General features: G+C 56.1%; 79 protein-coding genes and 1 riboswitch (1 of these 80 running past the window's edge). Of the genes, 55 read left to right on the forward strand and 24 right to left on the reverse strand.

The genetic code is table 11. The annotated features are described in order from the left end of the window. The 4 genes in view from osmF to ACW14G_RS03485 are tightly spaced (at most 6 nt apart) and all read left to right on the forward strand, a layout consistent with a single transcriptional unit that may run on beyond the window. On the forward strand, nucleotides 1–773 hold the 3' portion of the coding sequence (gene osmF, locus ACW14G_RS03470; protein WP_249023026.1) for a glycine betaine ABC transporter substrate-binding protein OsmF. The gene continues 139 nt to the left of window position 1, outside the view; 773 of the gene's 912 nt are visible here — the last part of the coding sequence; the start codon falls outside the window, past its left edge; it ends in the stop codon at nucleotides 771–773. Between the two features lie 6 nt (nucleotides 774–779). Continuing rightward, nucleotides 780–1,940, forward strand: a complete 1,161-nt coding sequence (locus tag ACW14G_RS03475; protein WP_455648485.1) for an ABC transporter permease — start codon at nucleotides 780–782, stop codon at nucleotides 1,938–1,940. Beyond that, nucleotides 1,933–2,880, forward strand: a complete 948-nt coding sequence (locus ACW14G_RS03480; RefSeq protein WP_249023028.1) for an ABC transporter ATP-binding protein — start codon at nucleotides 1,933–1,935, stop codon at nucleotides 2,878–2,880. Before ACW14G_RS03475 ends, ACW14G_RS03480 begins: the two co-directional genes overlap by 8 nt. After that, a complete protein-coding gene (locus tag ACW14G_RS03485) occupies nucleotides 2,864–3,601 on the forward strand; it encodes an ABC transporter permease (RefSeq protein ID WP_249023029.1) in 738 nt (245 codons plus the stop codon). The genes ACW14G_RS03480 and ACW14G_RS03485 overlap by 17 nt, the downstream gene beginning before the upstream one ends. Here the strand turns inward: ACW14G_RS03485 and ACW14G_RS03490 are convergent. Together ACW14G_RS03490 and ACW14G_RS03495 are read right to left on the reverse strand one after the other, a co-directional pair. Then, nucleotides 3,576–3,689, reverse strand: coding sequence for a protein YohO (locus ACW14G_RS03490; protein ID WP_074398756.1), 114 nt, complete (start codon nucleotides 3,687–3,689; stop codon nucleotides 3,576–3,578). The genes ACW14G_RS03485 and ACW14G_RS03490 overlap by 26 nt on opposite strands. Nucleotides 3,690–3,748: 59 nt before the next feature. Next, nucleotides 3,749–4,468 (reverse strand): MerR family transcriptional regulator, encoded by a 720-nt coding sequence (locus ACW14G_RS03495; RefSeq protein ID WP_249023030.1) that lies wholly within the window; start codon nucleotides 4,466–4,468, stop codon nucleotides 3,749–3,751. 211 nt (nucleotides 4,469–4,679) lie between these two features. Here ACW14G_RS03495 and ACW14G_RS03500 point away from each other — a divergent pair, with 211 nt between their 5' ends. Genes ACW14G_RS03500 through ACW14G_RS03510 form a run of 3 tightly spaced genes read left to right on the forward strand, consistent with a single transcriptional unit; the run spans nucleotide 4,680 to nucleotide 7,599 of the window. Then, complete coding sequence (locus ACW14G_RS03500) at nucleotides 4,680–6,365, forward strand: sensor histidine kinase (RefSeq protein ID WP_167575442.1); 1,686 nt, start codon at nucleotides 4,680–4,682, stop codon at nucleotides 6,363–6,365. Then, on the forward strand, nucleotides 6,362–7,081 hold the full coding sequence (btsR, locus tag ACW14G_RS03505) for a two-component system response regulator BtsR (RefSeq protein WP_163447481.1): 720 nt from the start codon (nucleotides 6,362–6,364) through the stop codon (nucleotides 7,079–7,081). Before ACW14G_RS03500 ends, btsR begins: the two co-directional genes overlap by 4 nt. Before the next feature lie 50 nt (nucleotides 7,082–7,131). After that, the gene (locus ACW14G_RS03510; protein ID WP_064544193.1) at nucleotides 7,132–7,599 is read left to right on the forward strand and encodes a YehS family protein; all 468 of its coding nucleotides are present in this window, start codon (nucleotides 7,132–7,134) and stop codon (nucleotides 7,597–7,599) included. Between the two features lie 72 nt (nucleotides 7,600–7,671). Here ACW14G_RS03510 and metG read toward each other — a convergent pair whose 3' ends face one another. Beyond that, complete coding sequence (metG, locus tag ACW14G_RS03515; protein WP_455648480.1) at nucleotides 7,672–9,705, reverse strand: methionine--tRNA ligase; 2,034 nt, start codon at nucleotides 9,703–9,705, stop codon at nucleotides 7,672–7,674. 462 nt (nucleotides 9,706–10,167) lie between these two features. Here metG and yehD point away from each other — a divergent pair, with 462 nt between their 5' ends. From yehD to ACW14G_RS03545, 6 genes are all read left to right on the forward strand, one after another. Further along, nucleotides 10,168–10,701 carry a fimbrial protein YehD gene (gene yehD, locus ACW14G_RS03520; RefSeq protein ID WP_249023031.1) on the forward strand — a complete coding sequence of 178 codons (534 nt, stop codon included), beginning with the start codon at nucleotides 10,168–10,170 and terminating at the stop codon, nucleotides 10,699–10,701. A 51-nt stretch (nucleotides 10,702–10,752) separates the two neighbouring features. Continuing rightward, on the forward strand, nucleotides 10,753–11,436 hold the full coding sequence (locus ACW14G_RS03525; protein WP_249023304.1) for a fimbria/pilus periplasmic chaperone: 684 nt from the start codon (nucleotides 10,753–10,755) through the stop codon (nucleotides 11,434–11,436). Nucleotides 11,437–11,448: 12 nt separating this feature from the next. After that, nucleotides 11,449–13,914: a fimbrial biogenesis outer membrane usher protein gene (locus ACW14G_RS03530; protein ID WP_249023032.1), complete on the forward strand. Its 2,466-nt coding sequence runs from the start codon at nucleotides 11,449–11,451 to the stop codon at nucleotides 13,912–13,914. Between the two features lie 13 nt (nucleotides 13,915–13,927). Then, a complete protein-coding gene (locus ACW14G_RS03535; RefSeq protein WP_249023033.1) occupies nucleotides 13,928–14,947 on the forward strand; it encodes a fimbrial protein in 1,020 nt (339 codons plus the stop codon). Nucleotides 14,948–15,045: 98 nt separating this feature from the next. Then, complete coding sequence (gene apbC, locus ACW14G_RS03540; protein ID WP_163447475.1) at nucleotides 15,046–16,155, forward strand: iron-sulfur cluster carrier protein ApbC; 1,110 nt, start codon at nucleotides 15,046–15,048, stop codon at nucleotides 16,153–16,155. A gap of 293 nt (nucleotides 16,156–16,448) precedes the next feature. After that, nucleotides 16,449–16,778: a hypothetical protein gene (locus ACW14G_RS03545; RefSeq protein WP_163449361.1), complete on the forward strand. Its 330-nt coding sequence runs from the start codon at nucleotides 16,449–16,451 to the stop codon at nucleotides 16,776–16,778. A gap of 45 nt (nucleotides 16,779–16,823) precedes the next feature. On the opposite strand, the gene ACW14G_RS03550 is transcribed toward ACW14G_RS03545, so the two are convergent. Next, complete coding sequence (locus ACW14G_RS03550; RefSeq protein ID WP_249023034.1) at nucleotides 16,824–17,141, reverse strand: RcnB family protein; 318 nt, start codon at nucleotides 17,139–17,141, stop codon at nucleotides 16,824–16,826. A gap of 144 nt (nucleotides 17,142–17,285) precedes the next feature. Here ACW14G_RS03550 and ACW14G_RS03555 point away from each other — a divergent pair, with 144 nt between their 5' ends. After that, a complete protein-coding gene (locus ACW14G_RS03555; RefSeq protein ID WP_249023035.1) occupies nucleotides 17,286–18,185 on the forward strand; it encodes a LysR family transcriptional regulator in 900 nt (299 codons plus the stop codon). Here the strand turns inward: ACW14G_RS03555 and ACW14G_RS03560 are convergent. Continuing rightward, nucleotides 18,182–18,910 carry a GntR family transcriptional regulator gene (locus tag ACW14G_RS03560; protein ID WP_163449364.1) on the reverse strand — a complete coding sequence of 243 codons (729 nt, stop codon included), beginning with the start codon at nucleotides 18,908–18,910 and terminating at the stop codon, nucleotides 18,182–18,184. The genes ACW14G_RS03555 and ACW14G_RS03560 overlap by 4 nt on opposite strands. A gap of 289 nt (nucleotides 18,911–19,199) precedes the next feature. On the opposite strand from ACW14G_RS03560, the gene ACW14G_RS03565 reads away from it, so the two are divergent. From ACW14G_RS03565 to ACW14G_RS03575, 3 genes are read left to right on the forward strand one after another with little or no spacing between them, the layout of a single operon-like run. Next, entirely contained in the window at nucleotides 19,200–20,864 is a 1,665-nt protein-coding gene (locus ACW14G_RS03565; protein WP_249023305.1) for a PTS transporter subunit EIIC, read from the forward strand. 14 nt (nucleotides 20,865–20,878) lie between these two features. Further along, nucleotides 20,879–21,913, forward strand: coding sequence for an oxidoreductase (locus ACW14G_RS03570; RefSeq protein ID WP_249023036.1), 1,035 nt, complete (start codon nucleotides 20,879–20,881; stop codon nucleotides 21,911–21,913). A gap of 9 nt (nucleotides 21,914–21,922) precedes the next feature. Beyond that, entirely contained in the window at nucleotides 21,923–22,765 is an 843-nt protein-coding gene (locus ACW14G_RS03575; RefSeq protein WP_249023037.1) for a DUF7916 family protein, read from the forward strand. Between the two features lie 76 nt (nucleotides 22,766–22,841). Here the strand turns inward: ACW14G_RS03575 and speG are convergent, their stop codons facing one another. The 3 genes from speG to ACW14G_RS03590 all read right to left on the reverse strand — a co-directional run bounded on the left by speG (nucleotide 22,842) and on the right by ACW14G_RS03590 (nucleotide 26,697). After that, the gene (gene speG, locus ACW14G_RS03580) at nucleotides 22,842–23,399 is read right to left on the reverse strand and encodes a spermidine N1-acetyltransferase (RefSeq protein ID WP_163449368.1); all 558 of its coding nucleotides are present in this window, start codon (nucleotides 23,397–23,399) and stop codon (nucleotides 22,842–22,844) included. 154 nt (nucleotides 23,400–23,553) lie between these two features. Continuing rightward, nucleotides 23,554–24,897, reverse strand: coding sequence for an NCS2 family permease (locus ACW14G_RS03585; protein WP_163449369.1), 1,344 nt, complete (start codon nucleotides 24,895–24,897; stop codon nucleotides 23,554–23,556). Between the two features lie 18 nt (nucleotides 24,898–24,915). Beyond that, nucleotides 24,916–26,697 (reverse strand): adenine deaminase, encoded by a 1,782-nt coding sequence (locus tag ACW14G_RS03590; protein WP_455648481.1) that lies wholly within the window; start codon nucleotides 26,695–26,697, stop codon nucleotides 24,916–24,918. Between the two features lie 125 nt (nucleotides 26,698–26,822). Between ACW14G_RS03590 and ACW14G_RS03595 the strand changes: the two genes are divergently transcribed. Next, complete coding sequence (locus ACW14G_RS03595; RefSeq protein WP_223802974.1) at nucleotides 26,823–27,749, forward strand: LysR family transcriptional regulator; 927 nt, start codon at nucleotides 26,823–26,825, stop codon at nucleotides 27,747–27,749. Nucleotides 27,750–27,792: 43 nt separating this feature from the next. On the opposite strand, the gene ACW14G_RS03600 is transcribed toward ACW14G_RS03595, so the two are convergent. Beyond that, on the reverse strand, nucleotides 27,793–28,281 hold the full coding sequence (locus ACW14G_RS03600; protein ID WP_419057479.1) for a hypothetical protein: 489 nt from the start codon (nucleotides 28,279–28,281) through the stop codon (nucleotides 27,793–27,795). A gap of 723 nt (nucleotides 28,282–29,004) precedes the next feature. Next, nucleotides 29,005–29,101, forward strand: a riboswitch (TPP riboswitch). Between the two features lie 34 nt (nucleotides 29,102–29,135). On the opposite strand from ACW14G_RS03600, the gene thiM reads away from it, so the two are divergent. Continuing rightward, on the forward strand, nucleotides 29,136–29,921 hold the full coding sequence (thiM, locus tag ACW14G_RS03605) for a hydroxyethylthiazole kinase (protein WP_249023039.1): 786 nt from the start codon (nucleotides 29,136–29,138) through the stop codon (nucleotides 29,919–29,921). Beyond that, nucleotides 29,918–30,718 (forward strand): bifunctional hydroxymethylpyrimidine kinase/phosphomethylpyrimidine kinase, encoded by an 801-nt coding sequence (gene thiD / locus ACW14G_RS03610; RefSeq protein WP_167575457.1) that lies wholly within the window; start codon nucleotides 29,918–29,920, stop codon nucleotides 30,716–30,718. Before thiM ends, thiD begins: the two co-directional genes overlap by 4 nt. Before the next feature lie 82 nt (nucleotides 30,719–30,800). Here thiD and ACW14G_RS03615 read toward each other — a convergent pair whose 3' ends face one another. The 3 genes from ACW14G_RS03615 to ACW14G_RS03625 all read right to left on the reverse strand — a co-directional run bounded on the left by ACW14G_RS03615 (nucleotide 30,801) and on the right by ACW14G_RS03625 (nucleotide 34,928). Continuing rightward, complete coding sequence (locus tag ACW14G_RS03615; protein ID WP_271458373.1) at nucleotides 30,801–31,655, reverse strand: LuxR C-terminal-related transcriptional regulator; 855 nt, start codon at nucleotides 31,653–31,655, stop codon at nucleotides 30,801–30,803. Between the two features lie 93 nt (nucleotides 31,656–31,748). After that, nucleotides 31,749–33,467 carry an amidohydrolase gene (locus tag ACW14G_RS03620; RefSeq protein ID WP_419057480.1) on the reverse strand — a complete coding sequence of 573 codons (1,719 nt, stop codon included), beginning with the start codon at nucleotides 33,465–33,467 and terminating at the stop codon, nucleotides 31,749–31,751. A 3-nt stretch (nucleotides 33,468–33,470) separates the two neighbouring features. Next, entirely contained in the window at nucleotides 33,471–34,928 is a 1,458-nt protein-coding gene (locus tag ACW14G_RS03625; protein ID WP_419057481.1) for an APC family permease, read from the reverse strand. 352 nt (nucleotides 34,929–35,280) lie between these two features. On the opposite strand from ACW14G_RS03625, the gene fbaB reads away from it, so the two are divergent. The 8 genes from fbaB to ACW14G_RS03665 all read left to right on the forward strand — a co-directional run bounded on the left by fbaB (nucleotide 35,281) and on the right by ACW14G_RS03665 (nucleotide 44,380). Beyond that, nucleotides 35,281–36,333, forward strand: coding sequence for a class I fructose-bisphosphate aldolase (gene fbaB, locus ACW14G_RS03630; protein ID WP_065357419.1), 1,053 nt, complete (start codon nucleotides 35,281–35,283; stop codon nucleotides 36,331–36,333). Nucleotides 36,334–36,601: 268 nt separating this feature from the next. Next, nucleotides 36,602–37,756, forward strand: a complete 1,155-nt coding sequence (locus tag ACW14G_RS03635) for a mandelate racemase family protein (RefSeq protein WP_163449115.1) — start codon at nucleotides 36,602–36,604, stop codon at nucleotides 37,754–37,756. Nucleotides 37,757–37,823: 67 nt separating this feature from the next. Beyond that, nucleotides 37,824–39,446, forward strand: a complete 1,623-nt coding sequence (locus tag ACW14G_RS03640) for an ABC transporter substrate-binding protein (protein WP_167575458.1) — start codon at nucleotides 37,824–37,826, stop codon at nucleotides 39,444–39,446. Then, nucleotides 39,443–40,480: an ABC transporter permease gene (locus ACW14G_RS03645; RefSeq protein ID WP_249023040.1), complete on the forward strand. Its 1,038-nt coding sequence runs from the start codon at nucleotides 39,443–39,445 to the stop codon at nucleotides 40,478–40,480. The genes ACW14G_RS03640 and ACW14G_RS03645 overlap by 4 nt, the downstream gene beginning before the upstream one ends. Beyond that, nucleotides 40,477–41,382 carry an ABC transporter permease gene (locus ACW14G_RS03650; RefSeq protein WP_167575459.1) on the forward strand — a complete coding sequence of 302 codons (906 nt, stop codon included), beginning with the start codon at nucleotides 40,477–40,479 and terminating at the stop codon, nucleotides 41,380–41,382. Before ACW14G_RS03645 ends, ACW14G_RS03650 begins: the two co-directional genes overlap by 4 nt. Further along, nucleotides 41,354–42,220: an ABC transporter ATP-binding protein gene (locus tag ACW14G_RS03655; RefSeq protein WP_163449112.1), complete on the forward strand. Its 867-nt coding sequence runs from the start codon at nucleotides 41,354–41,356 to the stop codon at nucleotides 42,218–42,220. The genes ACW14G_RS03650 and ACW14G_RS03655 overlap by 29 nt, the downstream gene beginning before the upstream one ends. Nucleotides 42,221–42,230: 10 nt before the next feature. Beyond that, a complete protein-coding gene (locus ACW14G_RS03660; protein WP_223802967.1) occupies nucleotides 42,231–43,004 on the forward strand; it encodes an ABC transporter ATP-binding protein in 774 nt (257 codons plus the stop codon). An 86-nt stretch (nucleotides 43,005–43,090) separates the two neighbouring features. After that, complete coding sequence (locus tag ACW14G_RS03665; protein ID WP_419057482.1) at nucleotides 43,091–44,380, forward strand: ABC transporter substrate-binding protein; 1,290 nt, start codon at nucleotides 43,091–43,093, stop codon at nucleotides 44,378–44,380. Here the strand turns inward: ACW14G_RS03665 and yegS are convergent. The 9 genes from yegS to ACW14G_RS03710 form a co-directional block, all read right to left on the reverse strand. Further along, complete coding sequence (yegS, locus tag ACW14G_RS03670; protein ID WP_249023042.1) at nucleotides 44,377–45,276, reverse strand: lipid kinase YegS; 900 nt, start codon at nucleotides 45,274–45,276, stop codon at nucleotides 44,377–44,379. The genes ACW14G_RS03665 and yegS overlap by 4 nt on opposite strands. Before the next feature lie 243 nt (nucleotides 45,277–45,519). After that, nucleotides 45,520–46,881: a prephenate-dependent tRNA uridine(34) hydroxylase TrhP gene (gene trhP / locus ACW14G_RS03675; protein WP_455648482.1), complete on the reverse strand. Its 1,362-nt coding sequence runs from the start codon at nucleotides 46,879–46,881 to the stop codon at nucleotides 45,520–45,522. A gap of 153 nt (nucleotides 46,882–47,034) precedes the next feature. Beyond that, a complete protein-coding gene (locus ACW14G_RS03680) occupies nucleotides 47,035–47,367 on the reverse strand; it encodes a YegP family protein (protein WP_167575462.1) in 333 nt (110 codons plus the stop codon). Nucleotides 47,368–47,490: 123 nt separating this feature from the next. Then, complete coding sequence (baeR, locus tag ACW14G_RS03685) at nucleotides 47,491–48,213, reverse strand: envelope stress response regulator BaeR (protein WP_249023043.1); 723 nt, start codon at nucleotides 48,211–48,213, stop codon at nucleotides 47,491–47,493. Beyond that, the gene (gene baeS / locus ACW14G_RS03690; RefSeq protein WP_249023044.1) at nucleotides 48,210–49,661 is read right to left on the reverse strand and encodes an envelope stress sensor histidine kinase BaeS; all 1,452 of its coding nucleotides are present in this window, start codon (nucleotides 49,659–49,661) and stop codon (nucleotides 48,210–48,212) included. Before baeS ends, baeR begins: the two co-directional genes overlap by 4 nt. Nucleotides 49,662–49,664: 3 nt before the next feature. Beyond that, on the reverse strand, nucleotides 49,665–51,077 hold the full coding sequence (gene mdtD / locus ACW14G_RS03695) for an MFS transporter (protein WP_249023045.1): 1,413 nt from the start codon (nucleotides 51,075–51,077) through the stop codon (nucleotides 49,665–49,667). A gap of 2 nt (nucleotides 51,078–51,079) precedes the next feature. Continuing rightward, nucleotides 51,080–54,157, reverse strand: a complete 3,078-nt coding sequence (mdtC, locus tag ACW14G_RS03700) for a multidrug efflux RND transporter permease subunit MdtC (protein WP_249023046.1) — start codon at nucleotides 54,155–54,157, stop codon at nucleotides 51,080–51,082. After that, nucleotides 54,158–57,280 carry an MdtB/MuxB family multidrug efflux RND transporter permease subunit gene (locus ACW14G_RS03705; RefSeq protein ID WP_167575467.1) on the reverse strand — a complete coding sequence of 1,041 codons (3,123 nt, stop codon included), beginning with the start codon at nucleotides 57,278–57,280 and terminating at the stop codon, nucleotides 54,158–54,160. Next, entirely contained in the window at nucleotides 57,280–58,533 is a 1,254-nt protein-coding gene (locus ACW14G_RS03710; RefSeq protein WP_249023047.1) for an MdtA/MuxA family multidrug efflux RND transporter periplasmic adaptor subunit, read from the reverse strand. The genes ACW14G_RS03705 and ACW14G_RS03710 overlap by 1 nt, the downstream gene beginning before the upstream one ends. A 252-nt stretch (nucleotides 58,534–58,785) precedes the next feature. Here ACW14G_RS03710 and ACW14G_RS03715 point away from each other — a divergent pair, with 252 nt between their 5' ends. Further along, on the forward strand, nucleotides 58,786–58,845 hold the full coding sequence (locus ACW14G_RS03715; RefSeq protein WP_112919032.1) for a type I toxin-antitoxin system Ibs family toxin: 60 nt from the start codon (nucleotides 58,786–58,788) through the stop codon (nucleotides 58,843–58,845). 82 nt (nucleotides 58,846–58,927) lie between these two features. Here the strand turns inward: ACW14G_RS03715 and yegD are convergent, their stop codons facing one another. Beyond that, a complete protein-coding gene (gene yegD / locus ACW14G_RS03720; RefSeq protein ID WP_249023307.1) occupies nucleotides 58,928–60,280 on the reverse strand; it encodes a molecular chaperone in 1,353 nt (450 codons plus the stop codon). 148 nt (nucleotides 60,281–60,428) lie between these two features. On the opposite strand from yegD, the gene alkA reads away from it, so the two are divergent. After that, nucleotides 60,429–61,286: a DNA-3-methyladenine glycosylase 2 gene (alkA, locus tag ACW14G_RS03725; RefSeq protein ID WP_249023048.1), complete on the forward strand. Its 858-nt coding sequence runs from the start codon at nucleotides 60,429–60,431 to the stop codon at nucleotides 61,284–61,286. Here the strand turns inward: alkA and ACW14G_RS03730 are convergent. Beyond that, the gene (locus ACW14G_RS03730; protein WP_349292916.1) at nucleotides 61,223–63,562 is read right to left on the reverse strand and encodes a PAS domain S-box protein; all 2,340 of its coding nucleotides are present in this window, start codon (nucleotides 63,560–63,562) and stop codon (nucleotides 61,223–61,225) included. The two genes, alkA and ACW14G_RS03730, sit on opposite strands and share 64 nt — an antisense overlap. 286 nt (nucleotides 63,563–63,848) lie before the next feature. Between ACW14G_RS03730 and udk the strand changes: the two genes are divergently transcribed. From udk to asmA, 3 genes are all read left to right on the forward strand, one after another. Then, nucleotides 63,849–64,490 (forward strand): uridine kinase, encoded by a 642-nt coding sequence (udk, locus tag ACW14G_RS03735; RefSeq protein ID WP_001575945.1) that lies wholly within the window; start codon nucleotides 63,849–63,851, stop codon nucleotides 64,488–64,490. Nucleotides 64,491–64,567: 77 nt separating this feature from the next. Then, nucleotides 64,568–65,149, forward strand: a complete 582-nt coding sequence (dcd, locus tag ACW14G_RS03740; protein WP_032281180.1) for a dCTP deaminase — start codon at nucleotides 64,568–64,570, stop codon at nucleotides 65,147–65,149. A 26-nt stretch (nucleotides 65,150–65,175) separates the two neighbouring features. After that, nucleotides 65,176–67,020, forward strand: coding sequence for an outer membrane assembly protein AsmA (gene asmA / locus ACW14G_RS03745; RefSeq protein ID WP_249023050.1), 1,845 nt, complete (start codon nucleotides 65,176–65,178; stop codon nucleotides 67,018–67,020). A gap of 39 nt (nucleotides 67,021–67,059) precedes the next feature. On the opposite strand, the gene ACW14G_RS03750 is transcribed toward asmA, so the two are convergent. After that, the gene (locus ACW14G_RS03750; RefSeq protein WP_249023051.1) at nucleotides 67,060–68,640 is read right to left on the reverse strand and encodes a TerC family protein; all 1,581 of its coding nucleotides are present in this window, start codon (nucleotides 68,638–68,640) and stop codon (nucleotides 67,060–67,062) included. 643 nt (nucleotides 68,641–69,283) lie between these two features. On the opposite strand from ACW14G_RS03750, the gene ACW14G_RS03755 reads away from it, so the two are divergent. From ACW14G_RS03755 to ACW14G_RS03860, 22 genes are all read left to right on the forward strand, one after another. After that, entirely contained in the window at nucleotides 69,284–70,417 is a 1,134-nt protein-coding gene (locus ACW14G_RS03755) for a polysaccharide export protein (RefSeq protein WP_024193904.1), read from the forward strand. 5 nt (nucleotides 70,418–70,422) lie between these two features. After that, complete coding sequence (wzb, locus tag ACW14G_RS03760) at nucleotides 70,423–70,866, forward strand: low molecular weight protein-tyrosine-phosphatase Wzb (protein ID WP_249023052.1); 444 nt, start codon at nucleotides 70,423–70,425, stop codon at nucleotides 70,864–70,866. A 2-nt stretch (nucleotides 70,867–70,868) separates the two neighbouring features. Further along, nucleotides 70,869–73,031, forward strand: coding sequence for a tyrosine-protein kinase Wzc (gene wzc, locus ACW14G_RS03765; protein ID WP_249023053.1), 2,163 nt, complete (start codon nucleotides 70,869–70,871; stop codon nucleotides 73,029–73,031). Nucleotides 73,032–73,160: 129 nt separating this feature from the next. Further along, complete coding sequence (gene wcaA / locus ACW14G_RS03770; protein ID WP_001575937.1) at nucleotides 73,161–74,003, forward strand: colanic acid biosynthesis glycosyltransferase WcaA; 843 nt, start codon at nucleotides 73,161–73,163, stop codon at nucleotides 74,001–74,003. Then, nucleotides 74,003–74,494: a colanic acid biosynthesis acetyltransferase WcaB gene (gene wcaB / locus ACW14G_RS03775; RefSeq protein ID WP_167577260.1), complete on the forward strand. Its 492-nt coding sequence runs from the start codon at nucleotides 74,003–74,005 to the stop codon at nucleotides 74,492–74,494. Before wcaA ends, wcaB begins: the two co-directional genes overlap by 1 nt. Beyond that, the gene (gene wcaC, locus ACW14G_RS03780; protein WP_249023054.1) at nucleotides 74,491–75,708 is read left to right on the forward strand and encodes a colanic acid biosynthesis glycosyltransferase WcaC; all 1,218 of its coding nucleotides are present in this window, start codon (nucleotides 74,491–74,493) and stop codon (nucleotides 75,706–75,708) included. The genes wcaB and wcaC overlap by 4 nt, the downstream gene beginning before the upstream one ends. Then, the gene (gene wcaD, locus ACW14G_RS03785; RefSeq protein ID WP_065357439.1) at nucleotides 75,683–76,906 is read left to right on the forward strand and encodes a colanic acid polymerase WcaD; all 1,224 of its coding nucleotides are present in this window, start codon (nucleotides 75,683–75,685) and stop codon (nucleotides 76,904–76,906) included. The genes wcaC and wcaD overlap by 26 nt, the downstream gene beginning before the upstream one ends. Before the next feature lie 8 nt (nucleotides 76,907–76,914). Continuing rightward, nucleotides 76,915–77,661 (forward strand): colanic acid biosynthesis glycosyltransferase WcaE, encoded by a 747-nt coding sequence (wcaE, locus tag ACW14G_RS03790; RefSeq protein WP_032281172.1) that lies wholly within the window; start codon nucleotides 76,915–76,917, stop codon nucleotides 77,659–77,661. Nucleotides 77,662–77,670: 9 nt separating this feature from the next. Then, nucleotides 77,671–78,225, forward strand: a complete 555-nt coding sequence (gene wcaF / locus ACW14G_RS03795; protein WP_032281170.1) for a colanic acid biosynthesis acetyltransferase WcaF — start codon at nucleotides 77,671–77,673, stop codon at nucleotides 78,223–78,225. 24 nt (nucleotides 78,226–78,249) lie between these two features. After that, nucleotides 78,250–79,371 (forward strand): GDP-mannose 4,6-dehydratase, encoded by a 1,122-nt coding sequence (gene gmd, locus ACW14G_RS03800; RefSeq protein WP_032281169.1) that lies wholly within the window; start codon nucleotides 78,250–78,252, stop codon nucleotides 79,369–79,371. A gap of 2 nt (nucleotides 79,372–79,373) precedes the next feature. Continuing rightward, a complete protein-coding gene (gene fcl / locus ACW14G_RS03805) occupies nucleotides 79,374–80,339 on the forward strand; it encodes a GDP-L-fucose synthase (RefSeq protein WP_167575475.1) in 966 nt (321 codons plus the stop codon). Between the two features lie 3 nt (nucleotides 80,340–80,342). Continuing rightward, nucleotides 80,343–80,822, forward strand: coding sequence for a GDP-mannose mannosyl hydrolase (locus ACW14G_RS03810; RefSeq protein ID WP_115205314.1), 480 nt, complete (start codon nucleotides 80,343–80,345; stop codon nucleotides 80,820–80,822). Beyond that, on the forward strand, nucleotides 80,819–82,042 hold the full coding sequence (gene wcaI / locus ACW14G_RS03815; protein ID WP_249023055.1) for a colanic acid biosynthesis fucosyltransferase WcaI: 1,224 nt from the start codon (nucleotides 80,819–80,821) through the stop codon (nucleotides 82,040–82,042). The genes ACW14G_RS03810 and wcaI overlap by 4 nt, the downstream gene beginning before the upstream one ends. A gap of 3 nt (nucleotides 82,043–82,045) precedes the next feature. Beyond that, nucleotides 82,046–83,482, forward strand: coding sequence for a mannose-1-phosphate guanyltransferase (gene cpsB / locus ACW14G_RS03820; protein WP_001575923.1), 1,437 nt, complete (start codon nucleotides 82,046–82,048; stop codon nucleotides 83,480–83,482). 103 nt (nucleotides 83,483–83,585) lie between these two features. Beyond that, entirely contained in the window at nucleotides 83,586–84,956 is a 1,371-nt protein-coding gene (gene cpsG, locus ACW14G_RS03825; protein ID WP_115735702.1) for a colanic acid biosynthesis phosphomannomutase CpsG, read from the forward strand. A 132-nt stretch (nucleotides 84,957–85,088) separates the two neighbouring features. Next, nucleotides 85,089–86,483 (forward strand): undecaprenyl-phosphate glucose phosphotransferase, encoded by a 1,395-nt coding sequence (wcaJ, locus tag ACW14G_RS03830; RefSeq protein ID WP_249023056.1) that lies wholly within the window; start codon nucleotides 85,089–85,091, stop codon nucleotides 86,481–86,483. Nucleotides 86,484–86,492: 9 nt separating this feature from the next. Next, nucleotides 86,493–87,974, forward strand: a complete 1,482-nt coding sequence (locus tag ACW14G_RS03835; RefSeq protein WP_163449213.1) for an MOP flippase family protein — start codon at nucleotides 86,493–86,495, stop codon at nucleotides 87,972–87,974. Nucleotides 87,975–88,005: 31 nt separating this feature from the next. Then, nucleotides 88,006–89,286, forward strand: coding sequence for a colanic acid biosynthesis pyruvyl transferase WcaK (wcaK, locus tag ACW14G_RS03840; RefSeq protein ID WP_032281161.1), 1,281 nt, complete (start codon nucleotides 88,006–88,008; stop codon nucleotides 89,284–89,286). Beyond that, nucleotides 89,283–90,506, forward strand: coding sequence for a colanic acid biosynthesis glycosyltransferase WcaL (gene wcaL / locus ACW14G_RS03845; RefSeq protein ID WP_163449212.1), 1,224 nt, complete (start codon nucleotides 89,283–89,285; stop codon nucleotides 90,504–90,506). Before wcaK ends, wcaL begins: the two co-directional genes overlap by 4 nt. Nucleotides 90,507–90,515: 9 nt before the next feature. Continuing rightward, on the forward strand, nucleotides 90,516–91,913 hold the full coding sequence (gene wcaM, locus ACW14G_RS03850; RefSeq protein ID WP_249023057.1) for a colanic acid biosynthesis protein WcaM: 1,398 nt from the start codon (nucleotides 90,516–90,518) through the stop codon (nucleotides 91,911–91,913). A 134-nt stretch (nucleotides 91,914–92,047) separates the two neighbouring features. Next, the gene (gene galF, locus ACW14G_RS03855) at nucleotides 92,048–92,950 is read left to right on the forward strand and encodes a UTP--glucose-1-phosphate uridylyltransferase GalF (RefSeq protein ID WP_419057387.1); all 903 of its coding nucleotides are present in this window, start codon (nucleotides 92,048–92,050) and stop codon (nucleotides 92,948–92,950) included. 354 nt (nucleotides 92,951–93,304) lie between these two features. Further along, nucleotides 93,305–93,901: hypothetical protein (locus ACW14G_RS03860; RefSeq protein WP_455648484.1), on the forward strand; the 597-nt coding region annotated here is incomplete at its 3' end.

Raw genomic sequence — 93,901 nt, forward strand, 5'->3', positions numbered from 1 at the left:
AAAGCCACGGTGTCAGCACCGTCAATAAAGTTCAACTGGGCACCACGCCGGTGGTGCGCGGGGCCATCACTTCCGGCGCGCTGGATATCTACCCGGAGTACACCGGTAACGGCGCTTTCTTCTTCAAAGATGAAAACGACCCGGCGTGGAAAAACGCCAAAGCGGGCTATGACAAGGTGAAAGCGCTGGATGCGCAGAAAAATCATCTGGTCTGGCTGACGCCGGCGCCTGCGAATAACACCTGGACCCTTGCCGTGCGCAAAGACGTGGCGGAAAAAAATAAGCTCACCTCGCTTGCCGATCTGAGCCGCTATCTTAAGGATGGCGGCACCTTCAAGCTGGCGGCCTCGGCGGAATTTATCGAACGCCCGGACGCGCTGCCTGCCTTCGAAAAAGCCTACGATTTTAAACTCTCCCAGGATCAACTGCTGTCGCTGGCCGGTGGCGACACGGCGGTGACCATCAAAGCCGCCGCCCAGCAAACTTCGGGGGTGAACGCGGCGATGGCCTATGGCACCGACGGCCCCGTGGCGGCGCTAGGATTGCAAACCCTCAGCGATCCGAAAGGCGTGCAGCCTATCTATGCGCCCACGCCGGTGGTACGCGAAGCGGTGCTGAAAGCCTATCCGGATATCAAAAAATGGTTACAGCCGGTGTTTGCCAGCCTGGATGAAAAAACGCTGCAAATCCTGAACGCCAAAATTGCGGTAGAAGGGCTGGATGCGAAAAGCGTGGCGGCGGGCTACCTGAAAGAAAAAGGGTGGGTGAAGTAACCGATTATCCCCATGACTCGTTGTTCTAACCGCGTGGTGGCGCTGCTGGCACTGATGCTGCTGGCCGCCAGCGCGCTACCGTTTGCCAATTTTGCCCCGAACCGGCTGGTTTCGGGCAATGGCCTGTGGTTATGGCAAATCTGGTCGTTCTCGCCGCTGGCGCTTCTGGCGGTACCGGCGGCGTTGTGGATTTTATGCTGGCTGCCCGGCCGCTTTCCCGGCCTGCTTATTCTGCTGCTGGCGCAGGCGGGCTTCACGCTATTGCTATGGGCCGCAGGGGAGGCCGCCAACCATCTTGCGGCAACCGCCAGCCCGCTGGCGCGTACCTCGCCTGGCAGCGGACTATGGCTGTGGTTACTGCTGATGCTGCTTATCGCCAACGATGCGATTCGTCGTCTCACGACTCGCGCGGCGTGGCGATGGCTGCTTAACGTTCAACTGTGGCTGCTGCCATGTTGGCTGCTTGCGAGCGGGGCGCTGGATGGGTTATCGCTACTCAAAGAATATGCCAACCGCCAGGATACCTTCAATGACGCGCTGTACCAGCACCTGACTCTGTTGTGGGGCACGCTGCTGCCCGCGCTGCTGATTGGCGTCCCGCTGGGGATGGCGTGCTGGCGTCATCCGCGACGGCAGTCGAGCGTCTTCACGGTGCTGAACATTATTCAAACCATTCCTTCTGTCGCGCTATTTGGCGTGCTGATTGCGCCGCTGGCCGGGCTGGCGCAGCGTTTTCCGTGGTTGGCGACGTTTGGCGTGGCTGGCACCGGCCTGGCGCCCGCGCTGATTGCGCTGGTGCTCTACGCGCTGTTGCCGCTGGTACGTGGCGTGGTCGCCGGGATGCAGCAGGTGTCGCCGCAGGTGCTGGAAAGCGCGGCGGCGATGGGCATGGGCCGTGGTCATACTTTTTTGCGTGTTGATAGGGCGTTGTGGGTGATCGTGCTTCTGTGTAGCGTGGGGGTCGTGGGTTTTGATACCGTGCCGCTGGCGGTGGTCGCCGCGCTGATTGGCGCAGGTGGCTTTGGCGCGCTGGTGTTTCAGGGGCTGCTCAGTAGCGCGCTGGATCTGGTGCTACTGGGGGTGATCCCGGTGATTGCGCTGGCGGTAACCCTGGATGCGCTGCTGAGTCTGGCCGCCACCTTACTTCAAGGAGAAGCCGGTGATTGAATTTTCGCAGGTCAATAAAACATTCGGCGGTCATCCGGCGGTGAAAAACCTGTCACTACGTCTTGAGGAAGGCGCGTTCTCGGTGCTGATTGGCACTTCCGGCTCGGGAAAATCGACCACCCTGAAGATGATTAATCGACTGGTGGAGCCGGACAGCGGGATGATTCGCTTCGCCGGGCAGGATATCCGCGAGCAGTCGCTGCTGGCGCTGCGCCGACGAATGGGGTACGCCATTCAATCGATTGGCCTGTTTCCGCACTGGACGGTCGCTCAGAACATCGCCACCGTACCGCAACTGCTGAAATGGCCGAAGGCCAGAATGAACGCGCGTATCGACGAACTGATGGCCCTGCTCGGGCTGGAACCCACGCTGCGCGGTCGTTACCCGCATCAGCTTTCCGGCGGCCAGCAGCAGCGCGTCGGCGTGGCGCGGGCGCTGGCGGGCGATCCCGACGTTTTGCTGATGGATGAACCTTTCGGCGCGCTGGACCCGGTTACCCGTAGCGCGTTGCAGCAGGAGATGCGCCGCATTCACCGGCTGCTGGGGCGTACCATCGTGCTGGTGACGCATGATATTGATGAAGCGCTGCGTCTGGCGGATAACCTGATTTTACTCGATGGCGGTGAAGTGGTGCAGCAGGGCTCGCCGCTGCATATGCTCAGCGCGCCGGGCAATGAGTTTGTCCGCACCTTTTTTGGTCGCAGCGAGCTGGGTGTACGCCTACTGTCGTTACGCCAGGTGGCCGACTATGTGCGCCACGGCGAGCGCGTTGCAGGAGAAGCGATAGCCGATTCGTTATCGCTGCGCGATGCGCTGTCGGGGTTTATGGCCCAGCGGCGTACAGTGTTGCCGGTGGTCAACGAGAAAGGCGTGGCATACGGGGCGCTGCATTTTGCCGACCTGCTGCGTGAGGAGCCTGCCGATGCGCATCCTTCGTGATCCGCTGCTATGGCTGCTGGCACTGTTTATCGCACTGCTGATTGGCCTGCCGTATAGCGAGCCGCTGTTTCACACGCTTTTTCCGGAACAACCGCGCCCGCTGTATCAGCAGGCGGGGTTTCTTGCGCTGACGCTGGCGCACGGCAAGCTGGTGGTCATCTCCAGCCTGGCGGCGGTTGTGATTGGCGTTGGCGCGGGCGTGCTGGTGACGCGTCCTGAGGGGCGCGAGTTTCGTCCGCTGGTGGAAACGCTGGCGGCGATGGGGCAAACCTTTCCGCCGGTGGCGGTGCTGGCGCTGGCGGTGCCGGTGATGGGCTTTGGGGAACAGCCAGCGATTGTCGCGCTGATTCTCTACGGTATTCTGCCGGTACTGCAGGGAACGCTGGCCGGATTAGCGTCGGTACCCGTCGGGGCGCTGAGCGTGGCGGAAGGAATGGGCATGACGGGAGGACAGCGGCTGTGGAAAGTCGAGCTGCCGTTGGCGGCACCGGTGATCGTGGCGGGTATCCGCACGTCGGTTATCGTCAATATTGGCACGGCGACCATCGCCTCAACGGTGGGGGCCAATACGCTGGGCACGCCAATTATCATTGGCCTGAGTGGATTCAATACGGCCTATGTGGTGCAGGGGGCAATTCTGGTGGCGCTGGCGGCGATTATCGTCGACCGCGCCTTTGAGCGCTTAAGCCTGAGGCTCAGCCGACACCGCCGCGCACAATAAACGAGTAGCCGGCGAGCATCACGCCACCAATTCCGCTGATAGCCATCAGGGCAAAAAGGACGATCGCGGCGAATTTAGCTGACTTCATTGTGTACTCCTTTTGTTAACCAAAAGATTATACCGCGAAGCTCAGCTGTTAACGAACGATTAATTAGCAGGAAGTGCGAAGGCCACGCCGTCTTCCTGCCAGCGTGCAAGCTGCTGTAGCTGTTGGGCGCCAGGGGCCGCACCGCACCAGATTAACAGCGTCTGGCCGGGGAACAGCTCTGGCTGAATCTGCGTGAGCGGGTGGGCCAGTACGTCGACGCGCCATCCCTGTTCACAGGCCACCCAACCCTCCAGCCACAGCCGGGTGATATCGGTGACGTTCCAGCCCACCACCAGCGCGTGCGGTCCGGATTTACGCCGGGCGGAAGCGAGGCTGAGCGCAATGTCGTTAATCAGTACGCCATCCAGCAGACCAAGCAGAGTCGGCAGCGCCACCTGCGCGTTTTGCAGACGCTGACGCAATGGGATGAAGAGATTATCCACCAGGGTTCGGGCGCTATGACTGCGACGCAGCTCTTTCACCCATTGTCGCAGATGGGTGAGGTTGCCGTTGCGCAGGTCGTGCAGCGCAGTCTCCTGCTGTTCCTGCCAGCCGTCATCCGGCTCACTCAGCAGGTTTTTGACTTTACTGACCTGGACACCGTTTTCTATCCAACGCTGGATTTCGCGGATGCGGTCAATATCGGCATCGTTAAACAGGCGGTGCCCACCGTCGCTGCGCTGCGGTTTTAACAGCGCGTAGCGCCGCTGCCAGGCCCGCAGCGTTACCGGGTTGATATCACAGAGCTGAGCCACTTCGCCAATCGTGTAAAGCGCCATCTTATCCTCCGGGCATGCGATCCCCCATTTAACTTTAGACGGGGTTTGCCGTCGCGGCCTGTTGCGGTTGTTTTTTATTCGTTTCATTCCCGGACGGAATGGATAAAATGTGATCGGTAGCATTTTTTGCACTTTTTTTGCCAGGTTTCAAAGAAAGTTATGCCGACTAAGTGTATGTTACGCAGTTTTATTTCTGCTGTGGTGTTGGGGTATGTACGAGTTTAATCTGGTGTTGCTGCTGCTTCAGCAGATGTGCGTTTTTCTGGTCATCGCCTGGTTGATGAGCAAGACGCGGCTGTTTATTCCCCTGATGCAGGTCACTGTGCGTCTGCCGCACAAGCTGTTGTGCTACGTCACCTTCTCCATTTTTTGTATCCTCGGCACCTACTTTGGTCTGCATATTGAAGACTCTATCGCCAACACCCGCGCTATTGGCGCCGTGATGGGCGGCCTGCTGGGGGGCCCGGTAGTCGGCGGGCTGGTCGGCCTGACCGGCGGGCTGCACCGCTACTCAATGGGCGGGATGACCGCGCTCAGCTGTATGATCTCCACCATGGTGGAAGGGCTGCTGGGCGGGCTGGTGCACAGCATCCTGATTCGCCGTGGTCGCCCGGATAAGGTCTTCAGCCCGTGGACGGCGGGGGCGATTACCTTTGTCGCCGAGCTGGTACAGATGCTGATTATTCTGCTGATTGCGCGCCCGTTTGAAGACGCGCTGCATCTGGTGCAAAGCATCGCCGCGCCGATGATGGTGACCAACACGGTCGGCGCGGCGCTGTTTATGCGCATCCTGCTGGATAAGCGGGCGATGTTTGAGAAATATACCTCGGCGTTTTCGGCCACCGCCCTGAAGCTTGCCGCCTCGACAGAGGGGATTTTGCGCAAGGGCTTTAATGAAGAAAACAGCATGAAGGTGGCGCAGGTGCTAATTCAGGAGCTGGACATCGGCGCGGTGGCGATAACCGACCGGGAAAAATTGCTCGCCTTTACCGGCATCGGCGAAGACCATCATCTGCCGGGCAAGCCGATCTCTTCGCGCTATACGCAGAAAACCATTGAAACTGGCGAGGTGGTGTACGCCGATGGCAACGAAGTGCCGTACCGCTGCTCCATTCACCCCAACTGCAAACTGGGTTCAACGCTGGTGATCCCGCTGCGTGGCGAAAATCAGCGGGTCATCGGCACCATTAAGCTGTACGAAGCCAAAAATCGGCTGTTCAGCTCGATTAACCGCACCCTCGGCGAAGGCATCGCGCAGCTGCTGTCGGCGCAGATTCTGGCCGGGCAGTACGAGCGGCAAAAAGCGCTGCTGACGCAGTCGGAAATCAAGCTGCTGCACGCGCAGGTGAACCCCCATTTTCTGTTTAACGCGCTGAACACGCTGAAAGCAGTGATTCGCCGCGACAGCGAGCAGGCCAGCCAACTGGTGCAGTATCTGTCGACCTTTTTCCGTAAGAACCTCAAGCGCCCGTCGGAAATTGTCACCCTGGCCGATGAAATAGAACACGTGAACGCCTATCTGCAAATCGAGAAGGCGCGTTTTCAGTCGCGGCTGCAGGTGCATCTGGAGATACCCGATGCGCTGTCAAACCAGCAGCTTCCGGCATTTACCCTGCAACCTATCGTGGAGAACGCCATTAAACACGGCACCTCGCAGTTGTTGGACGTTGGCGAAATTACGCTACGCGCCAGCCGGCAAGGGCAGCACCTGCTGCTCGAAATTGAAGATAACGCCGGTCTGTATCAGCCCAACGCGCCGTCCAGCGGGCTGGGCATGAGCCTGGTGGATAAGCGTCTCAAGATGCGTTTTGGCGAAGACTGCGGCATCTCGGTTGCCTGCGAAGCGGACCGTTTCACCCGTGTTACCCTGCGGTTACCTCTGGAGGAGAGCGCATGATTAAAGTGCTGATTGTCGATGATGAACCGCTGGCGCGGGAGAACCTGCGCGTGCTGCTGCAAACCCAGGCGGACCTGGAGATTGTCGGCGAGTGTGCCAATGCGGTGGAGGCTATCGGTGCGGTGCACCGTCTGCGTCCGGACGTGCTGTTTCTGGACATTCAGATGCCGCGCATCAGCGGCCTGGAAATGGTCGGCATGCTGGATCCGGAACATCGCCCGTACATCGTGTTTCTGACCGCTTTTGACGAATATGCGGTCAAAGCGTTTGAAGAGCATGCGTTTGATTATCTGCTCAAGCCTATTGAAGAAAAACGCCTGGAAAAAACGCTCGCCCGCCTGCGGCAAGAACGCGCGGCACAGGACGTCTCGGTGCTCAGCGAGGGCCAGCAGGCGCTGAAGTTTATCCCCTGTACCGGGCACAGTCGTATTTATCTGCTGCAAATGGACGATGTCGCGTTTGTCAGCAGCCGGATGAGCGGCGTATACGTGACCAGCGGCGAGGGCAAAGAGGGTTTTACCGAACTGACGCTGCGCACGCTGGAGAGCCGCACGCCGCTGATTCGCTGTCATCGCCAGCATCTGGTGAACATGGCGCATTTGAAAGAAATTCGTCTCGAGGATAACGGCCAGGCTGAACTGCTGCTGCGTAACGGTCAGACCGTGCCGGTGAGCCGCCGCTATTTAAAGAGCCTGAAAGAGGCGCTGGGACTGTAATTCGTGTAGAATCGGTCATCGAATTTTTCATCACCACCGTCGAAGGCACTATGGTCAGTAACGATATTTTACGCAGCGTCCGCTACATCCTGAAAATGAACAACAACGATCTGGTGCGTATCTTCGCGCTGGGCGAAGCCGCCGTCACCGCTGAACAGCTGGTGCCGTGGCTGCGTAAAGAGGATGAGGAAGGCTTCGTACGTTGCCCGGACATTATGCTGTCGTGCTTCCTGAACGGCCTGATCTACGAAAAACGTGGTCGCGATGAATCCGCCCCGGCGCTGGCGGTAGAACGCCGTATTAACAACAACATCGTGCTCAAAAAGCTGCGTATCGCCTTTGCGCTGAAAACCGATGATATTCTGGCGATCCTGACGCAGCAGCAGTTCCGCGTGTCGATGCCGGAAATCACCGCCATGATGCGCGCGCCGGACCACAAAAACTTCCGCGAATGCGGCGACCAGTTCCTGCGCTACTTCCTGCGCGGCCTGGCGATTCGCGAGCACGCGGCGAAATAAGCCATACCGTCGGGAATCTATTGAGCCAAACCCTACAAAAAACGCTGCCGAAGCAGCGTTTTTTTATGCAGTTTATTTCACCTGCTGGCCTGGTTTCGCCCCGTCATCCGGGCTTAACAGGAAGATATCTTTGCCGCCAGGACCTGCGGCCATCACCATCCCTTCCGAGATGCCGAAGCGCATCTTACGCGGCGCCAGGTTGGCCACCATGATGGTCAGGCGGCCGATCAGCGGCTGCGGGTCCGGGTATGCGGAGCGGATGCCGGAGAAGACGTTACGTTTCTCGCCGCCCAGATCCAGCGTCAGACGCAGCAGCTTGTCGGAACCTTCCACGAACTCGGCGTTTTCAATCAGCGCCACGCGCAGGTCAACTTTGGCGAAATCGTCAAAGGTGATGGTTTCCTGAATCGGATCGTCCGCCAGCGGGCCCGTTACCGGGGCTGCGGCAGCTTTCACTTCTTCTTTTGACGCTTCCACCAGCGCTTCCACCTGTTTCATTTCAATACGGTTATACAGCGCCTTGAAGGTGTTGATCTTATGACCCACCAGCGGCGCGTTGATCGCATCCCAGCTCAGTTCAGTGTTGAGGAACGCTTCGGTACGCGCGGCCAGCTCTGGCAGAACCGGCTTCAGCCAGGTCATCAGCACGCGGAACATGTTCAGACCCATGGTGCAGATAGCCTGCAGGTCGGCGTCGCGGCCTTCCTGTTTCGCCACCACCCACGGAGCCTGTTCATCAACATAGCGGTTAGCCACATCGGCCAGCGCCATGATTTCACGAATCGCTTTACCGAATTCACGGCTGTCCCACGCTTCGCCGATACTGGCTGCCGCGTCGGTGAAGGTTTTATACAGCTCTGGGTCAGCCAGTTCAGCAGACAGCACGCCGTCGAAACGCTTAGCAATAAAGCCAGCGTTACGGGAAGCCAGGTTGACCACTTTGTTGACGATGTCGGCGTTGACGCGCTGGATAAAGTCTTCCAGGTTCAGGTCGATATCGTCGATGCGGGATGAGAGCTTTGCCGTGTAGTAGTAGCGCAGGCTGTCGGCATCGAAATGGTTCAGCCAGGTGCTGGCTTTAATGAAGGTGCCGCGAGATTTGGACATCTTCGCGCCGTTCACCGTCACGTAGCCGTGGACGAACAGGTTGGTCGGTTTGCGGAAGTTGCTGCCTTCCAGCATGGCTGGCCAGAACAGGCTGTGGAAGTAGACAATGTCTTTACCGATAAAGTGATACAGCTCGGCGTCGGAGTCTTTGTTCCAGTACGCGTCGAAGCTGGTGGTGTCGCCGCGCTTATCGCACAGGTTCTTGAAGGAACCCATGTAGCCGATTGGCGCGTCCAGCCAGACGTAGAAATATTTGCCCGGCGCGTTCGGGATTTCAAAGCCGAAGTACGGCGCATCGCGGGAGATATCCCACTGCTGCAGGCCGGATTCAAACCATTCCTGCATTTTGTTGGCGACCTGCTCCTGCAGCGCGCCGCTGCGGGTCCACGCCTGCAGCATTTCGCTGAAGGACGGCAGATCAAAGAAGAAGTGCTCAGACTCACGCATCACCGGTGTGGCGCCAGATACCACGGATTTCGGCTCGATAAGCTCGGTTGGGCTATAGGTCGCGCCGCACACTTCGCAGTTATCGCCGTACTGGTCCGGTGATTTACATTTCGGGCAGGTGCCTTTAACGAAACGGTCCGGCAGGAACATGCCTTTTTCCGGATCGTACAGCTGAGAGATGGTGCGGTTTTTAATAAAACCGTTCTCTTTCAGGCGACCGTAAATCAGCTCGGACAGCTCGCGGTTCTCGTCGCTGTGCGTCGAGTGATAGTTGTCATAGCTGATGTTAAAGCCTGCAAAATCAGTCTGATGCTCCTGACTCATTTCGCCAATCATCTGCTCCGGGGTGATACCAAGCTGCTGAGCTTTCAGCATGATCGGTGTACCGTGGGCATCGTCGGCGCAGATGAAGTTAACCTCGTGGCCGCGCATTCGCTGGTAACGGACCCAGACATCAGCCTGGATGTGCTCCAGCATATGGCCGAGGTGGATGGAACCGTTGGCGTACGGCAGGGCGCACGTTACCAGAATTTTCTTCGCGACTTGAGTCATAGTGAACGTTACTTCTTATGTAGTGAAAAGGGCTTTTGATGTTACCTGAAAGGCTTTCCTTTGGTAAGCCCAAAGCGTGCCTCATCACGTGCTAAATCAAGCTGGCGGGATATTCGCGCAGAAAAACGACGATTTTCCGGACTGTGTAAGAAGCAACAGCGACCTGGTAGCCATTTTTTTACCACGTCGCGGTGGGCATAAATATAAAGATCATTTTTATGAATGTTGTTTTATTTTTTATTTGTTTTAATGATCTGGATGGGTGTTTTTTGCGCTTAATTAATTTATTAAGAAATAATAATCATCATTAGATATTTGTTGTAATTATACTGCTTTGTGTAATTTGTCTTTAATCAATTAAACAAAAGTATTACATTGCAGACACTTTTCGCATGTGAGAATTTTACTTCAAGGGAAACAACCCTTAACAACAATCAAATAAATACTAATAAGGATATCATTATGAAATATTCAATTCTGTCTGCTTCGGTATTAGCTGCAGTTATGATGAGCGCAAGCGCTATGGCCGCGGACGATGAAGCGGTATTACATATTAACGGTAAAGTGTTGGGCACGACTTGCCAGATTGAGGATGGCAAAAGCCAGGCTACAATTACAATGCCAGACGTCAGCGTTGATGCATTCAATACGCTGAATGCCGGCCAGGAACTGAAAGCATATTCCAGTAGCGCAGTGGGTAATATTAAGTTTAAATGCGATCCGAATGTTACGCCGCGTATTTCATTTGCTGTAGATGGTTTTAACGGAAATGGTAGTGACATTACCCGCAACACCGCGGGTGAAAATGGCGTCGGTTTTAAAGTACACATGAATAATTCAACGGATGCCATTAGCCCGCAAAAATCAATCACGCTGGTGAAACAGGCTGACGGTATTTATACACTGGATTTCTCCGCATATTATGCCCGTACCAGCGGCACGGTAACCAGCGGAGAGGTTGATTCTAGTATTACCATGCAGGTTTTCTCTGATTAATTATATTGTAAATAAACGGCGGCGAACGCCGCCGTTTATTCCTGGATGAATATGCAAAAAATAATAGCCTTAACCCTGGCGGTAATCAGTTTATCTGCTCAGGCTGGCGTGGTGCTGTATGGGACCCGGGTGATTTACCCAGCAGAAAAACGGGATATTGTGGTCCAGGTGATGAATCAAGGCGAGCGTTCCTCGCTGGTGCAATCGTGGATTGATGATGGCGATACGTCGCGGTCGCCGGAAAACATTGACGTTCCGTTTCTGCTGACGCCGCCGGTCGTCAAGGTGGCGGGAAACTCCGGCCAGCAGATAAAAATCAAAAAAATGCCCAATACGTTAGCCCAGGATAGAGAGAGCCTGTTCTTTTTAAACGTACTGAGTATTCCACCTAACGATGCGCAAAACAGCAGTAAAAATGTGATTAAGTTTGCGCTGCAAAATCGCATCAAACTTTTCTGGCGACCCACGGGAATCGCCCCGGTGAGTCGCGCGAGTTTTCGCCAGATCTCGTTAAGTTATACCGGACGGGAGATGGTTATTAAAAATGATAACGCTAATTGGATTACCCTTACCGATATAAAAGTGAATGATGTTAAAGTGAATGGCGAGACAGTCATGTTACCGCCACGAGCCTATCAGACGATAACGCTGAAAATTAATAATGCACCTCAATATTCTCTGACGATTATTGACGATCACGGCAACTATATCAGCGACAGGATTAACGTAAAATAACAGGAGCCGATTATGTTAAGGATGGCCCCTTTAGCTTCGACAGTATTATTATCATTATTCGCTGGCTGTGTTCAGGCTGAAGAGGAAACCTTCGATACCCATTTTATGATTGGTGGGATGCAGGGCGTTAAAACTGACCGTTTTCAATTATCCGGCGAACAGCCGATTGCCGGCGAATATGAACTGGATGTTTATGTTAATCAGCAATGGCGCGGGAAATATACGGTGAATATTACCGATAACACCTGCCTGACACGTGCTCAGATCCAATTGATGGGGATTAACCTGAAAGCATTACCAGAATCATCCTGCATTTCATTAGAACAGGCAGTGCAGGGCGGAAGCTACACGTTTGATATTAGCGTTTTTCGTCTGGATCTCTCGGTGCCGCAAGCCTTTGTTGATGAAGTTGAGCAAGGATATATTGCGCCCGAAAACTGGCAGCGCGGAATAAATGCGTTTTACACTTCTTATTATGTCAGTCAATACCACAGCGATTATCATTCCGCAGGGAGCAGCAAAAATACCTACGCGCGGTTTAACAGCGGACTTAATTTGCTGGACTGGCAGCTGCACTCTGATGCCAGTTTTAACCAGGTCAATAGCGATGCTGGCGTGTGGAAAAGCAATACTCTGTATCTCGAACGAAGCCTTTCATCGATCATGGGCGTATTGCGCGCTGGGGAGATGTATACCTCTGCGGATCTCTTTGACGCAGTCCGTTTTCGCGGCGTTCGTCTGTATCGGGATCTGCAAATGCTGCCAAACTCAAAGCAGAATTTTACGCCGCTGGTGAAGGGGATTGCCCAGAGCAACGCGCTGGTGACGATAGAGCAGAACGGCTTCGTGGTGTATCAGAAGGAAGTTCCGCCCGGTCCGTTTGCGATTGCCGATCTCCAGTTGGCAGGCGGCGGGGCCGATCTTGACGTGACGGTGAAAGAAGCCGATGGCACGCTGACGCAATATCTGGTGCCCTATGGCTCAGTGCCAAATATGCTCCAGCCCGGCGTGGCAAAATATGACGCCGTGGTGGGACGCAGTCAGATTGAAGGGGCCAGCCGACAGAGCGATTTCACCCAGGTCAGTTACCAGTATGGTCTGAATAGCCTGGCGACGCTGTACAGCGGCGCGATGCTGGCGAGTAACTATAACGCCTTCACGATAGGCTCCGGCTGGAATACCCGCTGGGGCGCGTTTTCGCTGGATGCCGTACGTTCGCACAGTCGTCAGGACAACGGTACGTTCGATGGTCAAAGTTATCAGCTCGCGTACAACAAATATCTTAACCGAACTGCCACCCATTTTGGCCTTGCGGCCTATCGCTACTCGTCGCGAGATTACCGTACCTTTAACGATCATGTGTGGGCGAACAACAAAGACAGCTATACGCATGAACAGCACGATGTCTACGATATTGGCGACTATTACCAGAACGACTTCGGGCGTAAAAACAGTTTCTCCGCCAATATCAGCCAGCCGCTGGCCGCGGGATGGGGAGCCTTTTCCTTAAGTTTACTGTGGCGTGACTACTGGCAGCGCGGCGGCCATAGCGAAGATTATCAGCTTAGCTATTCAAACAGCTGGCGGCGCGTCTCCTGGACGCTCTCCGCCAGCCAGACCTACACCGACGATCGTCGTGATGACAAGCGCTTTAACATCTTCATTTCCATCCCGTTTATGTGGGGCGACGGCATGACTGGTGCGCGCCGCCAGATGGCGCTTTCCAACTCAACTACCTTTGATAACGAGGGCTTTACGGCGAACAATACCGGACTTTCCGGCACGCTCGGTGAACGAGATCAGTTTACCTACGGCGTTAACCTGAGCCATCAGCAGCAACATCAGGAGACCACGGCCGGGACCAATGTGAGCTGGAATACGCCAGTCGCGACGCTCGGCGGCAGCTATAGCCAATCTTCACAGTATCGGCAAATGAGCGGCAACATTTCTGGGGGAATGGTGCTGTGGTCGGGTGGGGTGAGCCTGGCTAATCGACTGGCGGAAACCGTCGCGATTCTTGATGCGCCTGGGCTGGAAGGGGCGTTTGTCAACGGACAGAAATACCGCACCACTAATGGTAACGGTACGGTGGTTTATGACAATTTGTCGCCATACCGCGAAAACCATCTCACGCTGGACGTCTCCGGCAGCGCCACCCAGACCGAGCTTATTGGCAATCGAAAAAGCGTGGCCCCGGTGCGGGGCGCGGTGGTGCTGGCGCACTTCGATACCGATACGCGCAAACCCTGGTTTATAAAAGCGCAGCGGCCAGACGGCACGCCGCTCACCTTTGGCAATGACGTTGAGGACAGCCGCGGCCATAACGTGGGGCTCGTCGGGCAGGGCAGCCGGTTGTTTATCCGTACTGACGTCCTGCCGCGCAGCGTTTCGGTAAGGCTTGATGGCCCCCAAGAGAGTCGCTGCGTGGTCACCTTCGATACGCAAGTTGATGAACTGAAAACCTATATTTGTCATTGAGAAAGGAGGCGTCATGAAGGGAGCCATCATCGCCGCGTTAGTATTGTGCGGCTATACCAGTAGCGGTTGGGCGGTGTGTAAATCGTCGGCCGTCTCATTTTCTCATGACTCGGAGGTCACCGTTGATGAACAGTTTGCGCTGACGCAGCAGTACACAACCATCGTCAGCGTGACCTTTTCCGGGATTAAGTGCGATTCGGCAAACGACACCATTAGCTATATTCCCGTGGTGAAAGACAGCGTGATCGGCCCGTTTAGCAACGGGCAGAAACTCAAGCTGACGGTCCAGACGGATAAAACCTCTGAAACGATTGGCACGACCAGCGCCACCGAGAAAACGCTGTCCTACACGGTAAAGCTTAGCCACGCTGCTTATGAGGCGACGACCAGTGGTGCAGACTCGGTATATGTTCCCGGCGTGCTCATCGCCAATACCGGTGGTAATTCGAACAGTTTGATCAATTTTATCCTCGGCGTCTGTAAAACCCTAAGCTGGACTGGCTGTGTGAACTATATAACCAACAGCCTGAAGGGCGACTCTTATGTTGAGAACCTGACCATTATTTATCGCCCGAAAAAGAGTACCTGCCTTCCTGATGACCTGGCCTTAACGTTGCCGGATGTTGCGCTGTCAGAGCTGCCGACGAGCGGCGTCGTTAGCGGGAAAAGCCGAACCAGCGCGATAAGGCTGCAGTGTCGCGACCTGCAGGGGCCCAGCCTGCAAACCACGCGCGGTATGTCGGTTTACCTCTACAGCGCTGACCTGCTGAACGGCAGTCGTACGGTCTTACGGGGCAGCGAGTCCAACGGCGTGGGGTTTGTGCTGGAGAGCGGCGGCAAGACGGTGGCGCTGTCAACTGTGAAGGGCGCGAAGGACAGTGCCGATAATCTCTGGCGCGCCAGCGCAGGCCAGGCGCTTAATGCGACAACGTTGATGATTCCGCTGACGGCTAGCTACTACGTTTACGACCGCCAGAAGGTTAAGCCCGGCGCGCTGCAGGCGACGGCGCTGATTTTTGTGAACTATGAGTAGTCCGCTTTTTATCGCGAAATGCGCTTGTAGTGGGGGATCGTGTCCCTTTCAGGTAAACTACAAGAGACGCATTCATTCACAAGAACAAAGGAGTCGGGATGAACTCAGAATCCCAGGCCAAATCACCTGAACGTCTACGTGCGATGGTGGCCGGCACGCTGGCAAACTTCCAGCACCCCACGCTGAAGCACAACTTAACGACGCTGAAAGCGCTGCACCATGTCGCCTGGCTGGACGACACCGTTCACATCGAACTGCAGATGCCGTTTGTCTGGCACAGCGCCTTTGAAGAATTAAAAGAGCAAACCAGCGCTGAACTGCTGCGGGTGACCGGGGCGAAAGCCATCGACTGGAAGCTGTCGCACAGCATCGCCACGCTGAAGCGTGTGAAAAACCAGCCGGGCATCAACGGCGTGAAAAACATTATTGCCGTCAGTTCCGGCAAAGGTGGGGTCGGTAAATCATCCACCGCCGTTAACCTGGCGCTGGCGCTGGCTGCTGAAGGGGCGAAAGTAGGCATTCTGGATGCCGACATCTACGGCCCATCGATCCCGAACATGCTGGGCGCGGAAAACCAGCGTCCGACGTCTCCGGACGGCACCCACATGGCGCCGATTATGGCGCACGGTCTGGCCACCAACTCCATTGGTTATCTGGTGACTGACGACAACGCGATGGTCTGGCGCGGCCCGATGGCCAGTAAAGCGCTGATGCAGATGCTGCAGGAGACCCTGTGGCCGGATCTCGACTACCTCGTGCTGGACATGCCGCCAGGCACCGGTGACATTCAGCTGACGCTGGCGCAGAACATTCCTGTGACCGGGGCCGTCGTGGTCACTACGCCGCAGGATATCGCGCTGATCGACGCCAAAAAAGGCATCGTGATGTTCGAGAAGGTCGAAGTGCCTGTGTTGGGCATTGTGGAAAACATGAGCATGCACATTTGCAGCAACTGTGGTCACCACGAGCCTATCTTCGGTACCGGCGGCGCGGAGAAGCTGGCGGAGAAATACCATACCCAGCTGCTGGGCCAGATGCCGCTGCACATTAATCTGCGTGAAGATCTTGATAAAGGCACTCCGACCGTGGTCGCGCGCCCGGACAGCGAGTTCACCGAGATTTATCGCCAGCTTGCGGGCCGTGTCGCCGCGCAACTCTACTGGCAGGGTGAGGTTATCCCAAGCGAGATTGCATTCCGCGCGGTGTAATTCCTCCTATTCTCGTGCGGTGCACCTTGTACCGCACGAGCTAAGATTTATTTTTCTGAATATATCCTTATTTATTATCTTATTCCCATTATGTATTTATTTTTATAATAATATTGCATCCGGAAAAAGTAATTATTTGGTTGTTTTGATGTTAATCAATCATGCAATTTAATAACATTGTTTTCTCTCTCAGGGTATGAGATGTTCAATTTCATCATTCTTTGCAAAATTTGAGCGTTAATCATCTCCTGTTATTTGTGGTAATTATTATTAATGCGGCAATGGAGAGAAAAATGAATAATGAAACGTTGATGATGAAGTTGCGTGAGCTGCTGGTATTGCTGATGCAGAGCCGCTCGCTGAGCGAGAAGTCCGCCGATGCGATGCGCTACTGCCGCGAACAGATGGTTGAGAAAACGTTGCCGGTCAATATTTATGGTGAATATCGGGAGATAATTGAACATCTGAGCGAACTGGCTGAAGAGAATAATCATATTGCCCCGGATGATCTGTTACGCAGCGGCGGCGATTTACTATTAAGCATCCTGTTATTATATGAGCGTCTGGCGGGTGAGGTAGCGGTTAATCAATATTTGAATCAGAACGGCGTACATTATTTCTAGCCAATAAAACGGGCCAGCGGTGAAGCGATCGCCGCTGGCGGGTGATTAACGGTGATAGAAAATTTCACCGTCGTAAATTTTGCTGATTTTGCCGTCGGTATCACCGATCTGTACATAGTTCCCGCCCATGTACGTCCAGTGGGTGCCGGCATCCGGCGCGGGCAGATTACGCTGCTGCCACTGCTTGATGTTGTACTCCGGCGTCAGGTACATCGCGGGAGCGTTATCGCCAATTTTGAATCGCGTGAAATCGGCGGTGAACTCTTTCAACTCATACTGCTTGATGCCGGTGGCCGGAGCCGCCCATGCCGCACTTGCCGTTGCCAACAGTACGCCCAGAAGCATCATTTTAGTTTTACGCATACTATCCCCACATTATCCTGGATATAAAATTGCAGCTCCGTATGATTCCTGATGCGCGGGCTGAATGGCAAGCGCTGCTTTCTTAAAAAGTGTAAGCAAACAGCGATGATGCGCGTTTTGAGGATTATTCTGTGAGGAGCCAACATGTTCAGGCTGGAAGATTTATCACTGTTCGTCCGCGCGGCGGCGCTTGGCAGTTTTAGCGAGGCAGCGCGAGAGGCTGGCATCCCGCCCGCGCAGGTTAGCTCGGCAATCAAGCGTCTGGAGACGGCGCTCAATATTCGCCTGTTTGCCCGCTCAACGCGTAGCTTACGGCTGACGGTGGAAGGAGAAACCTGGCTACCGTACGCTCTGCAAATGCTGGATGCGCTGCAAAACGGGCTACAGCAAATTAACACGCCCAATGATGAAGTCAGCGGCACGCTGCAAATTGCCGTACCGTCCGATCTCGGGCGTAATCTTCTGCTGAATGTTTTCCGTGAGTTCCGCACACGATACCCGGCGCTGCGGCTGCGTATTTTGTTTTCCGATCATCGCACCGATGTCTTTAAAGATCCGGTGGACGTGGCATTCCGCTACGGTGAAAACGACGATGCATCGTTCGTCTCGCTGCCCGTCGCGCCGGAGAATCGCCGGGTGCTGGTGGCGTCGCCAGACTGGATTGTCCGCCACGGCGAACCGCAGACGCTCGCCGACCTTGAACGCTGTAATGCACTAACCTACGTGCTGCGCGGACGTCCCTTTGACCGCTGGCCGCTCAGCCTCGACGGCGTAGAACACAGCGTGCAGGTTTCTGGCAATATCACCAGCGATGACGCTGAGGTGATCCGTCGTCTGGCAGTAGCCGGTGAGGGGATTGCGTTTAAATCGGGGCTGGATGTCAGCGACGATCTGCGAGAAGGGCGGCTCAAGGTGCTGCTGCCGAACTACCTGGGCGACAGAGTGCCGCTGAATATGATCTGCCCGCACCGCAAACAACTCTCTGCCGCGGTGCGGTTACTGTATGAGGCGGTGAAGGCGGAATGTGCGGCGAAGCAGCCTTAGCCGCCGTTGCGTTGGACGACCGAATTATAGTTAAAGCGCTGATAATGATAGCGGCTGGTACAGAACTCGAACGGCTGCCCGTCGCTAAGATAGGTGACCGAGCGGGTGACGCTCACCGGCTCGTTTGGCTGTAGCTCAAGCCACTCTTGCGCTTCATCATCGCTCGGCAGTGAAGAGAACTGGGTATGGCTGCTGGCGGGGATTTTACGTAATGTGGTTTCCACATACTGATAAATCGACCCCAACGCATTTTCACGCGTGAACTCCGGCAGAATATGTACGGGAAGCCACGTGTCTTCAATGGAGAGCGGAAGATCATCGACGTAGCGAACGCGGCGAAAATGCCAGCAGAAGCGATCGTCCTGGATCGCCAACATTTCAGCCACCTCAGCTGAAGGGTTGGCAATTTCAAACAGCAGCAGATGACTTCTGACATTATGCCCCTGCGTCTGATTAATGGTGCTCACGCCCAGGATCGGCGAAACCAGGTTGCTCTCGGCGTGGGTATAGCGCGGGGTAGCCGTTTTGACCACGGTGCCAAGACCACGCTGACGGGTAATAAACCCCTCGTTGACCAGAATCTCCAGCGCGTTATTTAGCGTTATCTTGCTACAGCTAAACTCTTCACAAAGCTGATGACCGTAAGGGATCTTCTCCCCGGTCGCATAGACATTATTGACGATCCTTTCCCTGATTATATTCGCGATTTCAATATACCTACGCAATGTCCACCTCCTGGTTTTAGCCCGTCAGGGAGTATATCGCATACCTTAAAATTTTATCCAGATCTCATTTATTTTAAAAGTAGACTACTTTTAAAATAAAGGGATTGACTTAGTTGTGGGCGAGTTTCATTCTGCAACGGCGGTGCGTAGGAGGGGATTCCGATCTCGGCGAAGCGAGCAGTCTTGTCAACGGGTGTGCTAACTCCGCGCAGGGGGTTGTTTTCATTGCAAGGGAAAAGTCATGAGTCAGACCACGATATTGACGAAAATTACTGATATATCGCAGAAAATGGCGTCGGAGGTTCATCTCCGAAGCCTACGCGATAGTTTCATTATCACCGTGCCCTTTTTGGTGTTAGCCGGGCTTTTTATTATGGTGAACTTTGTTTTTCTGGACGCGAAAGGGTTTATCGGACAGTGGGTTTCCGCCGAGACGATGGCGGCGCTGAGGAGCGTCGGCGATCGCATACTGAACGGCACCATGAATATTTTGTCGCTGATGCTGGTGGTATTAATTGCCTGGAGTATTGCCAGCAAGCGTAAGTTTGCCGCGCCGATGATCCCGGCGATGGTCTCATTAGCGGCATTTCTGGTCTTGATGCCAGGAACATTATCCGTTGTTCCTGTGAATGCTGCCGAAGCGGTGCAGGTCAGCGGCGTCATTTCTCAGGGGCTCACCAACGCCGGCGGCGTGTTTATGGCAATTATTACCGCCGTGATTGCCACCGATCTGTTTTTGTGGATAGCGAAAACCCGCTGGCTACAAATTCGCATGGGTGATGAAGTTCCGCCGATGGTGACACAGTCTTTCCAGTCAATGTTCTCGATTATGCTGGTGGTGCTGGCCTTTGCGCTGGTGGCGTCGGTGGTGAAGGTGAGTACGGGGAAAGAGGTGCATGAGATAATCCAGGCCATCATTCAGGCGCCGCTCGTGCATTTAACCACTAACCTGCCAGGCTTTCTGGTGCTGACCACCTTAACCAATTTCTTGTTTTCGCTGGGTATTCATCCGTCAGGCATTATTAACCCGATTCTGGAGCCGCCTCTGTTGGTGGCGATGCAGGAAAACATGGCCGCCTTTGCCAGAGGCGAAGTGCCACCGCATATTATCGTGCTGCCGTTCCGCGACCTTTACGGCCATATGGGGGGGACCGGAAGTACGCTGGCGCTGCTGATTGCGGTCTTTCTGCGCAGCAAAATCTCCAGTCATCAAAAGCTCGGCAGAACCGTGCTGGCGCCGGGATTATTCAATATTAACGAGCCGGTTATTTTTGGTTTCCCGGTGCTTTACAACCCGTTAATTATGATCCCATTTATTATTTATCCGCAGATTAACTTTATTATTGCCTATTTTGCCACCGAGTTTGGCATGGTCTCACGTATTGTCGCCTACGTGCCGTGGTCGGTTCCGCCGCTGCTTTCAGGTTGGTTAGGGTCGGGAGGTGATTTCCGCAATGTGCTGCTACAGCTCCTGCTCTTAGCATTAGGGGTAATGATCTATTTGCCGTTCTTAATGGCCTATGAACGCACGATGCTGAAAAACAAAGTTGAAGCGCTGGTCAATACGCTGTCTGCAGATAATACCGCAACCACCATCGAAGATGCGCCTGAATTAAATGGCCTCGAGGTGCTGAATAATAAAACCATCATCCTGACCTGTAATGAAGGTATGTCGACATCGATCATGGCCAAAAAGATGGGGCAATACGCGAAGGAACGGGGTTACGAGTTAACGATCTACGCTGTCAATATTGGGCGTATCGAAGAGGAATATCACAAGGCTGACCTGATTTTATTAGGACCGCAGGTTGTCTATATGCAGGATAGTATTATTGAAAATATACATGCGGCCTGCCCGGTACTCCCGATTAATAAACAATATTTTAGCAAGCTGGACGGTAAATCTGCCATTGAAGAGGCGGCAAACCAACTGGCGGGCATCAACGGAATTTAACAGGAGGTTATACGATGATTCACAGTGCGTTTATTGGTTTTGGTAAAAGCGCGACGCGCTACCATTTACCTTATGTTCTGGCCCGTAAAGATAAATTTAACGTTAAGCGTATTTATGATCAGCGGCGAAATCCTGAGCGGGAACAGGAAGCGGCCTACCGGGATATCGCTTTTACTTCGCAGGTTGAGGATATCCTGAATGATGCGGATATTACCCTGGTGACCGTCTGTACCCATCCGGATAGCCATTTCCATTACGCAAAACTTTGCCTTGAACACGGCAAAAACGTGCTGGTGGAAAAACCGTTCACCACCACGCCGGAAGAAGCCAGGACGCTGTTTGCGCTGGCTCGAGAAAAAGGGCTTCTGGTGACGCCGTTCCAGAACCGTCGTTTTGATAGCTGTTTCTTAACCATGAAGCAGGCCATCGAAAGCGGCAAGCTGGGCGAGATTGTGGAGGTGGAGAGCCACTTTGACTACTTCCGCCCAGACGCCGAGCATCAGCCCGGCGGTAACTTCGACGGCGCATTTTATGGCCTGGGCGTGCACACGCTTGACCAGATGCTGTCGCTGTTTGGCCGCCCCCAGCAGGTCTTTTATCACCTGCGGCATCTTCGCCAGCCAGCTAACCCGGATGATACCTTCGAGGCGCAGCTATTTTACGGTGATATGAAAGCCATCATCAAAACCAGCCATCTGGTGAAGACGCCTTATCCGAAATTCCTGGTCCACGGTACGCGCGGTTCGTTTGTTCGTTATCAGATTGACCAACAGGAAACTTGCCTGAAAAACGGCGTGATGCCAAATGACAAGCACTTCGCGGAAGGTGAGGAGCTGGCATTGCTGGAGTACGTTGATCAACAGGGAGTCAGTCATATTGAACATATTGCGTCGGTAAAGGGGGATTACGGGCGCGTTTACGATGCCATTTTTGCCACGTTGACCGCTGGCGCGGCGAATTACGTCAGTGAAGAAGAGGCATTAACTAACCTGGAAATACTGGAGGGGGCATTCCGCCAGCCATCGCCATCACTTCTGGTTTTAGACTAAGGGACGACTATGCAAAGAATACTCAACTGTCGCGCCAGCGACTTCGCCGAGCCGGTGACGGCGGCGGCGTTAAAGCAGGCCATTATGGCATCCGAGGGGCGAGTGATTATGGCGGAAGTCGCCGCAGGTGCGTCGCCGCTGTATGGCGAGGTGACTAACGGTGAGCTGCTGTGCGCGTTTGGCGCCGATATGCTGCTGGTGAAAGGAATGGATTGCCAGAGTCAGCGTATTCAGGGCTGCGATGGGCTGCGTCATTTCAAACAGCTAACGGGACGTCTGGTGGGCGTGAGTCTGGAAGTGCTGGCGGAAAATACGCCGGATAACCCTCGCGGCTGGGATCCTCTTCATCTTGGACTGGTTACCGAGGCCGATTTTTATTGCCTGACGGCTTACGACAAACCGGGCGTGGATGCTGCGCGGGTAAGGGAAGCGGTAAGCCAATTGCGCGCGCTAACGGATAGACTCATTCTGGTGGCGAAGTTCTACGGCACAGGAGTGGCAGAGGCGGACGAGTACGCGGATTATGTTGCAGCAGGTGCGGATGGGGTGATAGTTCCTGCTCCTTCCAGCTGCCGCGGCGCATCGGAAGCCCGCATTGAGCAAGTACTTTCGGCTATTCGCGCGGCGGGCGGCATGGCCATCACCACCGTTAGCAGCAGTCAGGAAGGGGCGGATGAAGCCACGGTGCGTGAGATTGCCCTCGCCAGCAAACGCTGCGGTGCCGATGTTTACAACTTTGGTGATGCCGGCGTGGCAGGGATGGCTGATCCGCAGGCCGTGTATACGCTGTCGATGGCGGTGCGCGGTAAGCGGCATACCTGGGTCAGGATGGCGGCGTCGTCATTACGTTAATCATCGTCAGATGAACCCGCACCGCCAGCCGCTTTCCGCGGCGGTGCGGGTAGCCCATATCAGACGATGTTCGTCATCATTGCGCCGTCGGTTTCAGCAAGCCACCCGTCGATTTATTATTCTCTAAATATTGATGCTGGAAAATACACATACGTATCGTGTTGCGGTATTCGCCGTTAACGAAAAACTCATGTATTAACTCGCCTTCCTGGATAAAACCAAGCTTACGATAAATATGGATGGCTTTCGCGTTCTCTTTATCCACGATGAGATAGAGCTTATAGAGATTCAGGACGGTAAAACCGTAATCCATCGCCAGCTTAGCGGCGCGTGTCGCCAGGCCTTTGCCCTGATATTCCGGTGAGATGATAATCTGGAATTCAGCTCGCCGATGAATATGGTTTATTTCAACCAGCTCCACCAGACCAGCATTATTGCCATTATACGAAATGACAAAACGGCGTTCGCTCTGATCGTGGATGTGTTTATCGTAAAGATCGCTCAGTTCAACAAAGGCTTCATAAGGTTCTTCGAACCAATAGCGCATCACGCTCGCGTTATTATCGAGCTGGTGTACAAAGCGCAAATCTTCGCGTTCAAGGGGTCTTAGTTTAATGTCTGATTGTTCTGGCATAATATTTTCAGCCTCTTTGTAAACTGAAAATATATTATCTACTGATGGTGGGCGTCATCAAGATTTGAAAAAAATTACAATCAATTCAGCGTGATAATTCTGCTACCCACCAGACGAGCGTGTTTGCCACGCTCATCTGATGGGGCCTGAAAGATTAGTGTCGCACCAGCGTCGCAAAGTAATACACCAGCGGCACTGCCAGCACCCACAGCCCGACAGGAATCTCGCGCCATTTACCGGCGATTGTCTTGATCACGATGTAAAACAGCAGGCCACCGGCAATCCCGGTACCGAAGCTGTTGGCAATCAGCGTGATCATCACCATCATCAGCACCGGCAGACCGTCGGTAAAGTTGGCCAGATCGACCTTGCGCAGGCCGCTGAACATATTCAGGCCAATCAGAATCAATGCTGGCGCGGTGGCTTCTTTCGGGATCATCAGCGCCACCGGAGTGAACAGCAGCATCAGCAGGAACATCACCGCCGCGGCCAGCGCCGTCAGGCCGGTTTTGCCTCCGGCTTCTGCCGCAGCTGAAGATTCAATCAGCGCGGTGGCCGCCGGGATCCCCAGCCATGGCCCTACCGCGGCGGCAATCGAGTCGACCATAAACGGACGATTGATATGCGGCATATTGCCTTCTTCATCCAGCAGCCCGGCTTCCCCGCCGACCGCCAGGGTAGTGCCCATGGTGGAGAAGAATTCTGAAGCGAAGAAGACAAACAGGAACGGCAGGAAGGCGATATTGAGCGCTCCCAGCATATCAATCTGGCCTAGCACGGGCGTCAGTGAATGCGGCACATCGATAAAGTGGTTTGGCAGACGGGTGACGCCCGCCGGAATACCGACCAGCGTGGCAAATAAAATGGCCCACAGAATGGCGCCTGGAATGCGTCGCGCCTGCAGAGCGATGGCCAGAAATAGCCCGCACAGCGCGACCAGCGCGCCAGGAGCCAGGAAATCGCCCAACATTAACGCGTTCGTTTTGGCGTTCGCCAGCACTAACCCCGCGTTGCGGAACCCCAGCACCGCGACAAACAGGCCAATAGAGGCGGTTAATCCGAGCTTTATCGACTGCGGTACCGAACGGGTGACGACTTCGCGCAGGCCGAATTTGGTCAGCAGGAAAAAGAGGATCCCTGACCAGCAGGCAATACCTAAACCAATCGGCCAGCCGATGTTTTCACTGCCCGCGAGCGTCACGCCTACCAGCACCGACCCGCCAATACCGGGGCCGACGATAAACGGCAGGTTGGCATAAAACGCCATCAGCAGCGTCCCGCCGACGAACACCAGAATGGTACCGGTGGTGGCCGCCCCTTTATCCATTCCGCCTACCGCCAGCAGGCCTGGAATGACCACTAAAAGATAGGCGGCGGCCAGAAAGCCGGTGATGCCCGCCAGACATTCGGTACGCAGCGAACTGCCGCGCGAGTAAAGCGCAAAGCGCCGTTCCAACCAGCTCCCGGAGGTGGTGGAGTTAAGGGTATTATCGGCCATGATGTGGCGCTCCCATGATTATTGTTGTGCTGTGTGTTGTGATGAAATGACCGGGTCGACAATCTGTCGCGTGGTGCCGTCGGTCAGCCCTAAATCGGTTAAATGTGGCCCGGCGTTACAAGCAAGACAGGTGCCTTCAATCGCCTTAAAGACCCGATACGGCGGCTCCCAGTCGGCAACCTTCGCGCTGAGATCGCGCAGATTGCGGAATTCCGCGGCCAGCTCGTCGGCGGGTTTGTCAGAAAGCATCCCGGCAATCGGCATCGCCACGTGGGCCAGAATGCCGCCGTTTTGCGCCAGCGCCATGCCGCCGCCCGAGGCGATCAGCTGATTGGCCGCCAGGGCCATATCTTCGGGGTGACGGCCCAGCACCACCAGGTTGTGCGAGTCGTGCGAGTAGCTGGTGGCGATAGCGCCGCGCAGTTCGCCCCAGCCTTCCAGCAGGGCAATCTGCGGCGTGGCGGCATGTCGGCCATGACGATGCTTAACCCAAATCAGGCTAAATCCGTCGGGAATCTGCACCTGGCCGTCACGGATCTCGACGTCCACTTCGCCCCATTGGGTAAAGCGCGCGCCGCGGATGTGGCGAAGCCGCGCGACGCCGTGTTGAATGCGGCCAACTCGCAACGCGAAGTCATCGGCGCTGAGTGGATCCAGGTGCAGCGTATTGCGCGGCGGCGTCACGCCAGGGGCCGGGGGAATCGCTGCCAGCAGCTTGCCGTCGCGGGCGATTTGTTTCCCGGCGACGTAGACCGCGCGGGCGGAGAGTTTATCCAGCGAATCAAAGACCACCAGATCCGCGCGGCGACCGGCGGCAATCAGCCCCAGATCGTTTCGCTGCAGACGAATGGCGGCGTTCAGCGTGGCGAAGCGCAGAACGTCGGTGGCCCTCAGTCCGTGTTCAATCAGTAAATTGAGCAGGGCGATGATGCCGCCTTTTTCCAGCAGCATATCCGGCGGCACGTCGTCGGTGCAGACCGTAATCTGCGAAGAGAGATGCGGCAGCGTTTGCAATGCTTTGACGATATCCGGCAGCAGGTAAGGGTGGGAACCCCGAATTTCGAGCGTCAGCCCGGCGCGCAGCTTTTCCAGCGCATCGTCAGCGGAGGTCAGTTCATGGTCTGAGGTGACGCCTGCGGCCAGATAGGCTTGCAAATCGGCGCCGCTCAGCCCGCGAGCGTGGCCTTCGATCAGTTTGCCGCTGTCCAGCCCCGCCTGCACAATCTCCTGCATGCGGCAACTGCCGTGCAGCACGCCGTGCATATCCATCACTTCCGCCACGCCGCGCACTTCCGGCCAGCCGAGCATGGTGTTCATTTCCGCGCCGGCGAATTCGGCACCCGACATTTCCAGACCCGGCGTCGACGGGACGCTGGACGGCGCGGCAACCATCACCCGCAACGGCAGATGACGGCTCGCCTCTACGGCATAGCGCACGCCTGCCACGCCCAGCACGTTGGCCAGCTCATGGGGATCCCAGAAGACGGCGGTGGTTCCCTGCGCCAGCACAATTTCGGCATAGCGCTCCGGCGGCAGATGTGAGCTTTCCAGGTGTACGTGGGTGTCCATCAGGCCGGGAGAGAGGAATTCACCGGGCAGGGAGTGGCGTTCAAGGGCGTCGCTGCGGCTACCGCGCGGGTGGACGCTGGCAATCATATCGCCGACGATACCTACGTCGGCTTCGCGAATTTCACCCGTCGCCATATCGACGATGTAAGCATCGGTGAGCAGCAGGTCGAACGGAACTTCACCACGAGCGGCCTGAACGGCGCGGCGGCGGTTTTCAGCATTGCTGGACATAACATCTCCGGCACAGGGATAATGTGCGCTACTTTAGGGGCAGAGCAAACGGTTGCCCAGATGAAAAAACTTATCACCTGATAACTTCGGCTTATTCTGCGTGATCGTCACGAGTGAAGCACAACATGACCGAACCCTGGCAGCGATTGCCCGCGCTCTCGCTTAAACAACTGCAGTATTTTGTCACGCTGGCCCAACTGCGTCACTTTACGGACACCGCGAATCGTCTGGCCATTAGCCAACCGGCGCTCAGCAGCGCCCTGCGGCAGACGGAAGCGGTGCTTGGCGGCAAGCTGGTGAATCGTACCGCTTCGGCGGTGACGTTAACCGAGCTGGGGGCGGCGATACTGCCCCATGCCCAGCGGGTGCTGAGCGTGGCGCAGACGGCGTTTCAGGATATGCAGCAAATCGTCGAAGCGGGCGGCGACGGAACGGTGCGCATCGGGCTGGTGCCGTCGGTCAGTTCGCTGTTATTTCCTTTGCTGCCGAAGATGCTGGCACAGGCGTTCCCGCGTCTGCGCGTTGAATTTCACGATCGCACCAACGATGCCATGGTTGGCGACCTGCAAAGCGGGCAAATTGATTTTGGCGTCGGCGCCATCGACAGTTCGCTGCCGGCTGATTTGCAGCTCTTCCCGCTGCGTGAAGATCCGCTGGTGGCGGTTTTGCACAGGGACGACCCGCTAGCCGGGCAGCCACATTTACCCTGGAAACTGCTGGCGGGGCGCGATATTGCGGTATTCTCAAAAGGGAACGTGCAGCGGCTGGTCGGGGCCTTGGTTGAAAGCCAGCGGCTGACGTTGAATACGCGCTATCAGGTGGACTATATCGAAACGCTGTACGGGCTGGTGCGCTCGCAGCTGGCGGTGGCGATTTTGCCGCAGCTTTACACTACCCACCTTGAAGACCCAACGCTGCGGGTAGCGCAGCTTCAGCAACCAGCGCTGACGCGTACGGTGGCGCTAATGCGCGGGCCGCAGACGCTGCCGCCGCTAATTGAGTCCTGCTTTACGCTGCTGCTTAAAGCGCTGCGTGAGAACGCCGCCGAGTAGCGCCAACAGAATAAGGGAGGCGTCTGCCTCCCTGTATCCATTTTTATTGTTTGACGGTCAGCATGCCGTTTTCACGGCCGTGGGTCTTATTCCACGATGCGCTTTCAATGCCGTCTGCATTCATGCTGACGGAAATAATATAGCCCGCTCCGCGAATTTCATAAAAATTGGCGTTAATACGCTTCACAACGGCTTTTTTGCCATTAATCGTCGCCGAGAAGAAACCGTTCGACAGCGTTGCTTTTAGCACATTAGAAGAGAGCGTCGCTTCACGCATGGGATCGGCGACGTGCGCCGCCTGCGCGTGTTGTTCCGCGTCGTGAGTGCGAGTCGCATTGGCCGCGTTGGCATACGCCGCGGTCATGGCCGCGTTGTTGATCCCTTGCTGTCTGTTTTGTTCGGATAAATAGCAGGTATCTTTAGAAATACCTTGCGCCTCACATGCCGCCATTCGCTGTGCCGGGGTAGAGCAACCCGCAAGAATCGCCGAGCTTGCCACAACGGCTAACAGCATCATTTTTGCTTTCATCATTAACCTTATTTTTTATATAGACCAGAACGTCACCTGAATAAATGTTTAACGTTCTTCCCGTAATATTTTCGGGAGCGTTAATTATAAATTATTTTCAGGTTTTAATTGTTATGAGTGATAACAGTCGTTCGTGATTATGGAGACTGCATTGCTATATACCACCGCCCCTAATGCCCCGGTTGCTACCAGCGCGAGGGAGACGATCGCATACGCAAGAATAATTTTTATCATTGACTATCAATCACTAAGGCAAGCAGAAGTTTGCCGCTTTCTTGGTAACGCGAAGCAACTATCCAGTAAGTTGACTATATAAATATTGATTAGGATCATGATTTTTGTTGATAGATTTGCGTGGTGAATGCAGTGAGATTTAAATGTTATTTTTTAATTAATTCAGATGGTTAGATGAGCTCATCCTACCATTTATCGATAAGGATTATTCCTATAGAAAACAGTTTTTATGATTGGTTCTAAAGCGAGTCTAATGATTTTCTTTGTTTTTTTATTTTTTCTTTCGTCGCGGGTTTAATTATGGCTATCTGGTTTTTCGTTTCGTATGAAAGAAAGTCATGGCTATCTTTTTTTTACCTGTCGTGAGCGTGTTAATTAAAGTTTAACGACTATTAGATATAACCTTGCTGTTTATAGCGTGATTTCTCGCGGCGGAAGAGGCTTGCTTAAGCGAGAAACTTCCCTTACGCTTGCAAAAAAGCGGCCACGCCGCTAAACGACTCGGGGTGCCCTTCCTTGTGAAGGCTGAGAAATACCCGTACCACCTGATCTGGATAATGCCAGCGTAGGGAAGTCAGAGGCCTCCAGGTCATTGCTTCTTCGCGTTATGGCAGGAGCAAACCATGCACGTTGACCTGCTAAACCCCGCGCAATCCGCGCGCACTGCCCATCTTCTTCACCAGCATGCCCCTCTTGTTCACTGTATGACCAACGATGTCGTGCAGACTTTCACCGCCAACGTATTGTTAGCCCTTGGCGCCTCGCCCGCGATGGTGATTGATGCCGGTGAAGCCGCGCAGTTTTCCGCCATAGCCAGTGCGGTCCTGATAAACGTCGGCACTTTAACCCAGCCGCGTGCGCAGGCGATGCGTGCGGCGGTGGAAAGCGCGAATGCGGCGAAAACGCCCTGGACGCTCGATCCGGTTGCCGTTGGCGCACTGACGCTGCGCACTGAATTCTGCCGCGGCTTACTGCAATTACAGCCTGCGGCGATTCGTGGAAATGCCTCTGAAATTCTGGCGCTGGCGGGCGAGAGCCGCGGCGGGCGCGGCGTGGATACCACTGATACGGCCGCGACGGCGCTGCCGGCAGCACAGAAGCTGGCGCGAGAAAGTGGCGCGATTGTGGCGGTGACGGGAGAAGTGGATTACATCACCGATGGTCAGCAAACGCTGGCAGTGCAGGGCGGGGATCCGCTGATGACGCGGGTGGTTGGCACCGGCTGCGCGCTGTCGGCGGTAGTAGCGGCCAGTTGTGCGCTGCCGGGAAGCCGTCTGGAAAATGTAGCGGGCGCCTGCGCGCTGATGAAATTCGCCGGACAGAAGGCCGCCGAGGGGCGCGGGCCGGGGAGCTTTGTCCCAGCCTTCCTTGATGCGCTGTACGCGATGAATGCGGAGGTGGCGGCATGAAGCGCATTAACGCCTTAACCATCGCCGGTACCGACCCTAGCGGCGGCGCGGGCGTTCAGGCAGACCTGAAAACCTTCTCCGCGCTGGGTGCCTACGGTTGTTCGGTGATGACCGCGCTGGTGGCGCAAAACACCCGCGGGGTGCAATCGGTATATCGCATTGAACCCGATTTTGTCGCCGCGCAGCTGGACTCAGTGTTCAGCGACGTGCGCATTGATACCACCAAAATCGGCATGCTGGCCGAGACCGATATTGTTGAAGCCGTGGCCGAGCGGCTGGCGCGTTATCGCATTCAGAACGTGGTGCTCGACACGGTAATGCTGGCGAAAAGCGGCGACCCGCTGCTGTGTGCATCGGCGGTGGCGACGCTGCGTCAGCGTCTGCTGCCGCAGGTGTCGTTGATTACGCCAAACCTGCCGGAGGCGGCGGCGCTGCTTGACGCGCCGCATGCCCGCAGCGAACGTGAGATGCTGGAACAAGGGCGCGCGCTGCGGGCGCTGGGCTGTGAGGCGGTGCTGATGAAAGGCGGCCATCTGGACGACGCCGAAAGCCCGGACTGGCTATTTACCGCCGACGGTGAAACGCGGTTTACCGCGCCGCGGGTGGTGACCAAAAACACCCATGGCACCGGCTGTACGCTGTCGGCGGCGCTGGCGGCGTTACGGCCACGTCACGCCAGCTGGCAGGAAACGGTGCCGGTGGCGAAAGCCTGGCTGTCGAAAGCGCTGGCGCAGGCCGATACGTTGGAAGTGGGCGAGGGGATTGGCCCAGTGCACCATTTCCACGAATGGTGGTAAATTTGCTCAAGGTGTGAGGCTGCCCGTCCACCGTATCGTGCCGTGGGCTGGCTGGCCGAGAGGGAAGCGAGACGGCAACGTTTTATCGGCTGGATGCACGTGGCGCCCATTCCGTCACGCTGCTAATGTTCGTAGCGAAACACCACTGATACAGCGCCTGTTTATCGGGCAAATTGAGCTTTATCAGCGCCCGCCCAAGATAGGTTCTAACCGAGGTTTCCTTTACATTCATCTGGCTCGAAATCTGTGCAATCGTATTGCCGCTCAGCACGCTTATGCAGGTATTGTACTCTCGCGTTGATAGCCTGATGCCACTACTTATCAACTTGTGGGTAAATGCCTGCTGGGGTGTCAGAACCGTGGATAACGGTTGCTGACACAATTGCGCGTGCTTGTTCAGCAGGGTGAGGACAAACGGCCCAAAATCGAATAAACGCTGCACTTCCAGCGAGTTAAAGGGGCGCTCGTCGCGCTTTTGAAAGATCGAATAGGTATAAACATGGCGATCGTCGGTTAGCGTGATGGCGTACTCAATGCCCAACTGGCTATGAATATAGAGTCGTTGATATGAGCTTGTGCCTGAACGGTTGTCTGAGGGGGGCGGAATCCGTTCAATCCGCATGCCATCCATTGGGTTGCGTTCGATACGAGCGATCAGCTCATCATGTCGCCATTCTTCCTGTCGGGTATACAGATCCAATGCCTGAGAAACAATCTCCGGTTCAATGATGCTGGCGGCAAACAAATTTTTAGCCTGACAGATATGACGCGGCTGGCGCGACGCCGTAGATTCCCGGTCAAACAGCATGGCCACGCTGTGATAAATACCTGGCAGCATGGCATGTTGATTAAGCCAGTTATGCAGTTGCCAAGGGAAGCGACCACTACCTAACTCATTGATAATATGTTGAACATCAGTGATGGCAACCTGCATCATGACTCCTGCAACGTGACGCGTTGCGTAATACCATAGCGAGAGCGTCAATAAAAAAGCGCGACCCTTCTCGCAAAGAAGAAGGGCCGCACAGGGCTATTGCTGACTGGCTGCCCTGAACAGCAGTTCGGCTTGTGACTCTGACGCGCTGTATACCAACTGCCCCTCAAACCAGGTCTGCAATACCCTTGTCGAGCCTATTTTGTCGGGTGCGATGTGCAGCAAATTAGCGTCAAGAATAATAAAGTCCGCCTTGTATCCCACCTGAAGCGAGCCTGTCGTTTGCTCCATAAAATTGGCCCGCGCTTGCTGTACCGTGCAGGCTTCGAGCATCTCCTCGACGGTGGCGCGCTCTTCTGGCCAGGGAACTTGATGGTGTATTGGCGCGTCATAATCAAACACCCAGGGATGATAGTTATCCGCCGGAATTCGGGTCACCGCCGTTTCGATGCCGACGAGCGGGTTTGGCCATGCCGTGACGGGATAATCACTGGCATTGGTCACCCTGACGCCCGCCTTGAAAAAGCTTTCTATGGGATACAGATAGCGCTCTGCCCGGTCCTTGCCAATCCAGTCGGCAATCATCAGCCAGGTTTTATCCCGCGCGGCCCAGAAGCTGTTCAGCATGACGGTAATGTCTAACGCTTTAAAGCGAGGGATATCGTTGGGATCGCAGGCCGTCGCATGGGCAATACAGTGGCGAGCGTCGCGCACGCCGTTGATACGTTGCATATAATCAAATGCATCTAGCGCCTGACGGACGGCACCGTCAGCGATACAGTGAATATGAATCTGCCAATGGGCTTTATCGATCGCAACAAACAGTACCTGCAGTTCGCTAGTCTGCCAGTTTTGCTCGCCATAGTAAGCGTCGCCTTTCCCGGCGGCCGCGGTGTAAGGTTGCAGCATCAGCGCCGTTTTGGTTTCGAAGATCCCATCGGCGAAGAATTTCGCGGCGGAAACCTGAAAGCGGCGGCTCTCGCGTTTCAATGCGGTCAGTTGCTCGTGCAGTGCCGGAAACTGTGCTTGCCCTTTCTCAGGTGAAACCAACAGGGCACCGCGTAGATTCATGTTGAGCAGTTGCTCATTATCCAGTTCAGTCAACGCCGCGATGGCATTCTGGCCGCGAATATCCAGCCAGGGGTCGTATGCGCCGGTGATCCCAAGGCTGTGCGCGAGGGTCTGAAAGCGCAAAATGGCCTCCTTGTAATCGTCCTTAGACCAGTCAGGCAGTCGATCCAGTACCAATGCCTGCGCCGTTTCGCGTAGGCAACCGCTGGGTTCACCCTGCGTGTCGCGCTCAATTCTGCCATTCTGCGGGTCGGGTGTTTGTGCGGTAATGCCCGCCATTTCGAGCGCTTTTGAATTCACCCATATGGAATGGTACGTTTCCGATGCAATGACGATGGGAATATCCCGCGACAGGTTATCCAGTAGCGCTTTGTCTGGACCGCTATCGGGGAATGTGGCTTCCAGAAAACCACCGCCGCGAATAAAACGGGCCTCTGGCCGTGACTGAATCTTGTTTTGAATGGCGGCAATATAGGCTTCTGGCGTGTTCATTCCTTGCAGATTGACGCCGCAGACATCATCGGCGCTTATTGAGTAGTGGCAGTGACCGTCGATAAAACCCGGCATCACAAACCGCCCTTCTAAATCACAAATCAAGGTATCGGGATGAATACAGTGCGCGATATCGTGATGTGTGCCGATAGCGATGATTTTATCCTTGGCCAAGGCGAACGCTTGAGCCACGGGATTTTGGCTATCAGCGGTCCAGATAAATCCATTCGTAAAAACGATCTCTGCGTTCATAAATTAATCCTTGTTATTGACCGGAGAAGGAAGGGGAAGCGACGGTGAGGGAGTCTGGGCCTGTTTGAGGCTGCGTCTGATAAAGAATTCACCGACACCCAATGTCAGCATGACGCCGATGGCAATAAATCCGGCGTTGGCTGCTTTAAACGGCTGACCTGGTACCCAAATAAGAAAGAAGGCGGTGAGGAATAAAATTATTTGCGCGAGTCTCATAAGCGCGGTAACAACCCAGTTGGGTGCTGGAAAGATATAAGGTCGATGGGTCGTGGTATCGTATTTACGCAATTTAAGGAAAGCCTGGAAATTAACGAAATAGGGGATGAGTAACAAAATTGTGGTGGATGAGAATATTGACCAGAACATCTCCTCAGCAGAGCCAGAAAGCGCTGTGCTGACGATTGTCATGATCGTAGTAATCACTGCGCCAGCAATTAAGGCGCCCGCAGGGCTGTCGTGTCGTGGATGTGATTTTGCCAGCGCCGCCGGTAATTCATGCGCCTGAGCGGTGGCCTGCGCCATGCGGCAGGTCGCCAGCATCCACATTAATGATTGTGAGCACAGTGCGGCCAGATACAGTAAGCCGATGATATAGACAATGAGGGTGCCGATGATGCCATCGCCGAAACCGAGACGGAAGCATGAGATAATTCCGCCGATAATATCGACCTTATCGCTCGGAATAATCAGTAACACACCGCTGACGGCAATAATATTCAGGCCAATAACCAGGATAACGTTACTGAGTGAGGCAATTGGGATGTCCTTTTTGGGGTTCCGCATTGATGTGGCCGCTGCGGACATCGTCTCAAAACCCAGAAAATTATAAATCAGGGCTGGAATAAAGATCATCGCCTGGCCATAGGTTGGACGGATAACCTCCCAGCTAAAGGTATTGGCGGGGGCATGCCCACGGTATAACCAGATTACGCCGCTGAGTATTAATCCCAGAGCCATCAGAATTTTCACTGAAGAGGCGAAGTTGATAATAAATGTCGAGTTGCGCATCGGACGCAGCGCGAGTGCGGTAATGGCCCAGACCAGAATGATGTTGAGCGCGGCTTTACCCACCAGACCTATTTCAATAGCAAAAAGTTGGCAAAATACGTTGACGATGACGGTCATGGCTGAAGAGATCCACAGCGCATTACCGCACCAGTACATCCAGGCGATACGTGCGCCCCACAGCGTACCGTAGGCGCGTTTTATCCAGGCATAAAGACCACCATTTTCTGGGTAGGCTGCGCCTTGTTCTGCCACGACCAGACAGCCGGGAAAGAAGAAAACGACGCCAATGATCACCATCCAGGAAATCGCGGAAACGCCCATCGCCGCAATGGGGGCGACGGTATCAATAAAAAAAATGGCACAGATTAAACCCAGAATAATATCCAGACGGCTGAGGCTGTAACCGCTATTTTCAGCGGATGACTCGCTAATGTGTGTTTGTTTTTCTGCCATACAATATTTCCCGCCAAAGAGTAAGAATGATTATGTTTTTTATAGGAGCAGGCGATCGGAGCTTATCGAGCGGAGGGGGAGGGCGTCTGTCGTAATAAAAACGACAAAAAGAAAAAGTGTGATCGGTGCTAAATCACTTCCGAGGAGGCAGTTTACTTCGTGAGTCAATTTTAATGTGGCCAGCATCCACCTTACGATGGCCGCAGAATGTCCCGTTTGCGTGCCAGCAGCTTGTGCGTTAAAACCGACAAAAGTTGGACATTCTACGCCCCCGGTACCAGGCTTATCCTGCTCAAAAAACTTGAGCAGGACATCCAGCCGACATGATGTCGGCGCTTACGGGAGCATAGCTATGACTGATATTGCGCAGTTGCTTGGCAAAGACGCCGACAGCCTTTTACAGCATCGTTGTATGACCATTCCAGCCGACCAGCTCTATCTGCCTGGCCACGACTACGTTGACCGGGTGATGGTGGATAACAACCGCCCACCTGCGGTGTTGAGAAACATGCAGACGCTCTACAATACCGGGCGTTTAGCCGGTACGGGCTACCTGTCGATTCTGCCGGTCGATCAGGGCGTTGAGCATTCGGCCGGGGCCTCGTTTGCCGCCAACCCGCTCTATTTTGATCCGAAAAACATCGTCGAACTGGCCATTGAGGCGGGCTGTAACTGCGTGGCCTCAACCTACGGCGTGCTGGCGTCGGTTTCGCGCCGCTACGCACACCGCATTCCTTTCCTCGTGAAGCTCAACCACAATGAAACGCTGAGCTATCCGAATACTTTCGATCAAACGCTGTATGCCAGCGTTGAGCAGGCTTTCAACCTTGGCGCGGTGGCTGTAGGGGCGACCATCTATTTTGGTTCAGAAGAGTCTCGCCGCCAGATTGAGGAGATCTCTGCCGCTTTCGAGCGCGCGCATGAGCTGGGGTTGGTGACCGTATTGTGGGCCTACCTGCGCAACCCTGCGTTTAAGAAAGATGGCGTCGACTATCACGTCTCTGCGGACCTGACCGGGCAGGCCAACCATCTGGCGGCGACCATCGGCGCGGATATCGTCAAACAAAAAATGGCCGAAAATAACGGCGGCTATAAAGCGGTGAACTTTGGCTATACCGACGATCGTGTGTACAGCAAATTGACCACCGACAACCCGATTGACCTGGTGCGTTATCAGCTGGCGAACTGCTATATGGGCCGCGCAGGGCTTATTAACTCCGGCGGCGCGGCGGGCGGTGAGACCGACCTGTCCGACGCGGTGCGGACGGCGGTTATCAACAAACGCGCTGGCGGCATGGGGCTGATTCTGGGCCGTAAAGCGTTCAAAAAATCCATGGCCGACGGCGTGCAGTTGATCAACGCCGTGCAGGACGTTTACCTCGATAGCAAGATTACCTTCGCCTAAAAGTTTGCCTCCTCGCCCGCCAGGGTGAGGAGGCCGATCCCCTTCACACTTCGTTATCCTTTTGTGAAAAACATCACGCCTCCTTGTGCGCATGCCCAAAAAACAGTCGATTGTTAGCGCTATTTGTCCGTGGAAGCGCTGTTATTTTGTGCTTAGATTAGTCATGAAACGCCTTTTCAATTCCCTAAAACCGTTTTATCGGATCAGTGTTGGACACAGGATTGTGGCGCGTTAAGCGCCATGTCGAATGTTGTACTAAGGACACATAATGAAAATTGAATCTGTAAATGTCACCGTTTTCCAGCATCCCACCCGCCGCGTCTCCGATAGCGCCGGGCACTCCCATCCGGGGCCAGAAAGCATGGCCAAAATGGCGATGCTGACGATTACCGCGGACGATGGCAGCAAGGGCTATTCGTTTGCGCCGCCGGAAATCGTGCGCCCGTTCGTGGTGAACACCTTCTTCCGTAAAGTGCTGGTTGGCCAGGATCCGTTCGACCGTGAACGCATCTGGCAGGACCTGGTGCACTGGCAGCGGGGCAGCGCGCATCAGCTGACCGAACGCGCGTTGTCTTTCGTGGAACAAGCATTGTGGGACCTGATTGGGCGTAAGCTCAATATGCCGGTCTACAAACTGCTCGGCGGCTATCGTGACAAAGTCCCGGCCTACGGCAGCACCATGTGCGGCGACGATTTAGAAGGCGGTCTGTCCACGCCGGAAGAGTACGCGGCCTTTGCCGAAACCCTGGTGGCGCGCGGCTACAAGGCTATCAAGCTGCACACCTGGATGCCGCCGGTCTCTTTCGCCCCGAACCCAAAAATGGATATCAAAGCCTGTGCCGCGGTGCGCGAGGCGGTGGGGCCGGATATCGATCTGATGATCGACGGCTACCACTGGTACAGCCGTACCGAAGCGCTGTGGATAGGTAAGGAACTGGAAAAACTCAACTTCGCGTGGTTTGAAGAACCGATGGAAGAGGACAGCATGTCGTCCTACGCGTGGCTGGCGGAAAACCTCTCTATCCCGATTATCGGGCCGGAAAGCTTTGGCGGTAAGCACCACAGCCGTGCGGATTGGGTGAAAGCGGGCGCGTGCGACATTCTGCGCGCGGGCGCTAACGGCGTGGGCGGCATTACGCCAACGATGAAGGTGGCGGCGCTGGCGGAATCCTTCGGCATGGACTGCGAAGTGCACGGCAACGGCGCGGCGAGCCTGGCGGTGGTCGGGGCGATCCGCAACTGTCGCTGGTATGAGCGCGGCCTGCTGCATCCGTTCCTCGACTACGACCAGCCGGCGGCCTACCTGAACAGCATCATCGACCCAATGGACGCGGATGGCTTTGTTCACCTGTCTCAGCGTCCTGGACTGGGCGAAGACATTAACTTTGCATATATCGAAGCCAATACCGTCAGCCACGACTGACACATAACAAAGACAAGACAGGCGCGTACGGATTCGTAGCCTGTCGTACCCTACAGGCGATAGATAGATGAAAAAATCCTCCTTACTGGGAGCGTGTTTGCTCGCGCTCACCATGACGATGGGGAGCGGGGCGGCGTTGGCGAAAACGCCGCCGGATCAGCTCATTATCGGCATGAACATGAACAACCTGCTGACCCTCGACCCGGCCGCGATGACCGGTAATGAAGTGGTGGGTATCGTGGTCAACCTCTATGATTCGCTGGTTGAACTGGACCCTGAACAGCTGACCAACGTCAAACCGGCACTGGCCAAATCCTGGGACATCAGCCCGGATGGCAAAACGCTGACCTTCCATCTGCAAAACAACGTTAAGTTTCACTCCGGTAACCCGCTGACCGCCGCCGACGTGGTGTGGTCGATGCGCCGTATTCTGCACCTTAACCTTGCGCAGGCATCGGTGTGGAAGTCTTACGGCTTCAGCAAAAAGAACGTCGACAAGCAGGTGACCGCACTGGACGACTATACGGTGCAGATTGTCCTGCCGAAACCGAACGATCCGCAGCTGGTGATTTACTCGCTAGGCGCGCTGGGTAACCTTGGCGTGCTCGACAGCAAAACCGTGCAGAGCCATGAGCAGGATAACGACTGGGGAAACAAGTGGCTGACCACGCACGAAGCCGGTTCCGGGCCGTTTATGCTGGAGACCTGGCAGGCCAAAGATGTGCTGCGCATGAAGCGTAACCCGGACTACTGGCGCGGCGAGCCGAAGATGAGCCGCGTGGTGCTGCGCCACTTTCAGGAGTCGCAGACCCTGCGCCTGATGATTGAAAAAGGCGACCTTGATATTGCCAACAACATGGCGGTATCGGACATCAACGCCCTGCGCAAAGACCCGCAGCTTACCGTCGACGCGGTGCAACGCGGCACCATGTACTACGTGGCGATGAGCATGAAAGAGGCGCATTTCGCCAATCCGAAGGTGCGTGAAGCGGTACGCTACCTGATTGATTATCAGGGGATTAATAAAGCGCTGATGCCGGGCTACGGCGTACTGCACCAGCGGCCAATCAAGGCGGGCATGCCGTCAACGCTGCCGGATCCTGGCTACAGCTTTGACTTAGCGAAGGCGAAAAAACTGCTGGCGGAAGCGGGCTATCCGGACGGTTTTGATACCACGCTGCGCGTGCTCTCGGACCAGCCGTTCCTCAATATCGCCATTGCCGTTCAGTCGACGCTGATGCAGGCGGGCATCAACGCCAAAATTATTACCGGCACCGGCAACCAGATTTACGGCGCGATGCGCGAGCGTAAGTTCGACATGCTGGTCGGCCGCGGCGGCAGCGGCATGGAGCCGCATCCGCACTCCAGCCTGCGTGCGCTGGTCTATAACCCGGACAACAGCGATGAAGCGCGACTCACCAACTTCCAGGGCTGGCGTACCGGCTTTTACGACAAGCAGCTCAACGAGATGATCGACGGTGCGCTGCTGGAACGTAACCCGCAGAAACAAATTGCCGATTACCAGGCCATTCAAACCCGCTTCGATGCGCTGATCCCGGCGATGATTCCCGTCTCGCAGATGGTTGACTCGGTGGTGGTGCGCAACGAAGTGAAAGACTACAAACCCCACCCGTCGGCGACCACGTTCTTGCGTGACGTCTACAAAGTAAGCGAAGGAGATAAAGGATGAGTACGGCAATTCTCGCGCCCGGCTCCCGGACCCGGCGCTTTTCAAAACGGTTGATGCAGGTGGCGATTACGCTGTTTGGCCTGCTGCTGCTGACCTTTTTCATTGGCCGCGTGATGCCCATCGACCCGGTGCTGGCGATTGTCGGCCCGGATGCCGACCAGAGCACCTACCAGCAGGTCTATCACCAGCTGGGCTTTGACCAGTCGCTGATGACCCAGTTTGGTATTTATTTCGTCAACCTGCTGCACGGCGACCTCGGTAACGCGCTGCTGACCGGTAAACCGGTGACCGACGATATTATTCGCGTCTTCCCGGCGACCATGGAACTGGCGACGATGGCGATTATTGTCGGCGCGGGCCTCGGCATTCCGCTGGGTGTGCTGGCGGCCGCGCGTCGTAACAGCATCTCCGATTACGTGGTGCGCATTATCAGCCTCGCCGGTTACTCCACGCCGATTTTCTGGGTGGGGATGATGGGTCTGCTGGTGTTTTACGCCTGGCTTGGCTGGGTCGGCGGCGCCGGGCGCGTTGACCTGGGGCTGGACGGCATCGTGCCGCGCCGTACCGGGCTGATGACCGTCGATGCGCTGCTGGCAGGGAACAGCGAGGTGTTCTGGAATGCCATTAATCACCTGATTCTGCCTGCCGCGCTGCTGGGCTTCCACTCGCTGGCTTACATCAGCCGTATGACCCGCAGCTTTATGCTGGCGCAGCTGTCGCAGGAGTTCATCATCACTGCCCACGTGAAAGGGTTAACCGAACGTCAGGTGATCTGGAATCACGCGTTTCGCAACATCCTCGTGCAGCTGCTGACGGTGGTGGCGCTGGCCTATGGTTCGCTGCTGGAGGGGGCGGTACTGATTGAAACCGTCTTCTCCTGGCCGGGCTTTGGCTCCTATCTCACCGGCAGCCTGCTGCTGGGCGATATGAATGCGGTGATGGGCTGCGTACTGCTGGTTGGGGTGATCTTCGTGATGCTCAACCTGCTGTCCGACATGCTGTATCAATTCTTCGATCCGAGGACAAAATCATGACGGTTTCTCTGGATACGTCTTTGCGCGGCGGCGCTGGCGAAGGCCGCCAGCGTTTGCAACGTGCGCTGGTCCGCGCCGGTGGGTTTATTGGCAAGATGGCGCGTAACCCGTTAACGGCGATTGGCGGTGGGATTATCTTTCTGCTGCTGGTGGTGGCGATTTTCGCGCCGCTGATTGCCCCGTATAACCCGCTGGTGCAGGACTTAAGCAACGCGCTTACCGCGCCGAACGCTCAGCACTGGTTTGGCACCGACGAGTTTGGCCGCGATATCTTCAGCCGTCTGGTGTATGGCTCGCGCATTACGCTGTACATCGTGCTGCTGGTGTCGGTCACCGTCGGCCCGCTGGGGCTGCTGCTCGGCGTCTGCGCGGGCTACTTCGGCGGCAAGGTAGACATGGTGCTGATGCGCGTTACCGACATCTTTATCTCCTTCCCGAGCCTGGTGCTGGCGCTGGCGTTCGTGGCCGCCTTAGGCCCAGGGCTGGAGCACGTGGTAATCGCCATTACGCTTACCGCCTGGCCGCCGATTGCGCGTCTGGCGCGCGCCGAAACGCTGTCGCTGCGCCAGGCGGATTTTATCTCCGCCGTGCGCTTGCAGGGGGCCTCTCCGGCCCGCGTGCTGTGGCGCCATATTGTGCCGCTGTGCCTGCCGTCGGTGATTATTCGTATCACCATGAACATGGCGGGGATCATTCTGACCGCCGCTGGTCTCGGCTTCCTCGGCCTTGGCGCACAGCCGCCGGAGCCGGAGTGGGGGGCGATGATCTCCAGTGGCCGTACCTACATGATGGAGTGCTGGTGGGTGGTGACGATTCCGGGGCTGGCGATTCTGATCAACAGCTTAGCGTTCAACTTCTTAGGAGATGGCCTACGTGACATCCTCGATCCTCGCAGCGAATAACGCTGCACCGCTGCTCGACGTGCGCGACCTGTGCGTCGACTTTGTCAACGGCAGCGCGGTCACCCATGCGGTGCGCGGTGTCTCCTTCCAGTTGGGGCGTGAAAAACTGGCGATTGTCGGTGAATCCGGTTCGGGAAAATCGACCGTCGGGCGCGCGCTGTTGCATCTGCACCCGAAAAAGGCGCGCATTGACGCCAGCCGGATGCAGTTTGGCGATATCGATCTGCTTAACGCCAGCGAAGCGCAGATGCGCGCCATTCGCGGCAAACGGATTTCGATGATTATGCAGGACCCGAAATACTCGCTGAACCCGGTGGTGCGCGTGGGCGATCAGATTGCTGAAGCCTGGCTAACGCACCATCCGGGGCATAAGGCGGAGGCGAAAGCCAAAGCGTTGGAGATGCTCGACGTGGTGCGCATCCGCGACCCGCAGCGCGTTTATAACCTCTATCCGCATGAAATCTCCGGCGGCCAGGGGCAGCGCATCATGATTGCGATGATGCTGATTACCGACCCGGAGCTGGTGATTGCCGATGAGCCCACCTCGGCGCTGGACGTCTCCGTACGTTTGCAGGTGCTGGGGCTGCTCGACGACCTGGTGAAATCGCGCGGGCTGGGGCTGATTTTTATCAGCCACGACATCAACCTGGTGCGCAGCTTCTGCGATCGGGTGCTGGTGATGTACGCCGGGCGGGTGGTGGAGTCCATCGCCGCCTGCGATCTCGACAATGCTAAGCATCCGTACACGCAGGGCCTAATCAGCGCGCTGCCGGATATGCAGCATCGTCGCCCGGTGCTGCCGGTGCTACAGCGTCAGGCCTGCTGGCTGACGGATTAAGGAGCGCATCATGATTGAAGTGAAAAATCTGAACCTGGTGTTTGGTGAAGGCGAGAAGCGCAACCAGGTGTTGTATGACGTCAATTTCCACGTCCAGCCGGGCGAGATTTACGGCCTGGTGGGGGAGTCCGGTTCCGGCAAAACCACGGTGCTGAAGTGCCTGGCCGGGCTGTTTAACCACTGGCAGGGCGAGCTGGCGATCAACGGCCAGCGGCTGGATCACAACATCAGCCGCGAACGCTGCCGTAAGGTGCAGATGGTGTTTCAGGATCCTTACGGCTCTCTGCATCCGCGCCATACCATTGGCGATATTCTGGAAGAGCCGCTGCAAATCCACGGTATCAGCGAGCGTGACCGGCGCATCAACACGCTGCTGGATCGCGTGGGGCTGAATCGCGCGTTTCGCGACCGCTATCCGCACCAGCTCTCCGGCGGCCAGCGTCAGCGCGTGGCGATTGCTCGCGCGCTGATCCTTGAGCCGCAGGTGCTGCTGCTCGATGAACCCACCTCGGCGCTGGACGTCTCGGTGCAGGCGGAGATCCTCAACCTGTTGGCGGAGCTGCAAAAAGAGTCGAACCTGACCTACCTGATGGTGACCCACGATCTGGGCGTGATTGCCCATCTCTGCCAGAAGGTGGCGGTGATGCAGTACGGCAAAATTCTCGAAACGCTTAGCGTTGACGCACTGGTGAACGGCGAGGCCAAAACGCCGTATACCCAGATGTTGGTGAACGCCAGCCGCCAGTACACGCGCGAAATGGCGCGGGAGGTGGCGGCTTACTAACCGTTCGCCATGGGGCCGGATGGCGGCGTAAACGCCTTATCCGGCCTACCTCTACTTTTCCAATTTGCCTCCGGGAATAATCAAAAATGCCTAAAAAGTCATTCCGTATTGCTCTCCCGTTATTGCTGTCTGCCTGTACTGCCTCCGCGCTGGCCGCGGAAACCATCGACCTGCGTATGTCCTGGTGGGGCGGCAATAGTCGTCATCAGGTGACCTTGAAAGCGCTGGAAGCCTTCCATCAACAAAACCCGGATATCAACGTCAAAGCGGAATATACCGGCTGGGACGGCCATACCTCGCGCCTTACCACGCAGCTGGCGGGCGGCACCGAGCCGGATGTGATGCAAACCAACTGGAACTGGCTGACGCTGTTCTCGAAAGACGGCAACGGTTTTTACGATCTCAATAAAGTGAAAGACGAAATCGGCCTGGACCAGTTCACCGCCAAAGATCTTCAGCCGGTGACGGTGAAGGGCAAACTGAACGGGATTCCGGTCGCCATGACCGCGCGCATCTTCTACTACAACGATCAGACGTGGAAAAAAGCGGGATTAAGCTATCCGCAAAACTGGGATGAGTTGATGCAGGCCGGGAAAACCTTTGAGACTAAGCTCGGCAAACAATACTATCCGGTGGCCCCGGAAAGCCTCGGCGTGCTGGCGTTGCTCAACTCTTATATGGTGCAGAAATACAACATGCCAGCCATCGATGAGCAGAGCAAAAAGTTTACCTATAGCGATGCGCAATGGGTGGAGTTTTTCCGGCTCTATAAAACGCTGATCGACAATCACGTCATTCCGGACATGAAGTACTACGCTTCCTTCGGCAAGGGAAATATCTATGAGATGAAGCCGTGGATTGAAGGCGAGTGGGGCGGCGTGTACATGTGGAATACCGCCGTGACCAAATATTCCGATAACCTGAAACCACCGGCGAAGCTGGAGTTGGGTGGCTACCCGATGCTGCCGGGCGCCACCGACGCGGGGCTGTTTATGAAGCCGTCAATGATGCTGTCGATTGGTAAAACCACCCAACACCCGCAGGCGGCGGCAAAGCTGATTAACTTTCTGCTCAACAGCAAGGAGGGCGTGACGCTGCTCGGCCTGGAGCGCGGTGTGCCGCTCAGCAAAAGCGGCGTGGAGACGCTGACGGCGTCCGGCGTGATCAATGACAAAGACCCATCGGTGGCCGGCATTAAGCTCGCGCTGTCGCTACCGGCGAAGGTCGGCGTGTCGCCGTATCTGGAAGCTCCCCAGCTGGTGCAAGAGTTTGACAGCGCGTTGCAGTCCATCGACTACGGCAAGAAAACCGTCGCCGAAGCGGCGGCGGATTTCAAGCGTCAGTCGGAGCGCATCTTAAAACGCGCGATGCGTTAACGCAGCAGCGGGCAATCCGGCGGCAGGCGACAGCGCAGCGCCGCCGGTAAAATCTCCATGCGGAACGAGGTCCCGCAGAGCGGCTCGCCGTCGAGGTTAAAGGTCATCTCATGTGATGCGGTGACCTCAAACCACGGCGATACGCTGTCCACCAGGTTCTCTTTACCGTCGTCGCTGGCGAGCGTATTCAACAGCGCGGGCAGCAGCTCTTCGCCGGTGAAAATACGCAGATGCAGCAGGCCGTCGTCAATCAACGCCTCCGGGCACAGCTGTTGCCCGCCGCCCGCCTGGCGACCGTTGCCGATGCCAATCACCAGCGCATCGCCCTGCCAGCTAAAGTTCTCGCCACGAATTTCGCAGCGGTCGGGTTTTAGGGTATCCATGCGCATCAGGCCGTGAATCAAATACGATACACCGCCCAGCGCGGATTTCAGTTTCTCCGGCGTTTCGGTGGTGATGCGCGTACCGAAGCCGCCGGTCGCCATATTGATAAAGCAGGTTTCGTTATTAACCTGGGCAATATCCACCGGCACATCGCGCCCGGCAATCGCCAGCTTAAGGGCGTTAGCCATATCGGTGGGAATATTGACGCTGGTGGCGAAATCGTTCGCGGTGCCGAGTGGCACAATACCGAGGGCGGGAACCTGCTCGCTGTCGCACTGAATCAGCGCCGTCGCCACTTCATTGATCGTGCCGTCACCGCCGCCGGCAATCACCGTCGCCACCTGCAGCGCAACGGCTTCTTCGACGTAGCGTTCGGCATCACCTTTCTCCCAGGTAACGCGCACGTGAATCACCACGCCTTCATCGCGCAGCTGCATGACCGCATCGCGCAGCTCGGGCGTACCGGCGCTTTTGCCGTTAAGTATCAGTAAACTCGCTGGAAAATCTGACATCCTTGGTACCTCTTGAGGGGGTATGCAAAGAGTGTAACAAAGGATACGGCGATGCGCTTTAGGAGGGAAGGCCAAAAAAATAAGCCCGTGTAAGGGAGATTACACGGGCTAAGGAGGTGGTTCCTAGGTACAGCTAGCATTTATGGGTTATGTTTTTCAGCGAGGGAATAGTATCTGGAATCAATAATTCCGTCTGTGATCCATTTCTAAGAATCCTTGCTATTGAAAAACAATATAAATGTACTAGCCGTTATGCGGATTGCGAGTGGATTGTCCTGAGAAATTACGCATCAGCAGGCCATACTCCAGCGCCATATCTTCCGGCACGGGCAACCATACGGTGTGGCCGTCGCCGGGCGCGACGGGCATCACTTCGCCTTTGGCGTTTTCCATATGTTCCAGCGTGAAGTTGACGTTGCCCTGCGGGGTCATCAGCTCCAGGCTATCGCCAATCAGGAATTTGTTTTTCACCGCTACCGCGGCCAGGTTGCCTTTACGCTCGCCGGTAAATTCGCCGACAAACTGCTGACGCTCGGAAACCGAGTAGCCGTATTCGTAGTTCTGATAGTCGTCATGGGTGTGGCGACGCAGGAAGCCTTCGGTATAGCCGCGATGCGCCAGGCCTTCCAGGGTTTCCAGCAGGCTGGTGTCGAACGGTTTGCCGGCGGCGGCATCGTCGATGGCCTTGCGGTACACCTGTGCGGTACGCGCGCAGTAGTAGAAGGATTTAGTACGGCCTTCAATTTTCAGCGAGTGCACGCCCATCTGGGTCAGACGCTCAACGTGGGCAATGGCGCGCAGGTCTTTCGAGTTCATGATGTAGGTGCCGTGCTCGTCTTCAAAGGCGGTCATGTACTCGCCTGGACGTTTGGCTTCTTCAATCATAAACACGCTGTCGGTAGGCGCGCCAATTCCCAGCGTTGGCTCAACGTTGGTGACCGGAATCGGCTCGTGTTTATGCACGATGTTACCGATGTCATCCTCTTTGCCTTCCTGAACGTTATATTCCCAGCGGCAGGCGTTGGTGCAGGTGCCCTGGTTCGGGTCGCGCTTGTTGATGTAGCCGGAAAGCAGGCAGCGGCCGGAGTAGGCCATGCACAGAGCGCCGTGAACGAAGATCTCAATCTCCATATCCGGCACCTGGCTGCGAATTTCTTCAATTTCTTCCAGCGACAGTTCGCGAGAAAGAATGACGCGGGTCAGACCCATCTGTTTCCAGAACTTCACCGTGGCCCAGTTGACGGCGTTCGCCTGTACCGACAGGTGAATGTCCATCTCCGGGAAGTGCTCGCGCACCAGCATAATCAGGCCCGGATCGGACATAATCAGCGCATCCGGCCCCATATCCACCACCGGCTTCAGGTCACGAATAAAAGTTTTCAGCTTGGCGTTATGCGGCGCGATGTTCACGACCACATAGAATTTTTTACCCAACGCGTGGGCTTCGTTGATGCCGAGCTGCAAGTTTTCGTGATTGAATTCGTTGTTACGTACGCGCAGGGAGTAGCGAGGTTGGCCCGCGTAAACCGCGTCAGCGCCGTAAGCGAAAGCGTAACGCATATTTTTCAGCGTTCCCGCCGGGGAAAGGAGTTCCGGTTTAAACATGATTTTCTCGTTCTGATGACAGGTCAGATTCGCCGCACCTGATGCGGCGAGTTGGGGAGTGCCCCCACATTAAGGGCGGGCATTGTAGCGCTGTGGGGAGGCGAGGTAAAGCGCCGGGTCGTCGCGGGAGACAACCCGGCGGAGGATCTGCCATCAGGTATTATCTTTGACGGTCTCGCTGGTGCCGTTGGTTTTTACCGAGGCGATGCCTTTATCACGCGACTGCTCGGTCGCGTACAGTTGACTGGTGCCAATGACCTGGTGGTTGCCCGCTTTCAGGTTGAAGTGAAATTTGCCGTTGGTGGCGGTTTTCTTTTCATAATGCGCGTCCTGCGGGCTGTTGACCCGCACCGAGGCGATGCCTTTTTCCGCGGCCGCCCGGGTGGTGTACAGCTCGCTGGTGAGAATAACCTCCCCGTTTCCCGCCTTCAGAACAAATCGAAACTGATCGTTGCTGCTTTTGCTTAATTCAAACCAACCAGCCATGGTGACTCCTTGATTAAATTAACATCGTTGAACGTATCGACTGACACTATGAGTATGGGAGAAATTGGCGAAGTTGCGAGCAGAGGAGAAGTGAGAGCGGCGAGCGCGCGCCGCTCGAAGGCATCAGGCCAGGCGGCAGGCGTCGGCTTCCCAGCGATAGCCTACACCGTACACCGCGCGGATAAACGACTGATCGGCGTCGAGCGATTCCAGCTTGCGGCGCAGGTTTTTAATATGGCTGTCGATGGTACGGTCGGTCACCACGCGGTAGTCGTCGTACAGATGATTCAGCAATTGTTCTCGCGAGAACACTTTGCCAGGCTCCTGCGACAGCGTTTTCAACAGGCGAAACTCGGCAGGGGTGAGGTCCAGCGGGCGATCGCGCCATGAGGCTTGAAAACGGCTTTCATCAACGATGAGCGGGCTTTGTTCGTCCAGCGTTTGGAGTTCGTGACGCGGCTTGCAGCGGCGTAAAATGGTTTTCACGCGCGCAACCACTTCGCGCGGGCTGTACGGCTTGCAGATGTAGTCATCGGCGCCGATCTCTAAGCCCAGCAGACGGTCGATCTCTTCAATTTTAGCGGTCACCATAACCACAGGAACGTCGGAGAAGCGACGAATTTCGCGGCAGAGGGTGAGACCGTCGGTACCCGGCAGCATCAGATCCAGCAGGATGAGATCCGGCGGCGTCTGATGCACGTACGGCAGCACTTTGTCGCCGTGGCTAATCAGCGTCGGGGCGTAGTGCGCTGCCAGTAAATAGTCGATGAGCAACTGCCCCAGCTTGGGTTCATCTTCCACAATCAGGATGCGTGGGGCATTTTCATCAATCGGTAACTCGGTCATATTTCTCTCGGTAATACACGTTCCAGCGGTAACTCTACTTTAATGCTAACCCCACCAAAAGGCGAATGCCCAACGTTGAGGTGTCCGCCGTGGGCGGTGACGATGTTTGCGCAAATAGCCAACCCCAGGCCAGAGCCGCCGCTGGCGCGGTTGCGAGAACCTTCGGTACGGTAGAAACGCTCGCATAGCCTCGCCAGCTGTTCATCGCTGACGCCGGGGCTGCTGTCGGCGAATTCCAGCACGATGCTTTTTGGGAGCAGTTCGGTGCGAATCAGCACCTGGCCGCCGCTGTCGGTATAGCGCAGGCTGTTTTCCAGCAGGTTATTGAATAACTGCATCAAGCGGTCCGGATCGCCAAACACGGTAGCGTTTTCTGCCAGCGCCAGATTCAGCGTCAGCCCACGGCTGGCAAGACGTTCGCGGAAGGCATCGGCGGCGATTTCAATCAGGCTAATGATATCGACCGGCGCTTTCTGGTAGGCCAGCGCCCCTTCATCGGACATCGATAACTGATGCAGATCATCAACCAGCTTGGTCAGGGTGGCGACTTCGGCCTGCAAAGAGGTGACCGATTCCGGGGTGAATTTGCGTACGCCGTCCTGAATCGCCTCCAGCTCGCCGCGCAGTACCGCCAGCGGCGTGCGTAGCTCGTGGGAGATATCGGCCATCAGGTCGCGGCGCATCTGCTGGTTTTTTTCCAGCGTGCTGGCGAGCTGGTTGAAGTCCTGCGCCAGTCTGCCGAGTTCATCGCTGCTGCTCACCGGGACACGGGTGGAAAAGTCGCCCGCCGCCAGCTTGTGGGTGCCTTCCACCAGCCGCCGCACCGGGGCAATCAACCCGCGAGCCAGCGGGAAGGTCGCCAGCGCCGCCAGCAATGTCGCCAGCCCGACGATAAGCCAACTGGTGCGGCGCTGCTGTTGATCGAAGTTGATATCGGTGTTGCGGGTCAGCCGCTCGACCGGTGAAGCGATCACCGCGCCGACCTCCATACCGTTGACGATAATGCCGCGCCGGGAGCCGTCGTGCGGCACCGCTTCGCGCGGGCCGACCAGCACGCGAGCGTTTTGGTCGACTACCCAGAACTGCGTGCGCCAGCCGTGCGGCGGCATGCCGCCGCGATCCGGGCCGCGAGGCGGTTCGCCGTCCGGCCCCGGAGGGCCGGGCGGCTGGCGGTCATCACTGTTGTCATGTTCAAACGAACGGAGGATCTGGAAAATAAAACGATCGTTATTGCGTAAGAAGCGCCAGTTTCCGTGCTGGGCATACTGCTCAGCCAGCGCGTCGCTCAGCAGCTGCAACCGCTGCTCGTTGCCACGCTTGATATAGTCAATAAAGCCGCGCTCAAAGCTAATACGCACGGCCCAATGCATGCTGATCAGCAGCACGATGCAGGTGGCTAAGATGGCGAGAAACAGTTTGCCGGAAATTCCCGGGCGCCATAATTTCACGGTCTACTCCTTCAGTTTGCGTCGGGCAATAACCACGTTTTTGCTGGTGTCGTCCGGCACGCGCGCGAAGACGAGAGCGGGAAGCGCAATAATGATGGCCATACAAATATAGGTGTACATAAAGACGTGATGCGTCGCCTCGCTGCCGATGGCAATGTGCTGCTGGCCGAACATGCCCAGCAGAATCCCGGCGATGGTAACGCCGATACTCATGGAGAGCTGCATGATCATCGACAGCAGGCTGTTGCCGCTGCTGGCGAATTCGTCCGGCAGGTCTTTCAGCGTCAGGGTATTCATCGAGGAGAAACGGCTGGAGTTGACCATTCCCTGAATAAACAGCACCACCGGTAGCGCGTAGTACCAGCCTGCCAGCGCGGTGAACATAAACAGCAGGCTGATTAACGACAGCCCGAGCGTGGCGAATACCAGCACGTGGCGGTAACCGAAGCGGTTGACCACCTGCACCACTATCCGCTTCATGCCCATGCTGCCCAGCACCATCGGAATCATCATCAGCCCTGCGTGGAAGGGGCTGAAGCCAAGGCCGATTTGCAGGAACACCGGCGTCATAAACGGCAACATGCCGCTGCCGATGCGCCCGGCAAAGCTGCCTGCCAGCCCCAGCGAGAAGGTGGAGGTGTTAAACAGCTTAAGGCTGAACAGCGCGCTGTCGTTGCCGCGCGCATGCCACAGATACAATCCAATCGACAACATACCGACGGCGACCAACATGCCCATCGTTAGTGATGAAATGCCAAGGCCTTTCTGGCCGTCGAGGGCTAAGGTTAACGTTGCCATGCCCAGCGCCAGCACCACGAAACCGGAAATATCAAATTTCCGCGTCTGGACGGTGTAGTTAGGCATCAACATCAAAGTGGCGATACCGCCCACGATGCCAACCGGGATGTTAATCAGGAATATCCAGTGCCAGGAGGCGTATTCCACCAGAATCCCGCCCAGAGCCGGGCCAAGCAGCGGGCCAACCTGGCCGGGCAGGGTGACGAAGGTCATTGCCGCCATATACTGCTCGCGCGGAACGATTTTCATCACCGTCAGCCTGCCGACGGGCACCATCATCGCGCCACCAATCCCCTGTAGCACGCGCGCCATGACCAGCTCATTGAGCGTGCTGGAAAGTGAGCAGAACAGCGAGCCGAGGGTGAACAGGATAATGGCGGTGAAGAAAATATTACGCACGCCGACACGATCGGCGAGCCAGCCGCTGGCGGGCAGCATGACGGCGACGGTCAGCACATAGGAGACCACCACCATGTGCATATGCAGCGGGCTCTCCCCCAGGCTTAACGCCATGGAGGGGAGGGCGGTGTTGACGATGGTGGTGTCCAGCGATTGCATAAAAAAGCCGAACGCCACGATCCAGAGTTGCCAACGAACGTTAGCGGGTAGTTCAGTCATCGTTATTCAGTTACCGATTGTCGGGGTTGACGCGAAAAACGCAGACGCAGACGATCGAAGAACAGATAAACCACCGGGGTGGTATAGAGGGTTAACAGCTGGCTCATCACCAGACCCCCTACAATGGTAATCCCGAGAGGTTGACGCAGTTCGGAGCCATCGCCCCCCGAAATCACCAGCGGCAGCGCGCCAAACAGCGCCGCCAGCGTGGTCATCATTATCGGGCGAAAACGCAGCAGACAGGCCTGGAATATGGCCTGTTCCGGCGGCAGATTGCCGTTACGCTGGGCTTCAAGGGCGAAGTCGACCATCATGATGGCGTTTTTCTTCACAATGCCAATTAATAGCATGATCCCGATAAGGGCGATTAGGCTGAACGGGGCATTGAACAGCTCCAGCGCCAGCAACGCGCCAACGCCCGCCGACGGCAGCGTGGAGAGAATGGTCAGCGGGTGCACGTAGCTCTCGTACAGGATCCCCAACACGATATACACCGTGGCGATGGCGGCGATGATCAGGATAATCTGCGAATTCATTGTCTCCTGGAATACCTGCGCCGTCCCGGCGAACGAGCCGCGCACCGTGTTCGGCACGCCAAGCTGGGTCATGGCGCGGTTAATCGCGTCGCTGGCTTCCGACAGGGATTTACCGGTCGGCAGGTTGAAGGAGACGGTCGACGCCGCCGACAGCCCCTGGTGGTTGACCGACAGCGGCGCGTTGGAAGGCTGCCATTTGGCGAAATAAGAGAGCGGAATGGCTTTCCCGTCGCTGTTAATGACGAACATTTTATCCAGCGCGCTTACATCCTGGGTGTAGACGGGGTCTACCTCCATCACCACTTTGTACTGGTTCAGCGGTTGATAAATGGTGGAGATCTGCCGCTGGCCGAAGGCGTTGTTCAGCAGGCTGTTAGCCGCCTCGACGTTAATGCCCAGCCGTGACATGGTTTCACGATCGTAGACCAACGCCATTTCTGCGCCGTTGTCCTGCTGATCCGAGTTGACGTCCGCCAGCTCCGGCAGCGCCGCCAGCGCTTTGCGGATTTTGGGCTCCCACTCACGCAGCGCGCTGAGGTCGTCCGACAACAGCGTGTACTGATAGCTGGCGTTCGACTGGCGGCCACCCACGCGGATGTCCTGCACCGCCATTAAGAACAGGTTGGCCCCCGGCTCTTTGGCCAGCTTTTTCCGCAATCGGTCGATAATTTGCTGCGCCGACTCCTGGCGCACGTCGCGCGACTTCAGGGTGATAAACATCATTCCGCTGTTCACCCTGGAACCGCCGGTGAAACCGGTGACGTTATCCACCGCCGGATCTTCACGAATAATCTTCATGAAATCCTGTAGCTTACCGCGCATCGCCTGGAAGGAGATGCTCTGGTCGGCCTGAATGCCGCCCATCAGCACCCCGGTATCCTGCTCCGGGAAGAACGTTTTCGGGATGGAAATATACAGCCAGACGTTCAGCGCGATGGTTGCCAGGAACACCACCCCCACCAGCTTCGTATGGTTCAGCACCCAGCGCAGCGATTTGCCGTAACCCTGCTGCATGGCGACCAGCAGACGCCCCAAACCTTTATTACGGGTTGGCGAATGCGGGCGGCTGGATTTCAGCATCCAGCCGCACATCATCGGCGTCAGGGTTAGCGAAACGGCCAGCGAAATACCGATCGCCACCGACAGCGTAACCGCAAATTCCCGCAGCAGCCTGCCGGGCAGGCCGCCCATCAGCAGCAACGGCAGGAACACCGCCACCAGCGAAACGCTCATCGACAGGACGGTAAAGCCCACTTCGCGGCTCCCCTGTAGCGCGGCTTGTAGCGGTTTCATGCCCGCTTCCAGGTGGCGGGAAATATTCTCCAGCACCACGATGGCGTCATCGACCACGAAACCGGTGGCGATGGTCAGCGCCATCAACGACAGGTTGTTGAGGCTGAAACCGCACAGGTACATCGCGGCGAAGGTGCCGATCAGCGAGACCGGTACCGCCACCGCCGGAATCAGCGTGGCGCGGCCGGAGCGCAGGAACAGGAACACCACCAGAATCACCAGCGCCACTGAGATCACCAGCGTTTGCTCAACTTCCTCAAGCGAAGCGCGGATCGTCGGCGAACGGTCCTGGGCAATTTGCAGGTCGATAGCCGCGGGAATGGTCTGTTGCAGCTCCGGCAGCTCGGCGCGAATACGATCGACCGTGTCGATAATATTGGCTTCCGGCAGCTTGCGGATCATCAGCAGGATGGCCGGTTTGGCGTTGGTCATCCCGGCGTTACGCACGTCCTGCACCGAGTCGCTGACCGTCGCCACGTCGCTCAAACGCACCGCCGCACCGTTGTTGTAGTGCACGATCAGCGGCTGGTACTCAGCGGCTTTTTTCAGTTCATCGTTAGTCTGCACCTGCCAGCGATGGGCGCTATCGTCGATCGCCCCCTGCGGTTTACGCACGTTGGCGTTGCTGATGGCCGTGCGCACCGCGTCCAGCGAGACGCCCTGGTTAAACAGCGCCTGCGGATTCAGGTCAACGCGCACCGCGGGCAGCGAGCTACCGCCGACGTCCACGTCGCCCACGCCGTCAATCTGCGCGATGCTTTGCGCCAGCTGGGTGGAGGCGAAATCGTACAGCTCGCCCTGCGAGTAGGTATCCGAGGTCAGCGTCAGGATCATGATCGGCGCATCGGACGGGTTGGCTTTGCGATAGGTCGGACGACTGGGCATCCCGCTTGGCAGCAGGTTTTGCGCGGCGTTAATCGCTGCCTGCACGTCGCGCGCCGCGCCGTTAATATCGCGATCGAAGTTAAATTCCAGAATGATACGCGTGCTGCCCAGCGAGCTGCTGGAGGTCATCTCATTGACGCCCGCAATGCGCCCTAACGAGCGCTCCAGCGGGGTCGCCACCGACGAGGCCATGGTTTCCGGCGATGCGCCGGGCAGCGAGGCGCTGACCATAATCACCGGAAAGTCGACCTGCGGCAGCGGGGCCACCGGGAGCAGACGAAAGCCGAGCACGCCGCAGAGGGTGATGGCGACGGATATCAGGATCGTCGCCACCGGGCGGTAGATGAAGAGGGCAAAAAATTTCACTTACGCTTCCTCTTCACGGCGCGGGAAGCGGCTTTTCAGGTACAGCGACAGGCGGTCAAACAGCAGGTAAATCACTGGTGTCGTAAACAGGGTGAGTACCTGGCTGACCAGCAGGCCGCCCACCATGCCGATCCCCAGCGGGCGACGCAGCTCGGCGCCAACGCCGGTGCTCAGCATCAACGGCAGCGCGCCAAGCAGCGCGGCGAGCGTGGTCATCAGAATCGGACGGAAACGCAGCAGACAGGCCTGATAAATCGCTTCACGCGGCGCCATTCCCTGCTCACGCTCGGCGGCCAGCGCAAAGTCGATCATCATGATCGCGTTTTTCTTAACGATACCGATCAACAGGATGATGCCGATAATGGCGATCACGTCCAGTTCGTTGCCCGCCAGCATTAATGCCAGCAGCGCGCCGACCCCAGCGGTCGGCAGGGTCGAGAGAATGGTGATCGGGTGGATAAAGCTCTCATACAGCACGCCGAGCACGATATACATCGCCACCACCGCCGCGACCACCAGCCAGATGGTGCTGCTCAGCGCCGACTGGAAGGCGAGGGTGCTACCCTGGAACTCGGTACGGATATCCGCCGGGAAGTTCAGGGTTTTCTCACTGTCCAGAATGGCCTGTACCGCATCGCCCAGCGAGTAGTTATCCGGCACGTTGAACGAAATGGTGGTCACCGGGAACTGGTCGAGGTGGTTAATCGACAGCGGCGCAAAGCGCTGTTCAATTTTGGCGATCGCCGTCAGCGGCACGATGCCGCCATCGCTGCTGGTCAGGCGCACGTTATCCAGCGCCGCCAGGCCCGGCGTGGCGCGGGTGTCGTGCTCCAGCACCACGCGGTACTGGTTGGCCTGGGTATAGATGGTTGAAATCAGACGTTGACCAAAGGCGTTGTACAGCGCGTTATCGACGTCGGCCATTGAAATACCGAGACGGCTGGCGCTATCGCGGTCGACGTTAACGTAGGCCACCAGCCCTTTGTCCTGCCAGTCGCTGCTGACATCGGAAAGCTGCGGCAGCGCCTGAAGCTGGGTCATCAGCTGCGGCACCCATTCGCTGAGCGCATCCAGCGAGTTGGCCTGCAGCGTAAACTGGTACTGCGTGCGGCTGACGGTGGTGTCGATGGTCAGATCCTGCGTCGGCTGGAGATACAATTCGATGCCGGGAATGCGGTCAACCGCGTGTTGTAGCCGGCTAATGACCGTCTGTACCCGATCGTCACGCTCGTCGAGCGGTTTCAGGTTGATCTGCAAACGTGCGCTGTTGAGCGCCGGGTTGGTGCCGTCGACGCCGACAAACGACGTGAGACTTTCTACCGCCGGATCTTTCAGGATGGCGTCGGCAACCGTCTGCTGGCGTTGCGCCATGCTGGCGAACGACACCGACTGCGGCGCCTGTAGCGTGCCCTGAATAATGCCGTTGTCCTGAATCGGGAAGAAGCCTTTCGGAATGGCGATCCACAGGATAACAGACAGCGCCAGCGTACCCAGCGCCACGCCGAGCGTCAGCCACGGATGATTCAGCACGCGGGCCAGCAGATGGCCGTAGCCTGCAATCACCCGGTCGAAGAAGCGCTCGCTGGCGCGGGAGAAACGGTTCTGTTTACGCAGCGATTCGTGGCTGAGCATGCGCGCGCACATCATCGGCGTCAGGGTTAACGACACGACTGCCGAGATGAGTATCGCCACTGCCAGCGTGACGGCGAATTCGCGGAACAGACGGCCCACGATATCGCCCATAAACAGCAGCGGGATCAGCACCGCGATCAGCGAGAAGGTCAACGAGATAATGGTGAAACCAATCTCACCCGCGCCTTTCAGCGCAGCGGCCATCGGTTTTTCGCCTTTTTCGATATAGCGCGAGATATTCTCGATCACCACGATGGCGTCATCGACCACGAAGCCGGTGGCGATGGTCAGCGCCATCAGCGTCAGGTTGTTGATGGAAAAATCGAGGAACACCATCACCGCGAAGGTGCCGACCAGCGACAGCGGCACGGCGACGCCGGGGATAATGGTTGCCGGGACGTTGCGCAGGAACAGATAGATGATCATCACCACCAGCGCAATCGCCAGCATCAGCTCAAACTGGGTGTCGGAAACCGAGGCGCGAATGTTAGTGGTACGGTCAGACAGGACCTCGACCTTAACGGATTTCGGCAGGCTTTCGGTTAGCTGCGGCAGCATCTGGCGGATGCTGTCCGCCGTCGAGATGATGTTTGCGCCAGGCTGGCGCTGGACGTTCATCACGATGGCCTGCTTTTTGTTCGCCCATGCGCCAAGCCAGGTGTTTTCAGCGCCTTGCTCGATGGTTGCCACGTCGCCTAAGCGAATAGCCGCACCGTTTTTATAGGCGATAATCAGCGCCCGATACTCCTGCGCCGACTGCATCTGGTCGTTGGCCGAGAGCGTCACCGCGCGTGCCGGGCCATCGAGGCTGCCCTTGGCCGAGTTGACGTTGGCGCTGGTAATGGCGGTGCGAATATCTTCGCTGGTCAGCCCCAGCGCGGCGATAGCCTGGGCGTTGAGCTTCACGCGCACGGCCGGGCGCTGGCCGCCGGCGAGCGTTACCAGACCGACGCCGGAGACCTGGGAAATTTTCTGCGCCACGCGGGTTTCCACCATGTCTTCTACTTCCGTCATCGGCGTGGCGGAAGAGGTGACGGCGAGGGTCATGATCGGCGGATCCGCCGGGTTGACCTTGCTGTAGACCGGTGGGTTAGGCAGGTCGCTGGGCAGCAGGTTAGTGGCGGCGTTAATGGCAGCCTGGACTTCCTGCTCGGCGACATCCAGTGGCAGGGTAAGCTGGAACTGAAGGGTGACGACCGACGCGCCGCCGGAGCTTTGCGACGACATTTGCTTCAGGCCGGACATCTGGCCGAACTGGCGTTCGAGCGGCGCGGTTATCGCTGAGGTCACCACGTCGGGGCTAGCGCCCGGATAGAGCGTCACCACCTGAATGGTCGGATAGTCCACCTCCGGCAGCGCGGAGACCGGCAGGAAGCGGTAGCCGATGATCCCGGCCAGCAAAATCGCCACCATCAACAGCGTGGTGGCGACAGGGCGCATAATAAACAGGCGGGATGGGCCGCCCGTATTGCTCGGCGGTAACACTTGCATCAGCCGCGCGCTCCTTTATGGCCTGCTGCGGCGGCCGGTTTTTCCGCGCCTGCGGTGGAGGCGTCATGAGCGGTAACCACTTCCACTTTCGCCCCTTCGGTTAAGCGGTCGATACCGTCGGTGACCACCCGGTCGCCCGCTGAGAGTCCGGCATCAATCACCACTTTCTGGCTATCCTGGATACCTGGAATCACGGTGTGTTTGCTGACTTTGTTGTCGCTGTTCAGCACCCACACGAAGTGACCGTCATTGCCCATTTGCAGCGCCGCGGTTGGGATGACCACCGCATTTTGCTGGGTATCAACCAGCATACGCGCGTTAACAAACTGGTTCGGGAACAGCGCGTCGTCCTGGTTGTTGAAACGGGCCTTCAGCTTGATGGTGCCGGTGGTGGCGTCAATTTGGTTGTCGAGGCTCAGCAGCGTGCCCTCGCTCAGCTTCTGTTTGTTGGTGCGATCCCAGGCTTCTACCACCAGCGTTTTACCGGCCTTTTGCGCGGCCACCACGGTGGCGATGTCGTTTTCCGGCAGGGTGAAGACGAGATCGATCGGATGCGTTTGGGTCAGCACGACGATACCGGTGGTATCACCGCTGGAAATCTGGTTGCCGATATCCACCTGTTTTAATCCCACGCGACCGTCAATCGGCGCGGTGATGCGGCTCCAGTCGAGCTGCAGCTGGGCGCTGGCGACGGCGGCCTGGTCGGCTTTAATCGTGCCTTCGGTTTCGCTCACCAGCGATTGCTGGGTATCCAGCTCCTGGCGAGAGACAAGATTGGTTTTGACCAGTTGCTGATAGCGGGCTAAATCACGACGTGCATTAGCGAGCGTGGCTTTATCTTTAGCCAACTGCCCCTGCGCCTGAGCCAGCGCCACTTTAAACTGGCTGGGGTCAATTTCCGCCAGCAGATCGCCGGCTTTGACCTGCTGGCCTTCCTGGAAGTGAATGGCCATCAGTTGGCCGTCGACGCGGCTGCGCACGGTAACGGTATTGGCAGCGGTAATGGTGCCCAGCCCGCTGAGGTAGCGCGGTACCGCTTCACTGGTGGCGGTAGCGGCCTGGACCGGCGCCAGCGCGCCGCCAAAGCGTCCACCGTGTCGCCCGCCGCCAGCTGACGGCGCTCCCGCCGGTTTGGCTGCGGTGGAACCCGAGGTGTCAGAATTGCTGCTAAAGTGCCAGATGCCAGCCGCCCCCGCGACCACCACCAGCACGGCCAGCGCTACCCGCCAGCGAATCTTATGACTGCCTTTCATCGTTATAGGTGTCTCGTCCTGAATCATTTCACGAAATGATACTAGTTTAGTAACGGAACGCTCGGGAAAAATGGAGGAAATATGAAACACGGAAGGAATCGTCTGAATCGCGTCAGCTTTACGAGGCTCCTCGCAATCCGCGGCGATGAAAAACCGCGCAATCGCCGCGTCTGCTACCGTCAGCGGCGTTTAGCAGGGCGCTAAAACAGGAAAGCCCCTCCTGACGAAGGGGCCTTATATAAGGAAAGGGTTATGATGAGGCTAGTCATCATACTGGTAATACTCTTAGTCATTAGCTTACCGGCTTACTAAGATACCAGGGGGAGGAGCAATCCTCCCTTACCCTCATTCCTTTACGATAGGTCGAAAAAACAGCGAAGTCAACGACGATATATCAGGCAAAAACCACCTGCGCCCAGCGGGCCAGACCGGCGGTGACCGAGCCAAAATCGTCGCCACCGGCAACGGGAATGCCCGGCAGCTGTTCGGCAAGCGCTTTTTTAATCAGCGGCGAGCGCGCGCTGCCGCCGGTTAAATAAATGACGTCCGGCTTTTCGCTACTGTTTTCTAACGCCAGTTGTACCTGCTCAAGAATACGGGTCAGCGGCTGGTTCAGCGCCGCTTCCAGCCCGTCCTGGCTGATGGCGGTGGCCAGCGTGTCGCTGATAAACGGCAGGTGGGTATCGATTTGTGCGCTTTCGGACAAGGCGATTTTGCTCTCTTCCGCGCTGCGCACCAGACGGTAGCTTAAACGCTGCTGCCATACCTTGTAGAGCAGAGCGACCTTTTCCGCATCGCGGGCATCGCGCGCCAGGTCACGCAGCAGGCGGCCATTGGCTGAGCTGTAGAAGTCGGTCTGCGCCGGAACATCGTTGATCGCCACCGCGTTCCACCAGGGCAGAATGGGCAGGGCGATGCCTTTTTCGGTTTCGCCGCCCATGCCGAGCAGCGGCATCAGGCTTTTAAACGCCAGCGCGATGTCCAGATCGTTACCGCCCACCCGACAGCCGCTGTGGCCGAGCAGGCTCTGTTCGCGGTCATGACGGGTCCGCCACTGCGGCCCCATCAGCAGCACCGAGCAGTCGGTGGTGCCGCCACCGATGTCGACCACCAGCACGCGTTTTTCCTCGCTGAGGTTGGCTTCGAAATCCAGACCGGCGGCAACCGGTTCGTACTGGAAAACCACGTCGCGGAAGCCGGCACGCTGCGCCGCGCGTTGCAGAATACCTACCGCCTGTGTGTTGGCTTCATCGCCACCCAGACCCTGGAAGTTAATCGGGCGACCAATTACCGCCTGCTCGATGGTTTCCTGAAGCTGTGACTGCGCCTGCTGGCGAATATGCAGCATCATCGAACAGACCAGATCTTCGAAGACGGCGACCTGCTGCGGCTTGAGGCCGCTAGCGCCGAGGAAGGATTTAGGCGACTTAACAAAGTACACCTCTTCCGGATCGTCGATGTACTGCTTGAGCGACGCGAGGCCGAACTGCACGCTATTGCCCAGTACCTCGATATCTTCGTCGCGGTTGTAGTTCATCGCCCGACGCAGCAGCGCCTGAGTTTCATCACCCGTTGCCGGTACCTGATGGTGGCGGTACAGCCACTCGCTGACCGCTTCGCGGGTCGGGGCCGACAGCATGGACGGCAGTAGGGAACTGCCGTTTTCCATCATCAGCATGCGCGGTGCGCCATCCTGCATCACGGCGACAGAGCAGTTCGCCGTCCCGTAGTCAAAACCAATAAACACGTCAATCATCCCCATGCCAGTGAAGAAAGGGGGGCGACTTTAGCGGAATGTGGTGATGGCGGCAACAGGAATATGAAAGCAAGGTTTTCCCATTGATTAACCGCTATGCTGTAACGCAATCTTTGCTGTCTAACGAGAAGGATAAAGGATGTTTGAACTGCCCTGGCTGCCGCCATATGACTGGCGCTGGATGTTCGGTTTTTTACAGGCGCGTGCTGTCGCAGGTATCGAATGTTTCCATGATCAAAGCTATACCCGCAGTTGGGGGCTCGGGCCACACCATGGGCTTATCACCATGACGCCTTATCCCGCCCGCCAGGTGCTGCGGGTCACGCTTTCCGCCGGGCTGCTGCCAGTCGCTGACGAAGCGCTGATGCGGGTGGCGAAATTGCTGGATCTGCACTGCGATCCACAACAAATATCGCGCGCGCTCGGAACGCTGGCGGCGGCAAAGCCGGGGTTACGACTGCCTGGCGCGCTGGACGCCTTTGAACAGGGCGTGCGGGCGATTCTCGGGCAACTGGTGAGCGTGACGATGGCCGCGAAGCTGACCGGTAAAGTGGTGGCGCTGTATGGCGAGCCGCTCGCACAGGACGCCTCTTTCTCATTGTTCCCAACGCCAGAGCGGCTGGCGGCGGCGGACCCGGCGGCGCTGAAAGCACTGGGCATGCCGCTCAAACGGGCGGAAGCGTTAATACATTTTGCCCAGGTTGCGCTTAGCGGAGAACTGCCGCAAACGCAGCCAGACGATGTGGATCAGGCGCTAAAAGCGCTACAACAATATCCCGGCATTGGCCGTTGGACGGCAAACTACTTTGCCCTGCGCGCCTGGCAGGCGAAAGATATCTTTTTGCCGGACGACTACCTGATTAAGCAGCGCTTCCCGGGTATGACGCCCGCGCAGATTCGCCGTTATGCCGAACGTTGGCAGCCCTGGCGATCTTACGCGTTATTGCATATCTGGCACGCCGACGACTGGTCGCCAGAAGAATATACCGGGGTATAAACCGTCACGATACCGCGACCGTTATTTTTTGAGGTGTAGCAGGCGGCATCGGCCTGAACCAGCACTTCCGCCAGTTGGGCGTTATGGTTGTGAATCAACGTCAGCCCCGCGCTGGCGCCAATACGGTGCAACCGTCCTGCCCAGAAAAATTCGTAATGTTTAATGGCATCGACAATGCGCTCGCTGGCGCTAAGCGCCTGCTCGGTAGAGCAGTGACGCAGAATAAAGCCAAATTCATCACCGCCAAGTCGCGCCAGAATATCGCCCGGTCGCAGCAGCGAGCGCATTAGCCCGGCAATTTCACGCAGTAGCGCGTCACCGGCAGCGTGCCCGGCACTGTCGTTGACGGCTTTGAAGAAATCGAGGTCGAGCATCACCAGCGCATGCGACTGATGCCCTCCGGGCAATGATTTCAGCAGGCCTTTCAGCTGGCTTTCAAAGCTGGAACGATTGGGCAAGCCGGTGAGCGCGTCGTGGCTGGCGCTGTAGCTGAGCTGGCGCAGCAGGCGGCGCGATTCCGTGACGTCCTGAATGACCAGCACAAAACCGATATGCTCACCTTCCTGGGTACTGAGCGGGGTCATGCTGTGGTGAATATCAAAACTGCCGCCGTAGCGGCTATGCAGGACTTTGTTCAACTCAATATCGCTATCCAGGTTTTCATCGCTGTACAAATTCTCCAGCCGGGGGCCCTGGTCTCCCTGCGTAATATACAGCACCTCGTGCAATGATTTCCCTTGCGCCTCAGCCTGCTTCCAGCCGCTGATTTTCTCGGCAACCGGGTTCATAAAGATAATGTTTTGCTGGCTGTCGGCGCTGATCACCGCTTCACGAATGGAGTCGAGAGTGATGTGCAGGCGTTCTTTTTCCTGGAACAACGCTTCGTTGGTTTCGGTTATCTCCGCCATCAGCCGTTTGTTGGCTTCGCGGCTCTTTTTCAGATCGTTAATATCTTCAATCTGTTGGATGAAATAGAGCGGCGTTCCATCAGCGTTGCGTACCAGCGAGACGGCCAGCAGCGCCCAGACCGCCTCGCCCTGGCGGGTACGGTAGCGCTTTTCAAGCGAGTAGCTCTCAATTTCGCCACGCGCCAGACGGTCCAGCTGTTCAAGGTCTTGTGCTAAATCTTCCGGCCAGGTGACCTGCTGGAAGGTCATTTGATGCAGTTCGTCAGGGGGATAGCCAAGAAACTTACTCAGCGCTTTATTGACCTGCAGCCACTGCCCATAGGCATCGACTATCGCCATGCCGACGGCCGAGTATTCCATGGCGTTACGAAAGCGGGTTTCACTTTCCGCAATGCGGCGCCGTTCACTGTATACGGCATACATCGCGATGCTCATTACCCCTGTGGGCAATTGCACCATCAGAAACGGCAGCCCCAGCATATTGCTCAGCCGGTAGTTGTTAAGGGTGTTTTCGATGTTCTCCTGTACCAGCGGATGCTGCGCGGAGAGGGTCAGAGCCATCATGATGAGGAGTAAAAAGATCAGGAAGGCTTCAATACGCGGCAGACGTACCGCGCTCCACATCATGAGTACCATTATGAAGGTAAACGGCCAGGGCAGATACAACATGGCGATCACGCTGAGCACGAGGGTAATGGCTGCGGTCAGAAGCGTTGAGATCAGCAGCGTGCGATTACGATAACGCTGAAAATAGTCTGCCCGGATGAGCATTCCCAGTGGAACTAATGCCAGGGCACCTGAGGCATCCGAAAGCATCCAGACCAGCAAGGTCTGGAAAGCATTGTCTCCGGGCGTCAAACTGGCCACCACAATACCGCTCAACAATGGCGGGATCAGCGCGGTGGCGATCGCCATTTGAGTCCAGTGGCGTAAGTTTCTTAGCGGGTTGTCGAGGTTCAGCCATCGGCGCAGCAGTAACGCGCCAACAAGCGCTTCCATAAGATTGGTCAACGGGTGTAACAGTCCATTCTGCTCGGGAGCGTAAAGCGCGGTGGCGAGGACAATTCCCAATACGCCAGCAACGCTCATGCAGGGCCATAGCGAACGCTTAACACGGTAGAAGGCGACGGTCATGATGGCCGTCGGAAACCAGACCGGCGATAGCACGTTGTGAGTGTGCATGAGTGATAATGAAAAGAGGGTGAACAAAAATGTCGCAGCCCACAAACCAAACAGTATTTGCAGTGAGTGCTGTTGTGACGCGGGTCGGAGAGGTTTAACGCTGATATTGTTCTTCATTACCACTGTTTTTCCGGAGGCGACGCTGCTCCGGCCATGCTGAATTAAGCCGCGATTATGCAACAACATTAGCGGAATTTATCAGATATGTGACGCTAATTGACAATAATCATCAGTTTGTGTCACCTGTAATATCATATTCGTTAATGTATGACGTCAGTAGAATCCGACGTACGGGCGTTTCTCCTTTTGTCATCGCCGATCGTTGTATTCGACTAGTATCGTTGCCCTGAAATCCCTATAATTGCCGCGTTTGGCGCTGATACACGTGACTATTCGGAACGTTTCCTCTTGAATAATATTGTCTATTCGTGCCGTCCTTCCTAACATCCAGGTTAATCGGGTCGCAAAATTTATGACTGATAAGTCTCATCAGTGCGTCATTGTAGGCATCGCCGGCGCATCGGCTTCAGGTAAAAGTCTTATTGCTAGTACGCTGTATCGCGAACTGCGCGAACAGGTGGGCGATGAGCACATCGGTGTCATTCCTGAAGATAGCTATTACAAAGACCAAAGTCATCTGTCGATGGAAGATCGGGTTAAAACTAACTATGACCACCCGAACGCGATGGACCACAGCCTGCTGTTCCAGCATCTGCAAACGCTGAAGCGCGGCAACCCAATTGAACTGCCGGTTTATAGCTATGTCGAACACACCCGCATGCAGGAAACGATTCATATTGAACCGAAGAAAGTGATCATCCTTGAAGGGATCCTGCTGCTGACCGACGCGCGTCTACGCGAAGAGATGAATTTCTCTATCTTTGTCGATACACCGCTGGACATCTGCCTGATGCGCCGCATCAAGCGTGACGTTAACGAGCGTGGTCGCTCCATGGACTCCGTGATGGCTCAATACCAGAAAACGGTGCGTCCGATGTTCCTGCAGTTTATCGAGCCGTCCAAGCAGTACGCCGACATCATCGTGCCGCGTGGGGGCAAAAACCGCATCGCTATCGATATTCTGAAAGCGAAAATTAGCCAGTTTTTTGAATAACTCACACGAATTGTGTAACGTGCAATAAACGCCCTCAACCGTGACGGAAGAGGGCCGTCGTACAAAAGGAGAGTGATATGCGTCTGTGTGACCGTGATATAGAAGCCTGGCTGGACGAAGGGCGACTGTCGATTAACCCGCGTCCGCCGATTGAGCGTATCAATGGTGCCACCGTTGACGTGCGTTTAGGCAACAAGTTTCGCACCTTCAGCGGCCACACTGCCGCCTACATTGATTTGAGCGGGCCGAAAGCGGAAGTCAGCGCGGCGCTGGATCGTGTGATGAGCGAAGAGATTGTGCTCGCGGAAGGCGACGCCTTCTATCTGCATCCGGGCGAACTGGCGCTGGCGGTGACGCTGGAATCGGTCACGCTGCCCGCGGATCTGGTCGGCTGGTTGGACGGTCGTTCCTCGCTGGCGCGTCTGGGGCTGATGGTGCACGTCACCGCGCACCGTATCGATCCGGGTTGGTCGGGTTGCATCGTGTTGGAATTCTACAACTCCGGTAAGCTGCCGCTGGCGCTGCGTCCGGGGATGCTGATCGGCGCACTGAGCTTCGAACCTCTGTCGGGCCCGGCGGCGCGTCCATACAACCGTCGTGAAGATGCCAAATACCGCGATCAGCAGGGCGCGGTTGCCAGTCGTATTGATAAAGACTGACCCATCGCAAAGCGGATGAGGGTGCCATGAGAAGAATATTGACGACACTGATGATTCTGCTGGTGGTACTGGTTGCCGGCCTGTCATCGTTGGTGCTGCTGGTCAATCCTAACGATTTCCGCAGCTATATGATCAAGCAGGTGGCTGAGCGCAGCGGATATCAGCTGGAGCTGGACGGTTCCCTGCGCTGGCACGTCTGGCCGCGGCTAAGCATTTTGTCCGGACGCATGACCTTAACCGCGCCCGGCGCCAGCGCGCCGCTGGTGCGGGCGGACAATATGCGTCTCGACGTGGCGTTGTTGCCCCTGCTGTCACATCAGCTGCAGGTTGAGCAGGTGATGCTCAAAGGCGCGGTGGTACAATTGACGCCGGAAACCGAGGCGATTCGCGACCAGCGAGCGCCGGTGGCGCCAAAAGGAACCTCGCTGCCTCAGGAGTCTGGCGATCGCGGCTGGTCATTCGATATTGCCGGGCTGCAGGTCATTGACAGCGTGCTGGTATTCCAGCATGAAAGCGATGAGCAGATGACGGTCCGCGATATTCATCTGCAGATGCAGCAGGATGCCGGGCATCAGGCCACCGTCGATTTCTCAGGCCGCATGAACCGCGATCAGCGCGACTTATCCCTTCGTTTCTCCGCCGCCGTTCAGGCGGGCAACTACCCGCAGAGTCTGGATGCGCAGCTGTCGCAAATCAGCTGGCAGCTTCAGGGCGCCGATCTTCCGGCCCAGGGCATTAACGGTAACGGTAGCGTGAACGTTAGCTGGCAGGAGGACGCGAAGACGCTCAGCTTTAACGCGCTCAATCTGATGGCCAACGACAGTACGCTGACCGGTAAAGGCAGCGTGGTGCTGGGCGATAAGCCGGTGTGGTCGCTGAACCTCCAGTCCGACAAGCTCAACCTCGATAACTTGCTGGTGCGCTCGGATATCCTCCTCAGCGGTGGCGCGCAGCAGGCGCAGTCGGCGCCGAACAAACCGCGTCCGGTGATAGCCAACGGCGTTAATTTACCGCCTTATAGCGGCCTGAAAAGCTTTGATGGTTCGCTTGCGATGACCGCGAACCAGATCGTCTGGCGCGGGCTGCCGTTTACCCATGTGACCCTGCAGGCCGATAACCAGCGTGGGCTGCTGCATATCTCTCAGCTGGAAGGTTCACTGGCGGGGGGACAACTGTCGCTGCCGGGCACGCTGGATGCGCGCAGTGGGACTCCGCAGGCCGAATTTCAGCCCAGGCTCGACAACATCGAGATTGGCAGCCTGTTGAAGGCCTTCAACTACCCCATCAACATGACGGGCAAACTGTCGCTGGCCGGTGATTTTTCGGGTTCGGTGATTGATGCCAACCACTTCCGCCGCGACTGGCAGGGGCAGGCGAATCTTGAACTAAGAGACACCCGTACCGAAGGGCTGAACTTCCAACAGTTGGTTCAGCAGGCGGTTGAGCGTAGTACAGACGTGCAGGCGGAGGAGAACTATGACAGCGCCACACGGCTGGATGAACTGACGACCGATGTTGACCTCGATAGCGGCATTCTGGCGCTCAGTAACATGAAAGGGAAATCTTCGCTGATGCAGATGACCGGCAAAGGCACTCTCGATCTGATGAAAGAGGAAGGCGATCTGCAGTTCGGTATTCAGGTTACTGATGGTTGGCAGGGGCAGGGCAAGCTGGTGGATATTCTGAAGTCTACGGCTATTCCGCTTCGCGTTTACGGTAAATGGGAAGCGCTGAACTACAGTTTGCAGGTAGACCAGATACTGCGCCGTCAGCTACAGAACGAGGCGAAGCGTCGGTTAAATGACTGGGCGGAACGCAATAAGAACACCCAGTCCGGTAAAGACGTGAAGCAGCTCCTCGATAAGCAGTAACATCCCTAAGCCCGGCGGCATGGCGCCGCCGGGAAAATACTACACTTCGTAATCCCACTCTTCCTGCTGCGGCGGGATAATCTGCACTTTCTGTACCCTGTGGCTCTCGACCTGTAAGGTTTTCAGCGTCCACGGGCCAATCTGCACCTCTTCACCGGCTGTGGGAATGCGCTGCAGGTGTTCCATGAGCAGCCCGGCAATGGTGTGGTACTCGCGCTTTTCATCCAGCGGCAGCGGAACGTACTGCACCAGGTCTTCCAGCGGCATGTGACCATTTGCCGTCCAGCTGCCGTCGGCATTTTTCTGGATGTCGTGGCGCGCATCAATCTCTTCAGCCTCGTTTGGCAGGTTACCGGCAATGGTCTCGGTCACGTCGCTTAACGTCACAATCCCCTCGACCGAACCAAACTCATCCACCACGAAGGCAAAGTGGGTTCGCGCGTTACGGAACTGTTCCAGCGCTGACAGCAGCGGCAGCGCCTCCGGGAAGACCAGCGGCTGGCGGATCAGTACGCGCAGATCCAGCGGCTCACCGCGCAGCGACTGCTGCAACAGATCGATGACGTGCACCACGCCGAGCAGATCTTCTTCGTCATCGCCGCCGGTTACCACCAGCCGGGTATGCTGGTTTTTCTCCAGCAGCGCGCGAATTTCGCTTTCCGGCGCGCTGAGGTCGATGTGCTCGATATCGTGACGTGAAGTCATGATACTGCTGACCGTGCGCTGGTTAAGGTTGAGCACACGCTCAATCATCCGCCGTTCCTGCGGGTCGAAGATTTGCTGATCGTCCTGGTCCACCAGCAGCGAGGCGGTACCGACATCCAGCTCGGCATCCTCTTTCTTGCCGCTCAGCAGGCGCATAACCGCCTCCGTCGTGCGGCTACGCAGCGACTGGTTAGCGGTGAGGAAGCGACGACGGTTGAAGATAGCCAGCTGGTTTAAGAACTCGATCATTACCGAGAAACCGATAGCCGCGTACAGATAACCTTTAGGAATGACGAGGCCAAAGCCTTCCGCCACCAGGCTAAAGCCAATCATCAACAAGAAGCTCAGACACAGGATAACAATGGTCGGGTGGCTGTTCACAAAGCGGGTGAGCGCCTTACTGGCCAGCAGCATCAGGCTGATGGCAATAATCACCGCCGCCATCATCACCGCCAGATGGTCGACCATGCCGACGGCAGTAATCACCGAGTCGAGCGAGAAAACGGCATCCAGCACCACAATCTGCGCCACTACGCCCCAGAAGCGCGCGCCGCGCCGCTGGGTAGGGTTATCGCTGTCTTTCCCTTCCAGCCGCTCGTTGAGCTCTACCGTGGCTTTAAAGAGCAGGAAGAAGCCGCCGACCAGCATAATGAGGTCGCGGGCGCTGAAGGTGAAATCACTGATGCTGAATAAAGGCTGGGTGAGCGTGACCAGCCACGAAATAGAGGCCAGCAGCAGAAGGCGCATCAGCATGGCCAGAATAAGCCCGGTGACGCGCGCGCGGTCGCGCTGGGTTGGCGGCAGCTTTTCCGCCAGGATGGCGATAAACACCAGATTATCAATTCCGAGAACCAGCTCAATGACGACCAGCGTCACGAGTCCCGCCCAAATAGAGGGATCGGCAATCCATTCCATACGTTGGTTAAAACCTTATGTTACAAGACAAATTGATCATGGATAAAGCCGCGGCAAAATGCAACGTCTGCCTGTGATTTATCATGACAAAATCTAAGGATATTGTGAAAATAGGGGATAATATTCCCGTGAAATATTTGATGGTGAGAAACTCACTCGGTAATCTGTCAATATAAAGAAATTCCTAAAAATACTTGATTAATTAATCTTAATATTATTCTTAAAAATATTTTTTAAGCGGCAGTTACCTTGCCTGCTATTCGCTTAACTGCAACAATTCTCCCGGTACTGAATGGAATAGCCATTTATGTGCGTCATAAAATAGTCATGCAGGGGATGTTATCCCTGCAATTATATATCCAGGAATATTCTCTATTCTTTTTATGAATGGGTGGGTTTCCTATAACAACATGATTTTTAGGTGAATTGGTAGCTGAAAGCCAAGGGCGGTAGCATGCCTGAAGGCGTGACGTAAAGCCTGAATTATTCTGTCAATAGCCTGCGGATGAATCCCAACTTTTTTAGGATATATGCCAGTTATATTCATCGGCAAATAAATGCATGGTGAGTTTACAGGTAATCAAATCGTACGGATTAATATAATTCGCACAGGATAATTTTCTGCCAAAGTGATAAATAATCAATGATGAAATCCAAACTAAAATTGATGCCATTATTGGTGTCGGTAAGCTTGATGAGTGGTTGCACCATACTTCCAGGCAGCAATATGTCTACCTATGGAAAAGATGTGATTAAGCAGCAGGATGCTGATTATGACATTGGCCGGATGGTGAATGTTTATCCGCTGACCCCGCGACTGATTGAACAATTACGCCCACGTCCCAACGTCGCGCAACCGAACATGTCGCTGGATCAGGAGTTAAGCAATTACCAGTATCGCGTCGGTTCAGGCGACGTGCTGAACGTCACGGTGTGGGATCACCCGGAGTTGACCACCCCGGCGGGGCAGTACCGTAGCTCCAGCGATACCGGTAACTGGGTCCAGCCGGACGGCACCATTTTCTATCCCTATATTGGCAAAGTGCAGGTGAAAGGGCGCACGCTGGCGGAAATTCGCCAGACCATTACCCAGCGTCTCGCCGCCTACATCACCGACCCGCAGGTCGACGTGAACGTTGCCGCCTTCCGTTCGCAAAAAGTGTATGTCTCCGGGCAGGTGAACAAATCCGGCCAGCAGGCTATCACCAACGTGCCGCTGACGGTACTGGACGCGATCAACGCGGCGGGTGGTCTGAGCGAACTGGCCGACTGGCGCAACGTGGTACTGACTCACGATGGCAAAGAACAGCGCATTTCAGTGCAGGCGTTGATGCAAAACGGCGATCTGAGCCAGAACCGTTTGCTCTATCCGGGCGATATCCTCTTCGTACCGCGTAACGATGATCTCAAGGTCTTCGTGATGGGCGAAGTGAAAAAACAGAGCACGCTCAAAATGGACTTCAGCGGCATGACGCTGACCGAAGCGCTCGGCCAGGCGGAAGGCATCGACCTGACGACCTCCAATGCCAGCGGTATCTTCGTGATTCGTCCAACCAAAGCGGGCAACAACGGCAAGATGGCCAACATCTATCAGTTGGATATGTCCGATGCGACCTCACTGGTCATGGCAACCAACTTTATTCTCCAGCCGTATGACGTGGTTTACGTCACCACCGCACCGGTTGCTCGCTGGAACCGTCTGATCAACCAACTGTTGCCGACCATCAGTGGCGTTCGCTACATGACCGATTCGGCGAAAGACATTCATACCTGGTAACCGTCATGTTTAACAAAATTCTTGTGGTTTGCGTGGGGAACATCTGTCGTTCCCCCACGGCGGAACGGCTGCTACGCAGCCATCTGCCGTCATTGACCGTCGAATCGGCGGGGCTGGGAGCATTAGTGGGTAAAGCGGCGGATGAACGCGCCGCGAGCGTTGCCGCCGAGCACGCGATTTCGCTGGAAGGGCACCGTGCGCGACAGATCTCTGGCCGTATGTGTCGCGAGTACGATCTGATTCTGGCGATGGAAAAACGTCATGTCGCCACCCTGCATGAAATGGCGCCGGAGATGCGCGGCAAGGTCATGCTGTTTGGTCATTGGGATAACGAACGCGAGATTCCCGACCCGTATCGCAAAAGCCGGGAGGCATTTGAAGCGGTGTACCAGTTACTCGACAGGTCTGCCAGCCAGTGGGCGCAGGCACTGAAAGCACAGCAGGGATAACCATGACAGATAAAGTAAAACAGATAAGCCCATCGGTCTCGGGCAACGATGAGATCGACATTGGTCGCCTGGTGGGCACCGTGGTGGAAGCCAAATGGTGGGTCCTCGGCATTACCGCCCTGTTTGCCGCGCTGGCGATTGTCTACGTGCTGTTCGCCACGCCGATTTACAGCGCCGACGCACTGGTGCGCATTGAGCAAAATCAGGGCAGCGCGCTGGTCCAGGATATCAGCAACGCGCTCACCAGCAAGCCGCCGGCCTCCGAGGCGGAAATACAGATGATCACCTCGCGAATGGTGCTCGGGAAAACCGTTGAGGATCTGGGGCTGGATATTGCCGTGAGCAAAAACACCTTTCCGATTCTGGGGGCGGGCTGGGAACGGCTGATGGGCCGCCAGAATGAGACGGTGAAGGTCAGCGCCTTTAATCGCCCGGCCTCGATGGCCGACAGCACCTTTACGCTGGAGGTTATCAACCCAACGCGTTATCGCCTGAGCAACGACGACGGCTTTAGCGCAGAAGGGAAGGTAGGGGAGACGCTGAATAAAGGCGGCGTTTCGCTGCTGGTTACCGGGATCGCCGCCCACGATGGCGCGAGTTTTACCGTCACCAAATATTCAACATTGGGGATGATCAATAATCTGCAAAATAGCCTGAGCGTCACCGAGGATGGTAAAGAGTCCGGCGTGCTGACGCTCACGATGGTGGGTGAAGACAAAGATCAGATCCGCGACATCCTCAACAGTATCGCCAACAACTACGTGGCGCAGAACGTGGCGCGCAAATCGGAAGAAGCCGCGAAAAGCCTCGAGTTCCTCGAAGTGCAGCTGCCACAGGTGCGCAGCCAGTTGGACGTGGCGGAAAACAAACTGAATACCTACCGTCAGCAGCAAGACTCCGTAGACCTGCCGCTGGAAGCGAAATCGGTGCTCGATTCGATGGTGAACATCGACGCGCAGCTGAACGAGCTGACGTTCCGCGAAGCGGAAATCTCCAAGCTGTATACCCGAATCCACCCGGCCTATCGCACGTTGCTGGAAAAACGCCGGGCGCTGGAAGAAGAGAAAGCCAAGCTGAGCAAACGCGTGACGGCGATGCCGAAAACCCAGCAGGAGATTGTACGCCTGACCCGTGACGTGGAGTCTGGTCAACAGGTTTATATGCAACTGCTGAATAAACAGCAGGAGCTGAAAATCACCCGGGCGAGCACCGTCGGCGATGTGCGGATTGTCGACCCGGCAATTACTCAGCCAGGGGTGGTGAAGCCGAAGAAAGCGTTGATCGTGCTGGGCAGCATTATTCTCGGCCTGATGTTGTCGATCGTCGGCGTGCTGCTGCGCTCGCTGTTTAACCGCGGTATCGAAAGCCCGCAGGTGCTCGAAGAGCATGGCATCAATGTTTATGCCAGCATTCCGCTCTCCGAATGGCAAAAATCGCGCGATAGCGTGAAGAGCGTCAACGGTGTGAAGCGCTATAAGCAAAGCCAGCTGCTGGCGGTGGGTAACCCGACCGACCTGGCGATCGAAGCTATCCGCAGCCTGCGCACCAGCCTGCACTTCGCCATGATGCAGGCGCCGAACAACGTGCTGATGATGACCGGGGTTAGCCCGTCTATCGGTAAAACCTTCGTCTGCGCCAACCTGGCGGCGGTGATCAGCCAGACCCATAAGCGCGTACTGATGATCGACTGCGATATGCGTAAAGGCTATTCCCACGAACTGCTCGGCACCACCAACGATAACGGCCTGTCCGAGGTGCTGGTGGGGAAAGCGACGTTTGAAAGCAGCGCGAAACGGACGTCGGTCGCGAACTTTGACCTGATCCCGCGCGGGCAGATCCCGCCAAATCCGTCGGAGCTGTTGATGGCCGAGCGCTTTAGCGAGCTGCTGAAGTGGGGTTCAGCGAACTATGACCTGGTGCTGATCGATACGCCGCCGATTCTCGCGGTTACCGATGCCGCTATTGTCGGTCGCCACGCGGGCACCACCTTGATGGTTACGCGCTATGCGGTTAACACCCTGAAGGAAGTAGAAACCAGCCTGAGCCGCTTTGAGCAAAATGGCATTGCGGTGAAAGGGGTGATCCTCAACTCGATCTTCCGCCGCGCGACGGGATACCAGGATTACGGGTACTACGAGTACGAGTATCAGTCGGATTCGAAATAATAACATCCCCCTCACCCCGGCCCTCTCCCCAAAGAGGCGAGGGAGAAAACCGAACGGTCTCCTCTTCCCTCTGGGGAGAGGGTTAGGGTGAGGGGAACAACCGCTCAAACGCTTATTCGGGGATATACCATGACAACAGACAACCCGTTGATCTCCATTTATATGCCGACCTGGAACCGACAGCAGCTGGCCATTCGCGCCATCAAATCGGTACTGCGTCAGGACTATCCTCACTGGGAAATGATTATCGTCGATGACTGCTCCAGCAGCTACGAGCAGCTTCAGCAGTTTGTCATCGAACTCAACGATCGCCGCGTACAGTACACGCGCAACGATTTTAACTCCGGAGCATGCGCGGTACGCAATCAGGCCATTCTGCAGGCCAAAGGGCAGTTTATCACCGGTATTGATGATGACGATGAGTGGACATCCAACCGCCTTTCGCTGTTTCTCGAACATAAACAGCAATTGATGGACCACGCCTTTTTGTACGCCGATGACTACGTCTGCGAAGGGGAGGTGTACTCGCAGCCTGCCAGCCTGCCGTTGTACCCGAAATCGCCGTTCTCCCGTCAGCTGTTCTATAAGCGCAACATCATTGGTAATCAGGTGTTTAGCTGGGCTTGGCGTTTTAAAGAAAGCCTGTTTGATACCGAACTGAAGGCGGCGCAGGACTACGATATCTTCCTGCGCATGGTGGTGGCCTACGGCGAGCCGTGGAAGATTGAAGCCGCTACGCAGATTCTGCACATCAACCACGGTGAAATGCAGATCACCTCGTCACCCAAAAAGTTTTCCGGCTACTTCAGCTTCTACCGCAAGCACAAAGAGAAGTTTGATCGGGCGAGTAAGAAGTATCAGCTGTTCACGCTCTATCAAATTCGTAATAAGCGCATGACCTGGAAGACGTTTCTGACGCTGCTGTCGGTGCGCAACGGCAAACGCTGGGTCGACGGACTGCGGAGTAAATGATGCTACTGGAAGATTTACGTGCCAACAGCTGGAGCCTGCGCCCTTGCTGCATGGTGATCGCCTACCGTGTGGCTCATTTTTGCTCGGTGTGGCGTAAGAAAAATGTGCTGAACAACCTGTGGGCGGCGCCGGTACTGGTGCTGTACCGCATCATCACCGAATGTTTCTTCGGCTATGAAATCCAGGCGGCGGCGACCATTGGCCGACGTTTCACCATCCACCACGGCTATGCCGTGGTGATCAATAAAAACGTGGTGGCGGGAGACGATTTCACGATTCGTCACGGCATCACTATCGGCAATCGCGGCCCGGAGAGTCTGGCGTGCCCAAGGATTGGTGATGGCGTTGAGTTGGGGGCCAACGTGGTGATTATCGGCGGCATTACCATCGGTAACCACGTGACCATTGGCGCGGGCAGCGTGGTGCTGGACGACGTTCCGGACCATGCGCTGGTGGTGGGCGAAAAAGCGCGAGTGAAGGTAATCAAATGAATATTCTGCAATTTAACGTCCGTCTGGCCGAAGGCGGCGCGGCGGGCGTGGCGCTGGATCTGCATCAGCGCGCACTCCGTCAGGGGCTGTCGTCAAAATTTGTCTACGGCTATGGCAAAGGCGGTAAGAAGAGCGTCAGCCATGACCGTTATCCGCAGGTGGTGAAGCAGACCGGACGGTTAACCTCAATGGCGAACCTGGCGCTGTTCCGCCTGTTTAACCGCGATGTGTTTGGCAACCTCAATAACCTGTATCGCCAGGTCACCCGTACTGACGGCCCGGTGGTACTGCATTTTCACGTTATGCACAGCTACTGGCTGAATTTGGCGGATGTGGTGAGCTTCTGCGAGCGGGTGAAGGCGCATAAAAGCGATGCGACTTTTATCTGGACGCTGCACGATCACTGGAGCGTGACCGGGCGCTGCGCCTTTCTTGACGGCTGCGAAGGCTGGAAAAGCGGCTGTCAGAAATGCCCAACGTTGAGTAACTACCCGCCGGTGAAGGTCGATCGCGCACATGCGCTGGTCGATGAAAAACGTCAACTTTTCCGCCAGATGCTGGCGCTCGGCTGCCGTTTTATTTCACCCAGTCAGCATGTTGCCGAGGCCTTTAACAGCCTCTACGGCGCAGGGCGCTGCCAGATTATCAATAACGGTATCGACGTCGCCACCGAAGCGATTCTTGCCGAGCTGACGCCGGTAAAACGCTTTTCCTCGCGGCCTAAAATCGCCGTGGTCGCCCACGACCTGCGCTATGACGGGAAAACCAACCAGCAGCTGGTGCGCGATATTATCGCGCTGGGCGATAAGGTCGAGGTCCATACCTTTGGTAAGTTCTCGCCGTTTGAGGGCAGCAACGTGGTGAACCACGGTTTTCTGACCGATAAACGCCAACTGATGAGCGAACTGAACCCGCTTGACGCGCTGCTGTTTAGCTCGCGAGTGGATAACTACCCGCTGATTCTGTGCGAAGCGTTATCGATTGGCGTGCCGGTCATTGCTACCCATAGTGAGGCGGCAAAAGAGGTGCTGGCAAAATCCGGCGGCCATACGGTGGATGAGGCCGAGGTGCTCACCCTGGTACAGCAACCGAAAGCGGAGATCGCCGAGCAGATTTTTGGCACCACGCTGGAGAACTTTAGCGCGCGAAGCCGCAAAGCTTACAGCGGACAACAGATGCTGGAGGAATATGTCTCGTTCTATCAGAGTCTGTAGCTATCTGCTGCTGCCGTTAATCTACCTGTTGGTTAACGTGAAGCTGGCGCAGCTGGGGGAGAGCTTCCCCATTACCATTGTGACATTCCTTCCGCTGTTGCTGCTGTTGTTTGTTGAACGCATTAATCTGAAAAAACTGATGATTGCCCTCGGGCTGGGCGTGGGATTGACGCTGTTCAACTATCTGTTTGGACAATCGCTGGACCCCAGCAAATACGTCACCTCGACGATGCTGTTTGTCTATATCGTGATCATTATCGGCATGGTCTGGAGCATTCGCTTCAAAACCATTTCGCCGCATAACCACCGTAAGATCCTGCGTTTTTTCTATGTGGTGATTACCCTGGTGGTGGCGCTGGCGGCGCTGGAGATGGCGCAGATTATTCTCACCGGCGGCAGCAGTTTGATAGCGACGATTTCGAAATATCTTATTTACAGTAATAGCTATGTGCTGAATTTTATCAAATTCGGTGGAAAGCGCACCACTGCGTTATATTTCGAACCGGCATTTTTTGCTCTGGCATTAATCTCAATTTGGCTTTGCATCAAACAGTTTGGTATCAAAACCCCGAAGTCTGATGCTATGATTCTGGCAGGGATAATTCTTTCTGGATCGTTTTCTGGGGTTATGACATTTATCCTGTTCTATCTGCTGGAGTGGGCTTTCCAGTACCTGAACAAAGAAGCGATCAAGAAAAAGTTACCGTTGGCGATTATCTCATTAGGCGCATTTTTTATCGGTCTGGTGTTTGCATTCCCCTATATTGCCGAGCGTATTGGTGATTTAGGAACGGAAGGATCGTCATCGTATTACCGTATAATTGGTCCGTTGGTGATGGTCGGTTATTCATTAACCAGCATTGATGGGGTCGTACGTTTTGGTTCTCTTTACGAATATGTTGCATCATTCGGAATATTTAACGGTGCGGATGTCGGTAAAACCATAGACAATGGTCTGTATCTGTTAATGATTTATTTTTCGTGGTTCGCTGTAATATTAACGGCTGGGTATCTGTACTACGTATTTAAAATGTTCATTAACGCTTTTGGGAATAATCGTAATTTCGCCGTGCAGCTGTATCTTTTCACGCCGATATCATTATTTTTTACCGGTTCGATATTTAGTCCGGAATATGCATTTTTAATTGTTTGTCCTTTTATTCTGCGTAAAGCGCTGAATATTGCTGACAGCAGATGAGGTGAAGCATGTTGTTAAGCGTGGTTACCGTCGCGTTTCGTAACGTTGATGGCGTGGTGAAAACCTGGCGTTCTCTGGCCCATCTGGCAAACGATCCCAGCCTCACTTTCGAGTGGATTGTGGTGGATGGCGGTTCTAACGATGGCACCGCAGAGTTCCTCGAAAAACGTAACGGCCAGTACCACTTACGCTACGTCAGCGAACCGGATAAAGGACTTTACGATGCGATGAACAAAGGCATCCGCATGGCGCAGGGCAAGTTTGTGCTGTTTCTGAATTCCGGCGACAGCTTTCATCCGGATGTGTCGCAGTTCGTCCGTCAGCTGCGCGGTAAAAGCGACGATGCCATGTACCTTGGCGATGCAATGCTGGACTTTGGCGACGGCACCCAGATTCGCCGTAGCGCTAAGCAGGGTTGGTATATTTATCACAGCCTACCGGCTAGCCATCAGGCTATTTTCTTCCCGCTGCGTGGGCTGAAAAATCATCCTTATGATGTGCAGTATCGTGTCTCTTCTGATTATGCGCTGGCGGCGCGGATGTATAAGTCGGGATATGCCTTTAAACGTATTAAAGGCTTGGTGTCGGAATTTTCGATGGGCGGCGTGTCCACCACCAATAATCTACAGTTGTGCCAGGATGCAAAAAAAGTGCAGCGTGAAATATTACGTATGCCGGGCCTGCTTGCAGAATTATCTTATTTATTACGTCTGCGCACAACAGGGAAAGCAAAAGCCTTATATCACAAAGCATAAGGATACCAAATGCAGGAATTATCGGGCTTTTCGGTACCAAAAGGTTTTCGCGGTGCCGGGGGCATAAAAGTACAAATATGGTGGGCGGTTCAGGCCACATTATTTGCCTGGTCTCCGCAGATATTGTATCGCTGGCGCGCATTTTTATTACGTCTGTTTGGCGCAAAAATAGGAAAAAACGTAGTCATTCGCCCGTCGGTAAAAATCACTTACCCATGGAAATTAACCATTGGAGATTATGCCTGGGTGGGCGATGACGCAGTGTTATATACCTTGGGTGAAATAACCCTTGGGGCAAATTCGGTGGTTTCGCAGAAATGCTATTTGTGCACCGGCAGCCACGATTATCAGAGCGCGCATTTCGATATTAACGCTGCGCCGATTGTGGTTGGTGAGAAATGCTGGCTGGCGACAGATGTTTTTGTTGCCCCCGGCGTCACGATTGGCGAGGGCACTATAGTGGGTGCCCGCAGCAGCGTTTTTAAATCGCTACCGGCAAATATGATTTGCCGTGGCAATCCCGCAGTGGTTACGCGTGAGCGCGTAGAGAAAGTGACTCCCTAAACGGGACAATTTGAGGAAAATAGAATGTCAAAAGTCGCACTTATTACCGGCGTAACGGGGCAGGACGGTTCTTATCTGGCAGAACTGCTGCTGGAAAAAGGCTATGAAGTTCACGGGATTAAACGCCGTGCTTCTTCCTTTAACACCGAACGTGTCGATCACATCTATCAGGATCCGCACAGCAGCAACCCGAAATTTCACCTGCACTACGGTGATTTGACTGACAGCTCCAACCTGACGCGCATTCTGCAGGAAGTGCAGCCGGATGAAGTGTATAACCTCGGCGCGATGAGCCACGTTGCCGTGTCGTTTGAGTCGCCGGAATATACCGCCGACGTGGATGCGATGGGCACGCTGCGTCTGCTGGAAGCCATCCGCTTCCTGGGGCTGGAGAAGAAAACGCGTTTCTATCAGGCTTCCACTTCGGAACTGTACGGCCTGGTGCAGGAAATTCCACAAAAAGAGACCACTCCGTTCTATCCGCGCTCGCCGTATGCGGTCGCCAAACTGTATGCCTACTGGATCACCGTTAACTACCGTGAATCTTACGGCATGTACGCCTGTAACGGCATCCTGTTCAACCACGAGTCTCCGCGCCGCGGCGAAACCTTCGTGACACGTAAAATCACCCGCGCCATCGCTAATATCGCTCAGGGCCTGGAGAAGTGCCTGTACCTCGGCAACATGGATTCCCTGCGCGACTGGGGCCACGCCAAAGACTACGTGAAAATGCAGTGGATGATGCTGCAACAGGACCATCCGGAAGATTTCGTTATCGCCACCGGCGTGCAGTATTCGGTTCGCCAGTTCGTCGAAATGGCGGCGGCACAGCTGGGTATCAAGCTGCGCTTTGAAGGTAAAGGCGTGGAAGAAAAGGGGATTGTCGTTTCCGTTACCGGTCACGATGCGCCGGGCGTGAAACCGGGCGATGTGATGGTGGCCGTGGATCCGCGCTACTTCCGTCCGGCAGAAGTTGAAACCCTGCTCGGCGACCCGACCAAAGCGCATGAAAAACTGGGCTGGAAACCGGAAACCACCCTGCAGGAGATGGTCTCTGAAATGGTCGCCAAAGACCTGGAAGCAGCGAAGAAACATTCCCTGCTGAAATCCCACGGTTATGAAGTGGCGATCGCGCTGGAGTCTTAAGTATGACCAGACAACGTATTTTTGTGGCGGGCCACCGGGGAATGGTGGGCTCGGCCATCGTCCGCCAGCTTGCACAACGCGGCGACGTGGATCTGGTGGTTCGCAGCCGCGATGAGCTCAACCTGCTGGATAGCCGCGAAGTAAACGACTTCTTCGCCGCTGAAAATATTGATCAGGTGTATCTGGCGGCGGCAAAGGTGGGCGGCATTGTGGCCAACAACACCTTCCCGGCGGATTTCATCTACGAGAACATGATGATTGAAAGCAACATTATTCACGCGGCGCATACGCACAACGTGAATAAGCTGCTGTTTCTCGGTTCATCGTGCATCTATCCGAAAATGGCTAACCAGCCAATGCACGAAAGCGAGCTGCTGCAGGGCACGCTGGAAGCGACTAACGAACCGTACGCGATTGCCAAAATTGCCGGTATCAAGCTGTGCGAGTCCTACAACCGCCAGCATAATCGCGACTATCGCTCGGTGATGCCGACCAACCTGTACGGGCCGAACGATAACTTCCACCCGAGCAATTCGCACGTTATTCCGGCGCTGATGCGCCGCTTCCATGAAGCGGTACAGCAAAACGCCGCGGACGTGGTGGTGTGGGGAAGCGGCACGCCGATGCGCGAGTTCCTGCATGTGGACGATATGGCGGCTGCCAGTATCCATGTGATGGAGCTGGATCGCGGCGTCTGGCTCGAAAACACGCAGCCCATGCTGTCGCATATTAACGTTGGCACCGGCGTTGACTGCACCATTCGTGAGCTGGCGCAGACGATGGCGAAAGTGGTGGGCTTTAAAGGGCGGGTGGTGTTTGATGCCACCAAACCCGACGGCACGCCGCGCAAGCTGCTCGACGTTTCTCGCCTGCATCAACTGGGCTGGTACCACGAAATCGCGCTGGAGGCTGGTCTTGCCAGCACTTACCAGTGGTTTCTGGAAAACCAGCACCGCTTCCGGGGGTAACGCATGTTTCTGAGCCAGGAAGCGTTTGCCACCGTGGTGCAGTCTACGCCGCTGATCTCCATCGATTTGATCGTCGAGAACGCGCAGGGCGAGTTTTTGCTGGGTAAGCGCAACAATCGTCCGGCGCAGGGGTACTGGTTTGTGCCGGGCGGTCGGGTACAGAAAGATGAAACGCTGGAACAGGCGTTTGCCCGCCTGACCGAGGCCGAACTGGGGCTGAGCCTGCCGATGACGGCAGGCCGCTTTTACGGCGTCTGGCAGCATTTCTATGACGACAATTTCTCCGGTACGGATTTTTCGACCCATTACATTGTGCTTGGTTTCCGCCTGCAGGTGGACGCCGGAACCTTAACGCTGCCGGACGATCAGCATAATGAGTACCGTTGGCTGACACCGCCTGCGTTACTGGCGTCGGACAACGTTCATGAAAACAGCCGCGCCTATTTCCGGGTCGACAAATTGGCCGAGGTGCCGGGCCTATGAAGATTCTGGTGTATGGCATCAACTATTCGCCCGAACTCACCGGCATCGGCAAATACACCGGCGAAATGGTCGAGTGGATGGTGCAGCAGGGTCACGAGGTGCGAGTGATTACCGCGCCGCCGTACTACCCGGAATGGCAGGTTGGCGCGAAATACTCAAGCTGGCGCTACCGTCGGGAAAACGGCGATGCCACCGTCTGGCGCTGCCCGCTGTATGTGCCAAAGCAGCCGTCGACGCTGAAGCGTTTGATCCATCTCGGCAGCTTTGCACTCAGCAGTTTCTTCCCGCTGATGGCCCAACGCCGCTGGAAGCCGGATCGCATTATCGGCGTGGTGCCGACGCTGTTCTGCACCCCCGGTATGCGCCTGCTGGCGAAGCTCTCCGGCGCGCGTACGCTGTTGCATATTCAGGATTATGAAGTCGACGCCATGCTCGGGCTGGGCATGGCCGGTAATGGTCGCGCCGGCAAGGTGGCAAAACTTGCCAGCGCCTTTGAGCGTAGCGGGCTGCACAACGTCGACAACGTATCGACCATCTCGCGCTCGATGATGAACAAAGCCTGTGAGAAGGGCGTTGCGCCGGAGAAGGTGATTTTCTTCCCCAACTGGTCGGAAGTTTCCCGTTTTCGCGAGGTACCGGAAACGCTGGTGATGGCGCTGCGTCAGCGTCTTGGCCTGCCGGATGAACGCAAAATTATTCTCTACTCCGGCAATATCGGCGAGAAGCAGGGGCTGGAGAGCGTGATGACTGCCGCCGAACAGCTCCGTGAACAGCCGTGGCTGTTTGCCATTGTCGGTCAGGGCGGCGGTAAAGCGCGGCTGGAAAAAATGGTCGCCGAACGTGGGCTGGATAACGTCAAGTTCCTGCCGCTGCAGTCGTACGAAGATTTACCCGCGCTGCTGGCGATTGGCGACTGCCATCTGGTGATTCAGAAGCGCGGCGCCGCGGATGCGGTGTTGCCTTCCAAGCTGACCAATATTCTGGCGGTGGGCGGCAACGCGGTGATTACCGCTGAACCGCAGACCGAGCTGGGCCAGCTATGTCTGGACAATCCGGGCATTGCGGTGTGCGTGACGCCTGAATCGGTTCCGTCGCTGGTGGAAGGGATTGAGCAGGCGCTGAAGATGCCGAAGCGAAATGCGGTCGCCCGCGCCTGGGCCGAACGTTCGCTCGATAAAGAACACGTTCTCAACCAATTTATTGCTGATATTCGGGGTTAAACGATGAGTCAAACTACGCTTTTCCCGGTCGTGATGGCCGGTGGCTCGGGTAGCCGACTGTGGCCGCTGTCCCGAGTGCTGTACCCCAAACAGTTCCTGTGCCTGAAAGGGGACATGACCATGCTGCAGGCCACGGTGAACCGGCTGGACGGCGTGAAGTGCGCCAGCCCGGTGGTGATCTGCAATGAGCAACACCGCTTTATCGTGGCGGAACAGCTGCGTCAGCTCAACAAGCTGACCGAAAACATTATTCTGGAACCGGCAGGGCGCAACACGGCGCCAGCCATCGCCCTGGCGGCGCTGGCGGCTAAGCGTCGCGAACCGGACTGCGACCCGCTGATGCTGGTGCTGGCGGCGGACCATGTGATTCAGGACGAAGAGGCCTTCCGCGCGGCGGTTCGTCATGCCACGCCGTATGCTGAAAATGGCAAGCTGGTGACCTTCGGTATCGTGCCGAACGTGCCGGAAACCGGCTACGGCTATATTCGCCGTGGTGATGTCACGCCGGGTACAGACGACACGCTGGCCTTCGACGTCGCGCAGTTTGTCGAAAAACCCAATCTCGATACCGCACAGGCCTATGTCGCCAGCGGTGAATATTACTGGAACAGCGGCATGTTCCTGTTCCGCGCCGGGCGCTATCTGGAAGAGCTGGGCAAATATCGCCCGGATATTCTTCGCGCCTGCGAAAAAGCGATGGACGTCACCGACCCGGATCTCGACTTTATCCGCGTCGATGAAGCGGCGTTCCTGAGCTGCCCGGACGAATCCATCGATTATGCGGTGATGGAGCAGACCGCGGATGCGGTGGTGGTGCCGATGGACGCGGGCTGGAGCGATGTCGGCTCCTGGTCATCGCTGTGGGAGATCAGCAACCACACGCCGGAAGGCAACGTGCATCATGGCGATGTCATCAGCCATAAAACCGAAAACAGCTATGTCTATGCAGAGTCTGGCCTGGTGACGACCGTCGGGGTAAAGGACCTGGTGGTGGTGCAAACCAAAGACGCGGTGCTTATCGCCGATCGCAACGCGGTGCAGGACGTGAAAAAGGTGGTCGAGAAGATTAAGGCCGACGGCCGCCACGAACACCACATCCACCGGGAAGTCTACCGCCCGTGGGGCAAGTATGACTCGATTGATTCCGGCGATCGCTATCAGGTTAAGCGCATCACCGTGAAGCCGGGGGAAGGGCTGTCGCTGCAGATGCATCACCACCGGGCGGAACACTGGATCGTGGTGGCGGGCACCGCCAAAGTCACTCTCAATGACCAAATTACGCTGCTGGGTGAGAACGAATCTATCTATATCCCCCTTGGCGTCACCCACTGCCTGGAAAACCCGGGGAAAATCCCGCTCGACCTGATTGAGGTGCGATCTGGCGCCTATCTGGAAGAGGACGACGTGGTGCGTTTCCAGGATCGTTACGGGCGCGTGTAGCGCCCGGCAGGCCGGATAAGCGCGGCGCATCCGGCAAATCACGACACCAAAATTGATGGCCATAACGGTCAGGGCGAACTGTTGCCTGAAGAAAGGTAAAAACATGACTAAATTAACCTGTTTTAAAGCCTACGACATCCGCGGCAAGCTCGGCGAAGAGCTGAATGAAGACATCGCGTGGCGCATTGGCCGCGCTTACGGTGAATATCTGAAGCCGAAAACTATCGTGCTGGGCGGCGATGTGCGCTTGACCAGCGAGGCGCTGAAACTGGCGTTAGCCAATGGCCTGCGCGACGCGGGCGTTGACGTGCTCGATATCGGGCTTTCCGGCACCGAAGAGATTTACTTCGCCACCTTCCATCTCGGCGTTGATGGCGGTATCGAAGTGACCGCCAGCCACAACCCGATGGATTACAACGGCATGAAGCTGGTGCGGGAAGGCGCACGCCCCATCAGCGGCGATACCGGCCTGCGCGACGTACAGCGCCTGGCGGAAGCCAACGACTTCCCGCCGGTCAATGAGGCCGCGCGCGGTAGCTACCAGAAAATCAACCTGCGTGACGCCTATATCGACCATCTGCTGGGCTACATTAATGTGCAAAACCTGACGCCGCTGAAGCTGGTGGTGAACTCCGGTAACGGCGCGGCAGGCCCGGTGATTGACGCGCTGGAAGCCCGCTTCAAAGCGCTGAATGTGCCGGTGAGCCTGATCAAAGTGCACAACACCCCGGACGGAACCTTCCCGCACGGTATTCCTAACCCGCTGCTGCCGGAGTGCCGCGCGGATACCCGCGATGCGGTCATCAAATACGGTGCCGATATGGGTATCGCTTTTGATGGCGACTTCGACCGCTGCTTCCTGTTCGACGAGAAAGGACAGTTTATCGAGGGCTACTACATCGTCGGCCTGCTGGCGGAAGCCTTCCTCGAAAAGAACCCCGGCGCGCGCATCATTCACGACCCGCGTCTGTCGTGGAACACCGTGGACGTCGTCACGGCGGCGGGCGGCACGCCGGTGATGTCGAAAACCGGTCATGCCTTTATTAAAGAGCGCATGCGTCAGGACGACGCGGTTTACGGCGGTGAAATGAGCGCCCATCACTACTTCCGTGATTTCGCCTACTGCGACAGCGGCATGATCCCCTGGCTGCTGGTCAGCGAACTGCTGTGCCTGAAGGGCAAAACGTTGGGTGAACTGGTGCGCGACCGCATGGCGGCGTTCCCGGCGAGCGGTGAAATCAACAGTCATCTGGCGGCACCGTCAGAAGCGATTGCCCGCGTGGAAGCACACTTTGCCGGCAGCGCGCTGGAGATCGACCGTACTGACGGCATCAGCCTGGCGTTTGCCGACTGGCGCTTCAACCTGCGTTCTTCCAATACCGAACCGGTGGTGCGCTTAAACGTGGAGTCTCGCGGAAATACGCCGCTGATGCAGGCGCGAACGCAGGACATTCTGGCGTTGCTTAATCAGTAATTATTGCCCCTCACCCTAACCCTCTCCCCAGAGGGCAGAGGGAACCGAACGTGCAGGCTGCGGATTGGTTTTTCTCCCTCGCCCCTTTAGGGAGAGGGCCGGGGTGAGGGGAAACGACGAATAGGACCAACGATGACGACTCTAAAAAAGCGCGAACGAGCTAAAACGAATGCATCGTTAATCTCCATGGTGCAGCGTTTTTCCGACATCACCATCATGCTGGGGGGATTGTGGCTGGTGTGTCAGGCGGTTGCGTTGCCGTTTTTATATCTCCATCTGCTGATGGCGCTGGTGACGCTGGTCGTTTTCCAGATGATTGGCGGGATTACCGATTTCTACCGCTCCTGGCGCGGCGTGCGTATCACCACCGAATTGCTGCTGCTGTTGCAGAACTGGACGCTGAGCCTGGTGTTTGCCGCCGGACTGCTGGCGTTTAACGATGATTTTAATACCAACTTTACCATGTGGCTGGCGTGGTACCTGATTAGCACCATCGGCATGCTGGCGAGCCGCGCGTTCATTCGCTACGGCGCTGGCATGCTGCGCCATCGCGGCTATAACACCCGCTATGTGGCCGTCGCCGGGGACATGCCGGAAGGGCAGGCGCTGCTCGATAGCTTCCGCAACCAGCCGTGGCTGGGCTATGAAGTGGTCGGCAGCTATTACGATGCTAAACCGGGCGGCGTTAACGCCGACTGGATGGGCAATCTTGAACAACTGCTCGACGATGCCCGCAGCGGCAAAATCCACAACGTCTACATCTCGATGGCGATGCAGGAAGAGAGCCAGATTAAAGAGGTGGTCCGTTCTCTCGCCGACACCACCTGCTCGGTGCTGCTGATCCCGGATGTTTTCACCTTCAACATCCTGCATTCACGCGTAGAGGTGGTGAACGGTATTCCGCTGGTGCCGCTGTACGACACGCCGCTCTCCGGGGTGAATCGTATTATCAAACGGCTGGAGGATATCGTGCTGGCGCTGGGCATTCTGCTGCTGATTTCGCCTGCGCTGTGCTGCATCGCGCTGGCGGTGAAGCTGAGTTCGCCGGGCCCCATCATCTTCCGCCAGACCCGCTACGGCATGGATGGTAAGCCGATCAAGGTGTGGAAATTCCGCTCGATGAAGGTCATGGAGAACGACAAGGTGGTGAAACAGGCGACGCAGAACGACCCGCGTGTGACCCGTGTCGGCAACTTCCTGCGCCGCACCTCGCTGGATGAACTGCCGCAGTTTATCAACGTGCTCACCGGCGGCATGTCTATCGTCGGCCCGCGTCCGCACGCGGTGGCGCACAACGAGCAGTACCGTCAACTGATTGAAGGCTACATGCTGCGCCACAAAGTGAAGCCTGGCATTACCGGCTGGGCGCAGATCAACGGCTGGCGCGGTGAAACCGATACCCTCGAGAAGATGGAAAAACGGGTGGAGTTCGATCTCGAATACATCCGCGAGTGGAGCCTGTGGCTCGATATCAAGATCGTCTTCCTGACGGTGTTCAAAGGCTTTGTCAACAAAGCAGCCTACTGAGGAAGTGACATGGGCCTGAGAGAAAAAACCATCAATGGCGCGAAATGGTCGGCGATGGCGACGGTGGTGATTATTGGCCTGGGGCTGGCGCAGATGACCGTGCTGGCGCGTCTGTTTGACGGCCATCAGTTTGGTCTGCTCACCGTGTCGCTGGTGATTATCGCGCTGGCGGACACGCTGTCGGATTTTGGTATCGCCAACTCGATTATTCAGCGTAAAGCCATCAGCCAGATTGAGCTGACCACGCTCTACTGGCTGAACGTCGGGCTGGGGATTGCGGTGTTTGCCGCGGTGTATCTGCTGAGCGATACCATTGCGCGGTTGCTGCACAACCCGGATCTCGCGCCGTTGATCAAAACGCTGTCGCTGGCCTTCGTGGTGATCCCCCACGGCCAGCAATTTCGTGCGCTGATGCAAAAAGAGCTGGAGTTTAACAAAATCGGCTCCATTGAGACCGCAGCGGTGCTGTCGGGCTTTACCTTTACGGTGATTAGCGCCTGCTTCTGGCCGCTGGCGATGACCGCAATTTTGGGTTATCTGGTCAACAGCGCCGTGCGTACGCTGCTGTTCGGCTATTTTGGCCGCAAGATTTACCGTCCAGGTCTGCATTTTTCGCTGACCACGGTCATGCCGAACCTGCGCTTTGGCGCGTGGCTGACGGCGGACAGTATTGTTAACTACATCAACACTAACCTGTCGACGCTGACGCTCGCGCGCATCCTCGGCGCCAGCGTGGCCGGGGGCTATAACCTCGCCTACAACGTGGCGGTGGTACCGCCGATGAAGCTTAACCCAATCATCACCCGCGTGCTGTTCCCGGCGTTCGCCAAGATTCAGGACGACACCGACAAGCTGCGAGTGAACTTCTACAAGCTGCTGTCGGTGGTGGGGATCATCAATTTCCCGGCGCTGCTGGGGCTGATGGTGGTGAGCAATAACTTTGTGCCGCTGGTGTTCGGCGACAAATGGCTGCACATCGTGCCAATCCTCCAGTTGCTGTGCGTGGTGGGGCTGCTGCGCTCGGTGGGCAACCCGATCGGTTCGCTGCTGATGGCCAAAGCGCGAGTGGATATCAGCTTTAAATTCAACGTCTTTAAGACCTTTCTGTTTATTCCTGCGGTGATTATCGGCGGGCAGCTCGGCGGCGCGATTGGCGTCACGCTGGGCTTCCTGCTGGTGCAAATTATCAACACCATCCTCAGCTACTTTGTGATGATCAAACCGGTGCTGGGGCCGGGCTACCGCGATTACCTGCTGAGCCTGTGGCTGCCGTTTCGTCTCTCTCTGCCGACGCTGATTTCAAGCTACGCGGTGGGGCGACTGCTGGAAGGCAGCGTTTCGCTCTCGGCGCTGCTGGCGATGCAGGTGCTGGCGGGGGTAGTCAGCTTTGCGCTGGTGATCATGCTGTCACGCAACAGCCTGTTACTTGAACTAAAAAAACCGCTCTGTCGGAGCGGAAAACTGAAAACGTTATTACGCGTTCCTGATTGATTTGCTTGAACCCCTTTTTGATGAGGCCATGATGAAATTACTAATTTTGGGAAACCACACCTGCGGCAACCGCGGCGACAGCGCGATTATGCGCGGCCTGCTCGATGCGATTCTTCGCCAGCAGCCGGACGTTGAAATGGACGTAATGAGCCGTTTCCCGATCAGTTCCTCCTGGTTGCAGGGGCGTGAGATTATTGCCGATCCGCTGTATCAGCTGAGCCAGAAACAGCAGGCGGCGGCTGGGGTGAGCGGGCGCGTGAAGAAAGTGCTGCGTCGCCGCTTCCAGCACAAGATCCTGCTGGCTAAGGTGACCGGCGAAGGCAAACTGCGCAACTTTGAAATTGCGCCAGAGTTTCATGAGTTTGTGCGCTTCCTTGGCAACTATGACGCGATTATTCAGGTAGGTGGGTCGAACTACGTCGATCTCTACGGCTTGACTCACTTTGAGTACCCGCTGTGCGCCTTTATGGCCAACAAGCCTATCTACATGATTGGCCACAGCGTTGGCCCGTTCCAGAACCCGGACTTCAACGAGCTGGCGAACTACGTCTTTGGCCGCACTAACGCGTTGATTTTGCGTGAGACGGTAAGCCGTGAACTGATGGCGAAGGCGAATATCGACACCGGTAAGGTGGAGCAGGGCGTGGACACCGCCTGGCTGGTTGAGCACCGTAACGACAGTTTCGAACCGAGCTACGCGGTACAGCACTGGCTGAACCTGACCGCACAGCGTAAAACCGTGGCGATTACTCTGCGCGAGCTGGAGCCGTTTGATAAGCGTCTGGGGACGACCCAGCAGGCCTATGAGAAAGCGTTTGCCGAGGTGGTGAACCGTATGATTGACGACGGTTATCAGGTGCTGGCGCTTTCTACCTGCACCAGTATTGACCGCTACAACCGCGATGACCGCATGGTCGCGCTGCGCATGGCGCAGTACGTTAAAAACCGCGAGCATTTCCACATCGCCATGGACGAACTTAATGACGTGGAGATTGGCAAAATTCTTGCCTCCTGCGAACTGACTATCGGTACCCGCCTGCATTCGGCGATCATCTCGATGAACTTCGGCACGCCGGCGATTGCCATTAACTATGAGCACAAATCAGCGGGCATTATGCAGCAGCTGGGTATGCCTGAGATGGCCATCGACATTCGTCACCTGCTCGACGGCTCGATGCAAGGCGTGGTGGGCGATATTCTCAACCAGCTTCCGGCGCTGGGCGAGAAAGTCGCCGCGGCGGTGGAGGGGGAACGCCAGAAGGGCTTCACCATGATTGAATCGGTGCTGAACCGCATCCGGGAGGGCCGATGAAAGTCAGCTTCTTCCTGCTGAAATTCCCTTTATCGTCTGAGACGTTTGTCTTAAACCAGATCGTGGCGTTTATCGAGATGGGTTATGAGGTGGAGATTGTCGCCCTACAAAAGGGCGACCTGACCAACACTCATGCGGCTTATACCCAATATCAACTGGCAGACAAAGTTCGCTGGTTACAGGATGAGCCGTCAACGGCGCTGGAGAAGCTACGCTATCGCGCGTTCAGCACGTTGCGCGGTTTACACCGTCCCGCCGTCTGGCGGGCGTTAAACGCGCGGCGCTACGGGCAGGAGGCGCGCAACCTGATCCTCTCTTCTATCTGTAGCCGCACGCCCGCGCCGATTGTCGCCGATGTTTACATCGCCCACTTTGGCCCGGCAGGAGTGACCGCCGCCAAGCTGCGCGAACTGGGGGTGATCGAAGGAAAGATTGCCACCGTCTTTCACGGTATTGATATCTCAAGCCGCGGAGTGTTGAACCACTACACCAGCGAATATCAGCAGCTGTTCCGCCGCGGCGACATGATGTTGCCCATCAGCCAACTGTGGGCCGACCGGCTGCAGGCGATGGGCTGCCCGACGGATAAAATTACCGTATCAAGAATGGGCGTAAACATGGACCGCTTCTCGCTGCGCCCGCTAAAAGCGCCCGATGGCTGCTTGCAGATACTCTCCGTTGCGCGTCTGACCGAGAAAAAGGGGCTGCATGTGGCGATTGAAGCCTGCCGCCAGCTGAAAGAGCGCGGCGTCAACTTTCGCTATCGCATCCTCGGCATCGGGCCGTGGGAGCGCCGTCTGCGCACCCTGATTGAACAGTATCAGCTGGAAGATCACGTAGAAATGCCGGGCTTTAAGCCCAGTCATGAAGTGAAAATGCTGCTTGATGAAGCTGACGTCTTCCTGCTGCCCTCGGTAACGGGTGCCGACGGCGATATGGAAGGTATTCCGGTGGCGCTCATGGAGGCGATGGCGGTGGGGATCCCGGTGCTGTCGACGGTCCACAGCGGCATCCCGGAACTGATTGACTCCGGTCATTCCGGCTGGCTGGTGGAGGAGTACGACGCCACGGCGCTGGCGGACAAGCTGCAATCACTTGGCCGGATGGATGCGCACAGCCTCCAGCCGGTGCTGGCGCGCGCACGTGAGAAAGTCGAAACCGATTTTAATCAGCAGGTGATTAACCGGCAGCTTGCCAGCCTGCTGCAGACGCTTTGCTAAGGAGGCGCTATGCACACCTTAACCCGACGTTACTTCCTTACCGCCGGGGCAACGCTTGCCGCGGCCTTACCAGTACTTTCAGCAACCGGCGCGCGTGCCGCCGAGAAGCGCTCGGCAGTGGACATACGTGACTACGTGCACAATGGCGACTGGATCCGCGCGTTCAATGAGGCCTTCGCGCAGGCCGACACCGTCAACGTGCCAGCGAGTGTGGTTTGCGACAATATCAATACGGCGATTACGCTGCCGCCGGGAAAAACGCTGGCGGTTGCCGGTGCCCTGAAAGGCAACGGGCGCGGGCGCTTTATCCTGCAAAAGGGCTGCCAGGTGATCGGCAGCGGTGAAGCCAGCCTTTACAACATTACGCTGGACGTACGTGGTAGTGATTGTACGATTGCCGGATTGACGATGAGCGGCTACGGCCCGGTGGCGCAGATTTTCATCGGCGGGAAAGACAAGCGTACGCTGCGTAACCTGACCATTACCCGCCTGACCATCACCAAAGCCAATTACGGTATTCTGCGTCAGGGCTACCATAATCAGTGGCTTGATGTGAACATCACCCACTGCCACTTCAGCTATCTGCAGGGCGACGCCATTGAGTGGAACGTGGCGATTAACGACCGCAATATCCTTATCTCCGACCACGTCATCGACCATATCGACTGCACCAACGGTAAGGTCAACTGGGGCATCGGTATCGGCCTTGCCGGCAGCACCTACGATAATGGCTACCCGGAAGAGCAGGCGGTGAAAAACTTTGTCGTCGCCAACATCACCGGCAGCAACTGCCGCCAACTGGTGCACGTGGAAAACGGCAAACACTTTATTATCCGTAATGTGAAAGCCAGCAATATCACGCCGGAATTCAGCAAGCAGGCGGGAATAGATAACGCCACGGTGGCGATCTACGGCTGTGATAATTTCGTTATTGATGGTGTCGATATGGTTAATAGCGCGGGAATGCTGATTGGCTACGGTGTTATCAAAGGCAATTATTTGTCGATACCGCAAAACTTCCGCCTGAATAATATACAGATGGACAACAGTGCTTTGGCCTATACGGTCCGCGGTATTCAAATTTCCTCGGGTAACAACCCCTCGTTTGTCTCTATCACCAACCTGTCCATGAAGCACGCTTCGCTGGAGATTCATAACAAACCGCAACACATTTTTTTGAGGAACATCAGCGTGATGCAGCTCTCCTCTCGTGGGCCTGCGCTGAAGCTGAACTTCGATTTACGCAAGGATGTGCGTGGGAAGTTTATGGCGAAGCAGGATACGCTGCTGTCGCTGGCGAACGTGAGGGCGGTGAATGAGAAAGGTCAGGCGGCGGTGGATATTGATCGGATCGATCAGCATGTTGTCAACACAGAACGCCTCAATTTTGCGCTGCCGCGCCGCTGAGCACGGCAATCCACTGAATTATCGGATTACATCCAGGGATCATCCTGACTCAAATCAGTACTATGACAAAACAGAGTGGATTAAACATGTTTAATCGCTATAATTCATCAACCGATATATAGGTGGACAAGATAATGGTTAATTTGAAAGCAGTCATTCCGGTAGCGGGATTGGGTATGAACATGCTACCTGCCACGAAGGCCATCCCTAAAGAGATGCTGCCGATCGTTGACAAGCCGATGATTCAGTACATCGTCGACGAAGTGGTTGCTGCAGGGATCAAAGAAATCGTTCTGGTCACACACGCATCGAAAAACTCGGTGGAAAACCACTTCGATACCTCGTATGAACTGGAAGCACTGCTTGAGCAGCGCGTTAAGCGTCAGCTGCTGGCTGAAGTTCAATCTATCTGTCCTCCTGGCGTGACCATCATGAACGTTCGCCAGGCGCAGCCGCTGGGCCTGGGGCACTCTATCCTGTGCGCACATCCGATTGTCGGCGATAACCCGTTTGTGGTTGTGTTGCCGGACATCGTGCTGGACAACGCAAGCGCCGACCCGCTGCGCTACAACCTTGCCGCCATGGTGGCGCGTTTCAACGAAACCGGACGTAGCCAGGTACTGGCGAAACGTATGCCGGGCGACCTGTCTGAATACTCCGTCATCAAAACGAAAGAGCCGCTGGATGTCGAAGGTAAAGTTAGCCGCATCGTTGATTTTATCGAAAAACCTGACCAGCCGCAGACGCTTGAATCCGATCTGATGGCCGTAGGCCGCTATGTACTTTCCGCCGATATCTGGCCTGAACTGGCGAAGACCGTGCCGGGGGCGTGGGGCCGAATTCAACTGACGGATGCGATCGCCGAACTGGCGAATAAGCAGTCTGTTGACGCGATGCTGATGACGGGTGAGAGCTACGACTGCGGGAAGAAGATGGGGTATATGCAGGCGTTTGTGCAGTATGGGCTGCGCAACCTGAAGGAAGGGGCGAAGTTCAGGAAGGGCATTGAGAATCTACTCAGCGGACCAAATGCCTGAAGTGCTTATTACACACTAGTTTATGGGATTAATGGCGAACTGTGGCTTAGATAGCGCAGTTTGCTACTTTAATATATTTATTTACTTTTTTGTCTAAGTATCACACTAGTTTACACGATCTTTTATCGGATATTTTTCTTGTATCAGTTCTAGTTTGATAAGACAATTACCCCCGCAAAATTTGGTGCTTTTCGGCAAGTAAGGCGAATAAGTTACTTGTACAGAGGGCGCTTCTGAAGAAGGTCAGCGTTCTGGTAGCTGTTGAGCCTGGGGCGGTAGCGTGCATTTTTGCTATACCCAGATGATAGAATCAACGATAATAAAAAGAGAGCTTGGCCGTGAACAGGATATAGCATGCCAGAGTGTCGACAACATGTATTTATTGTCCCTTTAAAGGCCATTGATGAGTCTTTTTTAAACAATATAAAGGAATTGGCGAGCTTCAAATCTGAACGTTTTTTATTTGTACTCAGTATCCAGGAACAAGATAGCTACATACGAGCCCAAGAAGTGTTTAGGATGGAAGAAAATGTATATGTGCTACATCCTGAATCAACTTTCGAAAGAACAGAACACTGGGAATATGTTGTTAAATTTGCGGTTTCATATTTTGAGTTTGATACATTCTCATATTATTTTTTTGGTGATGACCTTGACTTGAGTTCCTTTCCGGATATAACAAATCAAGCGGATATATTGTTAAATGATTATTTTATAGATGATTGGACATGCATTAAAGAGAATGTTTCTGCGGGAATGCTTAAAAAATATCCAACCAAAGAGTTAATAAGAAAAAATTTCATGCTTGGTCGGCCAATATTCGCACCGTTACAAAAAATAATTTTCCGCAGAAAAATTGCAGCAATAATGTCATTTGATTGCCAACATTCCTATGTATCGGACCAAATGATGGTACATGAATTGATAGACAAATCATTCACTATTGATTTT

It is taken from the genome of Kluyvera sp., from assembly GCF_965301105.1.

Coding starts and splice junctions, on each gene's coding strand:
- ACW14G_RS03665 (WP_419057482.1), top strand. CDS start 43,091: ATGCCTAAAAAGTCATTCCGTATTGCTCTCCCGTTATTGCTGTCTGCC.
- ACW14G_RS03660 (WP_223802967.1), top strand. CDS start 42,231: ATGATTGAAGTGAAAAATCTGAACCTGGTGTTTGGTGAAGGCGAGAAG.
- wcaE (WP_032281172.1), top strand. CDS start 76,915: ATGTTGTTAAGCGTGGTTACCGTCGCGTTTCGTAACGTTGATGGCGTG.
- speG (WP_163449368.1), bottom strand. CDS start 23,399: ATGCCAGAACAATCAGACATTAAACTAAGACCCCTTGAACGCGAAGAT.
- ACW14G_RS03525 (WP_249023304.1), top strand. CDS start 10,753: ATGCAAAAAATAATAGCCTTAACCCTGGCGGTAATCAGTTTATCTGCT.
- cpsB (WP_001575923.1), top strand. CDS start 82,046: ATGAGTCAAACTACGCTTTTCCCGGTCGTGATGGCCGGTGGCTCGGGT.
- wcaJ (WP_249023056.1), top strand. CDS start 85,089: ATGACGACTCTAAAAAAGCGCGAACGAGCTAAAACGAATGCATCGTTA.
- ACW14G_RS03555 (WP_249023035.1), top strand. CDS start 17,286: ATGTTCAGGCTGGAAGATTTATCACTGTTCGTCCGCGCGGCGGCGCTT.
- baeR (WP_249023043.1), bottom strand. CDS start 48,213: ATGACCGAGTTACCGATTGATGAAAATGCCCCACGCATCCTGATTGTG.
- ACW14G_RS03485 (WP_249023029.1), top strand. CDS start 2,864: ATGCGCATCCTTCGTGATCCGCTGCTATGGCTGCTGGCACTGTTTATC.
- ACW14G_RS03730 (WP_349292916.1), bottom strand. CDS start 63,562: ATGTTGTTGCATAATCGCGGCTTAATTCAGCATGGCCGGAGCAGCGTC.
- ACW14G_RS03590 (WP_455648481.1), bottom strand. CDS start 26,697: ATGTCCAGCAATGCTGAAAACCGCCGCCGCGCCGTTCAGGCCGCTCGT.
- yehD (WP_249023031.1), top strand. CDS start 10,168: ATGAAATATTCAATTCTGTCTGCTTCGGTATTAGCTGCAGTTATGATG.
- wcaA (WP_001575937.1), top strand. CDS start 73,161: ATGACAACAGACAACCCGTTGATCTCCATTTATATGCCGACCTGGAAC.
- wcaK (WP_032281161.1), top strand. CDS start 88,006: ATGAAATTACTAATTTTGGGAAACCACACCTGCGGCAACCGCGGCGAC.
- thiM (WP_249023039.1), top strand. CDS start 29,136: ATGCACGTTGACCTGCTAAACCCCGCGCAATCCGCGCGCACTGCCCAT.
- ACW14G_RS03550 (WP_249023034.1), bottom strand. CDS start 17,141: ATGCGTAAAACTAAAATGATGCTTCTGGGCGTACTGTTGGCAACGGCA.
- ACW14G_RS03635 (WP_163449115.1), top strand. CDS start 36,602: ATGAAAATTGAATCTGTAAATGTCACCGTTTTCCAGCATCCCACCCGC.
- cpsG (WP_115735702.1), top strand. CDS start 83,586: ATGACTAAATTAACCTGTTTTAAAGCCTACGACATCCGCGGCAAGCTC.
- ACW14G_RS03650 (WP_167575459.1), top strand. CDS start 40,477: ATGACGGTTTCTCTGGATACGTCTTTGCGCGGCGGCGCTGGCGAAGGC.
- wcaM (WP_249023057.1), top strand. CDS start 90,516: ATGCACACCTTAACCCGACGTTACTTCCTTACCGCCGGGGCAACGCTT.
- ACW14G_RS03680 (WP_167575462.1), bottom strand. CDS start 47,367: ATGGCTGGTTGGTTTGAATTAAGCAAAAGCAGCAACGATCAGTTTCGA.
- wcaI (WP_249023055.1), top strand. CDS start 80,819: ATGAAGATTCTGGTGTATGGCATCAACTATTCGCCCGAACTCACCGGC.
- wcaB (WP_167577260.1), top strand. CDS start 74,003: ATGCTACTGGAAGATTTACGTGCCAACAGCTGGAGCCTGCGCCCTTGC.
- ACW14G_RS03810 (WP_115205314.1), top strand. CDS start 80,343: ATGTTTCTGAGCCAGGAAGCGTTTGCCACCGTGGTGCAGTCTACGCCG.
- wzb (WP_249023052.1), top strand. CDS start 70,423: ATGTTTAACAAAATTCTTGTGGTTTGCGTGGGGAACATCTGTCGTTCC.
- wcaD (WP_065357439.1), top strand. CDS start 75,683: ATGTCTCGTTCTATCAGAGTCTGTAGCTATCTGCTGCTGCCGTTAATC.
- yegS (WP_249023042.1), bottom strand. CDS start 45,276: ATGTCAGATTTTCCAGCGAGTTTACTGATACTTAACGGCAAAAGCGCC.
- gmd (WP_032281169.1), top strand. CDS start 78,250: ATGTCAAAAGTCGCACTTATTACCGGCGTAACGGGGCAGGACGGTTCT.
- wcaC (WP_249023054.1), top strand. CDS start 74,491: ATGAATATTCTGCAATTTAACGTCCGTCTGGCCGAAGGCGGCGCGGCG.
- ACW14G_RS03755 (WP_024193904.1), top strand. CDS start 69,284: ATGATGAAATCCAAACTAAAATTGATGCCATTATTGGTGTCGGTAAGC.
- galF (WP_419057387.1), top strand. CDS start 92,048: ATGGTTAATTTGAAAGCAGTCATTCCGGTAGCGGGATTGGGTATGAAC.
- ACW14G_RS03575 (WP_249023037.1), top strand. CDS start 21,923: ATGCAAAGAATACTCAACTGTCGCGCCAGCGACTTCGCCGAGCCGGTG.
- ACW14G_RS03585 (WP_163449369.1), bottom strand. CDS start 24,897: ATGGCCGATAATACCCTTAACTCCACCACCTCCGGGAGCTGGTTGGAA.
- alkA (WP_249023048.1), top strand. CDS start 60,429: ATGTTTGAACTGCCCTGGCTGCCGCCATATGACTGGCGCTGGATGTTC.
- trhP (WP_455648482.1), bottom strand. CDS start 46,881: ATGTTTAAACCGGAACTCCTTTCCCCGGCGGGAACGCTGAAAAATATG.
- ACW14G_RS03490 (WP_074398756.1), bottom strand. CDS start 3,689: ATGAAGTCAGCTAAATTCGCCGCGATCGTCCTTTTTGCCCTGATGGCT.
- ACW14G_RS03510 (WP_064544193.1), top strand. CDS start 7,132: ATGGTCAGTAACGATATTTTACGCAGCGTCCGCTACATCCTGAAAATG.
- wcaL (WP_163449212.1), top strand. CDS start 89,283: ATGAAAGTCAGCTTCTTCCTGCTGAAATTCCCTTTATCGTCTGAGACG.
- ACW14G_RS03640 (WP_167575458.1), top strand. CDS start 37,824: ATGAAAAAATCCTCCTTACTGGGAGCGTGTTTGCTCGCGCTCACCATG.
- ACW14G_RS03645 (WP_249023040.1), top strand. CDS start 39,443: ATGAGTACGGCAATTCTCGCGCCCGGCTCCCGGACCCGGCGCTTTTCA.
- ACW14G_RS03545 (WP_163449361.1), top strand. CDS start 16,449: ATGAATAATGAAACGTTGATGATGAAGTTGCGTGAGCTGCTGGTATTG.
- ACW14G_RS03595 (WP_223802974.1), top strand. CDS start 26,823: ATGACCGAACCCTGGCAGCGATTGCCCGCGCTCTCGCTTAAACAACTG.
- ACW14G_RS03750 (WP_249023051.1), bottom strand. CDS start 68,640: ATGGAATGGATTGCCGATCCCTCTATTTGGGCGGGACTCGTGACGCTG.
- ACW14G_RS03620 (WP_419057480.1), bottom strand. CDS start 33,467: ATGAACGCAGAGATCGTTTTTACGAATGGATTTATCTGGACCGCTGAT.
- fcl (WP_167575475.1), top strand. CDS start 79,374: ATGACCAGACAACGTATTTTTGTGGCGGGCCACCGGGGAATGGTGGGC.
- ACW14G_RS03625 (WP_419057481.1), bottom strand. CDS start 34,928: ATGGCAGAAAAACAAACACACATTAGCGAGTCATCCGCTGAAAATAGC.
- mdtD (WP_249023045.1), bottom strand. CDS start 51,077: ATGACTGAACTACCCGCTAACGTTCGTTGGCAACTCTGGATCGTGGCG.
- udk (WP_001575945.1), top strand. CDS start 63,849: ATGACTGATAAGTCTCATCAGTGCGTCATTGTAGGCATCGCCGGCGCA.
- fbaB (WP_065357419.1), top strand. CDS start 35,281: ATGACTGATATTGCGCAGTTGCTTGGCAAAGACGCCGACAGCCTTTTA.
- wcaF (WP_032281170.1), top strand. CDS start 77,671: ATGCAGGAATTATCGGGCTTTTCGGTACCAAAAGGTTTTCGCGGTGCC.
- ACW14G_RS03835 (WP_163449213.1), top strand. CDS start 86,493: ATGGGCCTGAGAGAAAAAACCATCAATGGCGCGAAATGGTCGGCGATG.
- ACW14G_RS03565 (WP_249023305.1), top strand. CDS start 19,200: ATGGCGTCGGAGGTTCATCTCCGAAGCCTACGCGATAGTTTCATTATC.
- metG (WP_455648480.1), bottom strand. CDS start 9,705: ATGACTCAAGTCGCGAAGAAAATTCTGGTAACGTGCGCCCTGCCGTAC.
- ACW14G_RS03535 (WP_249023033.1), top strand. CDS start 13,928: ATGAAGGGAGCCATCATCGCCGCGTTAGTATTGTGCGGCTATACCAGT.
- ACW14G_RS03495 (WP_249023030.1), bottom strand. CDS start 4,468: ATGGCGCTTTACACGATTGGCGAAGTGGCTCAGCTCTGTGATATCAAC.
- ACW14G_RS03705 (WP_167575467.1), bottom strand. CDS start 57,280: ATGCAAGTGTTACCGCCGAGCAATACGGGCGGCCCATCCCGCCTGTTT.
- thiD (WP_167575457.1), top strand. CDS start 29,918: ATGAAGCGCATTAACGCCTTAACCATCGCCGGTACCGACCCTAGCGGC.
- ACW14G_RS03570 (WP_249023036.1), top strand. CDS start 20,879: ATGATTCACAGTGCGTTTATTGGTTTTGGTAAAAGCGCGACGCGCTAC.
- asmA (WP_249023050.1), top strand. CDS start 65,176: ATGAGAAGAATATTGACGACACTGATGATTCTGCTGGTGGTACTGGTT.
- ACW14G_RS03530 (WP_249023032.1), top strand. CDS start 11,449: ATGTTAAGGATGGCCCCTTTAGCTTCGACAGTATTATTATCATTATTC.
- ACW14G_RS03615 (WP_271458373.1), bottom strand. CDS start 31,655: ATGATGCAGGTTGCCATCACTGATGTTCAACATATTATCAATGAGTTA.
- ACW14G_RS03710 (WP_249023047.1), bottom strand. CDS start 58,533: ATGAAAGGCAGTCATAAGATTCGCTGGCGGGTAGCGCTGGCCGTGCTG.
- ACW14G_RS03600 (WP_419057479.1), bottom strand. CDS start 28,281: ATGATGAAAGCAAAAATGATGCTGTTAGCCGTTGTGGCAAGCTCGGCG.
- ACW14G_RS03500 (WP_167575442.1), top strand. CDS start 4,680: ATGTACGAGTTTAATCTGGTGTTGCTGCTGCTTCAGCAGATGTGCGTT.
- apbC (WP_163447475.1), top strand. CDS start 15,046: ATGAACTCAGAATCCCAGGCCAAATCACCTGAACGTCTACGTGCGATG.
- dcd (WP_032281180.1), top strand. CDS start 64,568: ATGCGTCTGTGTGACCGTGATATAGAAGCCTGGCTGGACGAAGGGCGA.
- btsR (WP_163447481.1), top strand. CDS start 6,362: ATGATTAAAGTGCTGATTGTCGATGATGAACCGCTGGCGCGGGAGAAC.
- wzc (WP_249023053.1), top strand. CDS start 70,869: ATGACAGATAAAGTAAAACAGATAAGCCCATCGGTCTCGGGCAACGAT.